Origin of the sequence: Flavobacterium granuli (genome assembly GCF_031456055.1) — a bacterium.
GTDB lineage: Bacteria > Bacteroidota > Bacteroidia > Flavobacteriales > Flavobacteriaceae > Flavobacterium > Flavobacterium granuli_A.
This window is the reverse complement of record NZ_JAVDTX010000001.1, coordinates 173,014-288,356: the sequence shown is the minus strand read 5'-3', so window position 1 is coordinate 288,356 and position 115,343 is coordinate 173,014. Positions and strand designations below refer to the sequence as shown.

Sequence of the window (115,343 nt, the reverse complement as noted above, 5' to 3'; positions counted from 1 at the left end):
TGTTCCTGATGATCCACCTGATCTAAAAAAATGTCTCACTGTTTCTTGACCAGCTCCAATTTCGGCAAAAGTCCCGTATATATTTTCATTTAAATTGATACGAAGTGCTTTGTCCTTTAAAGAAGGAATTTGCTCAATAACTTTGTCTCCTTTTAGTTTTATTTTGGCTTCCATTTTTTTTTGTTTAATTTGGGCAATTATGTTACAAAGTTAACTAATTCGGCTTCTAAAGAAAGAGAATTAATCCTATTTTTGTAAAAAAAAGAAAGACAATTGAAGGTATATTTTTTAGGTACAGGTACGTCTCAAGGAATTCCAATTATAGGGAGTGATCATGAAGTTTGTAAAAGCACTGATTTTAAGGATAAAAGGCTGCGTGTTTCTGCTTGGATCTCGTGGGAAGACCATTCGTACGTTATCGATTGCGGCCCCGATTTTAGGCAACAAATGTTGGTGTCCAATTGCAGAAAAATAGACGGTATCTTATTTACACATGAACATGCCGATCATACGGCTGGATTGGATGATATTCGCCCCTTCAATTATAAGCAGGGAGAGATTCCGATTTATGCTCATAAACGAGTACTTGCTAATATTGAAAAAAGATTTGACTACATATTTGAAACAGTCAATAAATATCCTGGATCTCCTTCGGTAAAAACTATTGAAATATGTAACGACATTCCATTCTCTATAGGTAATAAGATGGCAGTTCCCATAACTGTAATGCATGGTAGTCTTCAGGTTTTTGGATTTAGAATTGATGATTTTGCTTATTTAACGGACGTAAAGACTATTGAAGAAGCAGAAATTGAGAAGTTGAAAAATCTTAAAGTACTGGTCGTAAATGCTTTGAGGGAGGAGCCTCACAATACACATTTTAATTTGCAGGAAGCTCTCGATTTTATAGCTTTGCTGAAGCCTGAAAAAGCTTATCTTACACATATTAGCCACATGCTTGGTTTTCATGAAGAAGTTCAAAAAAGAATGCCAGAAAATGTTTTCTTGGCTTATGATAATTTAGAAATTACTATTTAATATTTTTTAATAATGAAAAAATCGTTACTCCTTTATGCTTTAATTCTGTCTTTAGTTTTTAATATTTATACCTATATGTATTTAAGCAAAGAGGTGACTTTTGAGCAGGAAAAATATAAAACAACAACAACCAAGTTAAAGGATAGTCTACAGTCTGTTAGCAATAAATTATCTGATGTCAATTATTTTTCATTGGATAAAAATGAAAACGCACAAAATTATTTTGAATTGGCTCAGTCTGAGAAAATCAGAAACTATGCTACATTAATTCCATATGTGACGGGACAATTATTGGATTTGAATGCTAACCCAAAAGGAAATCCTTATACGGGACAAGAACAATTGGGAGCTACTAAGTTTTCAATCAATAAAGTAAAAGTTTTGAACCACCGTTGGATAATCGCTGACTACACTGATGGGGAATATTGGGGTGAGGTATTATTGAAATATTTTATTAACGAAGACGAAAGCGTTTCTTTTGAAGTGAATCAATCTTTTTTATACCAAAAGTAAAAAAGGAAAGTAATTAGTCAGTTTTTTAGTGGTCAGAAATAATTGAACACTAAAAAACTGAACGCTGGATACTAGTTCTCAACTAGCCAGTTCTTGAAATCAAAAAAGTTTTGAGGAGCAACACCATGGCCTACAGGATATTCTTTGTAGGTAATGGCAACGCCTAATTTTTCTAATATGGATGGAGTTTTTCTAGCCCAATCCACAGGAATTACTTGATCAACAGTTCCGTGGGATGCAAATATTTTTAGTTTGCTAAGGTTGTTTTTCAGATAATCTTCGGCTACAATTTCTAAATTGAGATAACCGCTCATCGCAACTACTTTATTTACTTTTTCTGGATACGAAAGAGCTACTGCATAACTTAAAATTGAACCTTGACTGAAACCGATTAGGTTAACATCATTAGCATCAATAGGATAATTGGCAACTAATTCATCAATAAAATCTGCAATTACATCTCTAGAAATTCGGGCCTGATCGTTATCTGAAAATTTATTTTGGTCAGCATCAAAATTGATGGCGTACCAAGCATAACTTCCGTATTGTAAATCGTAAGGAGCACGGACCGAGATAATATAGTATTCGTTTTGTAATTCACTTGCAAACGAAAATAAATCAGCTTCGTTGCTACCATATCCATGAAGCAATAGTAATAATGGATTTTTGTCGAGAATCACTTTGGGTTCTCTTATTTTATATTCTAAAGATAGATTCATTTTTTATATTTTGAATTCAAATTTCAGGATTTGGAATTTGTGTTTTATAATTTTGGATTTTATTTTAAGAGATACTTTTGAGCCATTTCTGGAAGTATTCTCCAAGTAATGGAACTGGTTTTGTTTCGCCTTTTATAGCACTGAAAATACCATAAGTCCATAAAACTGAAACGAAAATCCACATAGGAGCAGAAATCATTAAACTGTTAAAATTACTAATAATTAATCCTAAAGAAATAAAGGTAAGTGTAAGTCCTAGCCCCTGACGAATATGAAAGGATGCAAATTCATTTTTGTCTTCACCACTATTCATTGACATGGCTATAAATACGCCGATTCCTAAAATATAACTGGTAATGGCTGCTGTTTTTCCAGCTTCAATATTGTTGTTCATGCTTTTTGGTTATCCTAAGATTAATTTTCCTTGATTGAAAATTCCGTATGCTTTTCCTTTTAGATTGATTCCTAAAAATGCTGAATTTTTGGATTTTGAAAGTATGTTTTCTTTTGTGAATACGCTTGTGCCTTCGGGATTGAATAAAGTTATATTGGCTATTTCGCCTTTGCTGATGCTATGATTTTGAATGCTAAAAATAGCTTTTCCTGCTGTGAATTTCTCGATTATGGTTTCTAATGGAAGTACAGTCATCAAAGCGCCAAAAGCACTTTCCAGTCCGATAGTTCCATTTTTAGCCAAATCAAACTCCATTTTTTTGTGTTCGATGTCGATTGGATTGTGATCGGATGTGATTATATCGATTGTTCCATCAAGTACACCATTAAGCAATGCTTGTTTGTCACTTTCGGTTTTTAATGGCGGAATTACTTTATAGCGTGTGTCAAATTCTTCCAGTTTTTCATCTGTCAATACCAAATGATGAACGGTTACGCTACAAGTAACGTTAAGTCCTTTTGCTTTAGCTTCCTTAATTAATTGTACCGATTTTGCTGAAGAAATCGTTGGAATATGCATTTTGCCACCTGTGTATTCCAGCAAAAATAAGTTTCGGGCAATTTGAAGTTCTTCAGCCAAGTCTGGAATGCCTTTCAATCCCAATCGGGTGGAAACAATGCCTTCATTGGCAACACCGCTTCCTTTTATTTTTTCGTCTTGTGCAAAAGCGATAACCAATCCATCAAAATCCTGTACGTATTGTAAAGCTATTTTTAACAAATTGGCATTGTCCAAACTTTTGGTATAATCTCCAAAGGCAATTGCCCCGGAATTTTTCATATCATACAATTCGGCCATATCTTTCCCTTCGCTTTCTTTGGTTAAAGCTCCAATTGGAAAGAGTTGTGTTGCAAAACCATTGGCTTTGTTTTTTACAAAATTCACTTGAGCCTGATTATCTATAACCGGATAGGAATTGGGTTGCAATGCGATGGCTGTAAAACCGCTTTTGGCTGCAACATCAAGTCCGTTTGCTATAGTTTCTCTGTCTTCAAAACCAGGTTCTCCCAAGGAAACACTACTGTCAAACCATCCTTGAGAAAGGTGAAGGTTGTCTAGTTTCAGTTCTTCGTCATTATCGGTATTTGGAAGTGCAGTCCCTATTTTTTTTATAAAACCATCTACAATTAAAAGATCTACAGTCTGATTGTGAAAGGGACTTTTCGAATCGATAATTTTGGCGCTTCGGATGATTATTTTCATAATATTTTTATAGTTTTTAGAAACCAGATTGTTATTTCACAAATTTGATAATTGCCATTTCCAATGCTAGGAAGAGTAGTGCAAAGATAATAAACCATTTCCAAATCTGATTGTCGCTTCGACTGGTTTGTAGTGTGTCAAAAATGGTTGAAACGGAGTCACTTGTTTTGTAATCGGATAATAGGCTTTCGTTTACTTGATCCAGATCGCTTTCGGTTCTTGGATAATTAAAGCTGATGTTTTCTATCGGTTTTTTAGAATCGTGAATTGTATAATTACCAGCTTTTTCAGGGTAATCATTAAAAAATAATTGTACTTTATTATTCAGAAGTTGTTGCACCGGGATAAATTGTTCTTCTGAATTTTTTACGGTCAGAATTTCATCTTTGGATAAAAGAACAGAAACAATATACGAGTCATTTTTGCCAATAGTGTTAGCGTTAATACCATTATTTAGCTTGCTTAAAGCCATTTTGTAAAAGACAGGAACAATTAGAGGTGACTGTTGAAAATTAGAATTTGAAGCATTTATCGGAGCCGAAAAAACATAAACTGATGAAACGGCATTTCGAAGGCCTATCAAAAATGGAGATTGATCCTCAAAATTTAAAACTGCCGGACTAGGGCTAGAAATAGTGAAATTTTTTTTGGTTTTTGGATATTGAAAATTATTGGTTTTTTTTTCAAAAACGCTAGCAAATAACGGATGGCTGAAGTTGATTTTAGTAATCAGTTTTTCATTTGATTCCAATGATTGAAATTGTGTAGAACCAAACTGACTTAATAAAGTATTTAAATTAGGAATTGAAGCGGTTTCTGATGGAATCACAATTAGGTTTCCACCTTTGTTTACAAAAGCTTTTAAAGTGGTTTGTAAAGCTTGTGGAATTTCGTCCAGTTCATTCAAAACAATCGCATCTTGTTTGTCAATACTGTTGTAATCCAAAGTGTTTATAGTGAAAGAACTATGATTGAAATCATCATCGGTATAAATTCTGGATAGAAAATTGTTTTTTTCAGGTGCTCCGATACTAATGATGTTTGTCTTTTTGATTTTTGAAATACTAAAAAACAATTTATTGTCGTAAGCCAAATCATTGTCTTCAATGGAGACATAGCCGTGAAAAGCTTGCTTAGGAATAGTGAAATTTGTGGTTTCCTTTTTGTTCTTGAAATTGATAATGGTTTTGGCAACCAGTTTGTTTTGATTGTACAAAGCCACGGGAACAGGTTTGAAATCATCACTGTAATTTGTGGTATTGATACTTAATTCATAAAAATCATCAAGTGTTTGACGGATAAAAACACTGTCGATAGCCACATTGTTTTTTTGCTCGGCTTTTGGAACTATAAAATATGGAACGTTGTCGGTGTCAATATTTTTTAATTGGTTTTGAGTAAGCCCAACCGCATCGGTGATAATGACAATATCTTTCTTAAAAGCTGATTTATGGGCTTTTATTTTGGCTATAATGTTATCCAATTGAAAAGGAGTTGCGCTGTATTTCATGTTTTGCAATTCACTTCGTATGGTTTTGATATCGGTATTCCAGTATGAGTCTGTATTGGTTAGCAAAGAAAAATTAGCATTTTCAGGAGTTTCTTCTAAGAGTTCTTGAATGGCACGTCTCAATAATTCCCCTTTTTTTCCTTTGGCTTGCATACTAAAGGAATTATCCAATATTATATACATTTCATTGTTTGCATTTTTGCTGTCTTTGGATTCAAAAAAAGGTTGGGCAAAGGCTAGAATAATGCAAATAAGCAAAAGCATTCTACAGGCCAAAAGTAGCCATTTTTTGATTTTGGAACTTTTTCGGGTTTGAATAGAAAGGGCTTTTAGGAAACGAACATTGGTGAAATATTCTTTTTTGAAACGTCTTAATTGAAATAAATGCACCAAAATTGGAACAATCAACAGGAATAGAAAGTATAGAATTTCAGGTTGTTTAAAGTGCATTCTAAGATTTTGTTTGCTTCACAGGATTTTATGAAATTATTTCATTGAATTTTGTGAGTCAAAAATACAAATTTGCTGACAGTTTCTCATGATGTTGTTATTATTTTTCAAATTAGTAAGTAATTAGGGTAATTCTGAAAGAAAATAAGTATTTTAGCTATTCTGAAAACTATAAAATATGAAAAAAGTTTACCTATTTCTTTTATTAATTTCTTCTTTAGCCCCAATATTGGCTCAAAAAAACAAAGTCAATCTCCTTGTAGGTACCTATACCAATCCATGTTATAGCAGAGGTATTTATGTGTATGAATTTGATACTAATAATGCTCAAATAAGATTAAAAAAATCATCAGATAGTATTATTAATCCTAGTTATTTATCTCTTTCTAAGGATGAAAAGTTTATTTATGCCGTAAATGAAAATGGAGCAGAAAGTACTGTAAGTTCATTTGCATTTGATGCTGTAAGTGGGAAACCCAGTTCAATTAATAAAGTAAGTTCAAAAGGAGCTGATCCTTGTTATCTCATCAATGATGATAAAAATGTGATAGTTGCTAATTATTCAGGAGGAAATATTTCAGTTTTTGGTAAAAATGAGGACGGCAGTTTAACCGAAGCTAAGCAGGTTATTCAGCACTATGGAAAGGGTGTTAATGCCGAAAGACAAGAAAAGCCCCATGTTCACATGGTATATTTTTCGCCAGACAAAAAGTTTGTTTTAAGCAATGATTTAGGTACTGATAAAGTATATGTGTATAATTATAATCCAACAGGAACTACTGATGTTTTAACATTAAAAGACAGTGTTTCGGTAAAAGCAGGAAGTGGACCTAGACATTTGACGTTTAGTAAGAATGGAAAATACATCTACTTGTTGCAGGAATTAGACGGAGCATTGACTACTTTTAGTTATGCAGACGGAAAGCTAACTCAAATAAATGTAACTACTATTTTGGCGAATGATTATAAGGGAACTTTTAGCTCAGCTGATATTCATGTTTCTCCAAACGGAAAGTTTTTATATGCTTCGAATAGGGGTGATGCCAATACTCTTTCGGTTTTTAAAATTTTGAAAAAAGGGAAATTAAAATCAAAGGGTCAAGTAAGTACTTTAGGTAAAGGACCTAGAAATTTTGCTATAGACCCAACAGGGAAGTTTCTTTTGGTGGCACATCAATATACAAATGACATTGTGATTTTTAAAATTAACAAAAGAAATGGCTCACTAACAGATACAAAGAAAAAATTTGATTTATGTTCTCCAGTTTGTTTGGTGTTTGCAAAGTAAAATTAGTATTCAGTACCGTTAATATATAAAAAACAAATGGTCCATAGTTGAAAACTATGGACCATTTGTTTAACTGAAAAACTGGCAATTGGATTCTGTCAACTATTTTTTGTCTTTACGTTTTTTGGCTTGATTTTTAAGCATATTTCTATTAACCGAACCATGTGTTTTTTTCTTGGTTACACCTGGTCCACCTAAATTGACTTTCTTGTTCTTTTTGCTTTTTTCCTGAAAAGCTCCATCTCCTTCGAGTTTTTGTTTTTTCATCAAAAACTTAATTGGTTGTCTATCTTTCTCAGGTTCTATTAGTTTGGCTGAAACTTCAACTTCTTCTGGGAAAGTTTCAACAGCCAATTCTGTATTCATCAAAATTTCAATAGCCACTTTAGATTCTTCTTCACGAGGTGTGATTAAACTTATAGCAGTTCCTGTTGCATCGGCACGACCCGTTCTACCAATACGGTGCATATATAATTCTGGTAATTCGGGCATTTCGAAGTTGATTACGTGTGTAATATTCGAAATATCCAAACCTCTCGCCATAATGTCTGTAGTAATCAAACCGCGAAGATTTCCTTCTTGGAAAGATGCCATGGTACTCAAACGGTAATTTTGGGATTTATTGGAGTGGATTACACCAAATTGATCTTCAAAATCTTCTTCTATACGTTCGTGAACCATATCAGAGATTTTTTTATTATTCACAAAAACCAAAACGCGACTCATGTCTTCATTGGTTTCCAATAAATGCTTTAAAAGATTTATTTTGGTATTGAAATTAGGAACTTGATATGTTATTTGAGTAATGTTTTCCAAAGGAGTTCCTGATGCCGATAGTGTCACTTCTTCAGGGTAATCAAAATAGTCATTTAAAATAGCATCTACTTCATCAGTCATTGTCGCCGAAAACAGAATATTTTGACGTTTTTTTGGCATCATAGCCAAAATAGATGTCAACTGTGTGCGAAAACCTAAATTTAGCATTTCGTCAAACTCGTCTATAACCAGTTTTTGCATTTCTTCAAAGCGGATTACATTATCTAATGTTAAATCCATAACTCTACCTGGGGTTCCTACAAGAATATCACATCCTTGATACACCAAAGTTTTTTGTGTATTAATATTTACCCCACCAAAAATTCCTATCGTTCGAACCGACATGTATTTGGTCAATTTTTCGACTTCTTCCACAACTTGAACAACCAATTCGCGGGTCGGAACAAGGATTACTATTTTAGGAGTATGACCAGGAGTAAATTTGTATAATTTTAATAAAGGCAATAAATAGGCAAATGTTTTACCAGTACCTGTTTGTGCAATTCCCATCATATCACGTCCGGACATTATCACAGAAAAAGTTTTTTCCTGAATAGGAGTAGGGGATGTAAAACCTAAATCGCTTATCGCTTTTTGTACTGATTTAGGGAGATTGAATTGTTCGAAAGTGCTCATTATTGTTTTAATTTTGTGCAAAGATAGGTTTTTTGAAACTAAGGAAAGAAAGCTCAAGCCAACTTTGGCTTTATTTGGTAATAGTTTGATTCATAATCTGCTCGTAGTTGGTGTTGAATTAATTGATTGAATATGTTTTTGTTATGGTTGAGCAGAAAATAAACAAACCTCTATATACTATTGTGGCAATAGTTTACAAAGGTTTGTCATGGATTTAAAAACGTAATTATATTTGTTCTTGGATTAATTTGCTGATATTGTTTTTTAAGGCTTCTTTGTTCTTTTCAGAAATATGATAAAGAATAGTTTTTTCCCCTTTTAACATAAAATGCTTTAAGCCATTATGCTTCATTTTTTCTGGATGCTGTAATTCGATTGTCAGTGTTCCTTTGAACCAACCTGCATATTCTTTGGTTTGTATATTGTCCACGTAGGTGTTGTCATCAAGTTCCACTATACATGTCAAATCTTTATTTAATGTTTTTTTGAACGGTTGCAACATTGTTATTTTCATCAAATAAGCTGTCTTATCATTTTTTGAATCTATGACTTTTGTAAGGGTATAGGAAAGTTCTGGAGTCAATTCGCTTGATTTTTGCGATATGGTACAGATTCCGGTTTTGAAATCTTTTGTTTTTGTTATATCAGTGGACGCAGATTGAGCGAAACCTATCAATGAGTAGGTTGCTAATAGAATTGCGAAAGTTAGTTTTTTCATTTTTGAGTAATATTGTTGAATATTTTTTATTTTTTAATTGCTGTTATTTAATTTCAAATAGAGTTGCACACTTTTATAATAGCTTGTTTTATAATTGAGTTTTTACTATTTCGGCAAAATTATTTTTAAAATCAGTATTGATAATTTTGTCGATACAATAGATTTTTGTTTTTTCACCTTCTATTATAAAATGTTCGATTCCAAATTCTTGAGCTCGTTTTAAGTTGTATATTTCAATCGTGAATGTACCATTAAACCAACCTGAATTTTCCTTTGTTTCTCTTGTTATAAAGTCGCCATTACCAAATTGAATAGAGGCTTTGAGTTCACTGTTTAATGTTTTTTTCAAAGGTTCTGTCATCGAAATTTCCATCAAATATCTTGTTTTGTCATTCTTGATGTCTTTTTCCTTTACGAAAATATAAGTAAGTCTATCTGCTAGAGGATACGATTCACTATTTGCTGTTTTGAAACCTTTTGCCAAATTTTCTTTAATATTAAGAGCAGAGGTATTTTTTTGTCCAAAACTGATTAATGAGAAGATTGCAAGTACAATTGTTAATATGCTTTTTTTCATGTATGTGGAATTAATTTGGTTAGGCGCTAATAGTTATATTAACTTCTTTTGGTTTTATGCTGTAATTCTTTTTTGCGAATAAACGTTTTACTCTAAGTAACAATTCATTTGGATTAAAAGGTTTCGATACGAAATCATCAGCTCCTAGGTTGAAAGCCTCAATAACAGTTCCTTCTTCTTCTCCCAATGATGAAACCACAATTACTGGGATGTTTTCAAAGGTTTCTTTGGAATACCCAATTATTTCCAGTCCAGAGCGAAAAGGAAGCATAATGTCGGTAATAATCAGGTCAGGAATGAGTACGGGAATTTTTTCTATGGCACTCAAACCATCTTTGCACGAGGTAACTTGATATCCTTCTTTTTTTAGAATGAACTCAAGGATTTTAATCATTAATACATCATCCTCAGCAATTAATATTTTTAAATCAGAATTGTTCATTTTTTTATTTTTTAATCATTCCTAATGTGGAGTGATGGTTTATTATGATCGACGAAATGCAAATAAAACAGTTGAAATGCGTTTACTAATTTGGTGTTACAACAACTGTGCCAAACTCTTTCGGTTTATATTAGCATAATGAATCCGCAATCAGAAACGATTTTTCTTTTTTTTTATAACTACAACAGGTGATTTTAAATCAATTTTGAAAATGATAAAAAAAATGTTGTAGAGCGAATAAAATCTAATTAATCGCATCGTTTCTATGATTGAATTTGCCTGTTTATATGAGGCTTTTGCAAAATGGGGGGAGCTTAATTTTTTATTAACAATCAATTACCACGACGGATGCTTAGTAGAAATTGATTGTTGATGAAAAAACTTAGAATTTTGCATATTGATCCGTATTGATTTTTTAAATAATCTTTTAACGGTAATAATCATAGACAAAAATACTATTTTTTATTTTTTCTTAAAACTATATTTACAATTTTATTATTATTTTTAATAAAATATTAATGGATCTATTATTAGCCTTTAATTCTTTGAAGAGATTACGATGTTATTTTGTGAATATTAATTCAGCAAACTGAGGGGGAATTGTTAGTGAATTTGATTTTTTTGTATGAGGTTGAGGATAGTCAAATTCCTTTGATAAAAAAAGTAAGAGATGTCTAATTGAGTTTTGCTTGATAATGAAATATCAAAACGATTTTGGTTACTTTATAAGCTGATTTCGGTTATTATAGTTTTTTCTGTTAGGATGATGGCGAAAAAAAAATCTCACCATTTTGTACCTATTGCAGTGGAAATTCTTATAAGCCGGAGTTCTACTTATAAAATTACTTTGCTTTTATTTTCATGGGAGTTCAGTGAATTTCGTTTGCAGCGGAAAGCAGGACTAATGCCTACAAAAAAAGCCTAATCCTTCTGCTTCAAATTAACAATCAAACTCCTGTTTTAAACTACTTGAATCGTAATTCCCAAGAAACAGAAAGGAAATAGATCATAACATAGTTGCTAGGATCAAAAAGAAGTTCCTGATGTGTAATTCCTGATTGTAATCCAATGGCATTTTTATTATTTAGGGTTGTGAAATTATAGCCTACATTTAATTTTTGGGACTTTAAATTAAATATAGCCACTTGATCTCCATTATTACTGAATTGATTAACCTCGGGAGAGTAACCTGCTCCAATAGCTGCACTAAAATAATTATCGGCATCTTTGCGATATAAACGATAAGTTAATGCGCCTGAAAGACTGGTTCCTGTGTCGCTTGGAGTGACATATGAACGTAACGACCAATAACTATTTCCAGTGTACCAGGTAACGGATCCAGTAAAAATATTTGTTGTTGTATCATAGATTAGGCTACGAAATCCCAAAGAAACTTCAAATCCTTTTGGCAATGATTTGAATAATTCGGCTCCATATTTTGATTCGGGAAATAGAGAGGAATTTGAATATCCTGCATTTAGATAACCATAAAGTCCTTTTGTAATTTTTGGATATAAATCGACTTCGTATTGTACTCCATTTTCTTCAAATCTTCTATTAAAGTTGATTTTTGCTGTAATAGAGCCGTATTTTGTTTCTCTACCATACTTTATACTATAATATTGCGCCGGATTATAAATGTCAGAATATAAGTCTGTAGCAGCACTAACACCAATATTATTTAAGTTTAATTTTTTGTTTAAAGCATTTTTGAAATCAATGGCTTTCTGATTATTTGAATCTTGGGATAATACCAACAAAACAGTTTTATTAGCTTCTATTTGATTGTTAGTTTTTTCCTCGGCAGAAGCTCTTAATAATAAAATTTCAGCATCGTTAGGATAGTATTTCAATGCTTTTTCACTTAGTTCTATAGCAATATAAGGAGATGACGCCCACAACTCGTTTTGAATGATACCTAACCAAGCACTTTTGTTTGTCTCTTCTTTTTTTAAGATATATTCAAACTCTTTTTTTGCTTTTTTATATTCTTCGTCCCAAGAATAGGTTGTTGCCAAGAAAGAACGTACATCGTGATAATCAGGATATTTAGTTAAAATGAATAACAAAGTGTCCTGCGCCTGTTTACGCTGATTGTTGAACGCTAGTTTTCGCGCTGTTTCAAATGTAACATCAGGGTCGCCTTTGTATTCTTTTTGTTGTCCATAGATTTGAGCAAAGCACAAAATAAAAAAAACAAGACTTAATTTATTAACTGTTTTCTGTATCATCGTAAGATAAGGTTATTGTAAAGATTTTTTAAATTTGAGATATTCTTGATTTTCTGGGTACACACTCAAAAGACTGTCAATTTGTTTTGTGGCTTCAAGTTTATTTTTGACTCTTTGATATGACTTTGCTAATTTAAAGCTGATTTCTGGGTCATTAATTTTGTTAGAAAGTGCTTGCTTTCCAATTTTTATTGCTTTTTTATTTTGATCTGACCAAAAGTAAACATCCATTAGGGCACTATATCCATCCTGATAAAATGGCATTCTGTTTATAGCTTCCAGTAATTCGATTTCAGCATTTTTATAATCGCCATCCCAAGCAAATGTTCTTCCTTTTAAAATCCTAAAATCTACATAATTTGGCTTATTGTTTAATACGTAATCGCATAATAAACGGGCTTTTACATGTTCTTTGTTTAAGGCTAATTTTCGTGCTAGTAGAAAAATTTGATCTGAATTTAATCCTTTTGACACTTTTTTAATATATGTCATTTCTTTGGACGTAAACACATACGAAGCGCTTTTGAATTTGGCAGAAATGGGAGTGATTTTATTTTTTGTAGTTAAGTAAGTATTTAGATTTTTGGATTCATTAAAAGATGCGGTTACTGAATTTAGTATGTCGTCGTTGGATTCTATGATATTAAAATTTGAATCAATTTTGTATAGGTTTCCATCTGTATAAAAATAGTCTTTATAGATATAATCGATAAGACTTCCTTTGTATCTCATCAAAGGAATAGAATGTATGTTTCTGAATTCTCTTGTTGTGTCTATACCCTGACCTACCCAATATGTTTTTTCTAATTTGTTGATCTTGTAATTATGGGTCAAAAACGAAACTAAACTAGGCGTAACATCGTTGTGAGATGAAATTGATTTGAATTTCGCAGTTTTTTTCAACATTGGACTGTATATATAAAATGGCACGTGGAACCGCGAAAGATTGTCTTTTTGAGGAATTGGGATTAATCGGTGATCTCCAGTAATTATAAAAATAGTATTTGCATAATCGGGTCTTTTGGAATAATCTTCCATAAATTTTTGCAGTGAATTATCTGTATAAAGAAGTGAAGCAAAAATTTCCGTATAATCCTTTAATTTATTTCTTTCAAAATATGATTTTGAATTCAAAATGGTTTCTACTTTTTTGAGGTAATTATTTTTTGAAGGAAACTCAAATGGCTCGTGATTGGAAAGCGTCATTATGATATCCAATCGGGGTTGGTTTTTATGGTTTAATTCGAACAAAGTTTTGCGGTAGATTTCAGTATCAGGATATCCCCAGGAAAAACCACCTGAATTCTTTTTAGCCATAGAATATCCTGGGCCAAATTTGTTTACATCAATAATGTTATCAATACCATTGTGTTCTAAAAAAGCACTTTTTTTGTCAAAAGTAATGTCATCACCACAATAATAGGAGGTGGTATAACCGTTTGATTTTAGAATACTAATAAGTGAATTGTGTTTTGGAAAAGTGTTTAATTCCATAAAACCATTTTTCCCAAATGGAAGGGAACCCATTAAAGCAGGCAGAGCGCCAAAGGTGCGGCCAGCATTGCTAACAAAATTTTCCCAATACAAAGATTTTGAAATCAATGAATCAAGATAAGGCGTGAAACCACTGTATTCGCCATCATCGGTGAAATCACTTCCAAGGCCTTCCATAATAATGAACACAATATTAGGTTTTTCTTGGTGTATATTAAAAAAAGGAGAAAGTACATCTTTGGTATCTTCGGCAGGTTTCTCTAAAGGGTATTCTTTTTTAGAAGAAAAATGGCTTTCGGATAAAAGAGCTTCTTCTTTTTTTGACCGTATGATATCACAAATCAGGAAATGTAATTTGTTTTGATAAACAGGTTTATCATTATTGGCAATTACAAAATTTAATCCTCCAAAAACAAAAACGATTAGAACTATAATTTTCGGGTTGATTTTATTACCCATAGAATGAAATAATTGAATAAGTCCTAAGTAAAGAAGCGGAATTATTATAAAAGGCAAAAACATCACAAAAGATATGGATAACGAAGAGGTAACAGTTGTGTATATGTCATTTAATGAATATCCCAAAAGATCAGAACCAAGGTTGATATGGGTGGTAAGGCTGTACCCTGTCAAAGCCAATTGGATGATAATAATTAGGGTAAAAGATACTTTAATAGCTATAATAGCCAAAGTTTGTTTTATCCACTTTAAGATTAAATATATTGGTAAAAAAAGTAGTCCAATTTGTAAACCGAGAGAAAAATCGTTTCCGATTTTATGTAAAAAAACAACTAAGTTAAAATTCTTAAAAATGTCAATGTAGCTGAGTGAACAAAAAATAATTATCAATGAAAAAACAGCAACTATATAATCAGAACTGTTTTTCAAAGTATAATTTAAAATGTTTTTTTGTTTGAAATTATTCATTTTTTTGATTGTATGTTTTACAATTATCTCATGATTTATAATCTATACTCTAATAATCTTATTTTGGTTTTGTGCTAAAACCTTGCCGTTGCATGTTTCCCCAATTTTGTTCTTTTTGTTTAATAAAATGATAATATCCTTTTAGGGAAGCATATATATTTATTGGATGATAAAAAAAAGGTTCGATAATGGCCATCAAAATTAGAATGGTTATTTCCTTGGTATTAGCATAATTTTTATAAATGACATCATCCAAAAATATGGACACAATCGTGAGAATTAAATAGAATAAATAGACCAATAATGTTATGTAAAAGAAGAAGAGGTAATTCACTTCAAAAAATATAAGAAAGAGTATAGTGGTAATTATACCCACTACTTCAATTATAGGCATCATAAATTCGAAAACGAAAAAGTAAGGAAGTACAAAAAAAGCAGTTTTTTTATATTTTGGATTAAAAAACAGGTTTTTATGTAAAAATAAAGTTTGAATCAATCCTCTTGCCCATCGCATGCGTTGTCGTATCAAAATGGTTTTATTTCCCGGAACCTCAGTCCAACATAAGGATTCCGGAATATATTGAATCGAAAAAGGAAGTTTCATGTCGTACATATATTTTCGCATTCGTATGACAAGTTCCATGTCCTCTCCTAATGATTTGTGCCAATAGCCACCTACTTTAATTACGATTTCTTTATCGAACATACCCAATGCACCCGAAACTAATAACAAACTATTGATTTGACTCAAAGCCATTCTGCCTAAAAGGAAAGCTCTTACATATTCCAGTTCTTGAAAACGGGCATACCATCCAGTTGGAAAATGAATTTTGACTAAGAATCCGTCTTTTACCTCACACGAATTAGAACTACGGATACCAGCTCCAGTAGCAATTACTTTTTTTTCACTTTCTATAAAGGGTTTGGCCAGTTTTATGATGGCATCATTTTTTAGAATACAATCAACGTCTGTACATAAAATTAAAGGATATTTTGTAGAATTAATACCTGTGTTGGAGGCATCAGCTTTGCTTTTTCGGTTTTCTTTATCAACGACCAAAAGTTTGGAATATAATGGATTAGTTGATTTATAATGCCCTCGTACTGGACCTGTTGGAATTTTAGCTTCATAATAGAAATCGACTTTGACCAATTCAAATTCGCGTATCAGTTTTTCAAGAGTATCATCTGTACTACCATCGTTTATTAAGACGACTTCATATTTTGGGTAGTTAAGTGATAATAAGGATTTTATATTGTAGACTACTGTTGCACCTTCATTAAAGGCAGGTGCAATAACCGATACACCAGGAATATGATTGGATTTTACCAATACATTATTTGTAATGAAATGCTTTGTATTGAGGTATTGTTTTATGGCATAATAAGACAAGAAAGCCAATGTTAGATATAGCAGAATATAGGTTATGGAAAATAATCCCACAAATATTTCATAAATATCTAATAGTAATTTCAACATGATATTATTCTTTTATTTTTGGTTTCTAATTTTAAAATTGTGGATTGGTTGTAAATGTTAGTGTTGCATATTTTCCTGATATTGTTTTTTATGTTTAAATATTTCTAAAATTACAAATAGGGTGTCTTAACATGCTTGACCATTTTTTGTACATCTTCATTATCCAAAAAGTGATCTTCGAAATAATGAGGATTTATTTTGTTGAGACAATAAACAGCGTCTAGTTTTATATTTTCAGCTGTTTTATTTTCTAATAATTGGGCAATGAAGTTCTCCGAGTCTGTTGTTCCAATTCCAGAAAGGGTATTGAAAATTTCTAGTTGATTTTCTTTATCCTCATAATTAAATTGTTCGATCAAAACGGATTCGGCTTCGTAAATGAATAAGAATTTGACTGCTGAAATCGCTTCGAAACGAACGGATTTGTCATTATGCTTTAATAATTTGACTATGGTTTCATTTTCATTGGTATAATTATAAAACATCATTAATTTAATGCCTAGTTTGATAATTGATGTATTCTCTGAAACAACCCAGTGATCCAAATTGCTAGGCATTTTGGTCTTTTGCTGATGTAAAATATCCATAATATTGATTTCTTCGGCAATAGTGATTTGATGTGAGAAATCAATTAAAGATTCTAATTTTTTTGGTTTTAATGAAATTAAAGTTAAAAAAGCACTAGATTTTACTCTTCCGTTTTTGTGATTTAATAGTGGCGTAATGAAATCGATTCCTTTTTTATAATCCATAGATTCCAGCTGATACATTCCTACACGTTTTAAATAAGAGTACTTGCTATTTAGGAGTTTTTTGGTGTATTCGAATAAATCAAATTGTTCGTATAAAAAATGAAAATTATTGGTGACTTCGCCTTTTAGATTTAATTTTAGGAAAATAAGCTCATTAAGGATTAATTTTTTGCACCACTTTTTTTCAAATGGAATTGTTTTTTTGAATTGCTGGATTTCTGTTTTGAAAAGATTTTTATCAAAAGGAGAAAAAATCATGTTTGTGAGGAAACTGTCAATTTCACTTTTTGCGGCTTCCAATTTAGGTTTGAATAAATCGTACCTAAATCTATTGATAATTAAAATGGCGATTAATAAGATAAATCCGCAAATTAATACAGGTAAGATAATAAGAACAAAATAATAAATTAATACATCCATTAATAAAAGGTGTGTTTTGAAAATACTGCAAAAAACTAAGCCAATCTTGGGGGTGTATTCTTTATTTTATTTTTTAAATAAAAGTTTTGCAAAGATAATAATTATTCTAAAGAAATGAATAAACTAAAACAGTTTGTTGATTCGTTAGGTATTGTGAGATTTTATTTAATAAAATTTAGAGCGATGTCATTTTTTTTAATGTAGAATCTATTTGTTTTAAAAACCCTCAAAAACGCCTAATCCAAATAGTGCGTAATCATACTTCACGGGATCATTAGAGTCTAGTTCACGGAGTTTTAGATCTAATTCAGCTAGGGCTTTTCCATCATTTTGTTTTCGAGTAAGTAAACCCAATTTTCGGGCTACATTTCCAGAATGAACATCAAGTGGACATGATAAAACTGAAGGTGAAATGCTTTTCCAAATTCCTAAGTCAACACCTTTATTGTCTTGGCGACAAAACCACCTTAACATCATGTTAATTCTCTTTGCGGCAGATCCATTCATTGGATCAGAGATATGTTTTTGGGTTCTATTTTGGTGTGGGGTTTCAAAGAATATTTTCTTGAATTCAGAAATGCTTTTTTGCATCGAATTTGATTCTTGGTGTTTGGAAAAAACAATCTCCAAACCGCCATGATTTTGGTAAATATGTTGTAGTCCTTTGATAAATCCGATAAAATCTTGTCCATTGAAGGTTCTGTGTACAAAAGTTTCCAATCGCTCCAAGTCGGTTTCCTGATGTGACATTACAAAATCATAAGGTGCATTACCCATCATGTCCATCATCTTTTGAGAATTTTTGATAATCATTTTACGATTTCCCCAAGCAATGGTGGCACTCAAAAATCCAGCAATTTCAATATCTTCTTTTTGAGTAAATAAATGCGGAATTTGCACAGGATCACTTTCGATGAAATCAAGGGTATTGTATTGCAGGACTTTCTCGTCCAGAAAAGATTTAAGTTCAGTTTTATTCATCATTTTATTCTTTCGAAGTGCTTTTAGAGTAAAAACCATCTTTTAAATCGGTGGTTCGCATTTGAGGTTTTACTTTGTAATAGTAGTCAAAATATTCTATTTGATCTTTATTCACACAAGGTAGTTTTCCATCCCCTGAACTCCAAAAAAAATCATTCTCGATTGGAGAATAAAAATGAAGATTACCGTTTTGAATACTTTCAAAAGCTGTGTCAAATTTTGTGTTTTTATAGGGAAAAATAATGCTTTTTATCGAAAAATTACTGGTTGAAAGAACGAATTTATTTTTGGTGAAATAATTTAAATTAATTGGAAACAACAAAACAAATCCAGTTATGAAAATTGAAAAGTAAAGGGATAAAAGGATAAAACTTTTTTTGTTTAGCAATAAAGCCATTAATAAAAAAGAAAAAAACAATAAAAAATTCATAAAGAATCGATATTGAGGAGAGGTATAAAATAAAAATACCATCTGTAGACACATTATAAAGTAAAGAGACCATATTTCCTTTTTATGGGAATGCTTGTATATGAATATTGGACTGATTATAATGAGGATTATGCTTAATTTATTGAATAAGCCATGCAGTTTGGGTAAAGATAACCATCTTGTGAATAGTTGATTAACGCTCACTTTGTCGTATTGCTCATGTGTTAAGAAATAGCCATATAGTTTAGTTTCCTCATAATACAATTTTGCTATTGTTTCAGGAATTCTATAATCGGTTTCGAAACAATGGAAACTGATTACAGGAAAAAATGGAAAGCCACTCACGATAGTGTTTTTAATTATAAATAGGAACAATATAATTATTGAAAGTAAGACTGATTTAAAAAGTTTAGGCAATAATTTTTTAAAATTTTTGACTAATAAAAGAATAGGGATAAATATTAATACAAAGGAAGTTGTTTTGATAAACAATGAAAAAAGAGCCAAAATCACTATTAGGTTAAAATTCTCAACATCATTTTTTTTAAAATTCTGTAAAAAATAAAAGAAGATAAAAAATGAGAAAATATAGATCGGAATATCCGGTGAAGGTGAACTTATAAATTGGAAGAAAAATACGTTTGCTAATGGAAGCAATCCTATTATTAGATATTCACGTTTTTTGTTTTTGAAATAATCATTCAATTTTATAATTGAGAATATATTTCCAAGCATAAGACAAAAACCACTGATGTCATTGAATTTGTCATATAAAAATGAAAAATTATAAGCACTTTGTAGAATGTGCCAACCACTTGTTTGAGCAAGGAAAAAATGTAAGTTGGCAAGACCTTTTACAAAACCATATTCATTAATCCATTTTATTGTTTGAATGTAATAAGATTCGTTATCTAAAATATATGGGACGGAAGCACATTGAGCCAGTATCAGAATAATAACAATGCTTAAGGCAAATTTTAATGATGTTGTAAGTGAAAGTATTTCTTTAAAAAAAGATTTATACTGAAGCCAAATTTCTTTTTGAAATTTTAAAGTAATAAGAAGGTTAACGGAAAGAAGAACTATGTGATACTCAAAATTTACTCTTCCAAAAACAGCCCAAATACTAGTAAAAATGGTAGTGGTAAAAAGTCCCAAGACCGAATAGATAATAAAATTTTGATTTTTTAATCGTAGAATTTTATTGGTGACAAAACCAAGATTAATTGTCGAAAAAAAGATATAAATCCAACTTAAAAGAATCAAACCCATCTTATGCTATTATTTGTCCATCAGACATTACTAATTTTCGATCAGCCATGCTCGCTAATTCTTCATTATGGGTTACAATCACAAAAGTTTGTCCAAATTCATCTCGAAGTTTAAAAAATAACTGATGTAAATTTTCAGCAGAATGAGTGTCTAGATTTCCAGAAGGTTCATCAGCAAAAATAACATCTGGTTTGTTGATTAAAGCTCTTGCTACGGCAACGCGTTGTTGTTCTCCACCTGAGAGTTCGTTGGGTTTGTGGTCTATTCTGTGTGATAAACCTAAGTATTCCAATAATCTTTTGGCTTCTTTTTCGGTTTCTGATTTGGATTTATTGGCAATAAAAGCTGGAATGCAAACATTCTCTAATGCTGTAAACTCAGGAAGCAATTGATGAAATTGAAAAATAAACCCCAAATTCAAGTTTCTGAATTTGGATAATGATTTGTCATTCATTTTCAAAATATCTTCATTGTTTATAAATAATGAACTACTGTTTTCAGTATTTTGATTTTCAGATTCTTTTTTTGCTGGACTGGGTTTGTCTAATGTTCCCAGAATTTGTAATAGCGTTGTTTTTCCCGCACCCGAAGCACCAACAATAGAAACGATTTCGCCCTTTTTAATATGTAAATCTACTCCTTTTAATACTTCAAGTTGATCGTAATATTTATGTATGTTTTTTGCGTGTATCATTTTAAACTGTTTTTACAAAGAAACAAAGTATTTGGTAATTAACCTCGTATAATTATTTTTTATGGGATGGTCAAATTATAAATTAGAGTTAATAATTTGGGGTTGGTTATTAAAGCGTTGATTTTTAAATATTTTTGGTTTCTTAAGGTTTTCTTATGTCTATTAAAGCGGTTTTTTCAATAATATAAATTCTGTAAAAATAACGGTTAGATTCGTATATTTATATCAACTTAATTTTAAAAAAAATGGAAAGTAATAATGCAGTTGCAGTAAATAATAACCTAAAAAACAGAAAATTATTTTTAGGAATTCTATTTGATGCTATTGGTCTGTTATCCTTTACAATTCCAGGTATTGGAGAATTTGGAGATGTTGTTTGGGCTCCTCTTGCTGGTTTTTTGATGACAAAAATGTACGAAGGTCGGGTAGGGAAGGTTGCTGGTGTTTTAACTTTTGTTGAAGAAATATTGCCATTTGCTGATGTTGTTCCATCTTTTACCTTGACTTGGATATATACTTATTGGATAAAAGGTAATAATAGTGAGCGAAAGAGTTAGCCAATATTTGTAGTGTTTAAATTTGAAAATTTCGAACTATTTCTTTCAATTGATTGTCAAATTCTGGATTTGAAATTACATTCGCACTCGCATCAAAATTATCATTGAAACTTGGTAACGAGAATATGGCTTTTATATCAGCGTTGAAACGAGGGAAATTGTTTTTAGCGATCTCCAGTACAGTTGCTCCGCCTCTTGCTCCCGGTGAAGTGGCCATCAATAACATAGGTTTTTCTTGGAATATTTTTCCGTTTATTCTAGAACACCAATCGACAGTATTTTTGAAGGCAGCACTGTAATTTCCATTATTCTCGGCAAGTGAAACTACCAAAAGATCAGCTGTTGCTATTTTTTCTAAAAATGCCTTGGCTAATGTGTGTTGACCAATGATTGCTTCCTTGTCAACACTAAATAAAGGCATCTCATAATCGTTTAAATCTAAAACTTCTACTTGTGCATTTTCAAATAAACCAGCTGCATATGTAGCTAATCTTTTGTTGATGGATTTTTTACTTGGACTTCCGGCAAAGGCAATGATTTTCATAGTATTTAGTTTCTTTAAAAGTAATGAAAATTGTAACATCTTAAAATAAAAAAACCTGCAAAAATGACTTTTGCAGGTTTTTATCTATTTTCTTTATTCTTTTCTCCGTTTTCTAAAAAACTACACGTTGAATCTGAAGTGCATTACATCACCATCTTTAACGATATATTCTTTTCCTTCCACTTTGAATTTCCCAGCTTCTTTACATTTAGCTTCTGATCCGTATTGAACAAAATCTTCGTAAGCAATTACTTCAGCACGGATGAATCCTTTTTCAAAATCAGTATGGATAACTCCTGCAGCTTGCGGTGCTGTAGCTCCAATATTGATAGTCCAAGCACGTACTTCTTTGACACCAGCGGTGAAATACGTTTGTTGTTTTAATAATTTGTATGCAGCACGAATCAGTACTGATGCTCCTGGTTCACTTAATCCCATGTCTTCCAAGAAAACTTGACGCTCTTCGTAGCTTTCTAATTCAGTGATATCCGCTTCGGCTCCTACAGAAAGGACAATTACTTCAGCATCTTCATCTTTAACCAATTCGCGAACTTGATCAACATATTTATTTCCAGAAACTGCTGAATTCTCATCCACATTACAAACATATAATACTGGTTTTGCAGTAATCAATTGAAAACTTTCCAATAATACTTCCTCGTCGTTGCTTTGCGGAGTTACTGTTCTGGCTGATTTTGCTTGCAAAAGTGTATCTTTGATTCTGTCCAAAAGCGCTTTTTCGGTTTGCGCCTCTTTATTTCCGGTTTTGGCAGCACGATTTACCTTTTCTAAACGTTTTTCAACTGTTTCAAGATCTTTTAACTGCAATTCAATATCAATGGTTTCTTTGTCACGGATAGGATTTACATTTCCGTCAACGTGAACAATATTATCATTGTCAAAACAACGTAGAACGTGAATAATAGCATTACACTCTCTAATGTTTCCTAAAAATTGATTTCCTAAACCTTCCCCTTTACTTGCTCCTTTTACCAATCCAGCGATATCCACGATATCTACTGTTGCCATTTGCACACGTTCTGGTTTTACCAATAATTCTAATTTTTCAATTCTTGGATCGGGTACATTTACTACCCCAATATTAGGTTCGATTGTACAAAATGGAAAGTTGGCACTTTGCGCTTTTGCATTCGATAAACAATTGAATAATGTTGATTTTCCAACATTTGGTAATCCTACAATTCCTGCTTTCATGTGTAGATAATATTTGTTTTTTTTAAGGAACATGAAGCGCCATTCTTCATTTTTTATTTGAATCTTGACAATTTCATGATATGTTTACTTGCAAATAACAGTCACCTGGTATTTTTTATGAAATTCATTTTTAAAGTCTGCAAATATAAGATTTAAAATGCTTGTGAAACAAAATTTTAAGAATAATGCTTTTGTTTCACTTTTGTCAGTAATTTTTAACATTATTTAACGTTTGTGTTAAAATTTACTTATATTAGCCGCAATTATTAACCAATAACCAATCAAACTTAATGTTTATGAAAAAAATTGCTTTATTATTCTTTTTGTTAAATGCCACGTTTATGATGGCCCAAAAAGATGTTTCTGGAGTCGTAAAAGACAAAACGGGTACTCCGCTTCCAGGTGTTAATGTTCAAGAAAAAGGAACAAAAAATGGAGTTTCTACCGATGTGAATGGTAGTTACAAATTAAATGTAACTGAAGGAGCTACATTAATTTTTAGTTATGTAGGTTTTACTACAGTTACAAAACCAGTTACAGCCGCAGTTATTGATGTTGATTTAGAAGAAGAAAGCGGTGGTCAAAAACTAGATGAAGTAGTTGTTACAGGTACTCGTACTGCCCCTAGAAGTAATACTACCTCTGCGTTACCCATCGACGTTTTAACTTCAAAAGATTTGACTGCTACAGGGCAAGCTACTTTTGATAAAGCATTGCAGTACAAAATCCCTTCTTTTAATACAGTAATGACACCGGTAAATGATGCTACATCTTTACTAGATCCTTATGAAATAAGAAATATGGGGCCTAGTAGAACGTTAATCTTAATTAACGGTAAACGTAAAAACTTGAGTTCACTGTTATATGTACAAACTTCTCCAGGACGTGGTGAAACAGGTGCTGACATATCTGCAATACCAACTGATGCTATCGAAAGAGTTGAGATTTTAAGAGATGGAGCTTCTGCACAATATGGTTCTGATGCGATTGCAGGGGTAATGAATATTATCTTGAAAAAGAATCGTTCTGATGGTTCTGTCACCCTAAGAACAGGTATTACAGGAGAAGGAGACGGAGAAATGTTAGGTGTTACTTTAAATAATGGAACGACTGTTGGAGGTAATGGTTTTTTAAATTATACAATCGATTTCTCTAAAGTAAATTTAGCCAATAGACCTGGTACTGTTGACGCACAAGGTGAGGCTAATGATTTCTTAGGTGGTACTCCAGCAGATGTTGCTAAAGTAAATGAATACCTTTCAAAATACCCTGATGCACGTAACGTAAATGGATCTCCAGAAACTGCTGCTGCAAAGTTTTTAATTAATGGAGGAAATGACCTAAATGACAATACACAGCTGTATTATAATGCTGCTTATGTGTATAAAAAAGTAAGTTCATTTGCTAATTTCAGAACGCCATATTGGAGATCATTAGAAGAAGCCCCTTATTTGAATGATTTCTTTGGAAATGGAGATTCTAATAATCCATCTTATGAAGGTTATGGACCAACATTTGAGGGCGATTTAAATGATTATAATGCTACTTTAGGTTTTAAAACTACTAAAAATGGTTGGTTTACTGATATGAGTATGACAACTGGTGGAAATAGCCAAACTTATACTGTGCAAAATTCTCAAAACAGGTCGGATATGCTTGATGAAAATGGTGAGCCTGTGTATCAAGAAAACAGTCCTATATACTTCAAACCAGGAGGGACTTCATTTAATCATATTGTAGGAAATATAGATATTTCAAAAACACTTTCCGATCATATCAGTATTGGTTTTGGATCAGAATTTAGAACGGAAACTTTTGGTGTTCAACAAGGAGATAAAGCTTCTTGGGATGGTTTAGGTGCTGATTCATTTGCGGGTAACCGTCCTGAAAATTCTGGAAAATGGAATCGTTACAACTTTGGAGCATATTTAGATTTAGCTTGGGATGTGACCGAAGATTTCTTAATTAACGGTACTGCTCGTTACGAAGATTATAGTGATTTTGGAAATGCTACTGTTTGGAAAGTAAGCTCAAGATATAAATTTCTTGATGACAAAGTTACTTTAAGAGGTTCGGTATCAACTGGATTTAGAGCTCCTACTTTGCACCAAATCTACACTCAAAAATCACAATATTCTTTTGTCCCTGGTGAAGGGATTCAAGTAAGTGGTATTGTTAACAATATTTCTCCACAAGCACGTCAATTGGGGATACCTCAATTAGATGCTGAAAAGTCAACAAATATTACTGTTGGTGTAGGTTCAAAACCATTTAAAAACTTCAACTTTACTCTTGACTACTATAATATCAAAGTAGAAGATAGAATCGTTTTGGGAGACAAACAAGATACTCAATTTGGTACTGTTGCATGGTTTTCTAACTCTTTCGACACTAGAACTTCAGGATTAGATGTTGTTATGAATTATAGTAATATTGGAATAGGATCTGGAAAATTAGGATTTAATTTATCTGGTAATGTTACTTTTGAAAATGAAAGAATCTCTCCAGTTACCAACAACAGCTTTGGCCAAACATTAGAATCATTAATGTTTACTTCAAGACCAGAGACAAAATGGATTTTGGGTGTCAATTATGACATTGGTAAATTTGGTTTCTCTCTTAACAATACTTATTTTGGTAAAACAACTTTCAACCAAGATGGTTTAAATGCGGACTTAAAAACTGAGTTTATTCCAAAAATAGTTACAGATTTAGGGATTACTTTTTCTGCGACTGATAGGTTAACTTTGGCATTTAATGTTAATAACATTTTCAATGTATTGCCAGAGTGGAAATTTGTTGCAGAAAATGCTGCAGGAAGTGCTCTTTTAGCTGATCAAGCTCAAGTGAAAAATCAATATAACTTAATTACTTTCAACGGCCGTTATGATACTACCACTTATGATGGTTCTCATTTCAGTCAATTAGGTACAATGATGAATTTATCGTTAAACTATAAGTTTTAATTTTTTTGCCCCACAATTTTCAAAAGAGCTATCTTCGGGTAGCTCTTTTTTTATTTCTTTTATTTTCTTAAATTTATACAAAGCAATTCTATTATTATGGCAAATTTATATATTGGAGAAATGGCTGCTATTTTTGATGCCATGTATCAAACCTTTATCGATTATGATGAAGAATATGAGTTTTATAACACCTTAATACAAGAAAAAAAATGCAATTCTATTCTTGAAATAGGAAGTGGAACTGGAAATTTAGCTAAGCGATTTGAAGAAAATAATCAGAACTATTTGGGTCTTGATTATAGCCAAAGCATGATTGATATTGCACAGGAGAGAAACAAAAATAGTGTTTTTATACATGGGGACATGCGTAATTTTGTACTAGATAATCTAGTGGATGCGATTATCATTACTGGGCGATCCACAAGTTATTTGACCAGCAATGAAGACGTAATTGATACTTTTGAATCAGTTTATAAAAATTTGAATTCAAATGGCGTTTTTATTTTTGATTTTATTGATGCCAATCGTTTTATTCCTTTTGTAAAAGAAAACCAAACAATACTCCACGAAGCTACTTATGAAGGAATAGATTACATCCGGGAGAGTCATTGGGAAACCACTCCTATGGAAAATTTCATGTTGGATTGGAGCGCACAATATTACAAGATTGTAAATAATGAAAAAGAAATTCTATTGGATGATTTCTCTACCGTTCGGGTTTTTACATTAAATGAAATACAACTGTTTTTATATCTTAATAATTTTGAAATCCTTAAAACTATCGACCGAAAAACATACGCTTACGATACGTATGTAATTATGGCTAGAAAGATTTTGTAATATTATTTATTATTTCTAATTCTTTAGTGGTAGGAGTCAATCCAGAAACATTCCAATAATCAGTTAATATTGAATTGTTTATGTTAAAAAGAGTTTTGTCTTTAAAAACGTCACTTTCCTTATAAGTGTAATTTTGAATATTAAAATTTGTTGTCACTATGTTATTAAGTACCTCTATATTTTTAGTTTCATTACCTGTGTTAACTTCGTAATTAATTTCTTCTTTTGAGCTAATTAAGTAATAATTTTCAGCTTCAACTTTATAGTTAGTTTTCAACACAGATCTAATTATATTTTTAGTTCCTTTTGAGGTATCTTCTTTAACGGCTTCTAATGTAGTAGGAGAGACTTCGGCATTTATCTCAATTATTAGTTTTCTTTTAGAATCATAAATAATTTTAAAATCATCTAATAGTTCATTATTTCCATCAATAGGAACTGCAGATATTTCATTATAGTCCTGATTTAAAGGATACACTTTTACAATAAAATTATATTTTTTCCGAAATTTATCATCCAATAGAGGTCTTAAAACTGTAAAAGTATAATACTTCTCCATAGTTACATTTAAATTATAACCTAAGAGATCCGAACTTACATCCTCATCAACTATTCCAAAAGAACGATTTTGTTCTACTAATAATACTGATTTTACTTTTTTCTGTTCTCTATATAATTGAAAATTTATGAGACCATCATTGTAATAAGCATAATTACCGTTCAATTTAAAAAACTCTCTAGAATAGGCTTTTAATCTTGCAGGCACAGTTAGTTTTTTGATTGAATTTTGGACTAATTCTTTAATTATTTCCTGTGGATGTGCTTTGGTTACAACTATATCATCAAGAATATTTTGTTTACTATTTAAATAGACAACATTTTCTGGAAGATTTAAAGAAGTCCATTTTATTACTAGCGGTAAATAGGACGAGTGTGTCACTTTTACATTTGAACCTCCTTTTAATTCAAAAATGACTTTTCCTTCACTGTTTGACATTAAAGTCTGTTTTGTTTTTAAAACTACAACAACAGCACCTTCTATTGGTAGATTGGAATCTTTTTCCATTAGGATTAGTGTTCTCTCATTGGTTTGTGAAAAAACAGTAAAACATAAAAAAAAATGAAGTAAAACAATGTATCTATTCATGTTTTTTGAAAGCAAATATTAAATTTGGGAAATATTCACTCTAAAAATAGAAAAAAATCAACAAAATATTGTTTTTTTAAGAAAAAAAGACACAAAAAAACCTGTGTATAGACACAGGTTGTATGAAATTTTGAAAGACTAAGCTTTATTCGTTGTGCAAGAAAGACTGTCTATTCAATAATGTTTCTTCAGATTCAACGTGATTATCATCAGGTATACAGCAGTCTACAGGACATACTGCAGCACATTGTGGCTCGTCATGAAATCCTTTACATTCAGTACATTTTCCTGGAACAATATAGTATATTTCATCAGAGATTGGTGTTTGTGCCTCATCTGAATCCACTTCAGTACCATCTGGCAAAATAACTTTGCCTCTCAGTTTTGTACCGTCTTTATATCTCCAATCATCTGCTCCTTCGTATATAGCGGTATTCGGGCACTCTGGTTCACAAGCCCCGCAATTGATGCATTCGTCAGTTATAATAATTGCCATTATCAGTTTAGTTTTTAAGGTTGAAAGTTCAAAAGTTTTAAGTTCTACGAAACGAAATACGAATACTGAACCCAACTTTTGCCTAAAGCTTATAAAAAGCTTATTTTTGTGCAAAATTACAATCAAAACTTTTCATAAACAAACATTATGACATTAGATACAAAAAAAAACGTATTTGTTAAATTAGGTAAATTCCTAGGGCAATTCAAAGAAGAGAATTGTATAAAGAATGAAGCTGTATTTGGTAATGATTTGTTTTTTGAAAAATTTATAGATTTAATTCAACTTTCACAATCGCATAATGGTTGGTATACACCGGAACAAGTGTATTTTTCAATACAGTCTTGGGCAGATGCCTTGACTGAAGAAAATTTATCTCAATGGCTTTCTCACTATGACTTTAGTAAAGTAAAGCCAAAAAAGGTCGCATTGATATTGGCGGGTAATATTCCTTTGGTTGGTTTTCATGATTTTTTATCAGTTTTGATTACAGGTCATGATGTTTTGGTAAAGACTTCTTCAAATGACCAGCATCTTTTGCCTTTTTTAGCCAATTATCTTATTGCCTTAGAATCTGGATTTGAAAATAAAATCACATTTGTAGAAGGAAAACTAGAAGGTTTTGATGCTGTAATTGCAACAGGAAGTAATAATACAGCGCGTTATTTTGAGTATTATTTCAAAGACAAACCTTCCATCATAAGAAAAAACAGAAATTCCATTGCGGTTTTGAATGGTAATGAAAGCAAAGAAGAATTAGCAGTACTTGGCGAGGACATCTTTAGGTATTTTGGTTTAGGTTGTCGAAATGTTTCCAAACTTTTTGTTCCAAAAGGTTATTCCTTTGATTCTTTTTTTGAGGCTATTTTTGAATATCAAGACGTAATTCATTATGAGAAATATGCGAATAATTATGACTACAATAAAGCGGTTTTCCTGATGAGTAATTTCAAATTATTGGACAACGGTTTCTTGACTATTAAAGAAGACTCAAGTTATGGTTCGCCAATTACGAGCGTATTTTATGAGTATTATGAAAACCTCGATGATTTACAAAAACGTTTGGAGGATGAAAACGATCAAATTCAGTGTATTGTGAGTAATAATCTTGTAAAAAACAGCATTAAATTTGGAACCACTCAAAAACCAAATTTATGGGATTACGCAGACAACATTGATACGATATCGTTTTTGTCAATAATATAGATTTATGTTTTTATATTATTGCGAATAATTTAACGGTTTTTCAGCCCTTATTCCCGAAATTTGCTTTTTTAAAATTTAAACACCAATTACAGCTTGAAATTATCATGGTTGTCAATCACAAAAATGATGATTTCTTAAAATGGTTAATTGAAATAAATAATAATAAATAGTAACTACCAACTACATCATGAAAAAACACAACTACAGCGCAGGACCTTGTATTTTACCACAAGAAGTTTTTGAAAAATCAGCTCAAGCAATCTTAAATTTTAATGATTCTGGTTTATCACTTTTGGAAATTTCGCATCGTAGTAAAGATTTTGTTGCCGTAATGGAAGAAGCAAGAGCTCTAGTTTTGGAGCTTTTGGATTTAAAAGGAAAAGGATATCAAGCTATATTTCTTGGAGGAGGAGCAAGTTTGGAATTTTTGATGGTTCCTTACAATTTAATGAAAGAAAATGGTAAAGCAGCCTATTTAGACACTGGAACTTGGGCTTCTGGAGCAATAAAAGAAGCAAAATTCTTTGGTGAAACTACTGTTGTGGCTTCTTCAAAAGAACAAAATTACAATCATATCCCAAAAGGATACACAATACCTGCCGATGCAGATTACTTCCACTGTACGAGCAATAACACTATTTTTGGAACACAAATGAAAGAATTTCCATCAACAAACTTGCCAATTGTTTGTGATATGAGTTCTGATATTTTTTCTAGAAAATTGGATTTTTCAAAATTTGATATTATTTACGCAGGTGCACAAAAAAATATGGGGCCTGCCGGTACTACCTTGGTTGTTGTCAAAGAAGAAATACTAGGTAAAACAGGACGTGCAATTCCAAGTATGTTAGATTATGAGAAACATATTAAAGCTGAAAGTATGTACAATACTCCACCTGTTTTTCCAGTTTATGCATCTTTGTTGACTTTGCAATGGTTGAAAAACCTTGGAGGTATTGAGGCTATCGAAAAAATAAACAATGCCAAAGCAGCTTTACTTTATACGGAGATAGACAGGAATCCATTGTTTAGAGGAACATCAGCTGTTGAAGACCGCTCTAATATGAATGCAACCTTTTTGTTGAACGATGAATCGCATGCTGCTAAATTTGATGAGATGTGGAAAGCAGCTGGGATCTCAGGATTACCTGGACACAGGTCCGTTGGAGGTTATAGAGCATCAATGTACAATGCGCTTCCTTTGGAAAGTGTACAAGTTCTTGTTGATGTTATGAAAGAACTTGAAAATAAAATTTAATGATTTAAAAATTGAAAGATTTAAGTAATCAGTTAATCTTTCAATTCTAGTTTAGAATTATAAAATCCAGATAGAATATTTAAATTATTAAATTTTTCAATCTTTAAATTAAAAAAATGAAAATATTAGCAAACGACGGAATTTCAAAAAGCGGTATTATTGCTTTAGAAAAAGCTGGATTTGAAGTTATCACAACAAAAGTTGCCCAAGAACAAGTGGCTAATTTTGTAAATAAAAATAATATAAGTGTCATATTAGTTCGCAGTGCCACAAAGGTTCGTAAGGATATTATTGATGCTTGTCCGAGTCTTAAAATCATTGGGCGTGGCGGTGTAGGAATGGATAATATTGATGTTGAATATGCCAAAAGCAAAGGAATTCATGTTATAAACACACCAGCTTCGTCATCAGAATCTGTAGCTGAGTTGGTTTTTGCTCATTTGTTCACGGGTGTACGATTTTTGCATGACTCCAATAGGAATATGCCTTTGGAAGGAGATACCAATTTTGATGACTTGAAAAAAGCTTATGCAAATGGTGTCGAGTTAAGAGGGAAAACACTTGGAATCATTGGTATGGGACGTATAGGTAAAGCTACCGCAAAAATGGCTATCGGACTTGGGATGAAAGTGATTTATAGCGATACTCATATTCCAAAAAAAGATATAAAAGTATCTTTCTTTGATGGACAATCTATTTCGATATCCCTTGCTTCACAAACCTTAGAATCTTTATTTCAGGAATCTGATTTTATCACATTGCATGTCCCGGCTCAAGATACATATGTGATCGGCGAAAAGGAATTGGAAATGATGAAAGACGGTGTCGGAATAGTAAATTGCGCAAGAGGCGGTGCAATCGATGAAGTAGCGCTTGTAAAAGAGTTGGATAGTGGTAAAGTGTCATTTGCAGGATTGGATGTTTATGAAAATGAGCCTAATCCCGAAATTACTATTTTGATGAATCCAAAAATTTCTTTAACACCGCATATCGGAGCCGCTACCGAAGAGGCACAAGATAGGATTGGAACTGAACTCGCTCAACAGATCATTAGTTTCTTCAATAAATCATTAGTTAACTGATAGAAAATAAACGACGAATTGTTTCAAAAAAAGACATTTACAAATCTGTAAATGTCTTTTTTTTTGCCTCTAAATATTGAGATTTATGAACAATAAACGATATCAAATTTTATTCTAAGATTATGTGTTTATATTGATTTTTAGCTGTAAATAATAGATAATCAGTTTAGAAATTCTTAAATTTGAGTAGTCATAAGAGTGGATATTTAATTCCAATTAATTAATAAAAAATTATTTTTTCGTTAAATCTGTAAACAGCTATTATTATGAAAAATTTAATTTGCATATTGATTGTTCTTTTGATAATTATTGGGTGTAGTGCTTCTAAATCTAATGTTGTAAGTACAGAAAAGCCAAAAAATGATCACAATGACACCATAAAAATTGTAAATGAGGAACTCGAATACGAAGTTATTATCATTGAGCCAGGTTTTGATTTTTGGTTGCAATCAACGGCTTATCCGAGGGGATATTATTCACAGTCCTATTTAGAAACCAAAAATAATTTTTATGTTTTAGAATGGAACAATCGAGTTCGTTCCCCAGAAAGATACCCGTCTAATTTATATGAAATGACGATTGACTACAATTCAACCATTAATTACGGGTATGAAGTAAACTATCTTATCTATAATTATATGATTTATTTTCAAAACAAATACAATCAAAGACTATATGGTCGTGTATCATCGAGATAGGAAATGCAATCTGCAGAATAATATTAAAAATAAAATCTTTAAAAGGTATTCACAAATTTACAAACCTCTTTTTTGAGTTAAGGTTTGTTTGGGCGTGTCCCTTCGTAAAAACTTCGGGTCGGGCTGTTCGTTCCCGCTTTTTTATAGCTGGAAAAAAAAAACAGCTATAAAAAGAGCTCCACTGCCATCCCTCACGTAAAAAATGAAATTTCCCAATAATTTTTCGAAACAAAAAAGTAGCAAAAATATATTCATGGATCAAAACCTGTTATATTTGCAAAAAAGGAATAAACTAAAAATGAAAGGATTGAAACAACGTTGGGGACTTACATCTAATTGGCAATTAGCTGTTGTGTTTGTTGTTTTTGCCATTACAGGATCAGCTTCAGCTTATTTATCCAAACCTTTTTGCACCTGGTTAGGGATCGGGAAAGAAGACTTAGGTTTTTGGTACACCCCAATCCGTTTGCTGTTAATATTTCCTATTTATCAAGTTTTATTAGTGGCAATTGGTTTTCTATTTGGTCAATTTAAATTCTTTTGGGCTTTTGAAAAAAAAATGCTCAAAGGAATGGGTTTAGGATTTTTGTTTAAAGAATAATTTTTTACTTTCTGAGCCTAAAATCAATAGCAAACTGTCAATATCATTCTTGATAACTTTGCAGTATTCCTCTTTTTAATTTTATCGAATTACACTACATTAGCACACTCGAGGCATTTGCGAGAAGCAAAAGACCGAACAGAAAGCATTAAATTCGATAAATTTCCAAAATGTCAGATCAAAATCAATACACCGAAGATAATATCCGTTCTCTCGACTGGAAAGAACATATCCGTATGCGTCCCGGGATGTACATCGGGAAACTCGGTGATGGGTCTTCGCCAGATGATGGTATTTATATTTTATTAAAAGAGGTTCTCGACAACTGTATCGATGAGTTTGTTATGGGCTCTGGGAAAACTATTGAGGTGACTATCAAAGACAAAACCGTTTCGATTCGTGATTACGGACGCGGAATTCCATTAGGGAAAGTTGTTGACGTAGTTTCGAAAATGAACACGGGAGGAAAGTACGATTCTAAAGCTTTTCAAAAATCAGTAGGTTTGAATGGTGTCGGAACAAAAGCAGTTAATGCTTTATCTAATTATTTCCGCGTAGAATCTGTTCGTGACGACAAGCAAAAAGCTGCTGAGTTTTCTGCAGGAAATTTAGTTTTAGAAGAGGATATAATTGATACCACCAAGCGAAAAGGTACTAAAGTAACTTTTACGCCTGATGAAACCATTTTCAAAAACTACAAATTCCGAATGGAGTATGTTGTCAAAATGGTTAAAAATTATTGTTATCTAAACAATGGTTTGACGATTATATTCAATGGTGAAAAATACATTTCGGAGAATGGACTTAGAGATTTATTGGAAGAAACAATCAGCGAAGAAGACTTAGAATATCCAATTATCCATTTGAAGGAGCATGATATTGAGATTGCTTTAACACATAGTAAAACACAATATAGCGAAGAATATCACTCTTTTGTTAACGGTCAGAATACCACGCAAGGAGGTACGCATTTAGCAGCTTATAGAGAAGCAATTGTAAAGACGATTCGTGAGTTCTATAATAAGAGCTTCGAGGCGTCAGATGTTCGTAAATCAATTGTGAGTGCGATTAGTATCAAAGTGATGGAACCTGTTTTTGAATCACAGACCAAAACCAAATTAGGTTCGATGGATATGGGGTCTGATGATGGAACACCACCTGTTTCAGTTCGTACATTTATAAATGATTTTATTAAAACTAAATTAGATAATTATTTACATAAAAATCCAGCAACAGCCGAAGCTTTATTACGTAAAATTCTTCAGGCTGAACGCGAAAGAAAAGAATTATCAGGTATTCGAAAACTGGCTACAGACCGCGCCAAGAAAGCGAATCTTCACAATAAAAAATTAAGAGATTGCCGTGCGCATCTTCCAGATACTAAAAATCCAAGAAATTTAGAAAGCACGCTTTTTATTACTGAGGGTGATTCGGCTTCTGGGTCAATTACCAAATCTCGTGATGTAAATACCCAAGCGGTTTTTAGTTTGCGTGGTAAGCCTTTGAATTCGTACGGAATGAGCAAAAAAATTGTGTACGAAAATGAAGAATTCAATTTATTGCAGGCAGCTTTAGATATTGAGGACGGATTGGAAAAATTGCGTTATAACAATATCGTAATCGCAACCGATGCCGATGTCGACGGTATGCACATTCGTTTGTTGTTGATTACTTTTTTCCTTCAGTTTTTCCCAGAATTAATCAAAGAGGGACATTTATATATTTTGCAGACACCTCTTTTTAGAGTTCGAAATAAGAAAGAAACTATTTATTGCTATTCGGAAGAAGAACGTAAAGATGCCATAGAAAAATTAAAACCAAAACCTGAGATTACTCGATTTAAGGGATTGGGAGAGATTTCGCCGGATGAGTTTAAGAATTTTATTGGAGAAACGATTCGTCTGGATCCTATTATGATGGATAAACATACTTCTATCGAACAGTTATTGTCGTTCTATATGGGTAAAAATACTCCAGACCGACAAGATTTTATCATCAAGAATTTGAAGGTAGAGTTGGATGTTTTGGAAGAAGTTAAATAAGTTTAAAAGGAAAAGTAGTTATTCCTATATTTTTATAATAAATAAATGAAAGACGAAGAAGACGATAACCTAATTCCAGCAAACGAAGAAAATAATTCAGAAGACAATTCTTTTGACGAAAATCAAGAGGGAAATGATTCGGATGAAATTATTGATGTCGAAGCCAAACATTTCGAAGGGCAGCATTTTTATGAAAATACAGAGGATGAAAATGATACCATTACCAAAGTTACAGGAATGTACAAAGATTGGTTTTTGGATTATGCTTCCTATGTAATTTTAGAGCGTGCCGTTCCTGCGATAGAGGATGGCTTCAAACCGGTGCAACGAAGAATTATGCACTCCCTTAAAGAGTTGGATGATGGCCGTTACAATAAAGTTGCCAATGTTGTTGGTCACACGATGCAGTATCACCCTCACGGGGATCAAAGTATTGGTGATGCGATGGTGCAAATAGGCCAAAAAGAATTATTGATTGACTGCCAGGGAAACTGGGGTAATATCTTAACGGGTGATGGAGCTGCAGCTTCCCGTTATATTGAGGCGCGTTTGTCAAAATTTGCTTTGGAGGTTTTGTATTCTCCAAAAATTACCGATTGGGGAGTTTCCTATGATGGTCGTCGTGCAGAACCGAATAACTTACCCGTAAAATTTCCATTATTATTGGCTTCGGGAGCTGAGGGTATTGCAGTAGGTCTTTCGACAAAAGTTTTGCCTCATAATTTTAATGAATTGATAGATTCGTCCATTAAAATTCTGAAAGGAAAACCATTTACGCTATATCCGGATTTCTTGACACAAGGTATTGCCGATGTGTCCAATTATAATGATGGAATGCGTGGAGGACGTGTTCGTGTTCGTGCCAAAATTGGTCAACTCGACAAAAATACATTAGTGATTACCCAAATTCCTTTTTCTACAAATACAACGACTTTGATTGACAGTATTTTGAAAGCCAATGAAAAAGGTAAAATCAAAATCAAAAAAATTGAAGATAATACGGCGGCTGAGGTTGAGATATTAATTCATCTTTTTCCTGGGGTTTCTCCAGATAAAACCATCGATGCTTTATTTGCATTTACAGCTTGCGAAACTTCGGTAGCGCCTTTGGGTTGTGTGATTGAGGATAATAAACCGTTGTTTATCGGGGTTTCGGATATGTTGAAAATTTCAACAAACAGAACGGTTGATTTACTTCGACAAGAGTTGGAAATTCAATTAGAAGAATTAAAAAATAAATGGCATTTTTCTACTTTAGAGAAAATCTTCATTCGTGAAGAAATGTACATTGATTTTAAGCTGTATGGAGATAGAGAATCGTTGTATGTCTATTTATATGATCGTTTTGAGCCTTTCAAGAAATCATTAGTCAGAGAAATTCATGATGATGATTTGCATAGATTAACTCAGATTCCAATGATTCGTATTACTCGTTTTGATTCTGACAAAGCCGATGACTTTATCGCTAAGTTAGAAGAGGAAATGAAGGAAGTGGAACATCATTTGGCGCATTTGGTTGATTTTGCCATTGCTTATTTTGCAAAATTAAAAGAGAAGTACGGAAAAGGTAGAGAGCGTCAAACTGAGTTGCGTATTTTTGATGATATTGAAGCTACCAAAGTGGTTTTAAGAAATACCAAATTGTACGTAAACAGAGAAGAAGGTTTCGTCGGAACAAGCTTGAAAAAAGATGAATATGTTACCGATTGTTCCGATATTGATGACGTAATTGTCTTTTTGCGTGATGGAAAAATGATGATTACCAAAGTCGATGCGAAAACCTTCGTTGGTAAAGACATTATCCATGTTGCCATTTTTGACAAAAGTGATAAGCGTACAATTTACAATATGATTTATCGTGATGGTAAGTCTGGACCATCGTATATCAAGCGATTTAATGTTTCGGGAGTTACTCGTGATAAACCTTACGATTTGACAAATGAAACTGCGGGTTCACAAACCTTGTATTTTTCATGTAACCCAAATGGGGAAGCTGAGGTAATTACTATTTTATTACGTCAGGTGGGAAGTATCAAAAAATTAAAATTCGATATTGATTTTGCTTCTTTAGCCATAAAAGGTCGCGCTTCCAAAGGAAATTTGGTTTCTAAATACCCTATCAAGAAAATTGAATTGAAAGAGAAAGGGATTTCAACATTATTACCAAGAAAGGTTTGGTTCGATGATACTGTTCAACGATTGAATGTTGATGCCAGAGGAGAGTTGTTGGGTGAATTTAGACCTAGTGACAAAATTTTAGTGATTTCACAAGCTGGAAAAATAAAAGTCATTACGCCTGAATTGTCTACCCATTTTGATGAAGATATGATTGTTCTGGAGAAATGGATACCTAAAAAACCAATTTCGGCCATTTATTATGATGGTGAAAAAGAACGTTATTATATTAAGCGTTTCTTGGTAGAAACCGAAAATAAAGAGGAGTGTTTTATTACTGAACATTCTAATTCAAGATTAGAGATTGTAGCGACTGATTATCGCCCTGTAGCCGAATTAGTTTTTACTAAGGTAAAAGGAGTTCAAAAAGATAATTTGACCGTGGATATTGAGTCATTTATAGCTGTAAAAGGATTTAAGGCACTCGGTAATCAATTGACAACTGATAAATTGAAACAAGTAAACCTATTGGAGTCTTTACCGTATGAAGCTCCCGAAGAAATTGTTCCAGAGGAAATTGAAGTACAAGGAGAAATAAATTCCGATGATACAGATGTTCAATTGGATGATGACGGGCAGGTTACCTTATTCTAGAATAAAAAAAGCTCCTTTTAGGAGCTTTTTTTATTTAAACAAATCTTTTATAGTAAATTCTTTTTTGCCTTTTAGTCCTTTTAATTTTTTTACAATTTTTAAGAAAGCAATTGCTGTAATATATGCATCTCCCATTGCGGTATGACGATCTTTTTTTGAGATGTCAAATTTATCAGCAAGATCATCCAAGGCATATTTTTCTTTTCGTTCCAAAAGATTTGACATAATGAGTGTTCTTTTATAAAGAAACGAAGTATCCAACGTTTTGTTTGTCAAAAGAGGAAGACCATTTCGTTCCAAGGCTCGATTGATCATAGTAACATCAAATATGGTATGATGGGCAATTATAATGGAGTCTCCTAAAAAAGTCAAAAACTGTTGCAAAGCTTCTAACTCTGATGGTTTGTCCATTACCCAATCTTTCAAAATCCCATGAATTTGGGCACTTTTTTTATCGTAATGATCTTGATGGATATAAATTTCAAAACTATCAGGAATTGAAATTGCATTGTTCTGTAAAACGACAGCTCCTATACAAAGTATTCGGTCATTGTCATAATCAAAGCCTGTGGTTTCAGTATCTAAAACTACAAAACGAGTGCTTTCAACAGTGTTAGAAAGTGTTTTGTCAATCGATTTTTCTGGAATCTTCAAAAAATCAAATATGCTTGCTTTGATTCTTTTTAAAAAGTTCATCATTACAGTATATTTGAAGGATTAAAGCGAATGGAAATAATTTCTTGTATTTCTTTAATGGTTTTAAAGGTGCTCTTAAGTTTTATTTTTTCAAGTTTTGTTAGATCTCCAAGCGCAATATATTGACCAGAATCATTATGTAAAAGTCCTTGTTTGGTTCTGAATTTCAAGAGTGCTCTATATGAATAGGAGCAGGCCAAATACAACTCTCTATTGTGTGGTTCCAATTCTGCCAATTTTTCAAAACGTTCAGGAGTATTGCTAATCGATTTTACTGCATGAGATAGTATCAATACTCGTGCTGCATCACTCAAAGGCATTAAAGCTCTCCTTTTTATATCGAAAGAATCTTTGTTTGCTCCGTCTTGTTCCAATAAAAACTCCCTGAAAAATCCAGTAGGAGATGGGCTTTGCAAAGCACCACTCACCAAATGAAGATAAAATACAGGGTTTGCCTTTATATCTTCCAAAATATAGTCGGATAAGTTATTTGCGACTTCGCTATCACCATAAGAAAGGCTGTAGTCAAAAAAGATAAAAGACAATAATACTTCGTCTTTTCCGGTATTTGTAATCCAATGATGAACCAGTTTTTTCCATTCGCCAAGACTTAAACACCACTTTGGATTTGATGCCATCATTTCTGCTGGACAATAATCGTATCCAATTTCAAATAATCCTTTGTTGACATGAGTTGCTAATTCTAAGAAATATTTTTTGGTCTTTTCTTTTAGTTCTTCAGGTACATCCTCATAGACTAAGGCATTGTCTTGGTCGGTTTGTAATAATTGTTCGCTTCGTCCTTGACTTCCCATTGCTAACCATGCAAATTTTACAGGAGGTGGAGTACTCATTTTCTTTAATGAAATATCTATTACTTGTTGAATGCACACATCATTCAATTCGGTTATGATTTTTGATGTCAGTGTTATTGGGATGTTTTGGTCCAAATAGCCTTGTAACAGCTGCATGATACTGGCGCGTATCGGTTTGATTTCTTTATATTTCTTTGCTCTTTTTACGGCTTTTATCAATACAGCAGGATTGTTTCCCAGTGAAACCATAACATCATGTTTAGAAAGAATACCAACAGCTTTCGTATTTGGTGTACCATCTTTCGTAAGGCATATATGGCTGATGTTACTTTTCATCATAGCCATTTGTGCTTGTGTAGTGGTGAGTTTTTTTGGATAGGTAATAACAGGACTCGTCATTATTAAAGATGCCGATGTTGTGATAGGATATTCACCTGTTACAATTTTGTTCCTTAAATCCTTATCGGTGATGATTCCGATAGGGAGTTTATCTTCCACAACAAGTACAGCTCCGACATTTTTTTTAGTCATGATTTCGGCTATAGCTTTTGCTGTAGTTATAGAGGAACACGTAACTATTTTTTTGGAATATTTTACAGGATGAATATCCAATAATTTGCTGTCTGTTTCCAAACTATCACCAGCCAAGGTTTCGCCATACAATTTTCCTCGATGGCTTTTAGAGTATGGATTGTTAGTATTAGACGCAAAACTTTGTATTAAGAAGTTACCAACTGCTTCATTTTCTAATGCGTATGGTCTAAAAATAGAAATCGGAATAGCATAAAGGATGCTTTCTTCATAAGCTCTAGCTTCCATTTTATAATTTTCATTAGCGATAAGAGGTCTCAATCCAAAAATATCTCCTTCATCACACATATCTAAAATATCATTTTTTTGATTTTTTCTAAGTGCGACAGCTCCTTTGTGAACCACATAAAATGAGCTGTGTGTTTCTTCGTTTTCGGCAAAAATAACACTGTCTTTTTCTTTGTAGATAATGGATATTTGCTCGGAAAGAATTTCAATGTCTTTTTGGTTTAAAAAGGTAAAAGGAGGAAAGTTCTTTAAAAAATCGGCAACTCTATGCGAAATGGTATTTTTCATTTGTTTTGAAACTGTATTTATGATGTAAAAAAAAACACAGCTACTTTTGAGTAACTGTGTTATGATTTTATTTTTTTGCTTTTGTCATTTTCATATTTAATACTTCTACAAATAAAGAGAACGAAATGGCAAAGTATAAATAGCCTTTTGGAACTGGAGTCACATGGCTGCCAAAAATAAGGGCATTTGCTAAATGGGCGCTTTCAGTCAAAAGCATGAATCCTATCAAAATCAAAAAGGACAAACCTAAAATTTGTATCGATGGATGTTTGTTTACAAAATTCCCAACTGGAACCGCAAACTGCATCATAATCAAAACTGATATTACTACAGCGGTAACCATAATGATTAAAGCGCCTTCAACACCGTTTGTCATTCCCACAGCAGTAAGGATACTATCAAATGAGAAAACCAAGTCAATCATAATAATTTGCAGAATAACACTCTGAAAAGACTTTGCGGCAGCTCGTCCCAATTCTTTTTCTTCATGACCTTTTTCATCAACTTTCTCGCGAATTTCATTAGTACTTTTGTAAATCAAGAATAATCCTCCCAACAATAAAATGACACTTTGTCCTGTAATCCCAGCATGTAGCCAACTCCAGTCAATCGTAAACCAAGGTTTTTTCATTTGGGTTAAAAAATTAATTCCAAATAAAAGAGCGATTCGCATAAACATAGCTAGAAACATTCCTATTTTGGTAGCTTTTTTTCTGTCATCTGGAGCTAATTTTCCAGTTGCAATAGAGATAAAAATGATGTTGTCGATACCTAAAACAATTTCTAGAAAAGTCAATGTCAACAAGGCAATCCAAGCATCTGGGTTTAAAAATACTTCCATTTTTTATTATGGGTTTAAATTATGAGTTTTTTGAAATCTGCAATCTGAATTCTTTATTCTGAAATCTTAATAACCGTTCCTTTTTGTTTAGAATCGACACCAACCATTCCGAATTCAAAGGTATAGGAATTTTTTGAAGTTGTCAAAATTTTCATGCTAATCGCTTTCTCTTCGGCCTTGTTTTTCGGGTGTTTTTTCTGCAAAACATATTCACACTCATTCACCCAACGAACTGTTGAAGTATCCGTTTTTCCTTCAAAAGTTTCAATTTCAATACTATCATTACGCTCAAAAACCGTTGTTTTTTTAACGCCGTCAATTTCGTATTCAAATTTAAATTTACCTGTTTTAAAATCGGCGCAGTTGCGTTCCACATCATAACACGACATTAGTAGTAATAGTGGAGAAAGGAGTAATAGTCTTTTCATTTTTCTCTTATTTATTTTTTTTTGAGCCTAATCCAGCTGTTTGTTACAACTCCTCGGTCTATTCCCTTTTTTTCAATGAATCAAAAGTAGCTTCCTTCGTTCGCTCTTATGGTTCAGGAAAAAATAGGTTTAGCTCTGTGGGTTTTTTACTTCCATCTGGGGCATGTGATTCATAATATTTATTATTTCAATCTTCTAAATTCTTCTTCAGTAAAATTCTTAATCGATTTCTCTTGTGCAAATTTGTCGGCATTATAACTATTCGAATTGTTTTTAGGAATCGATAAACTATTCCATTCGCCATTTTTTAGTTGTTTTGCATAAAAAACAATTTGACCAACATGATACGGATAATGCGCCAATTGTCTGTTAATGGCTTCAATAACTGTATGTCCCTCGTTCCTGATATAAATAATCTCTGAAAGTTGTTCAGGCTGCAAGCTGTCCAAAGCTCCCAAAAAACATTCCCAACCTGCATTCCAATTATTCAGTACTTGGTCTTTTGTTTGTAAATCATTTTCAAATTCGGCATCCCGATTTCTCGTTTCTTTTTCACCATCGGTGGTCAGAAAATCGGTCCAGCGTGATAGCATATTCCCCGAAAGGTGTTGTACAATCACAGCAATACTGTTGGTGTCTTCATTTGTTGATACAAAAAGCTGCTCTGGTTCCAGTTGCTCAATTGCTTTTTCTCCCAACATTTTATAGTAGAGAAATTGCTTTTTTACACTTTCAAGATACGAGGCGGTTGCATTCATGATTACTCAATTTTTATATCATATTTATCCAAAAGACCAGCGATTCCCTGATTTGAAAATTTTGCTTTTTTCATGGGGTTGAATTCAGGATCAATTTTGTAATTGTAAGCTGTAGTAAAATCAACACCAGCCAAAAGAGTATCATTAAAAATTGCATTGTCCAAATTACAGTTCCCAAAAACAGATTGTGTCAAATTGGTTCCGATAAAAGTAACTTCTTTCATTGAACAGGAATTGAATTTGGTTTTAGGCATTTTTTTATTCGCAAAAGAACTATAGTCTAAAATGCAATCTTGAAATTGCACATTGAACAAAAAATCCTGACACGAATGAAATTGAATCCCCATTAATTTACAGTTCTTGAAGTGAACAGTCTTTAAACTAGAACCTCCCAATTGGGTCATCGATAAATTACATTCTATGAATTCACAATCCATAAAACTATTATTCGAAAAATCACTATTTGAGAAATCGCAGTTCTTAAAAACGCAATCTTCAAATTCACGATTATTAATCTTCTTACCGATATAGGTTACTTTTTCAAATGTTTTTTGAATGTGTATCAGGTCTTCCATTAGTCGTTAAATATGCCTTTCATTATTATTTTTAAACCTACAAACATTAAATACATTGATGCGAGACAGGCAATAATTCCAATGGATAAAACCAGATAATGCCAATTTGTATGCTGGTTCATAAATGCATTGTAAATTACTGTGGGACCAATAAACATAAGAGGTAATGCACCTGTTAAATATTTTATTCCTTTTGCTAAGTGTTCTTTGTTAGCCATTTTTGTTAGTTTAGTCGATTTTCTGTTTAATTGTTTAATCGTAATCAGTACAGCCAAATATTTACTTACTGAGCATTGTAAAAATCAACAGCTTTTCTCACGCTTCCGTGAGTTTTCAGCAATTCAGAGCCTTCCTCATAAGTTACAGGAATTTCTCCCATAATCATTTTTACGCCACGATCAACCAGTTTACTGTTGCTCAATTGCATATCGACCATTTTGTTTCCTTTTACTTTTCCAAGCTGAATCATAGTGGCTGTGGTAATCATATTCAGTACCAATTTTTGGGCAGTTCCGGCTTTCATTCTAGAACTTCCAGTTACAAATTCTGGTCCTACAATAACTTCGATTGGGAATTTTGCCGTTTGCGAAAGCGGACTTCCGGCATTACAGGAAATGCTTCCGGTACTTATGTTTTTAGCATTACAAGCTTGTAAACCTTCAATAACATAAGGAGTTGTCCCAGAAGCGGCAATACCAATAACCACATCATTTTCGTTTACATTGAAAGCTTCCAAGTCAATCCAAGCTTGGGTAGCGTTGTCTTCTGCGTTTTCTACAGCTTTGCGAATAGCAGTATCACCACCAGCAATAATCCCGACAACCAAATCGAAAGGGACTCCAAAAGTAGGAGGGCATTCTGAGGCATCTAGTATTCCCAAACGTCCAGAAGTTCCGGCTCCAATGTAGAATAATCGTCCACCTGATTTCATTTTGGCAACAATTTCGGTTACCAATATTTCTATTTGTGATAAGGCTTTTTCTACAGCGAATGGGACAGTTTTGTCTTCGTTATTTATGTTGGTAAGTAATTCTTGAACCGACATTTTTTCTAAATGTTCGTATTGGGAAGATTGCTCAGTGGTCTTTGTGAAGTTCATTATTCTATTTTAAAATTGACAACTTTTATACTTGGTAAAGTTAGGGAATTTTAAAACTTACTATTCTGTGTAAAACGAAAAAATAGGAATAAAAAAATCATTTATGTCTATTAATTATAAATCAGTTATTACCTATAATTGAAAAAGGGTCTAACTTTAATTTAAAAGTTAAACCCTCATTTTTATTTTTAAACGCTTTTTAGAAAAGTGTCTTCTTCTGCTTCTTTCTCTTTATCGCCTTCATCTTCTTCATTTGATTCAATAAGAGTGTGATGCAAGCGTTCTGCCATTTTTTCAATACTATTCGTAATCGAATCGCAAACCAATTCCATTCTGCGATGTTTTTCTTCTTTGACAGCCCTTAAAACATTTTCAACAAAAACTTTGTCATACTTCTCGGCAACAGAATCACGTGTATTGGTCATTCTGATCACAGAATCATTACTGAATATGGTAACTCTAAAATGTTGTTCTTCGTTACTTAAATAATACTTTCCACCTAATTCATCACAATTGATATCGGTTGCGCTTATTTTTAATAACTCAGTAATTATTCCAAAAATATGATTTTCAATTTTGGTATATTCTTTAGGTCTTCTTCTAAAAAAATTAAACATGTAAACAAATGTGTATTAAGGTCTTTAGATAATTTTTTCTCATCGTTTCTTCTATAAATTTATTTAATAATTTGGTGTCAATCTCATAAAGACAGAAACTTCTCAAGAATTTATTTTCGGCAAATTAATGGTAATATTTTTAATAATGCAAATTATTTAAATTATATGAAAGTTAATTTAAGTAATTGAGTCTAAATGCTTGATTATTCATAAAATATATCCATCAGAATAACATTGCACTAAATCAAATTTTAATCAATAAAAAGTAGTAGTCTAATTGTTTTTTATAATCGCAGACAGATGAAAAACAATTGATCGGGTATTGTATTTTTTCTATATTAAATAAGCCAGTAAAATACCAATTACAATCATCGATACTTTGGCAATATTGAACTTGTGTCCTTCACTACTTTCAAAAATAATAGTTGATGAAATATGAAATAAGATTCCAATTACAACGGCTGTTATCTCAGTATAATATTTGTTCAATTGTGGTATAAAGTCGGATACAATGGTACCTAGCGGTGTCATTATTGCAAAAGTGGCCATAAATAAAAATATGGCGTTTCTATTTAGACTGGAACTTATAAAAAAAGAAGTCAAAATAATAGCAATAGGTAAATGATGAATCGCTATTCCTAGCGCTAAATCACTATGATGGCTAACAGGGAATCCTTCCAAAAAGGCGTGAATGCAAAGACTGATGAACAATAGCCATGGAATTTGTAACATTTTGGAATGGCCATGTACGTGACCATGTTCTGCTCCTTTGGAGAAAAACTCCAATATGATTTGAAACAAAATCCCTGTCATTATAAAAATCCCTATGTTATGGTTTTTACTTTCGTACACTTCAGGAAGTAAATGCATTACGGTAAGCGAAAGCAAGAAAGAACCACTAAACGCCAGTAATAGCTTTAGATTGGTTTTGTTTTTTGGCTTTAGAAATAAAGCAATAAAATAACCAAGAAGTACAGACAGTAATGGTAATAGATAATTCATGTTTTTTGTTTAATCGTTTTTTTATTGTTTAACCGTTTAATAGTGTAATTGTTTAATCGATTTGACGGTTAAACAATTATACGATTAAACAATTACTTAAAAATCATAATTAATCTTTCGCTTTCAGTTTTGTGGAATTTTTTTAGTTTATAATCGCCAAAAACATCCAATAAAAAGATACCTGCTTCTTCCATCATTTCTTCAAAATCCTTGAGGGTAAGAGCTTTTACTTTTTCGGTAAAATGATACTTGTGACCTTGGTCTTCAAAATCAATTTCTTTGAAAATATGTCCATCTTTTAGATAGCGTTTGATTTGGAAATCGATTCCATCTACGTGTTTTACTTCTTCTGGAACCAAATTGTTGAGTACATTGGTAACATTCATAAAATCAATCACGGCAAAACCATACTCCGTTAAACTTTCTTTTATGGCTTTTAGGGTCGTGAGGTTGTCCTCATCGTTTTCGAAATAACCAAAACTGGTAAACAGATTGAATATAGCATCAAATTTATCTTCAAATGTTTCTCGCATATCATGTACTTGAAAATGCAAGGTTTCGTTACTGTTTTTTTGCGCTTCCAATATGCTGTTTTCAGATAAATCAGCACCAATAACATTAAATCCCAATTGATTTAAATAAATGGCATGACGGCCTTTACCACAAGCTAAGTCAAGCACTTTAGCTTTCTCTGGAAGATTGAGGTAATGCGTCAGATTGTCCATGAACAATTGCGCTTCTCTATAGTTTCTTTCTTTGTAAAGTATATGGTAATAAGGACTGTCGAACCAAGAAGCAAACCAATTTTCTGGATTGGAATTGGTAATTTGTGTTTTGTTATTTATAGAATCGGACATTTATTCTTTTTCAATTAATTTAAGTCCGGCAAATTTAGTGTATTTTTGCAGAAAATATACTATTTCAAACCGTTTAGGATGTTTGGAATACGCAATTTTAATATTGGAATTTATAAAGACAGATGGAGAATTTTAAGATGATTGCCAAAACCTTTTTTGGTTTTGAAGAAATATTGGCAAAAGAGCTAACAATGTTGGGCGCACAGGATGTGGAGCAGGGGGTGAGAATGGTGAGTTTTAAAGGAGATAAAGGATTTATGTACAAAGCGAATTTGTCTTTGCGCACTGCTTTGAAGATCTTGAAACCAATTTATTTTTTTAAAGCGAGAGACGAACAATCGTTATATAAAGGAATAAGAGGGACGAATTGGTCTAAATACATAAATGCAAATCAGACTTTTGTGATTGATGCAACGGTTCATTCGGAGTATTTTAACCACTCTGAGTTTGTGTCTCAAAAATGTAAGGATGCAATTGTGGATCAGTTTCGTGAAAGAACGGGACAACGTCCAAGTATTGATAAAGCTTTTCCTGATTTAAGAATAAATATTCATATTGATAAAGATCAAGTTTCGGTAGCATTAGATACCTCTGGGAATTCATTGCATCAACGTGGTTACAGAACGGCTACAAACATTGCTCCAATAAATGAGGTTTTGGCAGCTGGTATTTTATTACTTTCGGGTTGGGACGGACAAACTGATTTCTTGGATCCGATGTGTGGTTCTGGAACATTTTTGGCAGAAGCAGCAATGATTGCTTGTAATATTCCTGCGAATATCAACCGTAAAGAATTTGCTTTTGAAAAATGGAATGATTGGGATAATGATTTGTTTGATAATATTCAAGATAGTTTATTGAAACGTGTTCGTGAGTTTCATTACACCATAAAAGGATATGATAAAGCACCATCTGCAGTTCAAAAAGCTAAGGATAACGTAAAGAATGCCAATCTAGATGAATATATAAAGATAGAGGAACAGAACTTTTTTGATACTGAGAAAACTTCTGAAGGGAAATTGCATATTGTTTTCAATCCGCCTTATGATGAGCGATTGGATATTCATATGGAAGAATTTTATAAAAATATTGGAGATACCTTGAAAAAGAATTATCCAGGAACGAATGCTTGGTTTATTACTGCAAACCTAGAAGCTTTGAAATATGTTGGATTGAAACCTTCAAGAAAAATCAAACTTTTTAATGCGAGTCTTGAAGCTCGTTTAGTGAAATATGAAATGTATGAAGGAAGTAAGAGAACGAAGTTTCAGACTGTTCCTGATGGTGGTGCAGAATAATTAGTTCAAAATGTCCGAAAATATAATCCCAATAATTGCTATTTAATTTAGTAATTATTGGGATTTTTTGCACTTTTTGTATATGAATTACTTTAGTCTAATTTTATTCTGTAGGTTGTTTTTCAATCCATGCTTTGTTTTCAAGATTTCTTTTGATTGTGGGAATATCTCCTCTTGCAGTAATCAATAAACCTCTTCTTGTTTTACTGTCTATAAAATCCGATCTGAACCAATTTCCTTTTTGTTCTGCAGCAGGAAGATTTGCTTCATTTGGTGGGCATATATAATCTACCATTGCACTCCCAATAGTTATCATCAATGGGAACATATTCACATCGGCCATATCAATTTCGCTTAATTCCTCATTTTTTAAAGTATGTAGCCAATCGGCTTTTAATGCTTGTATGTGTGCTATTTTTTTATTGGGTAATTTTGCCATTGCTTCTTCATCGAATGATATTTGGTATCTGCGCAGTTTCAGGCCTTTGATTAATCCACTGCGTAAGAGATCAATTTGCATTTCACTGGCATCTTTACCAGTTTCCTCCATGACATAATTCAGCCAAAATAAGGCATCAATACCTTTTGGCTCCTGTGTTTTATTGGGTGCTATAAACCGAAGTGCTGTTCCTGTTCCAAAACTGAAAACTGTCAATTTATCGGATTGGTATTTTTCATTACCAGTATATTCTAACGCCTCCAATACAGCAGCCAAAACAGGATTGTTGTAAGTAGTTGTTCCTCCGTCAATGAAACGTTCAAATGGAGCAAAATAAGTTGGCGCTGACATGGTTGCTTCCATAACTCCACGTAGTAAAACAGTTTTGTAGGTGCCAATAAAATTACCTCCTTGATTGACGCAAGTAAAGAAAGTTTCTTCTCCTGCAGTCATGTCTTTTGAAGTAAGTATACAATCTAGACCAGTTTCTTTACAAACGTCTTGAAGTGTGCTGTCTCCAATAATTTCCTTAAGCAAAGTTCTATAGTTTTTTTTGTCAAAAGCGGGTGGATTATAAAAGCGATTAGCCAATATATTTCGTCTTGTAAATACTCTAGAAAGTAGTTTTGTATAGAGATCTTCAATTTCTTTTGCACTCTTTTTTTTAAGAATCAATGAAGAAATTATTGCACCTGTAGAAGTTCCAGCAACCATATCACACCATTCATAACAAGGACTTCCTGCAATTGCTTCGAGTTTTTTTAATAATTGAATAGTTAATATTCCTCTCATACCGCCGCCATCGATACTTAAGATTATTTTATCTCCTTCAGGTATTCCCAAGTTTTTACGTGCAATTTGTTTTTTTGTGTCCATACTTTTTAATCTTGATAGTCGTAGTTTTTTAGCTTCGAGAATTTATTCTTTACAGCAGTTTTTGTAAACTTATCTGTTGAGTTATTTCATTTATGAAAAATAATTCACAAATGATTTCTGAAAAGGTCAAGTGGTATTTATGGTATGTAAATTAGTTATTTACAAAGAAGTGTTTTTGGATAACCATAAAATTAGTACATAAAACAATACAAATTATTGTAAAATAAATTATTCTTAAAATAAAATAGATTGAAGTCTGTTCAAAAGATTCGTTTGAGTGAAGAAAATAATTATTGTTTTTCTGAGAATTATTTAGATTTTCAATTAATTTTGAAGAAATATATTTAAATACAATAAAATGACAAAATTACAAGTAAGAGCATTTCTATACAATCTAGGTTGCTTTGCCATATTGTTTATAGCATTTCGTTATTTGGTAGAACAATATACCAATCTTTCTGGATTCTGGATTCCAATGACAGCTTTTGTTGCAGGAACGCTTTTGTCTCCAAAATTCCAAGCTGCAAAAACTAAAGACGGCGAAAAATTATTCATGTCTTGGTTGTTTGTAAAAGGGATTAAAGAAATAGGATAATCGAATTATTTTAAACAGAAAAGGAGTAAAGCTGAATTTATAGATTCAGTTTTACTCCTTTTTTTATGAAATTAAATTTTATGCTTATTTCTTCTTAGAAGCTGTTTTTACAGGGATAACTTTCTTTTTGTAAATTGGGATAAAATAGGAAACAGTATAGTTAAAGCCTGCTCCGAATTTACCATCATAAGTCCTGTTGAATCCTGGAATGTAAAGATTTTCAAAGTTACCTGGCTCAGAATTGGTTATTAATACTTTCAATTGTAAATTAAACCCAACATAGATATTATTGAATACTTTTACATTTACTCCTGCAGCAACTTCTCCCCATCCAGCTGTTAATCCATCGTATTTTTCACCAGAATCTATCAACTCCGATTGTCCAAAATAAGGATGTGGATTATAGATGAGATAGTTGTTCAATTGTTCACTAAAGGTACTAAAACCAAAGCGAACACCCAGAGTGATAAGATTTTCCATGTCAAGCCAATTGGTGTAGGCGTTGTAATTAAAACCTGCTTTAAGATAAGTCCCTTTGGTTGTGGTACTCAACAATGGATCTTCGACAGTGATTTCTTCACTACCTAGTTCACCATACAAATAGAATTTTTTGGTTAATCGATAATCCCCTGTAAATGCTATTCCATTGTAATCGGAGTCATAAAGAGATCTCGCAATTTTGTTGATATCAACACCAACAATCAAACCGTAACGGTCTGTTTTGGGTTTTATGGTATCTGTTTTTACAGTATCGAGTTTTTTTTCTGGATTCTTTTTAGTTGATGTAACATTTTTAGTTTCCGTTATTTTAACATCGTTTTCGATAGTTGTGGTAGTCGTTTTTTCTTGTGCCTGTACAAATAACAGTGACAACAAAAAGCAAATACTAAAAGAATATTTTAATAATTGTCTCATTTTCGTATGTTATGTTATGTTGTGCGACGATCACATATTTAATCCACATTTCGTCAGCAGGTTTTGCATCAGATAGTGTGAAAGGATTTCCTGGATCTAAATTAAAAGTGGTTTTAAAACCACAAGCTCTAGATACATAAACACTTTCTCTGGTATATTTAAATTCCAAATTGTCAGTATTAATCAAAAGAGGATTTTTGTTTCCGGAGTTTAGAATAAAACTATATTTTACAATGTCGGCAGCTGTATTCAATGGAAGCAATATACTAGTCCCGCTAGTTAAATACTTTGCTTCATCAATTCCATCTGGTGTAAAAATCACTCCTTCTGTCATTCCTTCTCCAATAACTTTCAAATTAGTTACGTTTTTTGCTACAGATGGATTCGAGATATCGAAAAACTGAATAAGCATTCTTGGGGTTGTGGGAGTATTTGGGTCACAAATATCATCTGGTTCGCAACTGGATGAGGCGAAACCAAGAATCATTAAAAACGCAATTATTTTTTTCATATTTTTTCTTCTTCCCCTTAAGGGGTTAGGGATTGAGGCTTATCGTCTTTCCAAAAGTACAACATTTTCAACATGATGTGTTTGCGGGAACATATCCACTGGACGCACTCGTGTCACTTTGTATTTTTCGTCCATTAAAGCCAAATCTCTAGCTTGTGTAGCCGAGTTGCAACTTACATAAACCACTTTTTCTGGAGCAATTTTCATAATTTGTTCAATTACATCTTTATGCATTCCATCTCTTGGTGGGTCAGTAATAATTACATCAGGATGACCATGCTGTGCAATAAATGCATCATTAAAAACGACTTTCATATCTCCTACAAAGAACTCGCAATTAGTGATTTCATTGCGTTCTGCGTTTAATTTTGCATCTTTAATTGCTTCAGGAACACTTTCTACGCCAATAACTTTTTTGGCTTTTTTAGATACAAATTGTGCAATAGTTCCCGTTCCTGTGTACAAATCATAAACTATTTCATTGCCGGTAAGTCCCGCAAAATCTCGAGTTATTTTGTATAATTCGTATGCCTGATCTGAGTTAGTTTGGTAAAAAGATTTAGCATTGATGCTAAATTTCAAACCTTCCATTTCTTCAAGGATGTAATCTCTTCCTTTGTATAATTTTATATCAGTGTCATATAAAGTGTCGTTTGCTTTATTATTTACGACATATTGCAAAGATGTAATTTGAGGGAATTTCTCGTATAGATGATCAAGAATCAATTCTCTGTTGGCTTTGTCATTCTCAAAAAACTGAATCAAAACCATAATTTCTCCTGTCGAAGCCGTTCTTAGCATCAAAGTTCTTAGTAAACCTTCATGGGCTCTAGGATTAAAGAAAGTCAAACCATGCTCATTGGCAAAGGCGCGAACTTCATTACGAATCGCATTCGATGGATCTTCCTGTAAATGACATTTGTTGATGTCCAAGATTTTGTCCCACATTTTTGGAATATGGAAACCAAGCGCATTTCGGTTACCCAAGTCTTCTTCACTTCCTATCTCATCTTCGGTCAACCAACGGCTGTTCGAAAACGAAAATTCCATTTTATTTCTATAAAAAAACTGTTTTTCAGAACCTAAAATTGGTTCAAATTCAGGAAGTTCAATTTTACCAATGCGTTGCAAATGGTTTTTTACCTCATTTTGCTTGAAGAATAACTGTTGATTGTAATTCATATTCTGCCACTTGCATCCACCGCAAACACCAAAATGCTCACAAATTGGGTCTACACGATGCTCCGAAAATTCATGAAAATGAACTGCTTTACCTTCATAGTAAGCCTTGCGCTTTTTGAAAGTTTGCACATCAACCACATCCCCAGGAACTACATTTGGGATAAAAACTACTTTACCATCGGGAGCTTTTGCCACCGAAACGCCTTTTGCACCAGCATCAAGGACTTTTATTTGATGAAAGACAACTTTGTCTGTATTTTTCTTTGCCATGGCGCAAAAATAAGGCTTTGAATTTATTTTTGGATTTTAATTCTATGTTTTTTTTAATAAATACTCAATTTCCATAGTCATTTACTCAAATTCATCCTTCCAGTCTTTGGTCGAAATTGCTGAAGCTTTATTTTCCGTGTTCATCGTTACCCGAAGTTCCTTATTTGCTTTAGCATATTCAAAAAGTGCCTTAAATCGGTAAATGTTTGTATTGTCGGTCATGTTTGGAACCATTTCTACAAATTCAAGATCTTTAAAAAGGCCATATTTTAGGCTGTATTTTACACAGATTTGTTTGATGTTCTCTGGTGTAGATTTGGCAATAACCTTATCGGTGGCTTCACTTTGCGTAAAAGGCTTGAATTTAATGTCGTTACAGGTCATTAAAACCCTTTTTCCTAATTCGTAGGCTTTGTTTTTTTGCGCTTCATCGAGTTTATTTATTTCATTCGCGTCAACACTTTTGCCTATTTGTTTCCCATTTACGTTTTTAGTTTTACAGCCAATAAACGCCAATAGACAACATATTATAATTACTTTTTTCATAATAATGTAAATTTCAATAAGAACGTAAGTTAATGAAATAAAGTGTAATTTACTTATTATTAGGTGTTAATAACACTTTTTGCTTCAAACGAAGTTCACTGAACTCCAATGAAAATTATAGCACAGTGAAGTAATCGGAGGCAGAGGAGTTAATGGTTTGAATGGGGTTAATGGGATAGTTTTGGTTAAGTATGAACTATTTCAATATTACTGTTTTATTTCCTTTCTTTTGAATATAAACTCTCTTATTATGTTCTATCGAGGCATCTGGTTTTGAGTTTTCTTCCAGAATTAAAGTTCTATTATAATAGAGCTTATCTATATAGGCATAAATCCCATTGCTACCGTTCATAGCTTCTCTTTTGAATTTAAATTTCACATCGATAGTATCAGTATCTTTTTCAGAAATCCTGACAAAAATTCTATTGTTTTGATAACCTTGTTTTCCTGCTATGAGGGTGCTCCAGTAGTATTTCTGCATTTTTGATTCATATTCTATTATGCCTCCTTTATAATTATATCTCAATGGATTAGTTATTGGCGGGAGGTCAGAAGGAATGTACGATTCTTCATAAGTGACAGGAAAAATGGGATTGTTATTTAAGTCCAATAAATCGGTATTAGTATCATTACTGTAATAAAATTGTAATGAGTTGGCTCTCCAGAAGGGCTCTCCAGTTTGAGGAATTTCGTCTTCATTAGAACTACAGCTAGTTAAAGTGATACAAGTGATGCAAAAGATAACGAAAATAAGTTTTGTGGTTTTCATAAGTAGTTGTTTAATAACTAGATGCCTGTTTTAAAAAAGGTTGCGTCTTTTTTGAAAATAAATCCTACTAATGTAATAAAATTAAAAAAGAGAATTATGTCATCCAAAAGTGTAGCTATAATTCAATAAAGGAAAAAATATAAAAAAAAGGTTGTTTTGAAAAATATTGTTAATCAGTATGTTACGATGGTCTCAATTATTAAATTTTAGTTAAAATTATCTATTTCTAAAATCTGATTTTCATTTAAAAACTAAATTTGAGTAAACTAAAAAACGACTATTATTATGAAAAGAAATGCAACCGCAGTTTGGAATGGTTCCCTAATGGAAGGAGCCGGTAAATTAACAACACAAAGTACAACTTTAGAAAACACTCAATATTCATTCAAATCCCGATTTGCCGAAGGCGTTGGTACCAATCCGGAAGAACTTGTCGCTGCAGCTCACGCAGGTTGTTTTACGATGCAGCTCACGGCTTTTATAGGTGAAACCACTGCAGAAATTGAAAGCATAGAAACGAAATGCGTGATTAATTTGGTTGACGGAACGATTATTGGTTCTTACTTAACGGTAAATGCCAAAATAAGCGGTATAACTGATGATATTTTTCAAGAATTAGTTACAAAAGCGGAAAAGAATTGCCCGATTTCAAAACTATTCAATACCGAAATTACTACAGAAGCTACTTTGATTTAAGCTATTATACAGCAGTAAAAAAAAATGATCTAAGTTTTTTGCGACTGATTTAGTTTGTAATTTAGGTTAGTTTTGGTATTCACTGATTCGCCAGATTCATCAAGTAAGGTCAATACTGTCCTAAATGTTTTTTTTATTCTTTATGACTAGTTAGTAACATAGCTGTTTAGGGCGGAATTGTTTATTGTTGTCAAGTAATATTTATATAAAAAAGGATCTGTTAACCTAAAACGGTTTGGTATATTTGTTTTGCTTTTGAAACAAAACGTAACTATTATGAAACGAATTTTATTCTTATTCTTTATTATTTCTTATTCAAAAATGATTGCGCAAAATTTAGTTTTGGATAAAGCAATAAACAATAACCCCGTTTTTAAAGGATGGTATGCAGATCCAGAAGGAATTATTTTTGATAAAACGTATTGGGTATATCCTACTTTTTCAGCACCATATGAAAAACAAGTTTTTTTGGATGCCTTTTCTTCTCCTGATTTAACCCATTGGACAAAACATCACAAAATTTTGGACACAGCCGCTGTAAAATGGGCTAAAAAAGCTATGTGGGCACCATCGATTATTAAGAACAAAAATAAATATTTCTTGTTTTTTGGTGCAAACGATATTCAAAGCGATAATGAAGTTGGAGGAATTGGAGTTGCGGTTGCTTCAAAACCTGAAGGGCCTTATAAGGATTATTTAGGAAAACCGTTAGTTGATAAATTTTATAACGGAGCACAACCTATTGATCAATTTGTGTTTAGAGATAAAGATGGGCAATGTTATTTAATTTATGGAGGATGGAGACATTGTAATATTGGAAAATTAAAAGCTGATTTCACTGGTTTTGTCCCTTTTGAGGACAAAACTCTATTTAAAGAAATTACTCCGGAAAATTATGTTGAAGGGCCATTTATGTTTATCCGAAACAATAAATATTATTTCATGTGGTCAGAAGGTGGTTGGACCGGACCAGATTACTGTGTGGCGTATGCTATTGCAGATTCACCGATGGGGCCATTCAAGCGAGTTGGTAAAATCTTGCAACAAGATCCAAAAATAGCAAGGGGAGCAGGTCATAATTCAATTATTAAAGCACCAGATTCTAATAAGTATTATATTGTTTACCATAGGAGACCGCTTACGGAAACCGATGGGAATTCTAGAGAAACGTGTATAGAAGAAATGCATTTTGATGAAAAGGGCTTTATAAAACCGGTTGCAATAACCAACGAAGGCGTAAGGGAACATTTGATTAAATAATTTTGATATTAATATTGAACTAAATGTTTTTCTTGAATACCTAATAACAACTACAGTTACTTTGGCTTAGTCGATCTAATATAATAACAAAAGGTTCGGTTTATTGTTTAGCCGAACCTTTTGTGTTTTTATATAATTTTTTGATTTTAAAAACTGCTCTATTCTTTCTTTTTAATCCATTCATAATTGACAATTGATAAAAAATAAAATAAACTGTCTGCAGTAATTTTCCCAAGAATAATTCCGATGAAATAATTGCCTGTCAATATGGGCATCCAATACATGCAAAACGGACGAATAAAAAAGAAATCCAAAACCGCGGGATAACCAAATTCGAGAAATAAATTCCGAATTAAAAAAGCAATTTCTTTTATAGTAACGCTTTGGTTGTTGAGTTTGTTTTTGGCAGCTAATGCTTTATAGGATCTGTAAATCATGACAACATAAAACGCAAAATATTCGGCAAACGTAATCAAATATGCTGTGATCAAGCCACTAAAAATCCTGCTGAATTGAGAAGCTAGTAATGCAGCAGTTGAAGCCGCCAATTCCGAATATTTATAGCGGTCAAACCACTCTTTGAAATTCGCTTTATTGAACATTTATGGTTCTATTTTACCAAAGTTGATGAACTTGTGGTTTGATATATTCCTTGTAAATGGCATTCATTGCAGAAATTTTCTCTGGAGTCAGCTTCGGTAAATCATACAGTGACAGATTAGACAAAACATGGCTTTCCTTTGAAGCTCCTGGAATAATACAGCTTATTTCGTTAAAGCTCAGAATCCATTGCAGGGCAATAGGAGCTAAATTAGTAGCTTCAGGGAAGAGTGCTTTCAAAGCATCTACGGCTTTTAGTCCCAACTCATAATTAATTCCAGAGAACGTTTCTCCTTTGTCAAAAGCAGCTCCATCACGATTGAAATTTCTATGATCCTGTTCTCCAAAAGTGGTTTTAGAATCAAATAATCCAGTCAATAACCCACTTGCCAATGGCACTCTTGCAATAATTCCGATGTCTTTTTTCTGAGCTTCTTTGAAAAACAATTCAGAAGGACGTTGACGGAAAAGGTTAAATATAATCTGAACTGTGGTTACATTAGAATATTCAATTGCTTTTAAGGCTTCTTCAACTTTTTCTACACTAACACCCAAATTCAAAATCTTCCCTTGGTCTTTTAGACGATCAAACATTTCGAAAATTTCAGGTCGGTAGAATACTTGGTTAGGAGGACAGTGCAATTGAATAAGATCAATTGTTTCCAATCCCATTCTATTCAAGCTGTCTTCAACAAATTTTTGCAATACTTTTGGTTGGTAACCTTCATTTATATGCGGATTGATGTGTCTTCCACATTTTGTAGCAATATAAACTCGCTCCGAACGGGAACGAACAACTCTTCCAACTGCAATTTCACTTAAGCCATTTTCGTAAACATCGGCTGTGTCAATAAAATTAACACCTTTATCAATGGCAGTATTGATTAACTCGTCTGCGGTTTTATCATTAAAGGGAGAACCCCATTTTCCACCTACTTGCCAAGTGCCAAGTGCGATTTCTGAAATATTGAAATTGGTTTTTCCTAGTTTACGATAGTTCATTTTTTCTTTTTTATGTTTCTAAGAAGCTAAGTTTCTGAGATACTGATATTTTTTTCTAAAATTTATTAATGTGGTTAATTTCTAAATTATTGAGATTAAAAAGTCAAAGAAGACTTAGAAACTTAGTGTCTCAGAAACTTAGAAACTTTTTTTAGTCAAACAAATCCGAAGACAAATAACGGTCTCCGCGATCACAGATAACGGCAACCACCACACCCGATTCGAGTTGGCTGGCAATTTTTACGGCCACCGCAACAGATCCTCCACTGCTCATACCTGCAAAAACACCTTCTTCTTTGGCCAATCGTTTTGTCATTTCACGGGCTTCTTCTTCGCTGACATCAATGGTTAAATCAACTTTTGAGGCATCAAAAATCTTAGGTAAATATTCTTGTGGCCATTTTCTAATACCTGGAATTTGTGAACCATCGCTAGGTTGAGCTCCAATGATTTGAATATTTGGGTTTTTCTCTTTCAAGTAAGTTGAGGTTCCTATAATTGTTCCAGTAGTTCCCATCGCCGATACAAAATGGGTAACAGTTCCGTCAGTATCATTCCATATTTCGGGTCCCGTGGTTTTGTAATGGGCTTTCCAGTTGTCGTCATTCGCAAACTGATTCAGCATAATGTAACCTCCTTCTGCTACTTTTTTATCAGCATAATCTCTGGAACCAATTATCCCTAGATCAGCAGGCGTCTGAATAACCGTTGCGCCATAGGCCTGCATGGTTTGCGTACGCTCGATGGTTGAATCTTCGGGCAGTACCAATTCGATTTCTATATTGAATAATTGGGCTATCATGGCCAGAGCAATTCCAGTGTTGCCACTCGTTGCCTCAATTAATTTATCTCCTTTTTTGATATCACCTCTTTCTATGGCCGATTTTATCATATTGTAGGCAGCACGGTCTTTTACACTTCCCCCAGGATTGTCTCCTTCAAGTTTCAGTAAAAGTTTTACGTTTTTGTTTGCTACTAAACGGGTTGTTTCTACCAATGGTGTATTCCCGATTAATTCTACTAGTTTATAGACTTTCATTTTTCTTTATCTCTTTTACTTTAACTTCGGTTGTGGTAGTATTCAATACTATTGAATGTGCAGGAATCGATTTGGTGATCCATGAGTTTCCACCTACAATGCTGTTTTTTCCAATAATTGTCTTTCCTCCCAAAATGGTTGCATTGGCATATAGGCAAACATCGCTCTCCACGGTAGGATGTCTTTTGGAATTTTTCATGCTTTTACTCACACTCAACGCTCCCAAAGTCACCCCTTGATATATTTTTACATTTTTTTCGATTACTGTCGTTTCACCAATTACAATTCCAGTGGCGTGATCAATAAAAAAAGGAGATGCAATTGTTGCTCCAGCGTGAATGTCAGTTCCTGTAATGCGATGGGCATATTCGCTCATTAATCTCGAAAAAAGCATCAAATCCAATAAATATAGCTCATGACTTAATCTGTAAATAGCAATTGCGTAAAATCCTGGATAGGCAAGATAAATTTCTTCCAAACTATTGGATGCAGGATCATTTTCTAAAATATAAGATGCGTCTTTGTTCAGTTTTTCGAGTACAGAAGGTAGTTTGTGCAAAAAATTCCCCCAGGCACTTTCGCACGAGTCTTGTGGCTTTTTGCAGGCCAAAGAAGCTATTTCTTTAAATTGTTTTTCTAACTCATCGATACTTTTTTCGAGTGGCGCAGCAGAATCAAATAAAGTGTAAAATAATTTTTCGGTAAAGGCTTCTGTTTTTGTCTTTATGCCATAATGTATAGAAAAATGACTTTTTGAAGCACTAATATTTTGAACAATCAGATCTTTGGTCATGATTATGAAATTGTATGTTAATTTTGAAAGGATAAAAGTAAGGTGTTTTTCAGAAAAAATAACAAGGTTTGACCAAAGAATTAGGTTAATTGCCGTTGAAAAATATAGGTTCAAAAAGATATAACAGAATCGCTATTTTTTTGAAATTATATCACATTAATTGCTAATTACTGATGATTATTTCAACGATTGATTCCATCATGAGATATCCTTCTTTATTGGGATGAACCCCATCTTCTGAATAAAATGCTTTTAAACCTTTTCGTTCATCAACCATAGCCGAATAATAATCTACAAATACAATGTCATTTGCTTTGGCATATTTCAAAATCATTGCATTTAATGCTTCGATTTTGTCGGCGGGTTCCATTCCTCGTTTCCAAGGGAAATCATTAGCAGGAAGTATCGAACATAAAACTACTTCGATGTTATTTGCTTTAGCCAATTCACACATAGAAATAAGGTTTCCTAGGATTGTTTCAGGTGTTGCTGGACCAGTATTTCCTGCAATATCATTTCCTCCAGCCAAAATAACGACAATTTTGGGTTTCAGTTCAATTACGTCCGGTCTAAAACGCAAGAGCATTTGTGAGGTCGTTTGGCCGTTAATGCCTCTATTGATGTATGATTTACCTATAAAAAAATCAGGATGAATAGTTTTCCAGCCTTCGGTTATGGAATCTCCAAAAAATACAATCCTTTTTTCTCCAGACAATGGAGCTAAAATCTGTTCATTCTCGATTTTGTATTTGTTCAAATACCCCCAGTCGAGGATTTTTTCTTTTCTTTCCATAAATAGTGGGTTGCAATTGAAATGACCTTATGATTTGTTTTAAAAATACAATATTGATTATTTTTTTATGCGTTTGTATTTTTCGGTTATTATTCGGTCAACACCCAGTTTCTCTACTTTCTCAACACCTTGTTGAATAAGTGTATCATTTTTTATGGAAACTTTAAATTCAAATTTGTTGTTTTCCCAGGCTCTGTTGGAGAAATATTCCAAATATTCGGTATAAGTGTCATTTACCAAAGTATACCTACCGGCACCAGCAGAAAATTTTGGATTGGGTTCTTTACCCATAGTCAGGTCGTGAACGAAAAATGCAAAATGGTCTGGATTGATAATTTTGATCATTTTTACTTTTGGATCAAAAGTAGAAAAAGTGGAATCTTTCTGAGTTGAAGTCGCCGAAATGAGCTCCCAAGTTCCGATAATTGGCAAATCATTATGTTTGGCTTTATTTTGGCTAATACCGTTGAAGTAACTGATTATCGCAATAAATATTAGAGATAGTTTGATTTTCATTTTTAGGTTTTAATGATTGAAAATAATAAAACTAAAGTACAATTTATTTTATAATTACGACTTAGCATAAAATAGAGTAGACTTAAGGTAAAGGTACGTTTACGTGTCTTTATGGCAAGTCAGCGTAGCTTTATGCTATGTCAACGTGTCTTTATGCTACGTCAACATAGCTTTATGCTACGTCAGCGTAGGTTTAAGCTAAGTCAGCGTAGGTTTATGCTACGTCAACGTAGGTTTAAGCTAAGTCAGCGTAGGTTTAAGCTAAGTTGACCTAATCTTATACACCGTTAGGCATTCTAATGGACTTTGTGTTTTTTTAGAAATTAAATTCTGCCAATTCTTCTGGGTTTTCAATGCAATTTTCTACGTCGTTGATGAATAGGTCAATTTGTTCTTTGGTTACATTTGGCATGCAAATAATATGGGAGATGTCACCCTCAGTGGCTAGTTGCCATTTTGATTTAACTTCCTCAGCAGTTTTTGGGAAAACCACGGTGATAGAATTTGGATTCCTCCAAGCTGCAATCCCGATATCTTTTAGTCTTTGTTCGCAATATTCAGCTACTTCCAAGCTGTGTAAGTAACGCTTTTTTAAACCTTCAACACCGAGTTTTTTTATGGCATACCATAAAAACAATGGACAATGACCGTTTCTGGACCCAGTAATAGTCGTGTCCAAAGAACCGATGTAAGAAATCCCTTTTGAGATTCGATCTCTATTGGAACGCTTTGTGATAATAACTCCGGTTGGAATTGGTGAACCTATAAATTTGTGACCACTGATTGAAATACTATCGGCTCCATCTTTAAAGTCAAACGGAAAACGTGGTTCCATAAAAGCACCATAACTTCCAGATAAGGCAGCATCGCAATGGATGTAACTGTCTTGTATGGCCAATCCTTTTAGAATATCCCTGATTTTGGAAACGTCGTCTTTGGCTTCTTTCATAGTTGTGCCAAAAGTAGTCAACACAATTGCTGGCTTATGACGATTCATTTTTAGGGTATTTTCAAAATCTACATAATCTATTTCGCCATTTTCCTGTGAACGAATTACAATACTCGGAATATTGAGTAAGTGAATGTTTTTACGAACACTGTAATGGGTCGATTCTGAGTAATAGACCATCGCTTTTGGATATAATTCGCGAGCAAGATACAATCCGTATAAGTTACTTTCGGAGCCTCCATTGGTTACATAACCCCAATAATCTTTTGGATTGGCGCGGAATAATTTGGCAAAAAATCCAACCACTTCTCTTTCGAGTTCATGGGTTTGTACTTTGTAGGTGCAGTCCTCAAAAGGATCACCTAGATTATTGATTGGATATTTGAAAAAATGATTGATTTCTGAATAATCAAAATCTTTGGATACAGGATAGCCCAAGAAATTATCTCTGGCGTTTTCTATGTATTGTTCCAACTCAAATAAGCGTTGATTGTCTTGTTCGGATAGTGATTCTGAAATAGGTAGCATACTGTTCAATTTTACTGTAAATGTACTTTTAATGATTTAATATGCTGCATATGTGACAGTATTCGAAATATAATTCTAAATTTGAATTGCAATTCAGTTTTTTAGTATTGTATTTAGTGCTTGCTTTTTTCAAAACCATATAATTATTCTGAGATGGACTCGATAGATAAAAAAATATTGATGCTTTTGCAGCAGGATGCGAAACAAAACACAAAAGAAATCGCCGAAAAAGTTGGGCTATCCGTTTCTCCAACCTTTGAGCGAATTAAAAAACTGGAGCAAAAGGGATTTATAAAAAATTATGTGGCGTTGCTTGATGCTACGAAAATTGGGAAATCAATCAGTGTATATTGTCAAGTGACTTTGGCGGTGCATTCCCGGGAGCTGATTGATGATTTTAAACAGCACATTCTTGTATTGCCAGAAATCACAGGGTGTTTCCACGTATCCGGGAATTATGATTTTTTATTGAAAGTGGCTGTCAATGATATGAATGAATATCAAAAGTTTGTCATTGATAAATTATCGGTTATCAAAGGAATTTCGAACGTACAGAGTTCTTTTGTGATGGAAGAAATTAAAAATGACTTTGCTTATAATTTGTAGAATAAAAAAACCGACCTGCTTTCGCAAATCGGTTAGATATTGAGGGGCTTGCTTTTTATTCAAATAAACCTTCGATGCTTAAATAACGCTCTCCTGTATCGTAACAAAAAGTAAGGACTTTGGCTCCTGTTCGAATTTCTTTTAGTTTTTTGGCTACAGCAGCCAATGAAGCTCCAGAAGAAATTCCTAGAAGAATACCCTCTTCTTTGGCTGCTCTTTGAGCATATTCAAAAGCTTCATCTTTGCTTACCAGAATTGCTCCATCCAAAATATCAGTATGTAAATTGGTTGGAATAAAACCAGCTCCAATTCCTTGAATGGGGTGGGGCGAATGTGTTCCTCCACTTATAACAGGAGATGCTTCCGGTTCTACAGCGAAGACTTTCAGGTTTGGAAAATGTTGTTTTAGTACTTCGGCACAGCCTGTGATGTGTCCACCTGTTCCAACTCCTGTAATAAGATAATCCAAGCCATTAGGAAAAGCTTTTATGATTTCCTGTGCTGTCGTAGTTTTATGGATTTCGATATTTGCGGGGTTATCAAACTGAAGTGGTATCCACGAATTTGGAATTTCATTTGCTATTTCTTCAGCTTTGGCAAGTGCGCCTTTCATACCAAATTCTCGGGGAGTAAGCACAAATTCGGCTCCGTAAATGCTCATCAATCGGCGTCTTTCAACTGACATTGAATCTGGCATTACCAAGATTAATTTATACCCTTTTACTGCAGCTACCATAGCCAATCCAATTCCAGTATTTCCAGAAGTGGCCTCAATTATGGTGCTTCCTTTTTTTATTAATCCTTTTTGTTCGGCATCTTCTATCATTGACAAAGCGATTCTGTCTTTGATACTGGCACCTGGATTTGTTTTTTCCAGTTTTACCCAAACATTTGCATCTGGCCCAAATAATTTATTGACTTTAACATGTGGTGTATTGCCAATGGTTTCTAATATATTGTTATGTAGCATGGTAATTTCTTTAAAACTTTATAGTAAATATAGTTGACATTTAGGTATTTACAAAATAGAATGAAGATTATATCTATTGATTTTTGATTAAAACAAAAAACCCGATTTGAAATATTCAAATCGGGTTTTAAATTTATAAAAAATGTTTTATTACAAGTGGATTACTTCTCCGTATGCATCAGCTACGGCTTCCATTACTGCTTCACTCATTGTTGGGTGAGGGTGGATTGATTTTAGGATTTCATGTCCTGTAGTTTCTAGTTTACGTGCTACAACTGCTTCAGCAATCATATCGGTAACTCCAGCTCCAATCATGTGGCATCCTAACCATTCACCATATTTAGCATCAAAAATTACTTTTACAAAACCGTCTGGAGTTCCAGCAGCTTTCGCTTTTCCTGAAGCAGAGAATGGGAATTTACCAATTTTTAATTCGTATCCTTTTTCTTTAGCTTGTTTTTCAGTCAAACCAACAGAAGCGATTTCTGGAGTAGCATACGTACAACCAGGAACGTTTCCGTAATCGATAGGATCAACATGTAATCCAGCAATTTTCTCTACACAGTTAATTCCTTCAGCAGAAGCGACGTGAGCCAATGCTTGTCCTGGAGTTACGTCACCAATAGCGTAATATCCTGGGATGTTAGTTTGGTTATAAGCGTTTACCAAGATTTTATCTCTGTCAACAGCGATTCCAACTTCTTCCAATCCGATGTTCTCGATGTTAGTTTTGATTCCAACTGCAGACAATAAGATGTCAGCTTCAAGAACTTCTTCACCTTTTGAAGTTTTAACAAATGCTTTTACTCCATTTCCAGTAGTATCAATACGCTCAACTGAAGAGTTGGTCATAATTTTGATTCCAGCTTTTTTCAAAGAACGCTCAAATTGTTTTGAGATATCTTCATCTTCTACAGGAACTACGTTTGGCATAAATTCTACGATGGTAACATCAGTTCCCATTGAATTGTAGAAATGTGCAAACTCCACTCCAATTGCTCCAGAACCTACTACAATCATAGATTTTGGTTGCGTTGGCAATGTCATTGCTTGACGGTATCCAATTACTTTTACGCCATCTTGTGGCAAGTTTGGTAACTCACGTGAACGAGCTCCAGTAGCAATAATAATGTGGTCAGCACTGTATTCAGTAACTTTTCCGTCTTTATCGGTAACGTCTAATTTTTTACCAGCTTTTAGTTTTCCAAAACCGTCAATTACATCAATTTTATTTTTTTTCATCAAAAATTGAACTCCTTTGCTCATTCCTTCAGCAACACTACGACTGCGTTGTACAACAGCTGGGAAGTCTTTGTCAAATTCTTTTACAGTTAATCCGTAATCTGAAGCATGTTTTAAATAATCAAAAACTTGAGCCGATTTTAATAATGCTTTAGTTGGAATACATCCCCAATTTAAACATATACCACCAAGGTTTTCTTTTTCAACTACAGCTACTTTAAATCCTAATTGAGAGGCTCTAATTGCTGTAACATATCCTCCAGGTCCACTTCCTAAAACTATAATATCGTATTTCATTTCAAAGTTTTTTATTTGTTTTTAATGGTAAAATGAATTTGTGAAAACTCATTTCATTTTTATTATTAATGTAATAAATTGAGATTGCGAATTTAAGGATTTATTTGATTATGGGAAAATTTAGCAGGAACAAAGTTTTTTGACATTTTGTTATAAAAAAGTATCTGAACTTGAAGTACTAAACTGCGAATCATACAAGTTTTTGTAATATCCTTTTTCTTGATTTATTAACTCTTGATGTGTTCCTTGTTCTACAATCAGACCTTTGTCCATAACCACAATTTTATCGGCATTGACAATGGTTGCCAATCGATGTGCAATTACGATCGATGTTCTTCCTTTGGTAATAGTTTCGGTAGCTCGTTGAATTAATTCCTCAGAATAAGTATCAATAGAAGAAGTCGCTTCGTCCAGAATAAGAATACTTGGATTACTTACATAAGCTCGCAAAAACGCAATAAGTTGACGTTGACCAGATGATAACATTACACCGCGTTCCTTTACATCAAAATCATAATTGTCTGGCAAGCTCATTATGAAATCATGCACCCCAATTTTTTTGGCTGCATCAAATACTTGTTCCCGAGTAATTTCAGGATTGTTTAGTGTTATATTACTGTAAATCGTGTCGGCAAAAAGAAATACATCTTGTAAAACTACTGCAATTTGCTTACGCAATGAACTCAAAGTGTAATTCTCAATATTGTGATTGTCTATAAAAATGGATCCACTGTTAATTTCGTAGAAACGATTTAATAAATTAATGATAGTCGATTTTCCGGCTCCGGTAGAACCTACAATGGCTATAGTCTGACTCGCTTTTACCTCAAGATTGATTCCTTTTATTACTTCTTCATTTGGAATGTAACCAAATCTCACTTCTTCAAAACGAATGTCTCCATCAAATAAAGGTGCTTCGATGGTTCCAGTATCTTGTATTTGGTCTTGTGTGTCTAATATGTCAAAAACACGGTTGGCGGCAATCATTCCTAGTTGCATCTCGTTGAATTTATCTGCAATTTGGCGTAATGGATTAAAGAGCATTCCGATGAACATTGTGTATGAAAATAAATCTCCAAAAGTGGTCGAACTGTCTCCGTCCAAAATATGAAATCCTCCGTATAGAACTATAAAACCTAATGTTAACGACGAAATAATATCAGCAATAGGAAAGAAAATGGAGTTGTATAATATGGTTTTTATCCAAGCCTTTTTGTGTTTGTCATTGATGTCTCTAAATTTCTCGGCTTCAATGTCTTCACGATGAAAAAGCTGAACAATTTTCATACCCGTAACTCTTTCTTGAACAAAAGAGTTCATATTGGCTATTTGTGTACGTACTTCCTCAAAAGCAACTTGCATCTTTTTTTGGAAAATACGGGTGATATAAACTAAGATTGGCATGGCAACAATCACAATCCACGTCAGTTTCCAGTTCATATAAAACATGAAAACAAGTACTACCAGCATTTTCATCAAGTCACTTATAATCATAAATAATCCTTGGCTAAAAATGCGAGCAATCGCTTCAATATCCGATACAGAACGGGTTACAAGCTGTCCAACAGGAACGTGATCAAAATATTTCATTTTAAAGCTCAAGATGTGCTTGAACAGTTTTACTCTAATATCTTTCACAATATCCTGTCCAAGCCAGTTGGCCCAATACACAAAGAAAAATTGTGACAAAACCTCTAGTATGAGTACAACTCCCATTAAGGAAATATAAATCAATAAACCTGTTTGGTCTTTGGGTTGGATATAACTATCTACAGTTTGTTTCAGTAAATAGGGGCGAAGCGCTGCAAAAACCGATAGTGAAATGGCGAAAATAATCACACCATTAAAACGCCATTGATAGGGTTTTGTGAATTTTAATATTCTTTTGAATAATCGGGTGTCAAATGCTTTTGCTTTCATTTATTTTTTGGAGCTATTCCTGCTATCCGTTTCAATCTTATAAGCCGAACCCCGGCTCATAAGGTTTTCCACTGCTATCAGGGCTATTTCGTAATGTAATCGTATTCAATTTTGGTTAAATATAACCCATGTGCCGGTACCGAAAATCCAGCTTTGTCTCTGTTTTTACTTTCTATAATCGATTCAAAATCATTCAAAGTGATTTTGTGCAGTCCAATATTAATTAAAGTTCCCACTATGGAGCGAACCATATTTCGTAAAAAACGATTGGCCGAAATGGTGAAAATTAGTTTCCCGCTTTCCTGTTTAGCTTCGCTCTGTTCGGCTCCGCCTCGAGTCCAATACGCCTCAAATATAGTACAGTCAAAGGTATTTACGTCGGTGTTGACCTTCGAAAAAGATTGAAAATCAGTATGGTTTAATAATAATTTTGCTGCTTTATTCATTAAATCCAAATCCAGTTTTTGATGAAAGTACCAGCTTTGCTCTTGAAGAAATGCGTCCTTAAAAGTGTTTATGTGGTATTCGTAAGTTCTTTTTGTGGCGTCAAAACGAGTGTGAGCTTCATCGTCAACAGGGAAAATATCATAAATGACAATGTCTTTTGGTAAAAAAGAATTGAGCTTGTGAATTATATTCGGAATATCAAATGGGGTTTCCAAATCAAAATGCGCATACATTTCTTTGGCGTGGACTCCAGTATCCGTTCTTCCTGCTCCCATGAGATTTATCTCCGAGTTAAGAATAATGGAAAATGCTTTGTTCATTGTTTCTTGAACAGAGGCGGCATTGGGTTGGTATTGCCAACCGTGATAATGAGTTCCGTTGTATGCTAGTTTTATAAAATACCTCAAAGTAAGTGTTCAGTTTTCAGTGTTTAGTTTTCAGTATTTATGACCAGTGCTCGATGTTGCTATTTCAGAATATGAACATTATGGTAGAAAACTTTTTTGTTGCAAATTTACAAAGAATGTGTCTTCTTTGGTTGTTTTTTATTTAAAACTAGAATGTCTATTTTTGTCGAAATGCCATAGCCCTGCCTTTTTGTTTTTCCTTTAAAAATAAAAAGATACAAGCGGATAGCAGGATTAGCTCCCAGAAATATGAAAAAAATTCTCCTCCTTTCAGATACGCACAGTCACATTGATGATACGATTTTAAAATACGTTGCTCAAGCTGATGAGGTTTGGCATGCAGGAGATATTGGGGATTTGGTAGTTACAGACACCATTAAAAAGTTGAAACCTTTGCGTTGTGTATACGGAAATATCGATGATGCGCAAGCTCGTTTGGAATTCCCTTTACACAATCGGTTTTTTTGTGAAGGAGTTGATGTTTGGATAACACACATTGGCGGTTATCCGGGGAAATACAATCCAGCTTTGAAAGCTGAAATGGCATCAAATCCGCCAAAGTTGTTTATTTGCGGACATTCGCATATTTTAAAAGTGATTTTTGACAAAAAGAATAATCTATTGCACATGAATCCTGGTGCAGCCGGTAAAAGTGGTTTTCATCAGGTGAGAACGATGCTTCGTTTTGTGATAGATGGTGAGGCTATTAAAGATTTGGAGATTATTGAAATAGATAAAAAAGCATAGCGTTATTAATGGACAATTGGAATTTTTAAACTAACTGTTGTGCCTTTGTTTAATATCGAATTAATAATAAATTCTCCTTTCATATTGTTTATTCTTGCCCGAATTTGATTGATTCCAAATCCTTCGGTAACTTCAAGTTTGCTGTCCATAAACCCGTTTCCATTATCGGACACTACTATGAAAAGTTTATTTTCAATTTCTTTGATCGTAACGTCTGCGGTAGTTGCTTCACTGTGTTTTATAATATTGTTGAGTAACTCCGCAATGATAAAATAGAGTTTCATCTCAAACTCTTCATTGTATCTTTTTTTGATTGCAATGCTTGAATTGAATGTGATTTTGATTCTTGAATTGGATGTTTTTTCACATAGGTCTTCCAATGCATAGAGTAATCCAAATCGAACCAATAGGGTTGGCATCAGTTCATGGGATAAGTTTCGGATTTGATTGTGTGCTTCTTCAAGAATTTCTTTTGTTTTATTTATTTCTTCAGGTTGGGCTTTATTGATTGAAGTGAAAACATTAAGATGTAATCCAGCAGAAGAAAGTAAGGAACTAATATTGTCGTGCAGAAAAGAGGCGATTTTTTTTCGTTCCAATTCTTGCCCGTCAATAGAAGCGTTGATTATATTTTCTTGGATTTTACTTCGAATATCTTTAAGTCTGTTTTTTTGTTTCAAACGAATATTTTGAACGAAAAAATAGAAGAAAATAATCACGCACAATAAAAGAAAAAGCACGATAATAGCAATTTTTTTATTTTTGGATTGTTCTTCAATAAGTCTGTTCTGCTTTATTTTATAAGTAGCTTCAATCTTGTCTATTTCTCTCTTATAATGGTCAATTTCGAGATTAACACCTATGACATTGGCTTTGATTAGTTTTTCTTCTATGTTGAGCTCATTGGTAATTTTATAATACAATATGAGGTTGTCATAGGCTTTTTTAGGTTGATTAATTTTATTTAAAAATTTTGAATATTCTAAATAAGAATAGGACAGGTCGGATTTTTCATCTCCAATAGTGCCAAGTTCAATGGCTTTTTCGAAAAAAATAGTTGCTTTTTCAATGTTGTTGATAAAACTGTAATACATGCCGTTCAGCATGTGCAAAGCTACAATGGTGCTATCATCTCCATCGATAGATTGATATTTATTGATATATCGCAAATAAGTGAATCCTTCTACAAATTTTCCAATGTCAAAATAAGCCCAGGCAATATTGAGTTTTGTTAGGAATATTTGTTTTCTATCGAGAACTGTTTGACTAAGCTCTAGCGATTTTTTGTAATAAAATATTCCTTTGTCGTATTGTTTTTTGTCAAAACAATATATGTTTCCTAAGTTATTGTAAAATTGGTTTTTTAAAGTGTTGTCATTTGTTTTGTTGACATAGTAAAGCCCAAGATTGTAATAGTGAAGTGCTTTTAAGGGTTCGGTTAGTTCATCAAAGTTAGAGGCTATGACTAAGTAAGAATTAGCAATTAAGGTATTGTCTTTGTTTTTAATGGCCTGTTCTAATGCAACCCTTGATTTTAATAATGATTTTTCATAATCGCCGTTAATTCTGTTTGCTCTTGCGTCTTTTATGAGTTTAGCAGTTTCTTTTTGCGATAGAGTTTTGTTTTGGGCGAGTGAGGTTTGACTAAAATTGATTAGAAACAAAAAAGCTATCAGTATTCGGAACCTTATTTGATACATACTATTTATTGTAGAATCGATAAATAAAAATGTTCTAAGCCTTTTAAAACTTAAGTTATAATCAAATGATTATTCATAGCATACTTAACAATGCCGATTGTGTTTTTTGCTTTTAATTTTTTCATAATATTTTTTCGGTGTGTTTCAACTGTATTAATACTGATGAAAAGCTGCTCACTTATTTCTTTACTGCTATATTCAAGGGCAATCAAAATAATAATTTCTATCTCACGCTCGGTCAGCAATGGGTTTACATTGGGTTTGTAAATGTTTAATTTTGGATTATTTTTGGTTGCATGAGAGAATATTTTTTCTCGAATGGATTCGCAAAAATATTCTTCACCATTTGCGACAGCTTGTACTGCCTCTATAATGTTGTCTCCGGCACATTGTTTGGTCAAATAGCCACTTACTCCCAAGTCCATGATTTCTTTGATTAATTTTAAATCATCATAACTAGAAAGGATTATTACTTTGCAAGGAAAACCTTTTTGAGCAAATTCTTTAACGACTTCAATTCCGTCTTTTTCAGGCATGCTTATATCTAAGACAAGAACGTCAGCATGATTATTGGTTACATCATCGTAAATTGTTATTCCGTTAAGAGATGATCCAACAACTTTAAAATGTGGTATTGTTTGTAGTAAAGTTTGTATACCATGCAAAATTATCTGGTGATCATCAGCAAGGTGAATTCGAATATTCTTTATCATATTATCTATTACAGTAATCAAATTTATAAAAAAAAAGATTCTTAATCTGTGCTATTTTTTATATTTATTAAATAAAATAAAATTGGCTTTTTTGAATAAAAAAACCCGAACTATTACATTCGGGATTTCTTCGCACATTAATAAATTAAATTTTATAGGTTTATCTCAATCTATCCACAGATTTTACAAGATCTTCATCCTTCTTGATGGCTTTGTTTGCTAAAACTAGCAAAACGATGGCCAAGATAGGTAGAAACATCCCAATACCTTTCTCAGAAACAACGAGTGTTTCTCCAGATAAATTTAGTGAATGATAAACAAATAATCCTAATAAAATCAAATTTAATACGATATTCAATCTGTTAGCAACAAATTGAGTTTGTCTTTTTTTAAATGATATAATGCTGTAAATGGTTATTGCGGTACTTAATCCAAACAATATTACATAAAATTGGTTTTGCATGAAAAGATACTCTTTACCATCACTCAATGTCCATAGCGGAAAAATAAATGGTGAAACGCCTACCACCAAAAAGGTAAGGAATAAATATATGGTTTGAATTCTTTGTATCATGTCTTTGTATTGTTGTACAAAAATATATTTTCTTTTTAATAAATACTATTGTATGATAAATTTTATTTGTATTATTGCATAACATTACCGTAAGCACTTCATACTGCGGTTCATTAAAATAAGATACTACCTAAAAAAATCTTTAGCATTTTTCCAAATTAATTAAACAAATAGAACATTCATGTTTGATATTTCTGTATTAAAAGAATTGAAGCTTGCTGAGCTTCAAGAAATAGCTAAAACGGCTAAAACAATAAAATTCACCGGTGTAAAAAAAGATACTTTAATTAGTCTTATTTTAGATCATCAAGCTGCTACTGTTGTTGAATCTACTAAAGATAAAACGATAGAAGAAGACAAGCCAAAGAGAGCTAGGATTGCACCAGTCAAGAAAGTAGCAATTCAAAAAACTGAAGTTCCTGTTTTGTTTGAAACTACAGTGGAAGAAAAGGTTATTCAAGAAGTTGTTCAAGAAATAGTAGCTGTTCCAGAAAAAAAAGAAAAAGTTATTTTACCAAATAACAATATTTCTAAAGATGGACAAGTGGATTCGAAAAAGGAAGCCAAAGTTGTTAAGTTCAGCAAATCTGCCTACGAGAAAAAGATGGCATTGCAAAGAGAAAAGGAAGCTTTGAAAGAAGTTGCAGTTTCCGATGAAACACAACAAGATTCAAATTCGGAAGTAATTGAAGAGAAAACAGAAAGTTCTGTTCCTGAAAAAAAAATAAACCCGAATCAATTAAATAAGAAAGAACAAAACCCAAATAATAAGGTTAATCCAAATCAGAATGGGAATTCCAATCAAAATGGGAATTCTAACCAAAATCCAAATCAAAATCCCAACCAAAATCCAAATTTTAAAAACAAAAAAAGCAATTTTAAAGATGCTGATTTTGAGTTTGATGGAATCATAGAAAGTGAAGGTGTTCTTGAAATGATGCCTGATGGTTATGGTTTTTTACGTTCTTCCGATTATAATTATTTGGCTTCGCCAGATGATATTTATTTATCGACTTCTCAAGTACGTTTGTTTGGTTTAAAGACCGGAGACACTGTAAAAGGTGTGGTTCGTCCACCAAAAGAAGGGGAGAAGTTTTTTCCATTAGTACGAGTTTTAAAAATTAATGGTCATGATCCACAAGTGGTTCGTGATAGAGTTTCTTTCGAACATTTAACTCCAGTTTTTCCTTCTGAAAAATTCAGATTGGCTGAAAAGCAAAGTACTATTTCGACAAGAATTATAGATTTGTTTTCTCCAATTGGAAAAGGACAACGTGGAATGATTGTAGCACAGCCTAAAACGGGTAAAACAATGCTGCTAAAAGAAATCGCGAATGCAATTGCGGCCAATCACCCTGAAATTTATTTGATAGTTTTATTGATCGATGAACGTCCAGAGGAGGTTACTGATATGCAACGAAGTGTACGTGGAGAAGTAATTGCTTCTACATTTGATAGAGAACCACAAGAACACGTTAAGATTGCTAATATAGTTTTGGAAAAATCCAAAAGGTTAGTAGAATGCGGTCATGATGTTGTTATTCTTTTGGATTCTATTACTCGTTTAGCAAGAGCTTATAATACAGTACAACCAGCTTCAGGAAAAGTTTTAAGTGGAGGTGTTGATGCCAATGCTTTGCAAAAACCAAAACGTTTCTTTGGTGCTGCCCGTAATGTTGAAAATGGTGGTTCTTTGAGTATTATTGCAACTGCTTTGACGGAAACAGGTTCCAAAATGGATGAAGTTATCTTTGAAGAATTTAAAGGAACAGGTAACATGGAATTGCAATTGGATAGAAAAATTGCCAACAAGCGTATCTTCCCTGCTATTGATTTAACATCATCTAGTACAAGACGTGATGATTTATTGTTGGATCCAAAAACATTGCAAAGAATGTGGATTATGCGAAAAATGCTTTCAGATATGAATCCAGTTGAAGCTATGACTTTAATAAATGATCGTTTCAAAGAAACTAAAACTAATGAAGAGTTTTTGATTTCTATGAATGATTAATAAAGGAGAGAATAGAAGTTAGAAAAATATATATAAAAAAAATCCTCGAAACTATCGAGGATTTTTTTATAGGTAAAAATTATAAAATCTATATTTTATTCTTTCTTTTCTTTTGACTCTTTTTTCGGTTCCAACAAGCTCTCTTTTCTTTCCATTAAAGCCATATAAAAACCATCAAAACCAGATTCTGATGCTAATATTTTTTGGTCTTTTATGAAATTGAATTGTTTACCAATATCAGTTGCTAAGAAACGAGCAATTTGTTCTTGATTTTCAGAAGGCAAAATAGAACAGGTAGCGTAAACTAATTTACCGCCTGGTTTTACAATTTTTGAATAGCTTTCCAATACTTCCGATTGTACTTTTCGAATGTTGTCGATGAATTCCGGTTGCAGTTTCCATTTTGAATCTGGATTTCTTTTAAGTACTCCTAATCCACTACAAGGGGCGTCAATCAATACTCTATCTGCTCTTTCGTGAAGTTTTTTGATAACTTTAGTAGAGTCAATGATGCGGTATTCAATGTTGAAAGCACCGTCTCTTTTGGCTCTAAGCTTTAATTGCTTTAGTTTACTTTCATATAAATCCATTGCAATCAATTGTCCTTTGTTTTCCATCAAAGAAGCAATATGAAGTGTTTTTCCTCCTGCGCCAGCACAAGTGTCAACTACTCTCATTCCTGGTTTTACATCTAGAAAATGAGCTACTAATTGTGAATTAGCATCCTGAACCTCAAAGAAACCTTGTTTGAAGGCGTCTGTTAAGAAAACATTTGCTCTTTCTTTTAGAACTAATGCATCTGGTTGGTTTTTTAGAAACTCCGTTTCGATGTTTAAATCCATCAAAATAGCTCTTAAGTTTTCTTTGGTAGTTTTAAGAGTGTTTACTCTCAAAATTACTTTGGCAGGTTGATTTTGTGCTGCGATTTCTGTAGCCCAAACTTTTTCGCCTAATTCTTTTACACCTAATTCATCCATCCAATCTGGAATAGATTCTTTTAATGCTCTTACTTTTGAAAGTTCGTCAAAACGACCTTTTATTTTTCGTTCCGGAGTTCCTTCCAATTGTCTCCAATCTGGAATTGGATATCCTCTTAAAACTGCCCACACTGAGAACATTCTCCAAAGATTGTCTCTGTCATAAGGCTCTTTTACTTCGGCAATTTCTGCATATAATCTTTTCCAACGTACGACTTCGTAGATGGTTTCGGCAACAAATTTTCTATCTGAACTTCCCCAACGTTTGTCTTTTTTTAGGGATCTTGCTACTACTTTGTCTGCATATTCTCCTTCGTTGAAAATTGCGTTAAGCGCATCAATAGTAGTATAAACTAAATTTCTGTGTAATCTCATTTTAAATAATTGAAGTGCAAAGGTACTATTTATTGCTTAAAACTAAGTTTTATATTTTAATCAAAAAAAAAACACTGTTGTTGAAACAGTGTTTTTTGAATGAATGTTTTTAGTTTTTGACAAAAACTCTAGTTAATCCGATGTTTTCTGGAGCGTGAAGAACCATTGGGAATTTTTCAATTTTCACAGAGCTACTGTCAAGTCCAAAAGCGCTTTCTTCGGATAAACTTAGTTTTTTAATGAAGAAATAGGAGTTCATGATTAGTTTCTCATGCCATAATAAATCACTGTCATTGGATAGGAATTTCTCAGACAAAACGAATTTGAAATCTCCTATAATATTGTTTTTATTTAATGATTCATATCTACTGGTAATATCTACCTCGCCATTTTTAACCATGTCTTTGATAACTTCTCTAAACATTAGGTTTATCTTGGTAGGCTCTCTAAATCCTAGATTAAAGTCTACTCTGTATAAATCATCTTTAAGGATTTCTCTTACTCTATATTCAGTTTTATAAGGTTCAGATAAAATGTTAACGTGGACAAACCAATAAATATCAGCTCTTTTTGGTCTTTTTTGTAAGATGGAAAACATTACTTTTTCTTCTATTTCGTCAGTACGATTTGCATTGGTCATATAAACCAAATGGGTTGCATATTTTGGAATAGATAAATCGGCACTTAATTCACTTAATACCTTCTTGTAGTCGTCAATTTTTACAACTTTAGTATAGCTTTTATTAATTTGTTTTGCTCTGTACCAAATTGTCATTACACCGATAAGGACTAGTGCTATGAAAAGTGTTACATAACCACCTTCTGCAAATTTTGTAATATTAGCAGCTAGAAAACTTAACTCTATACATAGATAAATGGTGATTAAAGGCACAAAAAAGAACCATTTTACACGTTTCATTATTAAGTAAAAGTTCAGTAATACGGTTGTCATTATCATACATAGAATAATTGCTAGACCATAAGCATGTTCCATGTTGCTTGATTCTTCAAAGTGCAATACAATACCAATACAGCCAAGAAGTAATAGCCAGTTTATTGAAGGGATGTATAATTGACCTTTAAGTTCCGTTGGGTATTTGATTTTAACTTTTGGCCAAAAACTTAATCGCATTGCCTCATTTATTAATGTAAATGAACCAGAAATAAGGGCTTGAGACGCAATTACAGCAGCTACAGTCGCAATTACAATTCCAAAAGGTTTAAACCATAATGGCATTATCAAATAGAATGGATTGGCAAAATCACCTCCTAGTGCTTGTAATGTAGTTCCTTCATGATGTATTAAATAAGCAGCTTGTCCAAAGTAGTTTAAAACCAAAGCTAATTTTACAAAAATCCAGCTTATTCTAATGTTTTTTCTTCCACAATGCCCCATGTCCGAGTATAGTGCCTCAGCTCCAGTAGTACATAGGAATACAAATCCTAAGACAAAAAAACCTTCAGGATGTATGCTTAATAAATGATAAGCATAATACGGGTTAATAGCTTTGATGACTTCAGGATGTAGAGCAATCTGGTTTATTCCCAGAACAGCTAACATGATAAACCATATCAACATCATCGGTGCGAAAAATTTTCCAACTAGTTTAGTTCCAAATTGTTGAATAGTAAATAGCATTACCAAAATACCAATTACGATTGGGACGGTATTAATTTGGGGAAAATAACTTCTCATTCCTTCAACAGCAGATGATACTGAGATGGGAGGGGTAATGATTCCGTCCGCCAATAAGGCACTTCCGCCAATAATTGCGGGGACAATCAACCATTTAATTTTTGTTTTTTTTACCAAGGCATATAAAGCAAAAATCCCGCCTTCTCCGTGGTTATCTGCACTTAATGTAATAAGGACATATTTGATAGTAGTTTGCAGTGTAAGTGTCCAAAACACACAGGATACGCCTCCTAAAACTACATCTGCATTTATAATATATTCGCCAAGGATGGCTTTCATTACATATAATGGAGAAGTTCCAATGTCTCCATAAATAATTCCTAAAGAAATTAATAACCCACCCAGAGTTAATTTACTATGCAGGTCTTTGTGCGTTGCGCTCATGTATAAATTTTATAAAAACTCGTCAAATTTACTGTTTTTAACATAATAATAAGACTTATTTTTTAAAATAATGAAAGAGGCTTAAGATGTTACTTTTAAGCCTCTTTCTTCCTGTTTTAAATTTATTTAGATTCTTCTGTTATTGCCTCTTGAAACATAGTCATTACCTCTTTGATGTTCAGTTCTTTGGGTGTTGTTTTCTTTTGGAGAGCTGCTTCTGTTTTGTGAATAATCTCTTTGAGGCTGTGTTCTTTGAGTTTTAATTTCTCTTGCAGTGTTTGTTCTGTTTTGTGAATAATCTCTTTGAGTTTCTACTCTTTGAGTCTTATTTTCTCTAGGAGCACTAGTTCTATTCTGTGTATATTCTCTTTGTGGTTCTGTTCTTTGAGTGCTATTCCTGTTTTGTGTGTAATCTCTTTGAGATTCTGTTTTTGGAACGAAAACTTCTCTTGCAGTGTTTGTTCTGTTTTGAGTATATTCTCTTTGAGTATTACTGTTGTTATTAGTGTTTTTTCTTGAATAACTTGAATTGTTTTTGGAGTTAGTTACTTCATTTCTATACCCGTTATTGTTGCTATATCTTCTTTTGTCCAACTCATATCGATTTGAAACTGTGCTGTTTCTTCTAGAAAATGCATATTGAGGATATTGTTTTTCATAACTATTACAGCTGTAAGTGTTATAGATTACAGGAGCTCTGTAGCATTTTCTGTAGCTTACGTAATTATAAGTGTTACTGTAATTTACACAACCATAAACATTTTGTCTATATCTATAAATTGGATAAGGATTCCATGCGTAATAATATGTTGGGTAATAATTCCAAGTCCAAGTTGAATAATAAGGTCGGTAATAACTAGCCCAAAACGATGCGTAAATTTGTGGCGTATAGTAATATTGAGGTTCGTAAATATAATTTTGTCCATAAATAAAAGCGTTTCCAACTATTTGGATCGAAATTTTATTGCTTCTATCTTTTTCAATTTCAATAGTAGCGACGTCTTGGTATAAATCACGTCCAATAACTGACTGAATAATTACTACGTGTGTTCTGTTTTCGACAGATTCAATTACTCTTAAATAGTCAACGCGATTATCATTGTTTAAATCTAAATTTGAGATTTGAAGTTTTGGATCGTTTAATCTTCTTTCAAAATCGTTTAAGCTTTCTGATTCCCCAAAGATTGAAGACACAGCGGTTAAATCTAAATTATCACTTATTTCAGAAGTTGTGGCACTTATAGTAGTTCTGTTTTGTGCATCCATTTGAAAAGCAAAAAAGGAGGCAATAATGGCGGCAAATTGTAATTTCGTTTTCATGGCTTAATAGGTTAATTGTTTGTGTTGAGATATCTACAACAATTGTGCCAGAAATAAATATTATTAGCTGTATATTTTAGATAAAATTATATATTTGAAAAAAATAAAAGACATCTGATGAGAATAATTATTGTAACTGTACTGTTTTTGAGTAGTTTGTGTTTTGTGGGTGCTCAGGAAAAAAACGAAAAAAAAACAACTAATTTTAGTTCGATAGAAATTGATACACTTTTCCAAGATAAAATTAGTATCAGAGCAATTGTTTTGGATTACAATAATGTTTGGTATGCGGGAAATAAAAATCGATTTGGTTATTATGATTTAAAGTCCAATAAAAAAGTTGAAAACACGATAGTAGAAGATACTTTAAAAATAGAATTTAGGAGCATTGCCAAAACTGCTGATTATATATATGTGTTGAGCGTAGCTAATCCTGGATTGTTGTATCAAATTACTAAAGATGGAAAAAAGACTAAATTAGTCTATCAAGAAAAGAATGATAAGGTTTTTTACGATAGTATGCAGTTTTGGAATGATAAAGAAGGAATTGCGATCGGGGACCCTATAACCAATTGTCTTTCTATAATAAGAACATATGATGGTGGAAATACTTGGACTAAATTGCCTGACAACAAGCTTCCAAAAGTTTTTGAAGGTGAAGCTCATTTCGCGGCAAGCAACACTAATATAATTGTAAAAGAAAAAGACACATGGATTGTTTCTGGTGGAAAGAAATCAAGAGTTTTTTATTCTCCGGATAAAGGAAGTTCTTGGAGTGTTTATGAAACGCCGATCATTCAAGGAAAGCAAATGACTGGGATTTTTACTGCCGATTTTTATGATACCAAAAAAGGTTTTATATCAGGAGGAAATTACGAGTTGCTGAATCAAAATTCTGAGAATAAAGCGATAACTGATGACGGCGGAAAAACCTGGAAACTTATTGCAAATAATGAAGCTTTTGGATATGCATCCTGTGTTCAATATGTACCCAACAGTAAGGGGAAAGGAATTGTTTCAGTTGGAGCTTCTGGATTGTATTATTCGTCAGATGGAGGTGTGAATTGGGTGCAATTTAGTAAAGATTCAACTTTGTATACCATTCGATTTATTGATGAAACCACTGCGATTGCTGCTGGTCATAATAAAATGATTCGAATTCGTTTTAAATAGAAAATTCCCGTTTTATAATTGATTTTATAAAACGGGAATTGTTTTTAAATTAATAGCTAACTATTTTTTTAAACCTTTGTCTTTATATTGTTGAAGTAATTTTCTGTTGAAATCTTCTTCAGCTTTTTTCAACTTTATTATTTTTGTCGAAGGAAGAATTTCTTTTAAGCTTGTGACGAATTTCTTTCTTAGATTGAATAAATCTTCTTCGCTGTCTTCAATTTGATTTAAAAGTAAGGAAGCATCTTTTTCGGATAATTTATCAAGTTCATCATTTTGCATTCTTTTGTAATAGCCTTTCATTTTTTGATGTCTCAATTCAAATTGTTTGTCATCAAAGGTGTTGTAAATAGGCCAAAACTTTTCAGCTTCACTTGGAGTAAGGTCTAATTCTGTAGTCAAGAAAGCTACTTTCATTGCTTTGATTTGCTCTCTCTTTTCTTTAAATTTCTCACTTTGACCGTAAAAATTAAAGGATAAGAATAAAAAAAGTATTGGATACATTTTTTTAAAGTTCATGGTGCTTATTTTTTTTGATATATTCATTTTTGCAGAATTTTGAGTTTAATTTTCAATAAGTAAGTTTTCAATATTGGGATTGGTAACTAAAATTTCTTCAAGTGTTTCAGGTTCTAATTCTTTTGTGTTTGAAATAACGATACTGTTATCAGGTTCAATTTCGTTAATTAATTCATCTTGATTCAGATTGGTTTCTTCTGCCAAATAATTTTCTAGAGTTACAGTATCTACTTCTTTGCTTTTTGTATTTGTTTGATAAGTTATAGGTATCATTAGGGCGAGAAGTAAAACCGCAGCAATGGCCATAAGAATGTTTTTCCTTTTTCTAAAAATAGATATCACTTTAGTTTCCTCTACAACCGATTCTTCTGATAATTTTTGAAGCAAGTTTGCCGAAAAATTTTCAAAATAGTTATCAGGAGTTTTAAATCCTGAATCTATTTTTGGCTCGTTATCTAATTTAAATATTTTCATATGGAGTTAATATTTTCTTTAATCGGAATATGGTATCGCCATTCTTTATTTTTGTTTCTGAATCATGGCAATTTCATAATTGTTTGTTTGACTAATTTGTTACTTAAAGGTTTAATTGGAAGTAACAAATGCTTCTATTTTTTTTACAGCATGATGATAAGAAGCTTTTAATGCTCCTACCGATGTTCCTAGTATTTCTGATATTTCTTCGTATTTTAAATCTTCAAAATATTTCATCTTAAAAACCAATTGTTGCTTTTCGGGTAATTCTGCAATTGCTTTTTGTAATTTGATTTGAATTTCATCGCCTTCAAAATAAACATCGGCTTTTAAATTATCAATTGCCTTATTTTGTAATTCAACCGATGAAATGCCACTTTTTCTTGCTTTTTGATTTAAAAAAGTAAGTGCTTCATTGGTTGCAATTCGATACATCCAAGAAAAAAGTTTGCTTTCACCTTTAAAGTTTTTCAAATTTTGAAACACTTTTACGAATGTATTTTGTAAAACATCATCTGCATCATCATGGCTCAAAACAATGTTTCTAATATGATTATAGAGTGGTTTTTGATATTCGCGTAGGAGTTCTTGAAACGCTTGATTTTGCGTTTGAGGGTTTAGTAAACTAGCAATGAATTCCTTTTCTTCCTGCAATTTGTTTTGTTTTAAACTTAGAGGCGAATGAATGAAAAAGGTTGAATCCGGTTTTAAATTAAAATTCAGATTCTTCTTGGCTTTTGTGAGTGGCTGGCGCTGGTGCGGTTACAGTACTATCTCTTACAACTTTTCTATACGGTTTTGGGATAACTTTGGGTTTTATAGGGAAATAGATGTCCGTCAACCATTTGGATGGACTTAAACTTTCATTTTTTCCAATAGTGAATATTTCCAAATGCGAAAAAGTAGTTCCTGTCAGGATATGTTTGTTTGTTGTGTATTCTGTTGTTTTTGCTAATGCTTTGTTTTTGTAAGTGTAATTACCAGTTAAACTGGTTTTTAATGCTTCAAAAGCAACAAGTTTGCCTGCTAAAATTTCGCTTCCTTCACTAGTGAAAATTTGTTCTTTTATAGGAATGCAAAAGGAAACTTTGGTTAAATCATTAATAGTATCGTAAGTGTGATATATAATGAAAGGCCTCCCGTTCATGGGGATATTATTTTGTTTGCAAAAAGTAATAATTTTTGGAAATACAACATTTGCATTTCGGGTGATGTTGGATATTTTACTGGTGAAGGATTCTTTTAAATAAAAAGTTTCCAGTTTTTGTACTATCCCATTTATTTTTACATTAAAAGTAGTATTTTCAAAATCAAGTGTTTTGTCAAGATTTGCTAAACATTTATCATAGACTTTGGATAATTTATTTTGAGTTCCTCCGCTGAAAAAGGAATTAACTTTTAGCATGAAATCCATTTTCCCAACAGATTTCCACGTTACTTTAGTTCCTCCTACAGTGTCTTTGAAACTCAAAAAAACATCAGATGAAGTGCCATTGTATTCCATTTTCTGAACAATACTGTCATTTCCTTTCGTATAGATAGTTTCAATGTTACCAATGTCACTATTGCCCTCCCAAGCTAATGTGCTCCCGTTACCTGTAGTTGTTGGTGAATAGGATAATTTTATATCCTTATCTGAAATAATCCATGAACTGAATTTTTGCCAGTTTTTATAATCATTAACATAGCCAAAAACGGTTGCTTTTGGAGAATTAATTACTTTACTGCTTTTTACTGTAAAATTTCCTTTTTGTGTTGCAATATATATAGTAAGTGCTACAAGGCTTAATAGAAATAAAAGAAAAAGGTATTTAATAATTCTCATAATGGGGCTGATTGTTTTTCTGTTGTAAAGTTAGAAATTTAATTAATTATACTATAATAACAAGAGGTAAAATGTTAAAGTGTTTTTTAGACGAATTGTATTTTTTATGATTGCACAGTGACAAAAATGAAACGAAATTCCATGATGTAAATTGTATTGGTAAGTTTTATGTTTTTAAGAATTTTTTAATTTGTAGTTGATAAATATGTAAATCAGGAATAATTCAAGGCTCTGTTTTTATTATTTATTTAAAGAATCTGTATATTTGTTGGGTATTTATTTGTTTAACATCTAAAAAGAAATATAAATGAAATTAGTTAAAATAGCAGGTGTTTTTATGGTTTTTGCGATTTCGATTGTCAGTAATGCGCAAAGTGATAAAAATGGAACAGCAAAATCCAATCAACAAGAATCTTCCGATTTCTTCGTAGAACAGTTTTCGGATATAAAAGTTTTACGTTATCAAATTCCAGGATGGCAAAACCTAACTCTTAAAGAGCAGCAATTGGTTTACTATCTTACACAAGCAGGAAATTCTGGTCGTGACATAATGTGGGATCAACATTATAAATACAATTTGACAATCCGAAAAGCATTGGAGAATATTTATCAAAATTATAAAGGTGATAAAAATGATGGTGATTGGAAAAATTTTGAAATTTATTTGAAAAGAGTTTGGTTTTCTAATGGTATTCACCACCATTATTCAACTGAAAAAATCAAACCAGATTTTTCAATTGCTTATTTTAATACTTTGTTGAAAGCTACTAAAACTAATTTGTCTCCTAAAATAGTTGAAATTTTGTTCAATGATGTTGATTCGAAAAGAGTAAATCTTGATGCTTCAAAAGGATTGTTGGAAGGTTCAGCAATAAATTTTTATGAAAAAGGAATTACTCAAAAAGAAGTAGAGGCTTTTTATGCAACGAAAAAAAGTCCAGATCCAAAGAAACCATATTCTTTTGGTTTGAATTCTAAATTGGTTCGAAATGCGAATGGTCAATTAGAAGAAAAAGTTTGGAAAAGTGGTGGTATGTATGGGCCAGCGATTGATAAAATTATTTATTGGTTGGAAAAAGCGCAAAAAGTTGCCGAGAATAAAAACCAAGGAGATGCTATTGGACTTTTAATAAAATATTATAAAACTGGAGATCTTAAAACTTGGGATGACTATAACATTGCTTGGTTGCAAGCGACAGAAGGGAATATTGATTATATCAACAGCTTTATAGAAGTATATAATGATCCTTTAGGATATAGAGGTTCTTATGAAGGAATAGTGCAAATTAAGGATTTTGATATGTCCAAAAAAATGGAAGTAGTATCAAAAAATGCTCAATGGTTTGAAGATAATTCACCATTAGCTCCAGAACACAAAAAGAAAAATGTAGTTGGTGTTTCATATAAAACGGTTGTTGTTGCTGGAGAATCAGGGGATTCATCACCAAGTACACCAATCGGAGTGAATTTGCCAAATGCAGATTGGATTCGTGCAGAACATGGTTCTAAATCGGTTTCACTTGGAAATATTATTGATGCTTACTCCAAAGTAGGTGGAAAGGGGAGACTTCAAGAATTTGCCAATGATGCGGAGGAAATAAGATTGGCTGAAAAATATGCTGAATTGGGAAGTAAACTGCACACTTCTTTGCATGAAGTAGTAGGACATGCATCAGGTCAAATCAATCCAGGTGTTGGAACTCCAAAAGAAACTTTGAAAAATTACTCTTCAACATTAGAAGAAGGAAGAGCTGATTTGGTAGGGTTGTACTATTTATACAATCCTAAAATTCAGGAAATTGGTTTAGTTGATAATTGGAAAGAATTAGGAACGCAGTGTTATGATAGCTACATCAGAAACGGTTTAATGACTCAATTGGTTCGTTTAGAATTAGGTGCAAATATTGAGGAAGCTCATATGAGAAACCGTCAATGGGTAAGTGCTTGGGTATTTGAAAAAGGTAAAAAAGACAATGTTATTGAAAAGATTACCCGTGATGGAAAAACCTATTTTAATATTACCGATTATGATAAATTACATGATTTATTTGGTCAATTGTTGAAAGAAGTACAACGAATTAAATCTGAGGGTGATTTTGAAGCTGGAAAAGCTTTAGTAGAAAATTATGGTGTTAAAGTTGATCAAAAAATACATGCTGAAATATTAGAACGTAATAAACAATTTCCAGATGCCCCTTATAGTGGTTTTGTGAATCCAGTTTTGGTTCCTAAGTTAAATGCTAAAGGAGAGATAATATCGATAGCGATACAACAACCTAAAACATTTGCAGAACAAATGTTGAACTATTCTAAAATTTATGGTTTTCTTCCATTAGAAAATTAATAAAATAGTATAATATCAAAAAAACGCCCACAGTGATGTTGGGCGTTTTTATTTTAGTGTTTAAAGTAAATCTTAATTATAAATAGGAGTCCTATAAAAACCAAAAAGCCGATTAAGATTTTATAATTTCCTTTGTAGAAGACTTTGTGTAGGCTAGCATCCTTTCGGTATGCAAATACCATTGCTATGACAAATGCGATAAAAAAACAGAGAGCAAATATTAATTGACCTTGGCTGAACATGTTTGAATAATTTTTGGCAAATTTAGCTAATAGTTTAGAAATAGTTGTTAATTTTCCATTTCAAATAAATAATAATAAAGGATGGAAAAACAAATCAACGCTGTTAAGGAATTTCATACGGCATTTAGGATAGGACATAGTGAAACGCCGATTGCTAGTTTAGGCGAAGCCAAAAATATACTTCGTTACAACTTGATGAAAGAAGAGAATGAAGAGTATCTTGAAGCAGTTCAGAATAACGACTTAGTAGAAATTGCAGATGCACTTGGGGATATGATGTATATTCTTTGCGGTACTATTATTGAGCATGGTTTACAACATAAAATTGAAGCTGTTTTTGATGAAATCCAACGCTCTAATATGAGTAAATTAGGTGAAGATGGAAATCCTATTTACCGTGAAGATGGGAAAGTAATGAAAGGCCCTAACTATTTCAAACCTGATTTTTCGAAACTGATTTAAATAGCGTATTATACTTGGTAAAACAAAAAAGCGATTTTCAAACTGAAAATCGCTTTTTTTATAACTTGCAATCTGCAATCTGCAATCTTGATTCTGCAGTCTAAAATCTATACTTTAACTGTCCAACCAAACGTATCTTCTGTAAGTTTGTTTTGAAGGCTTGTTAGTTTTTCTTTTAATAAAGAAGCAAATGAATTTTCAATTTTTGGTAATTCATAATAAACATCTTTGTATGAGTAACCTGCAATCGGGTTAACAACAGCAGCGGTACCAGCACCAAAAATCTCTTTTAAGGTTCCGTTTTTAGAAGCTTCAACAAGTTCAGAAACTAATACAGGACGTACTTCTACCGAGATTCCTTCTTTTTTGGCCATGTCGATAAGACTTTTTCTAGTAATGCCATCAAGAATACGTTCACTTACAGGTGCTGTCAACAAGGTATCATTTATTCTAAAAAACACGTTCATTGTACCAGCTTCTTCAAGTTTGGTATGTGTAGCGTCATCAGTCCAGATTACTTGTTGGAATCCTTCTTTGTTAGCCAAAGTAGTTGGGTAGAATTGAGCAGCGTAGTTACCCGCAGCTTTTGCAGCACCAATACCACCATTTGCAGCTCTACTAAAATGTTCAGCAATTAATACTTTTACTTCTCCAGAATAATAGGCTTTTGCAGGAGATAATAATATCATGAATTTATAATCTTCTGATGGATTGGCAACTACACCAGTTCCTGTAGCAATCATAAATGGTCTGATGTACATAGTACTTCCGTTTCCTTTTTTTACCCAAGCTTGGTCTAATTTTAATAATTGTTTCAATCCTTCCATAAAAACAAATTCTGGAACTTCTGGCATAGCCATTCTTAAAGCTGATGTATTGAAACGTTTGTAGTTTTCATCCGGTCTAAAAAGCCATACATCATCATTATCATCTTTGTAAGCTTTCATGCCTTCAAAAATGGCTTGTCCGTAATGAAATACTTTGGCAGATGGATCAAGTAAGAAAGGCGCGTACGGTTTAATAACTGGTTGTTGCCATTCTCCATTGATGTAATCACATTCAAATAAATGATCTGTGAATACTGCTCCAAAGCTTAAATTATCAAAATCAACTTCATTTATTTTTGAAGTAGCTGCTTTTATTATTTCTATTTTGTTGGCTTGAGTGGTACTCATAATTGTTGCTTAATATGTTTTAAAAAAATAGTTATTTAGTTAATAAAATGGCTATACTGAAATTTTTTTCTATAACCAGAGTAATTATTGATTGCAAAATTAAATAAAAATCGGATAAATACTTGTCAAAATATCATTAATTATGGTGTTTAACTGTGATTTAATTATTGTATAATTTTATTTGAGAATTGAAGTGAAATTATATGGATTATATAAAAAATATGGTTTTTAGATAGTGATAAGAAATTCTTTTATTTAATTTTGAACGCATTATAGCGTTTGAAAACGCTTTATCACTTCAATAAACACATTTTGGAAAGAGAAATTATACGAACTCAGGATGGTTCTACAACAATTCATATTAAAGAATGGAACGAATGTTATCATTCTAAACATGGTGCAATACAGGAAGCTAAGCATGTTTTTATAAAAAATGGATTGGCATTGTTTCCAAATCAAAGTATCTCAATCCTTGAAATTGGTTTTGGTACAGGCTTAAATACTTTTATTACCTATTTGGAAGCTCAAAAATTAGGTCAAACTATAGATTATGTTGGGGTAGAAGCCTATCCGATTTCTGAAGATGAAATTCAATCTATGAATTATTTGGAGGAATTGGATGCTTTAGATTCAAAAGTTATTTTTGATAAAATACATTCAACAAATTGGGAAGAAAAGAACAATTTGTCAGAAAGCTTTTCTTTGACAAAAAGAAAGCAGTTTTTTGAGGATATTGAGGATATAGAAAAATTTGATTTAATTTATTTTGATGCTTTTGGTTATCGTGTTCAACCAGAATTATGGAGTACCACAATATTTGAAAAAATGTATAAATCGCTCAAACAAAACTCAGTGTTAGTGACTTACGCAGCTAGAGGTGTTGTAAAGAGAAGTATGATTGAAGTAGGTTTCACCGTTGAAAAATTAGCAGGTCCTCCTGGTAAAAGAGAAATGTTTAGAGCCAGAAAGTAATTTTTTTGCTTGCCATCGATTTGTAAAGAAATGTTACGAAAACGATATAATTTTTATATTTCTTTGTTAAAAAAAATAATTGTATATAAAAAAAATGTACATTTACACCACGTTAAAATCAAGATCTAACCCCAAAAAATCTTAATTTATTATGTCTAAAGTAATGTTTGATTATACAAAATCGGTGCTAGAAAGAGTGAGTTTTGACCCAGCACTTTTTTGTAAAGAATTAGAAAAAGCAATAAGAACACTTTTGCCTTTTGAATTGGATCAATTAAGAGAGTGGTTGTTTAGCTTCACAATTGAAAAACCAGAATTGAAACAGTGTTTAATAATTGTAAATCCATAAATAGAAAAGGAATCAAGTAATTGGTTCCTTTTTTTTGTGTTATACAGTTATTTAATAATTGTAAAGGAAAAGTATTTTGTTTTCTTTGGATTACAAAATGATTTGTAACGGCGTATTTAGTCGGTTGTATTTGTATTTAATAGATGTTTTTATTTGCAAGATTCAATTATTTCAATACTTTTGTTACTGTTTACTAACAAAATATTTAAACCTTTTTTGGTATGTCTAGAATGATTTATGATTATACAAAAATGGTACTCGAAAGAGTGAGTTTTGATCCAAAGCTTTTTGAAAAAGAGTTGAAAAAAGCTTTAAGGAGTTTATTACCTTATGAGATTGATCATTTAAGAAACTGGTTGTTTTTCTTTACGGATGAAAAACCAGAATTGAAGAGATGTTTGATTTATCTGCAAAGTAATTAGAAATAAAAAAGGAACCGATTTGGTTCCTTTTTTTATATGAATTACTTTTTTAGAAGTGGACTAATGATTTGAACGTTCTGAAAAACAATTGCGCCTTTTACAACTCCCGAAATGCTACTTCTTAAAGCATCAATAATTTGAATCTTCAATTCGCTTTTAGGGTAAATTAAGCTTACTTCGCGGGCTGGTTTTGGTTCTTTAAAATGTCTAAGTTTTAATTTGTCTGATTCTTTTAAATCTAAGGTATGTAAGTAGGGAAGTAAAGTTGTTCCCAATCCTTCATCAGCCAGTTTTATTAATGTTTCAAAGCTACCGCTTTCAATTTGAAAAGTTTTTAATCCAGTTTCATTTCTGTTTTTACACAAATTCAAAATACCATCTCTAAAACAATGTCCGTCTTGAAGTAACAGAATGTCGTTGATATTAAGATCGTCTATTTCAATTTCTTCTTTTTGGAAAATGGCGTTGTTTTCTGGAATATAAGCGACAAAAGGTTCAAAGTATAAAACAATTTCTTTAATCTTTTCATCCTCCAGAGGTGTTGCTGCAATTGCCGCATCAAGATTGCCATTTTTTAGTTTAGTAATTATTTCCTCGGTGTTCAATTCCTCAATAATCAACTTTACTTTTGGGTATTTCTTAATGAAATTATTCAAAAACATAGGGAGTAGAGTAGGCATAATTGTCGGGATAATACCGAGTCTAAATTCACCGCCGATAAAACCTTTCTGTTGTTCTACTATATCTTGTATACGATCGGCTTCATTAACTATGTTTTTGGCTTGGTTAACAATTTTTTGACCAATATCTGTTAATTGAATCGGTTTTTTGGTACGATCAAAAATCTGAATATTGAGTTCTTCTTCAATTTTTTGAATTTGCATACTCAATGTTGGTTGAGTTACGAAACATTTTTCGGCAGCTAGTGTGAAATTTTTGTGTTCGGCTACTGCAAGTACATATTTGAGTTGTGTGATTGTCATTGAATAGTATATTTTTATGCAAATATAAAAACAATCAATTTAATTTATAGTTATTTTTTGAGTTTAATAGATAATTTTGATCAAAAATATAAAAGATGCGGTGTATTGTTGTAATTTTAAGCCTACATCAAATTAAATAAATTGTTTCAAATAAAAGTTTGGAATACTAATAAATAAAATAGAAAGTATGAAACTAAATACAATTGGATTACCAGTAGAAGAATCAGAAGTTATAATAGTTGAACTGAATGTACTTTTGTCGAATTATCAAATCTATTATCAAAGTTTAAGAGGTTTGCATTGGAATATTAGAGGAAGACGATTTTTTGATTTGCATCTTAAATTTGAAGAATTGTATAATGACTCGCAACTGAAAATTGATTTAATAGCGGAAAGAGTTTTAACATTGGGCGGAAGACCATTGCACACTTTTGAAGATTATATCAAATTCAATCAATTACCAATTGGAAAGAATATTTCGAATGACGTAGCCGGTATTGAATTAATCGTGAGTTCACTTTCGAAATTACTAAAAATAGAAAGAGAAATTCTAAGTAAAGCCTCAGAAATAAATGATGAAGGAACTAGTTCTTTGGTGAGTGATTTTATAGTAGAACAAGAAAAAACCATTTGGATGATGAATGCCTGGTTGGAAGAAAGCTTGTAAATATTTAAATAAATTTTACTTATGGCCCAATAATTTTTTTGAATTTATTGGGCTATTTGTTTTGTTAAGAAAAAATTAATTTTGCAAAACTAATTTTTTAATTCAATATCTATCTGTTACATTTGCCGACATGAGAATCTTTGCAAGCATAGTATTAATATTTTTTGTCTTATTCCTCGCGGCTCCAACAATTGTGGCGTGCATGGAAAAGGATAAGAATTCTGCAGGTTTATGCGAAGATTGTAACACTTCACCTTCTTCCACTTTTGAAGAAATAAAGCATGAAATAAAATATTATACATTCAATGATTTTTTAGAAATGTCCTTTTTTGATTCTGAAAAAAAATCTGAACGTATTATTTTTGAAAATTTATCCAAGCATGATTTAATTTGTGCTTCCATATTTATCCCTCCTCCTAACAAGGCATAGTTTTTTACCGATTTTTCATTATTTATTTCTATTGACACCTATTTAGCAATTAATAGAGCAAATTTTATTTTGTTTATTTATTGTTAATGTAATTATGGTATTCTCTGATTTAATTTAAATTTAGGATCAGTATTTTTATTTGTTTGAGTCTTTTTTTAGGATGTTTTTGTCCTTAATTAATTTAGATTTTTACTAAAGAAAATATTGAAAATAATGATAATGGTATTCTTTTTTTTAGATATCAATGTTTACTCATTGGCTATCTACCTACCACTATAGTCTTACACTGTAGTAAAAAATGAATTTAAACTTTTATAATATTTTTTATTATGTCAAAAAAAATTAATCTTTTTACCCATTTTAAATCGGATTTTGCTTCTGGTTTAGTTGTTTTTTTGGTTGCCTTGCCACTTTGTTTAGGAATTGCAATGGCTTCTGGAGCTCCATTGTTTTCAGGAATTATTTCAGGAATAATTGGAGGTATTGTTGTTGGGTATTTGAGTCAGTCGCAAATAAGTGTTTCTGGGCCTGCAGCAGGTTTGACTGCTATTGTATTAACTGCAATAACTGATTTGGGTGCTTTTGATGTATTTTTAACGGCTGTTTTTATTGCTGGATTAATTCAATTGGGATTAGGCTTTTTAAAAGCAGGAAGCATTTCTAATTATTTCCCAACTAATGTAATAGAGGGAATGTTAGCGGGTATCGGAGTTATCATCATTATGAAGCAACTACCGCACGCTTTTGGTTACGATGCCGATTTTGAAGGAAATGAGGCTTTTGCAGGAAACACAAATAATTCTTTTTCAGCTTTATTTGATGTTTTTAATCATGTGCAATTGGGAGCAATATTGATTGCCTTAGTTTCAATTGGAATTTTGATTATGTGGGACAAAGTTCCTGCATTGAAAAAATTAAAATTGGTGCCTGGTGCTTTGGTTGCAGTAATAATTAGTGTTTTGTTGAACGAGTTTTTTATTGCTTCTGGAAGTTCTTTAGCAATTGGAAGTGAACATTTGGTTTCATTGCCTATTCCAACTACTGTGGAAGAATTTAAAGCAATCATTGTTATGCCAAATTTTGCTGGGATAACCAATCCAAAAGTTTGGATTGTAGGTTTGACTATAGCCATTGTAGCTTCTATTGAAACGTTATTGTGTATTGAAGCTGCTGACAGAATGGATGTTCACAAACGATTTACTAATACTAATGTTGAATTAAAAGCACAAGGAATTGGAAATATAGTGAGTTCACTTTTAGGAGGATTGCCTATGACATCGGTTGTTGTTCGTTCTTCAGCCAATAATGCGGCTGGAGCCAAATCAAAATTATCAGCAATAATCCATGGTGTGTTATTATTGGTAAGTGTAGTTACAATCCCTTTTCTTTTGAATAAAATACCTTTGGCAACATTGGCAGCTGTATTAATTTTAGTTGGTTATAAATTAGCAAAACCAGCTACATTCAAACATTTTTGGCATTATGGGAAGTATCAATTTTTGCCATTTATAGCTACTTTTTTAGGTGTGGTGTTTACTGATTTGCTAAAAGGTGTTGCTTTAGGAATTATAATTAGTGTTGCCTTTATATTAAGAGGAAATCTTAAAAGAGCATATAGTTTTAGAAAAAATGAGTACGTTGACGGAGATGTTATTAATATTGATTTGGCTCAGGAAGTTTCTTTTTTGAATAAAGCTGCCATTAAAATGACATTGGCAAACATTCCAGAGAATAGTAAAGTTGTTATCAATGCTCAGGACACCGTTTATATTGCCCATGATATTTTGGATTTAATACTTGAGTTTAAGACAACAAGAGCTATTGATGAGAATATAAAGGTGAAGTTAATAGGGTTTAAAAAAGAATATGCATTAGAGAATAGTACCGAAGTTCAAAACCATGTAACCATCGAGCATCATTATGATTTTATAAAAAGAGAAATGGTGGAAAAGAAGGTTGTAAAAGAAGTGTTTCCAGAATAATTTGTGATTTTTAAAGTATTAGACTTTTATACAGTGTATTATATTTAATTTTGAATAATAAAGAAAAAACTAACTAACATGAGCGATTTTTATAAAAAAATATTAGACAATAATAAGCAATGGGTTGAAGATCAATTAAATCTTGATCCAGATTATTTTAAAGACTTAGCCAAAGGGCAAACCCCGCCATTATTATGGATTGGTTGTTCGGACAGTCGTGTTCCTGCTAACGAAATTATCGGGGCTAAACCAGGTGAGGTTTTTGTACATAGAAACATTGCCAATATGGTTGTGCATACTGATATGAATATGTTAAGTGTCCTCGATTATGCTGTAAATGTTTTAAAAGTTAAACATGTAATTGTGTGTGGACACTATGGCTGTGGTGGAGTTAAAACAGCAATGAGTAACCAATCAGTTGGAATTATAGACAACTGGATTAGACACATAAAGGATGTTTATCGCTTGCATCATGTTTACCTTGATTCCATAATTGATGAAAATGAAAGATTTAATAAATTCGTAGAGATCAATGTAAAAGAACAAGTCTATGATTTGGCCAAGACTTCAATAGTACAATCTGCTTGGAATAACGGACAAGAATTAAGTATCCACGGATGGGTTTATGGTTTAAATTCAGGTTTCGTTACCGATTTGGGAGTAAATTTCAGTTCGGATAAAGATTTGGGTGGAGTATACCAACTTAATTTCACTAAGTAAAAAGTTGAATTCTCTAGAGATAGAGTGAAATTTTAAATATTAAAAAGGCTGTCAAATTTTAGACAGCCTTTTTTATTAATCGTCAATTTCTAAATTTTCATTAAATGCCGAGGGTAAAAGTTTTGGAATAAACTTAATTAGGAGTGGTAATAATAAGCTTCCTCCTGGAAGTAAAAAAATAGTCAGAGAAGGGACAGTTTTACAAATATCCAATAATTGTTTTTTTACTTTTTTCTTTTCTTTTTCGTCTAAGTCTCTATGGGTCGAATGAGCCAAAAGCAACATCAATTCTTTACTTTGAACTATTTCCTTAATCAATCTCGATTTATTGCGTGAAATCAGTGTAATGACACTCTTTGTAGTCTGATCATAAAAATGCTTTACTGGATTCGAATAATTAAAATAAGGAATTTCTTTCCTGTGCTTACTTATAAAGCTATCTGTACTGCTAATACTTAGTGTTACAAAATCATCTTCAATAAATAATGAATTTGCCAAAGTGTGTAAAAAATAAGATTCGTTATTTTCGATAATTCCATCGCTCCATAAAGCCATTCCTGCAATATCAATTAAGTATTTTTTTTCCAGTTCGGCAGTGAAATAGTCTAATTCAAGCGTTTCTAATGTGATATTTTCTTTTTTGGAAAATTTGCTATATCGAATTGAGGCCTCAAACAACTTAATTAATAAATCATCATATTGTGATTTGTTATTCTTTATTTTCAAAGCCAGAATAACAATGTTTACAATCGTTTCTTCAATTTTTTTGAGATATTTCTCGGGAATTTGCCCCTGTATCAAATATTGGCGAAAAGCCAAAACATCTATAAACAATAGTGCATTGGTTACTAAATGCGAAAAATTTTTGTTGATTATATTGTCATTCGTCTGTACACGCTCATCAATTATTTTTTCTAAAGTTAATGAAGGCGTATTTTTTGGAACAATTTTTTTGAATAAGCTAAATCCTTCTGGATGCATTTCCTTGTAAAAAAGATTTGCTTGCTCAATAAAATCCGAAGGCTGTTTTTCATTATTAGTTAATGAAAAAATGCTGTATAAAGCATTCAATAAGGCTATTTTGGAAATTTCTTCTTTGAACCACCCTTTGGATTTTATTTCAAAAGGTGTGTTAAATGAAATGATATGCCCATAGATAAAACCAGTATCTCTTAATTTTTGGTAATAACTATCTTCCGTTTCAGAAACGGTGTGTTCTGATAACTTAAGTTTTGTAAAGAATTTATCTATCCAACCTGATGCCGAAGGGTTAATCATTGCTTAATTTTGATTATGCAAAGCTATGTTTTTTTATGGATCAATGTATATTTCTTTGTTTTTTAAAATGATCTCATCAAGAATTTTTGTGAATTTTTGTGAATTTTTTTATTTTTTTATTTCAACAAAAAATGTAGTCCCTTCGTCAACTTTACTTTCTGCCCAAATGTTTCCTCCCATGGCTTCTATCTGGCTTTTTGTCATAAATAACCCAAAACCTTTAGCTTCGGGATGATCATGGAATGTTTTTCGGATTTTAAAAAGACTGTCTTTATGTTTCTCCAAATCGATTCCTAATCCATTATCTGAAACGGACAGAATGATATTCCCGTTCTTTACTTCTGTTTTAATCTTAACTATAGGGGCCCTTTTTGGTGATCTGTATTTGAAAGCATTGCTGATTAAATTCAGCAGTAAGCTGTCTAAATATTTATGAGAATATTTAATTACCGGAGCCTCATCAAAATCAATCTGAATTACTGCTTTTAGTAATTTGATTTGTATTTCAAACCCAATAAGAGTCTTATTCATGGCTTCTTTCAAAACAATTTCATCCAATTTTATTTCGGTGTCATGCTTTATTTGTACTGTCTCAATCAATTCCTCAAAAACCAGATTTAAATGATTGATTGTTTTGGTCATATTCTCAATTAACTCTTTTTGTTCATTTTTATCGTCTGTTTCCTTCAGGAATTCCAGGAATGCACTAATATTTGTCAGTGGTCCTCGCAAATTATGGGAAACTATATTGGTAAAATCTACCAATTGTGTGTTTGCTATTTGCAATGTATTGGCATATCGGTTCAATTCTTCCTCTCCTTTTTTTCTTTTAGTGATATCAGAACGAATGGCGACATATTGATAGGGCTTTCCATATTCATTTAAAAAAGGAATAATAGTGGTGTCAACCCAATAAAAAGAACCATCTTTGGCTTTGTTTTTCAATTCACCTTTCCAGATATTCCCTTTGGCAATGGTCACCCAAAGCTCCTTGATGAATTCTTTAGAATGGTGACCCGAGTTAATGATTCTGTGATCTTGGCCTATTAGATCTTCACGGGAATACTTTGATATTTTGCAAAAATTATCATTTACGTGAGTAATAAAACCTCTTTGGTCGGTTATGGCTATAATAGCCGATTCGTCTAAGGCGTGTTTATAGTCTGAAATCTCCTTAATGGTTTTTTCAAGTTGTTCCTCATTTTTTTTCCTTTCTGAAATGTCAGAGCGGATGGCAACATATTGATAAGGCTTTCCATATTCATTCAAAAAGGGAACAATCGTGGTGTCAACCCAATAGGCAGAACCGTCTTTTGCTTCATTTTTCAATTCGCCTTTCCAAACTTTTCCTTTGGCAATGGTACCCCAGAGTTCTTTAATAAAATCTTTGGAATGGTGGCCTGAGTTAATGATTCTATGATCCTTTCCGATTAGTTCTTCACGGGAATATTTTGATATTTTACAAAAATTATCATTTACGTGAGAGATGACCCCTCTTTGGTCAGTTATGGCGATAATAGCCGATTCTTCTAGAGCGTATTTATAATCTGAAATTTCCCTTATCGTTTTTTGAAGTTCTTCCTCAGCTTTTTTTCTTTCGGTAATATCAGAACCAATGGATATATATTGATAAGGTCTTCCATATTCATTTAAAAAAGGAACAATCGTAGTGTCAACCCAATAAAAAGAACCGTCTTTGTCTATGTTTTTTATTTCACCCTTCCACACTTTTTTGTTACTGATGGTCTCCCAAAGTTCCTTAATGAATTCTTTGGAATGGTGGCCGGAGTTTACGGCTTTGTGATTCTTGCCTATTAATTCTTCACAGGAATATTTAGATATTTTACAGAAATTATCATTTATGTGGGTAATAATACCATTTTGATTGGTAATGTCAATAATTGCAGATTCATCAAGGGCATATTTATAGTCGGAAATTTCTTTTATTGTTTTTTGGAGCTCTTCTTCTGCTTTCTTTTTTTCGGTTATATCTGTGCCAATACTTAAGAATTGATAAGGCTTACCTTCTATGTTCAAGAAAGGGACAATGGTTGTGTCAACCCAGTAAACAGATCCGTCTTTGGTTATGTTTTTTAATTCCCCTTTCCATACTTTTTTGTTCAAGATGGTTTCCCAAAGTTCTTTAAAGAATTCTTTGGAATGGTGACCTGAGTTTACAATTCTATGGTCTTTACCAATTAGTTCTTCAGATGTATATTTAGATATTTTACAGAAATTATCATTTACGTGAGTAATAACACCATTTTGATCGGTAATGTCAACAATAGCAGATTCATCAAGTGCATATTTGTAATCTGAAATTTCCTTTATCGTCTTTTTAAGATCGTCTGTTTTTTTTAAATCTTCTTTCATGGCCATGGCTTCAAATTCATTTATTGCAAAAAAAGTTTAGGATATTTTGCTAAAAAAAAATACTCATACAAAAATAATGAATAATAACGATGTAAGGATTATTTTAACGATTAAATACGGTATTTTTAAAAAATTGTAATATTTTTATTTAAAAAAAAAACATTACAATAATATTGAAGTTTTATAAACGAAAATGTTTTGAGCAAAATTAATCTCTCGATTTTTTATTTTGTTGGCAAAGGTCAATTATAATAGTAATTCTATTGTTTCTGGTTTCAGGTCTTTTGGCTTGGTTGAGCCAATATAGATATCCTTTTCGATAGGAAGGACTGAAGTTTTTATAGTTTTCAAAAGCAATTTGATTTTTTTCGAATGCCAGTGCTAAATCTTCAGGAATTATCAAATCTTCAACAGCGTCCAATGAAATCCAGGAGCCGTTTTGTTTGGCAATTTCAATTTTGGCTAACCCGCTTTCGTGCATTAGATTTTCGGCAATGAGTTTTTCAATGTAGGTTTTGTTGACTTTGCTCCAAACACTTTTTTTTTTCCTGGGAGAAAAGATTTGCTTTCGGCTGTGTTCATCCACATTTCTGACGGTAGAATCAATCCAACCGTAGCAAATTGCTACTTGGACGGCTTCTTCCCAACGCATACTTTCAAATGGACTATTTACTTTATAGAAAATCAAATACACACCAGTTGACAAATGATGATTGTTATGTAACCATTCTCGCCAATCTGATGCGTTTTTGAAATAGAGATGTTCTTTTTCTTTCAAGAGAATATGCTATGTTTTATTTTATAATGGATGAACAAGCTATTCTTCCACCAGCGTTTCCTGTTGGTTGTGTTACAAAATCATCAGCGCCTTGATGAACGATAAGACCTTTTCCTAGAATATCTTTTGTTGGGTCTTCGCCGCCAATAGACCATTCATCTGTTGTAAAAGTAATAGTGCCATTTCCTTTTTCATCTGCAGTAAAATTACCGATATCACCTTTATGATGTTCTGCTTCTCCCCATTTTCCATGTTTTTTGAAAGTTGGGTTCCAGTGACCTCCGGCAGAACTTCCGTCAGCAGCTGAGCAATCTGATTTTTCATGAATGTGAATGGCATGAATTCCTGGTTGTAATCCGGCAATTTTTGCAACAAAAGTTACTTTACCATTTTTCTCAGTGAATGAAGCTGTTCCAGTAACTTTACTATTACTTTTTGATTCAAAAGTAAGGTTTAGACTTTTGGAATCGCTGGATTTGCTATTGGTCTTACAGCCAATGATTACCGCGATAATTATAGCAGCGGAAAAGATTATTTTTTTCATGATTTTAAAAAATTATAATTGGATTATAAAATTACGTATAAAAAAGCGTATTAAAATTAAATTGTTTCTTAAAATCTATTTTGACTTTTCCCCAACAAAATGGTTGGTTGGCGATTTAAATAATATATTAAAAGAAGTTAAACTACCATAAATACGTGTAATGTATTGCTGCAATTCAATCTTTTCTATTTCTTCAATTTTGCTGCTGTTTATCTTTTGTTCCATTACACGTAACCTATCACGAACCATTATGATTTTATGGAAAAAAGTGTCAATTGGAATTTCTTTGGAAGATAATCCTGCCTGCCCTGGTTCCAAAATTAATTTACCTCCTTTCCATTTGTCTCCAATCGGTACAATTTCGGAAACATCCGACCATTTTTTCAAAAGATCTCGTAGGCTCTGTTCCACTTCCGAAAAACTTACTGTGTCCACTTCATCAACGGTCGCTTCGATAACTTTGAATTCATCATTTAATGGGATCGTTTCAAGTCCATTTTCTATAAAAGTTATCCAATATTCTTTGGATGAAACATTGGTTATTACTCCTTTTCCATATTCTGGGTGCTCAATTCGGGAACCTATACCTAGTAGTGTCATGATGTTTTTTCTTTTTCACGAAAATAATGATACCTTTTTTAAAAAACAAATTTGAATTCGAAACGTCTTTTTCTTATTAATTTTTATTATTTTTACCTAACATGATTTTTAAATTATTGACTATGAGCAAAATAATCGTATTGATGGTTTTTATTTGTATGGGGTTTGTTTCATGCAGTACACCAAAAACAGCTGTGAAAGAAGTTTCAATTGAAGGAACTTGGAAATTGAATTACATAACTGGCCCGAAAATAGCCTTTGACGGTTTGTTTCCCGAAAATAAACCAACAATTATTTTCGATTTAAAACAAAATAGATTTACTGGAAACAATAGCTGTAATCAATATTTTGGAGCCTTGCTTACAGACGGGGGGAAAATTAATTTTAAGGATGCCAAAATTGCTATGACTATGATGGCTTGTGAAGGTGATGGAGATTCGGTTTATATGGAAGCCCTAAATAAAATTGAATCGTACACGATTACAGATGATGGAAAAACGTTAAATTTTTTATTAGGTAATGTTGTGATGTTGCGATTTATTCATCAATAATTTTTTTTTAATTGTTGCGTTTTATCATTAAAAACAATACAGATGAAAACAGTAATATTATCTTTTTTTCTTTCTTTTTCAATGCTAATTGGTTTTGCACAGGAAAAAACGAAGCAGCAAATAAAAGAAGAACAAAAACTAGCAAAACAAAAAAAAGTGGAAGCACTTGTTGATTCCAAAGAGTATGAATTTGAAGGAGACATGGCCTACCCTCAAGGAGGAAGAAGCATTAATTTGACTACAAACACAAATTATTTGCAATTCAAAAATGATTCCATTCACAGTGAAATGCCTTATTTTGGGAGAGCTTATGCGGGAGTGGCTTATGGCGGAGGAGGAGGTTTGAGTTTTAAAGGACCAATTAAAGATTATTCAATTACAAAAGGGAAGAAGAACATTATAGTAAAAGCAGAAATCACAGATAATTCGGATTATTACTCAATTACTTTAACAGTCTTTTACGATGGAGATGCTTCTTTGGCCATAAGTTCTAATAATCGTGATCCGATAAATTATAGAGGGAGTATTGAAGAACTAAAAAAGAAATAATTGGTTGGATTTTCCGTTGATTAAATTATAGAATTATTTAACTCGTATCTTTGTTTCTAGTAAAACTAATTAGTTGGATTAGCTTAAAAGTAAATATCTCTTATGATAAAATTTTTAATTCCTTTTTTCATCGTTTTATATGGAAGTCAAAGTACTGTCAATGCTCAAACTAACTCAGATATTGACACGTCATGCCCACCCAAAACGGTTTTTGAATTATTTAAAAAGAAAGACTCAATTCTCGTTGTTAAACCTATCAAAAATAGTTTTTTACTTGTGATTCCAATAATTGGGGTACAGCCTGCAACTGGATTTAGCTACGGAGCGACAGGACAGTATACTTTCAAAGGTAAAGGAGCTTCTGATAAATATTCTTCTGCAAATTTGGGAGTGACTTTTACTACAAAAAAACAGATGTTAATTAATGTCAAAAATAATGTTCTATTAAAAAACAATAAAATTTATCTTAGAGGAGATTATCGACTTTATATTTTTACCCAACCCAATTATGGTTTAGGAACCAATATTATTCCAAAAAATAGAGATGATTCTGATTTTGATATTGAATCAATAAAGGAACCGATGGATTATAATTATTTTAAATTTCATCAAACCGCTTCATGGGAAATCAAAAAGGATTTTTATGTAGGTGGAGGAGTAGAAATAGATTGGTATTCGACTATTATTGATAAAAACCTTGATGTAGAAAACGGAAAATTCACTAACCATTATAATTATAGTATCCAAAATGGATTCAATGATAAAGAATATTTTGTGAACGGTTTAAGTGTTAATTTTATTTATGACTCGAGAGATAATCAGATTAATACAAGAAAAGGTTGGTTTGCAAATGTTAATTACCGTTTTAACGGGGATTTGTTTAATGACCAAAAAGCCAGTAATGTATTGAATACAGAGGTTAGGTATTTTGTTCCGTTGGATCCCAAAAAGGAGCAATTTATACTTGGATTTTGGGCGTTTGGACAGTTCGTTACCAATGGAACAGTTCCTTATTTAAATTTGCCGGCTTTAGGTTGGGATCAACGTAGTCGCAGTGGAGAAGGATATACACAAGGGCTGTTTAGAGGGAATAGTTTAGCTTATCTTCAAGTCGAATTAAGATTCCCCATAACTTGTAATCAGCTTCTTAGTGGAACTGTTTTTACTAATTACACAAGTGCGAGTAATAAGTATGATAACATTGGACTTTTGCAATATGTTCAGCCAGCATTTGGGTTTGGATTAAGGCTTTTAATTGATAAAGCTACCCGTACAAATCTTGTTTTTGATTATGCAATTGGTAATCAATCCAAAGGTTTTTATCTTAATGCAGGAGAAACTTTTTGATTTCTTTGTTCTTGATAAATAGTTCTTTATGGTAGATTTGTTTTTTTTATTTAATGTAATCTTAATGAAAAATTCTTATATTTGAGAGTAATTAACTAAATTTAAAACAAACAGACATGAAAAAAGTATTTTTATTATTTGCGGTAGCTTTTTCAGTTGCAACATTTGCCCAATCAACTTTGAAAGATGATATTGACGTTGTACAATCGGTTTATGGGAAATCCAAAACAGAATTGGTAAGACAATATATGGCATTGTCGGGTACTCAAGCTACAGATTTTGAGAAAATCTATGTAGCTTATGAAGCAGAAAGAAAAAAACTTGGAGAAGAAAAAGTATATTTAATTAATCAATACGCTACAGATTATGCAGCTTTGACAGAAAGTAAAGCAGATGTTATTGCTAAAGGTGTTTTGAAAAATAATTTAGCTTATGATAAGTTATATAGTTCTTATTATGAAAAAGCAAAAAAAGCTATAGGAGCAATAAATGCAACAAAATTCATCCAGCTTGAAATTTATTTGCAAACCGAAATTAGAAGTAGTTTGCAAAATGCTATACCTTTTGTCGGTGAATTAGAAATGACAAAAATAAAATAGTATTTTATTTATTCAAAAAAGAGCGTAATAATAATATTACGCTCTTTTTTTTGTAATTTTTATGTGTGTTTTTATACGTTAGAGATAATTAGTCCAAATATTTATAATTATAAGTTCTTTTGTCATAAAAAGTGTTAATTTTTGTTTCTTTATTTTAGAAAAAAAAGTTAAATTTGTTAATGTACTTTCCTAGTTTTATGTAATTTAAAAAATAAATCATGAAAAATTTAACTACCCCTTTTAGAATTGTCTTCACTTTTGCATTCGTGTTATTTATATTTTCAACTAATGTTTTTTCACAATCTGATGATTTTAGAGATTTTAAAAATTCATTGAAATTTAATGTGTCAAATACGTTGCTTTATGATAATTCATACCAGTTTTCATACGAGCGAATTATTAAAGAAAATCAAAGCTTAAATATTTTTACAGGGTATCAGGAGTTTCCATTAATAACAATTGATTTTGATGATGTTGCTTTTGCTAAAAATAGTAAAAGAAATGGTTATTCGATTGGTGCTGATTATAGATTTTTTTTAGGAAGTATCAATAAATATAAAGGGCCAAGAGGAGTTTATTTAGCACCATTTGTCAGCTTTTTTCAATTTGAAACGGACAGAAATATAATTTATACTAATCCTAATTCAGGATTGGTTAGCGAAGCGAATCTTGATTCAAAATTAAATTTAACTAATTTTGGTGGTGAGTTGGGATATCAATTTGTTCTATGGGATAGACTTGTTATAGATTGTGTTTTGTTTGGACCTTCTGTTACACATTACAACTACAATATAAAACTAGATGGAGAAATTCCAGGTCTTGATGAAAATGAAATGTTTCAAAAATTTATTGAGGCAATGAAAGATAAATTTCCAGAAATTGAGAATCTTTCAGGTGGAGTCGAAAAAAAAGGTGTGCAATCTATAACTGCTCTTGGGTTTAGATATAATATAAGTATTGGGTATAGATTTTAAAAAATCTAAAAGATTTACGAACCTCAATTTTTTGAGGTTTTTTTAGCCTTATTTTTTAGATGCATATTGATTTTGACTAAAACTGCTTCAAATGCGATTTTAGAAAAGATTTATAATTTTTTTTAATTCACGATATGATTGGGCAAGACTTTATTTGTGTTAGGAGATTTAATTTGTCGATTGTTGTTTTTTTAGTCATTTGTAATTGGTCATTTGCACAGGATCTAGAGCCAAGGGCTTATGCTAATATACCCAAAGGCGTCAACATTATAGTAGCTACTTATGGCTATATGAAAGGGGATGTTTTGACAGAGCCTTCTTTGCCTGTTGACGATTTTATTATTTCAAGCAATAATCTAGGGGCAGGGTATATGCGTTCTTTTGGTTTGGGAGGTAAGTTAGCCAGAATCCAGGTTGCTATTCCATATACTTTTATGGATGGAGAAGCGAAAGTAAGTGGTGAAAGGGTTACCGGAAATAGAACTGGCTTTGGTGATATGCGCTTACGATTTGGAGTCAATTTGTTAGGATCACCAGCTTTGGGTGTAAAAGAATTTAGCAAATATGAACAAAAAACAATATTTGGGGCAAGTTTGGTTGTCTCCGTTCCTACCGGTGTTTATTATCCAGACAAAAGAATTAATATTGGCACCAATCGTTGGGGATTCAAGCCAGAAATAGGAATGTCAAAGCGTTTTGAACACGTTTACGCAGAGTTGTATTCGGGTGTGTGGTTTTATACTCAAAATGATGAATTTCTTGGAGAAAATGATTTAGAGCAAAATCCAGTTTTCACTTTTCAAGGACACGCGAGCTATTTTTTTAAAAATAAAATGTGGGTTGCCGTTAACTTAAACTGGTTTAGTGGAGGAAAAACATTTGTAGATGAAGCACCTGCAGGCAGTGTAATCAATAGCTCCAGAATCGGTGGAACATTCTCGATGCCACTTTCAAAGATGCAGTCTATCAAATTACAGTTTAATACAGGGATTTTTAAAAACATTGGACTTAATTATGATTCTGTCAGTGTTGGGTATCAGTATGTGTTTTTATGAAAAAGATATTTTGAATCTATTCTGCTTTTAGAACTATATGATATTAATTTGCTTTGTAAACGTACTATTAATTGGTAATTATTATTAGTGTATTTTTTGTTATAAAGCTGTTAAATTGTTTATATTTGTATAGGTATATTGTTGATTTTGAGTTGGAAATAATATTTTGACTTAACCTAAGTGTATCTTTTTTGCAAGTTGAATTTTTTAAATTAAAAATTAGCTTATGGATTGCCTAGTTTTAAAAAGCCTTAGTAAAGAATTTGTTATTCTGATAATAGCTTGTTTTTTTTGTAAAATCGGATTTTCTCAAAATGAGGAAGGAGTCCGAATCATAAAATTGGATGAAGCCATACAGCTGGGTATAGAGAATAACAATCAGCTTAAAATGGCTAAGTCAGATGTTACAATTGCAAATGAAAATTTAGATCAGACTCAAATAGCAAAAGCGCCTATTTTTGGCGTGAATATGTCATATAATTATATAGGAAATCCCAAAGTATTTGAAGGTTTTTATGAAAAAAACGTCACTGTTGATTTTTATAACCAACAGGCCTCTGCCAATATTTATGCCTCTATGCCTCTATATTATGGAGGAGTAATCAATAATCAAATAGATAAGCAAAAATTAATAGTGAGCATGCAGGAGTCGGTTGCCAAGATGACCGAAACCGAAATTAAACAAACTATTACCACACAATTTTTTACTCTCGAAAAGTTATACAAGCAGATAGAGGTAACTAAACAAAATATCGTCAATACCAATTTACGTATCAAACAATTGGAATCAAGGGTTTCTAATGGACAAAATCTTAAAAGTGATTTGTTAAGAACCGAATTGCAAAAATCAAATTTCGAAGTAGCGGTTTTTCGTAGTTCCAATTCCATTGAGTTAATCAGCAATTATTTGGATATATTGACGGGGCTTCCTACCAATACTAAATTAAAACCAGTATTGGATGGTATTTTAATTCCAAAAAAAGAAGTGAGTTTGGAGGAAAGTTTGAATGAAGCCTACCAAAACCGTTCCGAAATCAAAAGATCTGAAATTAATGTTAAGATAGCAGAATCTTCTTTGGATATAACCAAGAGCGGTTTTAAACCCAATATCAACGCAAATTTGCTTTTTAATACTCAGTACCCAGCGCAATGGCCTGATTATACAGATAATATTCTCAATTATTGGGCAGCTGGTTTTTCTCTCAGTTGGGATATTTCCAGTCTCTATAATATAAAACACAAAGCCAATGCAGATAAGCTGCAAATAGATAAAAGCAATGTTTCGCTTAATGCCACAAAAGATATAATCAATCAAGACGTAAAAGCTGCTTATGTTCGATTTACTGAAAGTGTTAGGAATATTACAACTTTTAATAAAGATGTTGATTTGGCGCTGAGTAATTACAAAATTGTGAAAAGTCGCTATGATAATGATTTTGCTGTAATCAGTGACATCGTTGACGCAGAATTACAGCTGAATGAAGCGAAAATTTCTCTGAATAATGCCAACATAGATGCGATTATTCAATATTATTCTTTACAGTACGCAATGGGTAAACTTTAATTTTTTTTTATGAGCGAAGATAAAACAATCAATGAAGATGCCGTAAAAAGCGAGAAAAAGAGAAATACGATATTGACTATTCTTTCTTTTGTTTTCATTATAGGAGGGGGACTTTGGATATTAAGTTTGTTTTTTGATTTTCATCGGTATGAAACAACGAATAATGCCCAAGTTGAATCTTATATCAACAGTGTTACGGCTAGGGCAACAGGTCACGTGGCATCCATCCGTTTTGATTCCCATCAGTTTGTGCATAAAGGGGATACTTTGGTAATTCTTGATGATGAGGAATACAGAATTAAAGTAAAACAAGCTGAAGCTGATTTGGCAGTTGCAGAAGGAAATCTTCATTCATTGGAACAATCTATCGTTACTGCGACTTCCAAAGAAGCCGCTTCCAAAGATAAATTGTCCGGTGACAAGGCCGATCTTGATAAAGCGCAAAAAGATTACGAACGATTCAAGAATATGTATGCCGATTCTGCTGTAACGCGCAATCAATATGATCAAGTGGTTTCAAAGCTCCAATCGACTAAGTCTTATCTGAATGCTGGTGAGGAAGAGTTATTGGCTAGTGCATCGGCTACCAAACAAAGTTATACCAATCTCGAAGCAGCCAAAGCCACTGTAGAACGTAAAAAAGCCGATTTAGAAAATGCTCTATTGCAGTTGTCTTACACCCGAATCATTGCCTTGGCCGATGGTTATGCTGGAGAAAGAACCATATCTGTTGGCGAGTTGATTAGTGCCAATCAAGTGGTGGCAACATTAGTTTTAAACAGTAAAGTATGGGTAACCGCTAATTTTAAAGAAACCCAAATCGGAAAAATTAAGCTCGGTCAAGAAGTAGTTATTACTATTGATGCACTTGATGGCGAGGAATTTAAAGGGAAAGTAGTTGGGTTTTCCGCAGCAACTGGGGCTAAATTCTCAATGGTGGAGCCTGATAATTCTACAGGAAATTTTGTAAAAATCACACAACGCATTCCTGTAAAAATCGACTTTGAAGCTTCCGCAAAAGAATTGGAAGCCGTAAAACCTGGAATGAATGTCACTGTTGAAATAAAAAAATAAAAGGATGGCTTTAATAAAAAAAGGAAGTGTGTTTACTCTTGTGGGGCTTTATCTCCTTACTATTCCTTTTTTTAATGCCTTGAATGTGACTTCTTACGACAATTCACAGATATTGGGGCATTTCGGAGCTTCTACTACAGTTTTTACTTATTCGACATATATTCCTTTTTTTGCAATGCTCGGTTTCTTGCCTTTGGGACTGAAAATCGGAAAACAAATTCCAATGCGGACAATGATTTTATCCGTTAGTTTTTTGTCTATAATCTGTAATACGGCTACGCTTTATGCGACCACAATTGAATGGTTTACCGTTTGGCGTGCTTTGTTGGCCATTTTGTCTATCATAGGGATTTTTGCCACAATAATTCCCATACTCTTAAAATACAATCCGACTTTTAATATGCCTATTTTGTATGGCATTGTTCAATTTATTCTTCAGGGAAGCAAGCAACTGTATCAATACTTTGGAACACAAATGACAAGTATTCACAACTGGACTTTTGGAATTTACTTTCTGAATGTCAATTTTTTGGTGGCGATATTATTGGCTTGGATTTTTTATAGAAAAGATGTGGCGCCAATGAAATCAGTTTTTCAATTTGATTGGAGAGGTTGGCTTATTTTACTGTTGTTTTTGGTTGTGATTCTTTTTCTTTGTGCTGAAGGACAAACTCGCAATTGGCTGACTGATCCAAGAGTGGCTACTGCAACTGCTTTTTTACTGGTTATAGTTGGCATTTATTTGCTACACGTTCGGTTCAGCGACAACCCGATAATAAACACCGATGTGTATAAATACCGAAACGTAGTTTTAGGGTCTTTGCTTTTTTTTTATACCGGTATGATGAATGGCACAGGAAGTATTGTGACAGGATTTATGACCAATATTTTAGGCTTTGATAGTATCTATGTTGCCCAGACACATTTAGCCATTCTGATTGGCCTTTTTATAGCCATTCCGTTATCAACTTATCTTTTGTTCAAGCGGATTTATTTGGCTACGCTTTGGGTTACGGGGTTCGCTTGCTACGGAATGTATCACACTCTTCTTTATTTTAGATTTTATCCAGAAATAGATTCTTCCGATTTTTTTGGACCATTTATTTTTAAAGGGCTTGCCATTGGCTTTTTGTATCCAGCTGCATCGCTTTATATTTCAGAGAAAGTGCCTAAACCTTTGGGTGATTCCCGAATGATGAGCGGGGTGATTTCTCGTGCCGTTTTTGCTTCATTATTGGGTGGAGCGATTTTAGGAACTTTTATTTCCAATATGAATGTACAGCATAAAACCGGTCTTAGTCAGCAATTATCGGAATTAAATTCGGAGGCCAAAGCACAGTTGGACAAGAACAAGAAAGTTTTTATGCTCCAAGGTTTATCAGCTTGGGAAGCACAGAAAAAAGCCCAAAAAAGCCTTTCGAACCAAACATCACAGTCATCATTAATGCTGGCTTACAAAGATATTTATCTAGTAATGGCAGCTTTGTGTTTTTTCCCGATTCTGGTTCTCCTGATCTTTCGATTAGGACGAAGGCCAATTGGCCGCGTTGATGTGGAACCCATACCTTTTTAACGTTGCTAAGACTCTTAGATTCTAAGATTTGAATTGGTAAATTTTAAAAAGGATAAAATGATTATAAAATGCAGTGTAACTATTTTTCGTAAGCTAAGAATCTTAGCATCTAAATAAAACTATCATGATAAAAAAACAATATAATTTCTTGAATCATTTATGGAATAAGGAAAGTGGCCTCAGCGGAATGTTTGTGTTACTTTTTATTATGCATTTTGTACTGATTCCAATATTTGGAAGTTATTCTTCCTTTATGGTTATTATCAATATATTCTGGATGTTGTTTCTTATTGCAGGTATTATTTCTTTATCCAAAAACAAAAAACAAAGAGTCTCATTTGTAATTATTCCCTCTTTGTTTATACTTTTTAGTTGGATTTCGGTTTTTCGACAGACTCCATTTATTCTATTGGCCGATATCATTTTTACAATTGCAACTTTTATGTTGTTGATTTATTTGGTTTTGAAAAAAGTGTTTGAGCCAGGGCCAATTACGGAACATAGAGTTATAGGCTCAATAGTGGTTTATATGATTTTAGCCAATTTATGGTCTGTGATTTATTTGTTTATCTATGAACATATACCTGGAGCCTTCCAAATCACGTTGCCACCGTTTGAAAGCAATACTTTGCAAGCTAATTTTATGTATTTTAGTTATATAACGATTACAACGACAGGTTATGGAGATATTTTTCCTTTACATCCTTTTGCAAGAGCAATGGTGCAAATCGAAGCCATTATAGGAGTTTTGTATCCCGTCATCCTTATTGGCCGTCTTGTTTCGGATGCCAATGAAAACAAAGCCAAACAGAAACAAAAGCAATAATCATATTTTTAATTTTAACTAATCTTTAAATCAATTTTTATGGAAAATTCAAACCCATACAAAAGCAAACAGCTTTTTGAAGTCATTTTACAGCTAGGACTAGTTTTCCTAATTTTAGGATTTTGTATCAAACTTTTATTGCCATTTATGATGCCAATTCTGTGGGCGATTATATTGGCAATAGTTCTATATCCAGGATACGATTTTCTGCAAAAAAAACTGAAAGGACGCAAAAGTTGGGCTTCATTCATAATTGTTGCAGTCCTACTAATAATTATTATTGCGCCAACCGTAATGTTTGTAAATACGGTTACCGCAAATATTACTGAATTGAAAACTGGTGTTGAGAACGGTACTTTGAAAGTGGCAGCCCCGGGACAAAACATCAAAGACTGGCCGATAATAGGGGATAAAGCATACGACTTTTTATATACTTTATCTACAGATTTAAAAGCTGGTGTAGTAGAATACAAAGAACAAATTGTAGAATTGTCAAAAAAATTATTGGGAAGTGTTCTAAGTTCAACCGTTGCTTTGTTACAGGTAGTCCTATCGGTAATTATAGCAGGCGTATTGATGGTGTCGAAAAGTGCGCAAGATTTGGCTACCAATTTCATCAAGAGAATTTCTGGTGGTTCGGGAGATGAATTTTTGGAAATTTCAGTGTCAACGGTATACCAAGTTGTCAAAGGGATATTAGGCGTTGCTGTTATCCAAACTCTCATCCAAGCCGTGGGACTTTTTGGTGCTGGAATCCCTTTTGCTGGAGTGTTAACAGTCGTTTGTTTGATGCTTTCCATTATTCAAGTAGGGCCTATCATTGTCAATCTTGGGGTAATTGCTTATCTGTTTTCACTAGATAATACCACCGCGGCGGCCTTATGGTCTGTATTTTTTATCGTAAGTGGACTTTCTGATAATGTCCTAAAACCGCTACTGTTAGGAAAAGGAGCTTTAGTACCTATGCTAGTTATTTTCCTAGGTGTAATCGGTGGATTTATGATGTCTGGATTCGTAGGCTTATTTGTGGGACCAATTATATTTTCTATTGGTTACAAATTATTTGCCGCTTGGATGGATGACGACCCCGAAAGCACAACAGTATAATAATCACCAACACTTCATTTTTCTAAATTAGAAAAATAACTTGGGCGTGCCCCCTTTAAGAAAAAAGCCCTATTCATCGCAACGGTGAGTCGGGCTTTTTTCTTAACAGGGTCGGGCTATTCATGATACTTCGGTAGCTTATTTCTATCCTCACGCAATTTACTTTAGAATGAGATATTTAGTTATTCTAACAAATTATTTCAATAAGCATTTGCTTAAACTGAAACATTGCGAGGAATGAAGCAACCTCACTAATAAATGAAAAGGCAAGAAATCATTCGAAAGGAAATGCGAGATGAGATTAGTTAACGCTCAGTTCGCTTCGTTCGGGTGCTTCGTTCCTCACAAAGACATACGTACAGAGAATTTCGCAACCCTCAACACACCTATAATAATGATGTAAAAATAAGAAAGCCATATTGTAATGAAATGACTTTCTTATTTTTATATATACTTGTTTTGTAGCTTCTCTTTGTGGGCACGGTTTACAAAACCGCACTATCATTTTGGAGATATATCCGCGTCATCGGGTGGGAGATACGCTAAATAAAATCATTGTCGAAAACTATTTAATTGAGTAGTCGAGGTTTACCACAATCTAAATATAGAAAGGGAGTAATTTTTTTATGCATATTTAAATCTTTGGTTATATTTGAAGAATAAAAAAATGGCTTTTAATTGACTGATATTGTTGCCATGTTTAAGAAACAAACGGGGCAAGATTTTTTATAGCAATTGTGGTAGATTATAGGCATGAAAAGTATTCAAAAAATTTAAATTTAATTTATGAAAAGAAAATTACACAAATCAATTTTAATATCAATAATAGCCACAATTAGTTTTGGCAATATTGTTAATGCTCAATCTGGTACTACAGATTATGATGGTTTAACAGTGGTTGGAGAAAAAGTTCATGATTTTGGACTAGATAACCTTAAATTAAAATCTATTCAACCCATTGGAAATGATTTGTTATTATTTGCAGAAAAAAGCTCGAAAGTTATGGAACTCTGGTTTTATAATTCTAGTAGTAAAACCACAACATTTGTAACAGACCAATTTTCTAATTATGATTATCAAAGAGGTTATCAAGGTTTTAATGGTATGGCTTCTTTAAATGGGAACTATTATTTAGGAATATACGCTAATCTTACTCCTGATTTTGTTGAAGCAGAGCCTTATGTAACAAATGGGACATCATCGGGAACCTTCCTGTTGGCCGATGTACATGCCAATGAATCGGATTGGGTGTATTCCAGTGTACCGACCACATATATAAATTTTGACAATCATGTTTTTTTTAATGCATCTGATGGATTACCTGGAGGACAAAAGGTATATAAACATGATGGCAGCTCAGCTCCAACTGTTGCCACAGGTGTGTATCCTATTAGTTTTTGGCAGGTAATGAATAATGAATTGTACTTTTTGACATCATATGGAGGCGAATCAAAAGTAGGATTGTATAAGTTATCTGACGCATCATCATTACCTGTTTTTATTTCTAGTTTTGAAAAATTTTATGATTTGCAAGTAATGGGAAATAAATTGATTTTTTGGGGAGAAAAAAAATCAGGTGATAACATAGGTTATGAAGTGTATGTAAGTGATGGAACTTCTGAGGGTACTATTCTTTTAAAAGATATAGTGCCAGGCAGTCAATCTCCTTTAAATATTGCGGCTGGTGCTTCTGATAAAACTACAACTAAGAAATGGATGCATACTTTAGTGACATTAAATGATATTGCTTATTTCTCTTATCAGGACCCTACAAATTCTAATAGCTATCTAATGAGGACTGATGGTACCGAAGTTGGAACTTATTCTGTTTTTACAAGTACTTCTTATGTAACAAATGTTTTTAAATCTGGTAATAACATTACATTTAGCGGTTATGATGATACAACAGACAAGCGAAGAACATACTCAATTAACGGTAATGACACACCACATCTTATTTCAAATGGCAATAATCTAACTTATTCTTTTGGTGGAGCAAATATTGAAGGGAGATTGGCTTTTGATGATAATGGACAATTGATTGGGAAAATTATATTCTATGATGATAACGGGAGTAATAGTAATTATATAGGTTTTACAGATGGTACAGATTTAAATACAAAAGCTTATAAGGTCGTTGATAATAATAACAATTTTTTGGATTTAAATTATATTGATGATTTAACTGCTATTGGAGATGACGTATTTTTTCAACTGGATTATGACTTATATAAAATCAATAGGAGTTCTTCATTAGGTACTAAAAAAGAGAATAAAGAAAATGACTCTGTATTAGTTTACATCAACTCTAATGATAAGCTTATTATTGAATTGAAAGATTATGAAAATACTACAGCTGAAATATTTAATTTGCAGGGACAGTTATTGCAAAATTTATCATTACAATCATCCAAGACTGCAATAGAAATGAATAAGCTTGCAAGTGCAGTTTATTTAGTTAAAATTAAAAATTCCAAAGGAGAAATCGTAAAAAAAATAATCAAGAATTAAACCATAAAATGGACTGGCTTAATCTAAAAGCTAGTTAGGTCCGATGATGTGGATTTGTATTCCGTGTCTGTAATTATCCAATAAAAAAGCCGCTTTGTCATTCAGGGACAATAGCGGCTTTTTACAAATAAAAACTAAAAAAGATTTTTATATTAGAAACAGTATGCGTTTTCTGCAACTAATTTTGTTGTGATTGTTTCTCTTAAACCAACAACATTTGGCATATTTGTGTATTTAGTAAAACGACGTAATCCCATTAACATCATGCGTTGTTCATCGCCTTCGGCAAAAGAAACAATTCCTTCTTTTCCTTTTTGAGTAATGATATCAACTGCTTCGTACAAGTACAATTGTGCCATTGCGATTTGCTCTTTTACTTTATCGGCACCGTTAGTTTTTGCTAATTTTTCGGTTCTTAAGATCGTACTTTCAGCTACATAAATTTCGATCAAAATATCAGAGGCAGCCATCAATAATTGTTGGTGTGCATCTAAGTCAGCTCCGTATTTTTGAACGGCACCACCAGCAACCATAAGGAATACTTTTTTCAATTTTGCAATCATTTCTTTTTCTTCTGCAAACAATTCAGAATAGTCTGGAGTATCAAAAGATGGAATTCCCATTAATTCTTCTTGTACTTTAGAAGCAGGTCCTAGCAAATCAACGTGCCCTTTCATTGCTTTTTTGATCAACATACCAACAGAAAGCATTCTGTTGATTTCGTTTGTTCCCTCGTAGATACGAGCAATACGAGCATCTCTCCAAGCACTTTCCATAGGTGTGTCTTCTGAGAATCCCATTCCACCAAAGATTTGGATTCCTTCGTCAGCACAGTTTTGAACGTCTTCAGAAACAGCTACTTTCAAGATAGAACACTCGATAGCATATTCTTCAACACCTTTTAATTCTGACTCTTGGTGTGAAGCACCAGCAGCTTCACGTTCGGCAATACGATCTTCAATATCTTTTGCTGCACGGTAAGAAGCACTTTCTCCTGCGTAGCAAGAAGTTGCCATTTCAGCCAATTTAGAACGGATAGCTCCAAATTGAGAAATAGCAGTATTAAACTGGATTCTTTCATTTGAATAGTTCACCGCTCCTGTGATTACTCTACGTTGAGCGTCCAAACAAGCTGCTGCCAATTTGATACGACCTACGTTCAAGGCGTTCATTGCGATTTTGAAACCATTTCCTCTTTCAGACAACATGTTTTCAGCAGGAACTTTAGTCTCATTGAAGAAAACCTGACGAGTAGAAGAAGCACGAATACCTAATTTATGCTCTTCTTCATTCATTGAAATTCCATTATCAGGAGTGTTTTCTACGATAAATCCAGTGATGTTTTTGTCATCTCCAATTCTTGCGAATACGATGAAAACAGAACAGAATCCTGCATTCGAAATCCACATTTTTTGTCCAGTGATAGAATATGTTTTTCCGTCTTCTGATAAAACAGCTTTAGTTTTCCCAGAGTTAGCATCAGAACCAGCACCTGGCTCAGTCAAGCAATATGCTCCAAACCATTCCCCAGAAGCTAATTTTGGTACGTATTTTTGTTTTTGTTCTTCAGTTCCATATAATGTGATTGGCATTGTCCCAATTCCGGTGTGAGCTCCAAAAGCAGTCGAGAATGAACCCGTTGCTCCCGAAATATAATCACATACCAAAACGGTATTTACAAATCCCATTCCCATTCCGCCATAAGCTTCAGGTACAGCTACGCTTAAGAAACCAAGATCTCCTGCCTTTTTCATACACTCTTGTGTATAGCCGTAATCTTTTTTCTCAAAACGATCTTTGTGTGCCCACAATTCTTTATCAACGAACTCTCTTACAGAGTCACGCATCATTAATTGCTCTTCATTGAAATCTTCAGGTGTGAAAATATCTTCACATTTTGTTTCTTTTACGATGAATTGACCACCTCTTGTTTTATCGCTCATTTTTTATTTTTTTTAGTAATAGACTTTTTTAATTAAATTAATTCGAATATCCCTGCAGAACCTTGTCCAGTTCCAACACACATAGAAACAATTCCATATTTGCTTCCTCTGCGTTTCATCTCATCAAACAA

The 115,343-nt window shown here is 32.6% G+C and carries 110 protein-coding genes (2 of these 110 only partly in view); 42 read left to right on the top strand and 68 right to left on the bottom strand.

The window, feature by feature from the left end:
- Window positions 1–174: the start of a TonB-dependent receptor gene (locus J2W95_RS01290; protein ID WP_310003124.1), read on the bottom strand. 1,287 nt of this gene lie to the left of the window's left edge; 174 of the gene's 1,461 nt are visible here — the first part of the coding sequence; the start codon lies at window positions 172–174; its stop codon lies beyond the left edge, outside the window.
- 99 nt (window positions 175–273) lie between these two features.
- On the opposite strand from J2W95_RS01290, the gene J2W95_RS01285 reads away from it, so the two are divergent.
- Both J2W95_RS01285 and J2W95_RS01280 read left to right on the top strand, forming a co-directional pair.
- Window positions 274–1,038 (top strand): MBL fold metallo-hydrolase, encoded by a 765-nt coding sequence (locus tag J2W95_RS01285; protein ID WP_310003122.1) that lies wholly within the window; start codon window positions 274–276, stop codon window positions 1,036–1,038.
- Between the two features lie 12 nt (window positions 1,039–1,050).
- Window positions 1,051–1,551: a hypothetical protein gene (locus J2W95_RS01280; protein WP_310003120.1), complete on the top strand. Its 501-nt coding sequence runs from the start codon at window positions 1,051–1,053 to the stop codon at window positions 1,549–1,551.
- A 71-nt stretch (window positions 1,552–1,622) separates the two neighbouring features.
- Here the strand turns inward: J2W95_RS01280 and J2W95_RS01275 are convergent, their stop codons facing one another.
- The 4 genes from J2W95_RS01275 to J2W95_RS01260 form a co-directional block, all read right to left on the bottom strand.
- Window positions 1,623–2,270 (bottom strand): alpha/beta hydrolase, encoded by a 648-nt coding sequence (locus J2W95_RS01275; protein WP_310003118.1) that lies wholly within the window; start codon window positions 2,268–2,270, stop codon window positions 1,623–1,625.
- A gap of 64 nt (window positions 2,271–2,334) precedes the next feature.
- Entirely contained in the window at window positions 2,335–2,664 is a 330-nt protein-coding gene (locus tag J2W95_RS01270; RefSeq protein ID WP_310003116.1) for a hypothetical protein, read from the bottom strand.
- 9 nt (window positions 2,665–2,673) lie between these two features.
- Window positions 2,674–3,927: a dihydroorotase gene (locus J2W95_RS01265; protein WP_310003114.1), complete on the bottom strand. Its 1,254-nt coding sequence runs from the start codon at window positions 3,925–3,927 to the stop codon at window positions 2,674–2,676.
- A 31-nt stretch (window positions 3,928–3,958) separates the two neighbouring features.
- Window positions 3,959–5,887 (bottom strand): BatA domain-containing protein, encoded by a 1,929-nt coding sequence (locus J2W95_RS01260; RefSeq protein WP_310003112.1) that lies wholly within the window; start codon window positions 5,885–5,887, stop codon window positions 3,959–3,961.
- A gap of 178 nt (window positions 5,888–6,065) precedes the next feature.
- Between J2W95_RS01260 and J2W95_RS01255 the strand changes: the two genes are divergently transcribed.
- A complete protein-coding gene (locus tag J2W95_RS01255) occupies window positions 6,066–7,175 on the top strand; it encodes a lactonase family protein (protein WP_310003110.1) in 1,110 nt (369 codons plus the stop codon).
- A gap of 102 nt (window positions 7,176–7,277) precedes the next feature.
- Here J2W95_RS01255 and J2W95_RS01250 read toward each other — a convergent pair whose 3' ends face one another.
- From J2W95_RS01250 to J2W95_RS01200, 11 genes are all read right to left on the bottom strand, one after another.
- Window positions 7,278–8,627 (bottom strand): DEAD/DEAH box helicase, encoded by a 1,350-nt coding sequence (locus tag J2W95_RS01250; RefSeq protein WP_310003108.1) that lies wholly within the window; start codon window positions 8,625–8,627, stop codon window positions 7,278–7,280.
- Window positions 8,628–8,853: 226 nt separating this feature from the next.
- A complete protein-coding gene (locus J2W95_RS01245) occupies window positions 8,854–9,345 on the bottom strand; it encodes a hypothetical protein (RefSeq protein ID WP_310003106.1) in 492 nt (163 codons plus the stop codon).
- A gap of 88 nt (window positions 9,346–9,433) precedes the next feature.
- Window positions 9,434–9,922 carry a hypothetical protein gene (locus J2W95_RS01240; RefSeq protein ID WP_310003103.1) on the bottom strand — a complete coding sequence of 163 codons (489 nt, stop codon included), beginning with the start codon at window positions 9,920–9,922 and terminating at the stop codon, window positions 9,434–9,436.
- 19 nt (window positions 9,923–9,941) lie between these two features.
- Complete coding sequence (locus J2W95_RS01235) at window positions 9,942–10,364, bottom strand: response regulator transcription factor (protein ID WP_310003102.1); 423 nt, start codon at window positions 10,362–10,364, stop codon at window positions 9,942–9,944.
- Window positions 10,365–11,329: 965 nt separating this feature from the next.
- The gene (locus J2W95_RS01230; RefSeq protein WP_310003100.1) at window positions 11,330–12,595 is read right to left on the bottom strand and encodes a YaiO family outer membrane beta-barrel protein; all 1,266 of its coding nucleotides are present in this window, start codon (window positions 12,593–12,595) and stop codon (window positions 11,330–11,332) included.
- A 12-nt stretch (window positions 12,596–12,607) separates the two neighbouring features.
- Entirely contained in the window at window positions 12,608–14,779 is a 2,172-nt protein-coding gene (locus J2W95_RS01225) for a sulfatase-like hydrolase/transferase (protein WP_310003098.1), read from the bottom strand.
- A gap of 295 nt (window positions 14,780–15,074) precedes the next feature.
- Window positions 15,075–16,496 carry a glycosyltransferase family 2 protein gene (locus J2W95_RS01220; RefSeq protein WP_310003096.1) on the bottom strand — a complete coding sequence of 474 codons (1,422 nt, stop codon included), beginning with the start codon at window positions 16,494–16,496 and terminating at the stop codon, window positions 15,075–15,077.
- Between the two features lie 110 nt (window positions 16,497–16,606).
- Window positions 16,607–17,668 (bottom strand): HEAT repeat domain-containing protein, encoded by a 1,062-nt coding sequence (locus J2W95_RS01215; protein ID WP_310003095.1) that lies wholly within the window; start codon window positions 17,666–17,668, stop codon window positions 16,607–16,609.
- Window positions 17,669–17,884: 216 nt separating this feature from the next.
- Window positions 17,885–18,649, bottom strand: a complete 765-nt coding sequence (locus J2W95_RS01210) for a TIGR02757 family protein (RefSeq protein WP_310004256.1) — start codon at window positions 18,647–18,649, stop codon at window positions 17,885–17,887.
- A 4-nt stretch (window positions 18,650–18,653) separates the two neighbouring features.
- On the bottom strand, window positions 18,654–20,351 hold the full coding sequence (locus tag J2W95_RS01205; protein WP_310003093.1) for a DUF8201 family protein: 1,698 nt from the start codon (window positions 20,349–20,351) through the stop codon (window positions 18,654–18,656).
- Between the two features lies 1 nt (window position 20,352).
- A complete protein-coding gene (locus J2W95_RS01200; RefSeq protein WP_310003091.1) occupies window positions 20,353–21,045 on the bottom strand; it encodes an ABC transporter ATP-binding protein in 693 nt (230 codons plus the stop codon).
- A 245-nt stretch (window positions 21,046–21,290) separates the two neighbouring features.
- Here J2W95_RS01200 and J2W95_RS01195 point away from each other — a divergent pair, with 245 nt between their 5' ends.
- Complete coding sequence (locus J2W95_RS01195; protein ID WP_310003089.1) at window positions 21,291–21,602, top strand: hypothetical protein; 312 nt, start codon at window positions 21,291–21,293, stop codon at window positions 21,600–21,602.
- Between the two features lie 16 nt (window positions 21,603–21,618).
- Here the strand turns inward: J2W95_RS01195 and J2W95_RS01190 are convergent, their stop codons facing one another.
- Together J2W95_RS01190 and ychF are read right to left on the bottom strand one after the other, a co-directional pair.
- Window positions 21,619–22,146 (bottom strand): NADPH-dependent FMN reductase, encoded by a 528-nt coding sequence (locus J2W95_RS01190; RefSeq protein WP_310003087.1) that lies wholly within the window; start codon window positions 22,144–22,146, stop codon window positions 21,619–21,621.
- Window positions 22,147–22,266: 120 nt separating this feature from the next.
- Window positions 22,267–23,361, bottom strand: a complete 1,095-nt coding sequence (ychF, locus tag J2W95_RS01185; protein ID WP_310003085.1) for a redox-regulated ATPase YchF — start codon at window positions 23,359–23,361, stop codon at window positions 22,267–22,269.
- A 296-nt stretch (window positions 23,362–23,657) separates the two neighbouring features.
- Between ychF and J2W95_RS01180 the strand changes: the two genes are divergently transcribed.
- The gene (locus J2W95_RS01180; RefSeq protein ID WP_310003083.1) at window positions 23,658–26,327 is read left to right on the top strand and encodes a TonB-dependent receptor; all 2,670 of its coding nucleotides are present in this window, start codon (window positions 23,658–23,660) and stop codon (window positions 26,325–26,327) included.
- Window positions 26,328–26,423: 96 nt separating this feature from the next.
- Window positions 26,424–27,167 carry a class I SAM-dependent DNA methyltransferase gene (locus J2W95_RS01175; RefSeq protein ID WP_310003081.1) on the top strand — a complete coding sequence of 248 codons (744 nt, stop codon included), beginning with the start codon at window positions 26,424–26,426 and terminating at the stop codon, window positions 27,165–27,167.
- Here the strand turns inward: J2W95_RS01175 and J2W95_RS01170 are convergent.
- Window positions 27,151–28,233 (bottom strand): hypothetical protein, encoded by a 1,083-nt coding sequence (locus J2W95_RS01170; protein WP_310003079.1) that lies wholly within the window; start codon window positions 28,231–28,233, stop codon window positions 27,151–27,153. The genes J2W95_RS01175 and J2W95_RS01170 overlap by 17 nt on opposite strands.
- A gap of 226 nt (window positions 28,234–28,459) precedes the next feature.
- On the bottom strand, window positions 28,460–28,810 hold the full coding sequence (locus tag J2W95_RS01165) for a 4Fe-4S dicluster domain-containing protein (protein WP_194639370.1): 351 nt from the start codon (window positions 28,808–28,810) through the stop codon (window positions 28,460–28,462).
- Between the two features lie 147 nt (window positions 28,811–28,957).
- Between J2W95_RS01165 and J2W95_RS01160 the strand changes: the two genes are divergently transcribed.
- The 7 genes from J2W95_RS01160 (at window position 28,958) to J2W95_RS01130 (ending at window position 38,466) form a co-directional block, all read left to right on the top strand.
- Window positions 28,958–30,016, top strand: coding sequence for an acyl-CoA reductase (locus J2W95_RS01160; protein ID WP_310003077.1), 1,059 nt, complete (start codon window positions 28,958–28,960; stop codon window positions 30,014–30,016).
- Window positions 30,017–30,203: 187 nt separating this feature from the next.
- Complete coding sequence (gene serC, locus J2W95_RS01155) at window positions 30,204–31,274, top strand: 3-phosphoserine/phosphohydroxythreonine transaminase (RefSeq protein WP_310003075.1); 1,071 nt, start codon at window positions 30,204–30,206, stop codon at window positions 31,272–31,274.
- 116 nt (window positions 31,275–31,390) lie between these two features.
- Window positions 31,391–32,356 carry a D-2-hydroxyacid dehydrogenase gene (locus J2W95_RS01150; RefSeq protein WP_310003073.1) on the top strand — a complete coding sequence of 322 codons (966 nt, stop codon included), beginning with the start codon at window positions 31,391–31,393 and terminating at the stop codon, window positions 32,354–32,356.
- A 266-nt stretch (window positions 32,357–32,622) separates the two neighbouring features.
- Window positions 32,623–33,054 (top strand): DUF6146 family protein, encoded by a 432-nt coding sequence (locus J2W95_RS01145; protein ID WP_310003071.1) that lies wholly within the window; start codon window positions 32,623–32,625, stop codon window positions 33,052–33,054.
- A 298-nt stretch (window positions 33,055–33,352) separates the two neighbouring features.
- A complete protein-coding gene (locus J2W95_RS01140) occupies window positions 33,353–33,655 on the top strand; it encodes a DUF6787 family protein (protein ID WP_310004254.1) in 303 nt (100 codons plus the stop codon).
- A 170-nt stretch (window positions 33,656–33,825) separates the two neighbouring features.
- Window positions 33,826–35,697, top strand: coding sequence for a DNA topoisomerase IV subunit B (locus J2W95_RS01135; protein WP_310003069.1), 1,872 nt, complete (start codon window positions 33,826–33,828; stop codon window positions 35,695–35,697).
- Between the two features lie 45 nt (window positions 35,698–35,742).
- Window positions 35,743–38,466 carry a DNA gyrase/topoisomerase IV subunit A gene (locus J2W95_RS01130; protein WP_310003067.1) on the top strand — a complete coding sequence of 908 codons (2,724 nt, stop codon included), beginning with the start codon at window positions 35,743–35,745 and terminating at the stop codon, window positions 38,464–38,466.
- Between the two features lie 30 nt (window positions 38,467–38,496).
- Here J2W95_RS01130 and J2W95_RS01125 read toward each other — a convergent pair whose 3' ends face one another.
- The 11 genes from J2W95_RS01125 to J2W95_RS01075 form a co-directional block, all read right to left on the bottom strand.
- Window positions 38,497–39,165 (bottom strand): 3'-5' exonuclease, encoded by a 669-nt coding sequence (locus J2W95_RS01125; RefSeq protein WP_310003065.1) that lies wholly within the window; start codon window positions 39,163–39,165, stop codon window positions 38,497–38,499.
- Entirely contained in the window at window positions 39,165–41,084 is a 1,920-nt protein-coding gene (locus J2W95_RS01120) for a DUF294 nucleotidyltransferase-like domain-containing protein (RefSeq protein WP_310003064.1), read from the bottom strand. The genes J2W95_RS01125 and J2W95_RS01120 overlap by 1 nt, the downstream gene beginning before the upstream one ends.
- A 67-nt stretch (window positions 41,085–41,151) precedes the next feature.
- The gene (locus tag J2W95_RS01115) at window positions 41,152–41,925 is read right to left on the bottom strand and encodes a TerC family protein (protein ID WP_310003062.1); all 774 of its coding nucleotides are present in this window, start codon (window positions 41,923–41,925) and stop codon (window positions 41,152–41,154) included.
- A 53-nt stretch (window positions 41,926–41,978) separates the two neighbouring features.
- Complete coding sequence (locus J2W95_RS01110) at window positions 41,979–42,353, bottom strand: DNA topoisomerase IV (RefSeq protein ID WP_310003059.1); 375 nt, start codon at window positions 42,351–42,353, stop codon at window positions 41,979–41,981.
- 182 nt (window positions 42,354–42,535) lie between these two features.
- The gene (locus J2W95_RS01105; RefSeq protein ID WP_310003058.1) at window positions 42,536–43,111 is read right to left on the bottom strand and encodes a DUF1572 family protein; all 576 of its coding nucleotides are present in this window, start codon (window positions 43,109–43,111) and stop codon (window positions 42,536–42,538) included.
- A 2-nt stretch (window positions 43,112–43,113) separates the two neighbouring features.
- Entirely contained in the window at window positions 43,114–43,686 is a 573-nt protein-coding gene (locus tag J2W95_RS01100; RefSeq protein ID WP_310003056.1) for a pentapeptide repeat-containing protein, read from the bottom strand.
- Complete coding sequence (locus tag J2W95_RS01095; RefSeq protein ID WP_310003054.1) at window positions 43,686–43,904, bottom strand: DUF6095 family protein; 219 nt, start codon at window positions 43,902–43,904, stop codon at window positions 43,686–43,688. The genes J2W95_RS01100 and J2W95_RS01095 overlap by 1 nt, the downstream gene beginning before the upstream one ends.
- Window positions 43,905–43,969: 65 nt before the next feature.
- On the bottom strand, window positions 43,970–44,785 hold the full coding sequence (gene murQ / locus J2W95_RS01090; RefSeq protein ID WP_310003051.1) for an N-acetylmuramic acid 6-phosphate etherase: 816 nt from the start codon (window positions 44,783–44,785) through the stop codon (window positions 43,970–43,972).
- A gap of 188 nt (window positions 44,786–44,973) precedes the next feature.
- Window positions 44,974–45,402, bottom strand: coding sequence for a hypothetical protein (locus tag J2W95_RS01085; RefSeq protein WP_310003049.1), 429 nt, complete (start codon window positions 45,400–45,402; stop codon window positions 44,974–44,976).
- 333 nt (window positions 45,403–45,735) lie between these two features.
- Window positions 45,736–46,404, bottom strand: coding sequence for a ZIP family metal transporter (locus tag J2W95_RS01080; RefSeq protein WP_310003047.1), 669 nt, complete (start codon window positions 46,402–46,404; stop codon window positions 45,736–45,738).
- Between the two features lie 92 nt (window positions 46,405–46,496).
- Window positions 46,497–47,261, bottom strand: a complete 765-nt coding sequence (locus J2W95_RS01075; protein WP_310003045.1) for a class I SAM-dependent methyltransferase — start codon at window positions 47,259–47,261, stop codon at window positions 46,497–46,499.
- A gap of 122 nt (window positions 47,262–47,383) precedes the next feature.
- On the opposite strand from J2W95_RS01075, the gene J2W95_RS01070 reads away from it, so the two are divergent.
- Window positions 47,384–48,559 (top strand): THUMP domain-containing class I SAM-dependent RNA methyltransferase, encoded by a 1,176-nt coding sequence (locus tag J2W95_RS01070; protein WP_310003043.1) that lies wholly within the window; start codon window positions 47,384–47,386, stop codon window positions 48,557–48,559.
- 103 nt (window positions 48,560–48,662) lie between these two features.
- Here J2W95_RS01070 and J2W95_RS01065 read toward each other — a convergent pair whose 3' ends face one another.
- Window positions 48,663–49,874, bottom strand: coding sequence for a patatin-like phospholipase family protein (locus J2W95_RS01065; protein WP_310003041.1), 1,212 nt, complete (start codon window positions 49,872–49,874; stop codon window positions 48,663–48,665).
- Between the two features lie 358 nt (window positions 49,875–50,232).
- Here J2W95_RS01065 and J2W95_RS01060 point away from each other — a divergent pair, with 358 nt between their 5' ends.
- Window positions 50,233–50,469 (top strand): hypothetical protein, encoded by a 237-nt coding sequence (locus tag J2W95_RS01060; protein ID WP_310003039.1) that lies wholly within the window; start codon window positions 50,233–50,235, stop codon window positions 50,467–50,469.
- A gap of 84 nt (window positions 50,470–50,553) precedes the next feature.
- Here J2W95_RS01060 and J2W95_RS01055 read toward each other — a convergent pair whose 3' ends face one another.
- From J2W95_RS01055 to J2W95_RS01035, 5 genes are all read right to left on the bottom strand, one after another.
- A complete protein-coding gene (locus tag J2W95_RS01055; protein WP_310003037.1) occupies window positions 50,554–51,384 on the bottom strand; it encodes a DUF6048 family protein in 831 nt (276 codons plus the stop codon).
- A complete protein-coding gene (locus tag J2W95_RS01050; protein WP_310003035.1) occupies window positions 51,356–51,895 on the bottom strand; it encodes a DUF6452 family protein in 540 nt (179 codons plus the stop codon). Before J2W95_RS01050 ends, J2W95_RS01055 begins: the two co-directional genes overlap by 29 nt.
- Before the next feature lie 39 nt (window positions 51,896–51,934).
- Window positions 51,935–53,347 (bottom strand): 23S rRNA (uracil(1939)-C(5))-methyltransferase RlmD, encoded by a 1,413-nt coding sequence (rlmD, locus tag J2W95_RS01045; RefSeq protein ID WP_310003033.1) that lies wholly within the window; start codon window positions 53,345–53,347, stop codon window positions 51,935–51,937.
- 81 nt (window positions 53,348–53,428) lie between these two features.
- Window positions 53,429–53,893 (bottom strand): hypothetical protein, encoded by a 465-nt coding sequence (locus tag J2W95_RS01040; RefSeq protein ID WP_310003031.1) that lies wholly within the window; start codon window positions 53,891–53,893, stop codon window positions 53,429–53,431.
- A 196-nt stretch (window positions 53,894–54,089) separates the two neighbouring features.
- Window positions 54,090–54,662 (bottom strand): hypothetical protein, encoded by a 573-nt coding sequence (locus tag J2W95_RS01035; RefSeq protein ID WP_310003029.1) that lies wholly within the window; start codon window positions 54,660–54,662, stop codon window positions 54,090–54,092.
- Between the two features lie 285 nt (window positions 54,663–54,947).
- Between J2W95_RS01035 and J2W95_RS01030 the strand changes: the two genes are divergently transcribed.
- Both J2W95_RS01030 and J2W95_RS01025 read left to right on the top strand, forming a co-directional pair.
- Window positions 54,948–55,358 carry an OsmC family peroxiredoxin gene (locus tag J2W95_RS01030; RefSeq protein ID WP_310003027.1) on the top strand — a complete coding sequence of 137 codons (411 nt, stop codon included), beginning with the start codon at window positions 54,948–54,950 and terminating at the stop codon, window positions 55,356–55,358.
- Window positions 55,359–55,634: 276 nt separating this feature from the next.
- The gene (locus tag J2W95_RS01025; RefSeq protein WP_310003025.1) at window positions 55,635–56,618 is read left to right on the top strand and encodes a glycoside hydrolase family 43 protein; all 984 of its coding nucleotides are present in this window, start codon (window positions 55,635–55,637) and stop codon (window positions 56,616–56,618) included.
- A 158-nt stretch (window positions 56,619–56,776) separates the two neighbouring features.
- Here J2W95_RS01025 and J2W95_RS01020 read toward each other — a convergent pair whose 3' ends face one another.
- The 7 genes from J2W95_RS01020 to J2W95_RS00990 all read right to left on the bottom strand — a co-directional run bounded on the left by J2W95_RS01020 (window position 56,777) and on the right by J2W95_RS00990 (window position 62,838).
- Entirely contained in the window at window positions 56,777–57,220 is a 444-nt protein-coding gene (locus tag J2W95_RS01020) for a hypothetical protein (RefSeq protein WP_310003024.1), read from the bottom strand.
- A 13-nt stretch (window positions 57,221–57,233) separates the two neighbouring features.
- Window positions 57,234–58,220 carry an aldo/keto reductase gene (locus J2W95_RS01015; protein WP_310003022.1) on the bottom strand — a complete coding sequence of 329 codons (987 nt, stop codon included), beginning with the start codon at window positions 58,218–58,220 and terminating at the stop codon, window positions 57,234–57,236.
- Window positions 58,221–58,371: 151 nt separating this feature from the next.
- Complete coding sequence (gene cysM, locus J2W95_RS01010) at window positions 58,372–59,259, bottom strand: cysteine synthase CysM (RefSeq protein WP_310003020.1); 888 nt, start codon at window positions 59,257–59,259, stop codon at window positions 58,372–58,374.
- Window positions 59,246–60,052 (bottom strand): serine O-acetyltransferase, encoded by an 807-nt coding sequence (locus J2W95_RS01005; RefSeq protein ID WP_310003018.1) that lies wholly within the window; start codon window positions 60,050–60,052, stop codon window positions 59,246–59,248. Before J2W95_RS01005 ends, cysM begins: the two co-directional genes overlap by 14 nt.
- Window positions 60,053–60,215: 163 nt before the next feature.
- Window positions 60,216–60,845, bottom strand: coding sequence for an SGNH/GDSL hydrolase family protein (locus tag J2W95_RS01000; protein WP_310003016.1), 630 nt, complete (start codon window positions 60,843–60,845; stop codon window positions 60,216–60,218).
- Between the two features lie 57 nt (window positions 60,846–60,902).
- Complete coding sequence (locus tag J2W95_RS00995; protein ID WP_310003014.1) at window positions 60,903–61,361, bottom strand: hypothetical protein; 459 nt, start codon at window positions 61,359–61,361, stop codon at window positions 60,903–60,905.
- 316 nt (window positions 61,362–61,677) lie between these two features.
- Window positions 61,678–62,838 carry a histidine decarboxylase gene (locus J2W95_RS00990; protein ID WP_310003013.1) on the bottom strand — a complete coding sequence of 387 codons (1,161 nt, stop codon included), beginning with the start codon at window positions 62,836–62,838 and terminating at the stop codon, window positions 61,678–61,680.
- Window positions 62,839–62,991: 153 nt separating this feature from the next.
- On the opposite strand from J2W95_RS00990, the gene J2W95_RS00985 reads away from it, so the two are divergent.
- Window positions 62,992–63,444 carry an Lrp/AsnC family transcriptional regulator gene (locus J2W95_RS00985; RefSeq protein ID WP_310003011.1) on the top strand — a complete coding sequence of 151 codons (453 nt, stop codon included), beginning with the start codon at window positions 62,992–62,994 and terminating at the stop codon, window positions 63,442–63,444.
- A gap of 55 nt (window positions 63,445–63,499) precedes the next feature.
- Here the strand turns inward: J2W95_RS00985 and cysK are convergent, their stop codons facing one another.
- The 4 genes from cysK to truA all read right to left on the bottom strand — a co-directional run bounded on the left by cysK (window position 63,500) and on the right by truA (window position 68,727).
- Window positions 63,500–64,414: a cysteine synthase A gene (gene cysK / locus J2W95_RS00980; protein ID WP_310003010.1), complete on the bottom strand. Its 915-nt coding sequence runs from the start codon at window positions 64,412–64,414 to the stop codon at window positions 63,500–63,502.
- Window positions 64,415–64,564: 150 nt separating this feature from the next.
- Window positions 64,565–65,953, bottom strand: coding sequence for a dihydrolipoyl dehydrogenase (gene lpdA / locus J2W95_RS00975; protein ID WP_310003008.1), 1,389 nt, complete (start codon window positions 65,951–65,953; stop codon window positions 64,565–64,567).
- A 150-nt stretch (window positions 65,954–66,103) separates the two neighbouring features.
- Window positions 66,104–67,873 carry an ABC transporter ATP-binding protein gene (locus J2W95_RS00970; protein ID WP_310003006.1) on the bottom strand — a complete coding sequence of 590 codons (1,770 nt, stop codon included), beginning with the start codon at window positions 67,871–67,873 and terminating at the stop codon, window positions 66,104–66,106.
- An 83-nt stretch (window positions 67,874–67,956) separates the two neighbouring features.
- Window positions 67,957–68,727 carry a tRNA pseudouridine(38-40) synthase TruA gene (gene truA / locus J2W95_RS00965; RefSeq protein ID WP_310003004.1) on the bottom strand — a complete coding sequence of 257 codons (771 nt, stop codon included), beginning with the start codon at window positions 68,725–68,727 and terminating at the stop codon, window positions 67,957–67,959.
- A gap of 249 nt (window positions 68,728–68,976) precedes the next feature.
- Between truA and J2W95_RS00960 the strand changes: the two genes are divergently transcribed.
- Entirely contained in the window at window positions 68,977–69,474 is a 498-nt protein-coding gene (locus J2W95_RS00960) for a metallophosphoesterase family protein (protein ID WP_310003002.1), read from the top strand.
- A gap of 5 nt (window positions 69,475–69,479) precedes the next feature.
- Here J2W95_RS00960 and J2W95_RS00955 read toward each other — a convergent pair whose 3' ends face one another.
- The 3 genes from J2W95_RS00955 to J2W95_RS00945 form a co-directional block, all read right to left on the bottom strand.
- Window positions 69,480–71,174 (bottom strand): tetratricopeptide repeat-containing sensor histidine kinase, encoded by a 1,695-nt coding sequence (locus tag J2W95_RS00955; RefSeq protein WP_310003000.1) that lies wholly within the window; start codon window positions 71,172–71,174, stop codon window positions 69,480–69,482.
- A gap of 50 nt (window positions 71,175–71,224) precedes the next feature.
- Window positions 71,225–71,887 carry a response regulator transcription factor gene (locus J2W95_RS00950; protein ID WP_310002998.1) on the bottom strand — a complete coding sequence of 221 codons (663 nt, stop codon included), beginning with the start codon at window positions 71,885–71,887 and terminating at the stop codon, window positions 71,225–71,227.
- Window positions 71,888–72,047: 160 nt separating this feature from the next.
- Window positions 72,048–72,461, bottom strand: a complete 414-nt coding sequence (locus tag J2W95_RS00945) for a DUF4293 domain-containing protein (protein ID WP_310002995.1) — start codon at window positions 72,459–72,461, stop codon at window positions 72,048–72,050.
- 181 nt (window positions 72,462–72,642) lie between these two features.
- Between J2W95_RS00945 and rho the strand changes: the two genes are divergently transcribed.
- A complete protein-coding gene (gene rho, locus J2W95_RS00940; protein WP_310002993.1) occupies window positions 72,643–74,475 on the top strand; it encodes a transcription termination factor Rho in 1,833 nt (610 codons plus the stop codon).
- A gap of 95 nt (window positions 74,476–74,570) precedes the next feature.
- Here rho and J2W95_RS00935 read toward each other — a convergent pair whose 3' ends face one another.
- The 3 genes from J2W95_RS00935 to J2W95_RS00925 all read right to left on the bottom strand — a co-directional run bounded on the left by J2W95_RS00935 (window position 74,571) and on the right by J2W95_RS00925 (window position 79,227).
- Window positions 74,571–75,827, bottom strand: coding sequence for an RsmB/NOP family class I SAM-dependent RNA methyltransferase (locus J2W95_RS00935; RefSeq protein ID WP_310002991.1), 1,257 nt, complete (start codon window positions 75,825–75,827; stop codon window positions 74,571–74,573).
- A gap of 109 nt (window positions 75,828–75,936) precedes the next feature.
- Entirely contained in the window at window positions 75,937–77,907 is a 1,971-nt protein-coding gene (locus tag J2W95_RS00930) for a KUP/HAK/KT family potassium transporter (protein ID WP_310002989.1), read from the bottom strand.
- A gap of 126 nt (window positions 77,908–78,033) precedes the next feature.
- Window positions 78,034–79,227, bottom strand: a complete 1,194-nt coding sequence (locus tag J2W95_RS00925) for a hypothetical protein (RefSeq protein ID WP_310002987.1) — start codon at window positions 79,225–79,227, stop codon at window positions 78,034–78,036.
- A 117-nt stretch (window positions 79,228–79,344) separates the two neighbouring features.
- Here J2W95_RS00925 and J2W95_RS00920 point away from each other — a divergent pair, with 117 nt between their 5' ends.
- On the top strand, window positions 79,345–80,400 hold the full coding sequence (locus J2W95_RS00920) for a WD40/YVTN/BNR-like repeat-containing protein (RefSeq protein ID WP_310002985.1): 1,056 nt from the start codon (window positions 79,345–79,347) through the stop codon (window positions 80,398–80,400).
- 60 nt (window positions 80,401–80,460) lie between these two features.
- Here the strand turns inward: J2W95_RS00920 and J2W95_RS00915 are convergent, their stop codons facing one another.
- The 4 genes from J2W95_RS00915 to J2W95_RS00900 form a co-directional block, all read right to left on the bottom strand.
- Window positions 80,461–80,946 carry a sensor of ECF-type sigma factor gene (locus tag J2W95_RS00915; RefSeq protein ID WP_310002983.1) on the bottom strand — a complete coding sequence of 162 codons (486 nt, stop codon included), beginning with the start codon at window positions 80,944–80,946 and terminating at the stop codon, window positions 80,461–80,463.
- Between the two features lie 18 nt (window positions 80,947–80,964).
- Complete coding sequence (locus tag J2W95_RS00910) at window positions 80,965–81,393, bottom strand: hypothetical protein (RefSeq protein ID WP_310002981.1); 429 nt, start codon at window positions 81,391–81,393, stop codon at window positions 80,965–80,967.
- A 111-nt stretch (window positions 81,394–81,504) separates the two neighbouring features.
- Window positions 81,505–82,047, bottom strand: coding sequence for an RNA polymerase sigma factor (locus J2W95_RS00905; RefSeq protein WP_310002978.1), 543 nt, complete (start codon window positions 82,045–82,047; stop codon window positions 81,505–81,507).
- A 58-nt stretch (window positions 82,048–82,105) separates the two neighbouring features.
- Window positions 82,106–83,218 carry an SRPBCC family protein gene (locus tag J2W95_RS00900; protein ID WP_310002975.1) on the bottom strand — a complete coding sequence of 371 codons (1,113 nt, stop codon included), beginning with the start codon at window positions 83,216–83,218 and terminating at the stop codon, window positions 82,106–82,108.
- A gap of 307 nt (window positions 83,219–83,525) precedes the next feature.
- Here J2W95_RS00900 and J2W95_RS00895 point away from each other — a divergent pair, with 307 nt between their 5' ends.
- On the top strand, window positions 83,526–85,562 hold the full coding sequence (locus J2W95_RS00895) for a dipeptidyl-peptidase 3 family protein (RefSeq protein ID WP_310002973.1): 2,037 nt from the start codon (window positions 83,526–83,528) through the stop codon (window positions 85,560–85,562).
- Between the two features lie 53 nt (window positions 85,563–85,615).
- On the opposite strand, the gene J2W95_RS00890 is transcribed toward J2W95_RS00895, so the two are convergent.
- Entirely contained in the window at window positions 85,616–85,804 is a 189-nt protein-coding gene (locus J2W95_RS00890; protein ID WP_310002970.1) for a hypothetical protein, read from the bottom strand.
- Between the two features lie 81 nt (window positions 85,805–85,885).
- Between J2W95_RS00890 and J2W95_RS00885 the strand changes: the two genes are divergently transcribed.
- Window positions 85,886–86,266, top strand: coding sequence for a pyrophosphohydrolase domain-containing protein (locus J2W95_RS00885; protein WP_116795604.1), 381 nt, complete (start codon window positions 85,886–85,888; stop codon window positions 86,264–86,266).
- Window positions 86,267–86,373: 107 nt separating this feature from the next.
- Here the strand turns inward: J2W95_RS00885 and J2W95_RS00880 are convergent, their stop codons facing one another.
- On the bottom strand, window positions 86,374–87,441 hold the full coding sequence (locus J2W95_RS00880; RefSeq protein WP_310002968.1) for a branched-chain amino acid aminotransferase: 1,068 nt from the start codon (window positions 87,439–87,441) through the stop codon (window positions 86,374–86,376).
- Window positions 87,442–87,753: 312 nt separating this feature from the next.
- Between J2W95_RS00880 and mnmC2 the strand changes: the two genes are divergently transcribed.
- The 3 genes from mnmC2 to J2W95_RS00865 all read left to right on the top strand — a co-directional run bounded on the left by mnmC2 (window position 87,754) and on the right by J2W95_RS00865 (window position 89,184).
- Window positions 87,754–88,413 carry a tRNA (5-methylaminomethyl-2-thiouridine)(34)-methyltransferase MnmC2 gene (gene mnmC2, locus J2W95_RS00875; RefSeq protein ID WP_310002966.1) on the top strand — a complete coding sequence of 220 codons (660 nt, stop codon included), beginning with the start codon at window positions 87,754–87,756 and terminating at the stop codon, window positions 88,411–88,413.
- Window positions 88,414–88,564: 151 nt separating this feature from the next.
- Window positions 88,565–88,762, top strand: a complete 198-nt coding sequence (locus J2W95_RS00870) for a hypothetical protein (protein ID WP_310002964.1) — start codon at window positions 88,565–88,567, stop codon at window positions 88,760–88,762.
- A 221-nt stretch (window positions 88,763–88,983) separates the two neighbouring features.
- Window positions 88,984–89,184 carry a hypothetical protein gene (locus J2W95_RS00865; RefSeq protein WP_310002963.1) on the top strand — a complete coding sequence of 67 codons (201 nt, stop codon included), beginning with the start codon at window positions 88,984–88,986 and terminating at the stop codon, window positions 89,182–89,184.
- A 41-nt stretch (window positions 89,185–89,225) separates the two neighbouring features.
- On the opposite strand, the gene J2W95_RS00860 is transcribed toward J2W95_RS00865, so the two are convergent.
- The gene (locus J2W95_RS00860; RefSeq protein WP_310002961.1) at window positions 89,226–90,167 is read right to left on the bottom strand and encodes a hydrogen peroxide-inducible genes activator; all 942 of its coding nucleotides are present in this window, start codon (window positions 90,165–90,167) and stop codon (window positions 89,226–89,228) included.
- A gap of 187 nt (window positions 90,168–90,354) precedes the next feature.
- Here J2W95_RS00860 and J2W95_RS00855 point away from each other — a divergent pair, with 187 nt between their 5' ends.
- The 4 genes from J2W95_RS00855 to can all read left to right on the top strand — a co-directional run bounded on the left by J2W95_RS00855 (window position 90,355) and on the right by can (window position 93,966).
- Window positions 90,355–90,834: a Dps family protein gene (locus J2W95_RS00855; protein ID WP_310002959.1), complete on the top strand. Its 480-nt coding sequence runs from the start codon at window positions 90,355–90,357 to the stop codon at window positions 90,832–90,834.
- 202 nt (window positions 90,835–91,036) lie between these two features.
- Entirely contained in the window at window positions 91,037–91,264 is a 228-nt protein-coding gene (locus J2W95_RS00850) for a hypothetical protein (protein WP_310002957.1), read from the top strand.
- Between the two features lie 329 nt (window positions 91,265–91,593).
- Window positions 91,594–93,246 carry a SulP family inorganic anion transporter gene (locus J2W95_RS00845; RefSeq protein ID WP_310002955.1) on the top strand — a complete coding sequence of 551 codons (1,653 nt, stop codon included), beginning with the start codon at window positions 91,594–91,596 and terminating at the stop codon, window positions 93,244–93,246.
- A 78-nt stretch (window positions 93,247–93,324) separates the two neighbouring features.
- The gene (gene can / locus J2W95_RS00840; RefSeq protein ID WP_310002953.1) at window positions 93,325–93,966 is read left to right on the top strand and encodes a carbonate dehydratase; all 642 of its coding nucleotides are present in this window, start codon (window positions 93,325–93,327) and stop codon (window positions 93,964–93,966) included.
- 75 nt (window positions 93,967–94,041) lie between these two features.
- On the opposite strand, the gene J2W95_RS00835 is transcribed toward can, so the two are convergent.
- The 5 genes from J2W95_RS00835 to J2W95_RS00815 all read right to left on the bottom strand — a co-directional run bounded on the left by J2W95_RS00835 (window position 94,042) and on the right by J2W95_RS00815 (window position 99,539).
- Entirely contained in the window at window positions 94,042–95,244 is a 1,203-nt protein-coding gene (locus J2W95_RS00835; protein ID WP_310002951.1) for an LETM1-related biofilm-associated protein, read from the bottom strand.
- A 108-nt stretch (window positions 95,245–95,352) separates the two neighbouring features.
- Window positions 95,353–97,617, bottom strand: a complete 2,265-nt coding sequence (locus J2W95_RS00830) for a PAS domain-containing sensor histidine kinase (RefSeq protein ID WP_310002949.1) — start codon at window positions 97,615–97,617, stop codon at window positions 95,353–95,355.
- A 208-nt stretch (window positions 97,618–97,825) separates the two neighbouring features.
- On the bottom strand, window positions 97,826–98,395 hold the full coding sequence (locus J2W95_RS00825) for a YdeI/OmpD-associated family protein (protein WP_310002947.1): 570 nt from the start codon (window positions 98,393–98,395) through the stop codon (window positions 97,826–97,828).
- Between the two features lie 16 nt (window positions 98,396–98,411).
- On the bottom strand, window positions 98,412–98,939 hold the full coding sequence (locus J2W95_RS00820) for a superoxide dismutase family protein (protein WP_310002946.1): 528 nt from the start codon (window positions 98,937–98,939) through the stop codon (window positions 98,412–98,414).
- 75 nt (window positions 98,940–99,014) lie between these two features.
- The gene (locus tag J2W95_RS00815; protein ID WP_310002943.1) at window positions 99,015–99,539 is read right to left on the bottom strand and encodes a hypothetical protein; all 525 of its coding nucleotides are present in this window, start codon (window positions 99,537–99,539) and stop codon (window positions 99,015–99,017) included.
- A gap of 122 nt (window positions 99,540–99,661) precedes the next feature.
- Here J2W95_RS00815 and J2W95_RS00810 point away from each other — a divergent pair, with 122 nt between their 5' ends.
- The 12 genes from J2W95_RS00810 to J2W95_RS00755 all read left to right on the top strand — a co-directional run bounded on the left by J2W95_RS00810 (window position 99,662) and on the right by J2W95_RS00755 (window position 113,269).
- Complete coding sequence (locus tag J2W95_RS00810; protein ID WP_310002941.1) at window positions 99,662–100,090, top strand: META domain-containing protein; 429 nt, start codon at window positions 99,662–99,664, stop codon at window positions 100,088–100,090.
- A 42-nt stretch (window positions 100,091–100,132) separates the two neighbouring features.
- Window positions 100,133–100,639: a DUF4251 domain-containing protein gene (locus J2W95_RS00805; RefSeq protein WP_310002939.1), complete on the top strand. Its 507-nt coding sequence runs from the start codon at window positions 100,133–100,135 to the stop codon at window positions 100,637–100,639.
- Window positions 100,640–100,741: 102 nt separating this feature from the next.
- Entirely contained in the window at window positions 100,742–101,986 is a 1,245-nt protein-coding gene (locus J2W95_RS00800; protein WP_310002937.1) for a BamA/TamA family outer membrane protein, read from the top strand.
- Window positions 101,987–102,102: 116 nt separating this feature from the next.
- Window positions 102,103–102,585 (top strand): hypothetical protein, encoded by a 483-nt coding sequence (locus tag J2W95_RS00795; protein WP_310002935.1) that lies wholly within the window; start codon window positions 102,103–102,105, stop codon window positions 102,583–102,585.
- A 218-nt stretch (window positions 102,586–102,803) separates the two neighbouring features.
- Window positions 102,804–103,559, top strand: a complete 756-nt coding sequence (locus tag J2W95_RS00790; RefSeq protein WP_310002934.1) for a hypothetical protein — start codon at window positions 102,804–102,806, stop codon at window positions 103,557–103,559.
- A 134-nt stretch (window positions 103,560–103,693) separates the two neighbouring features.
- The gene (locus J2W95_RS00785) at window positions 103,694–104,614 is read left to right on the top strand and encodes a transporter (protein WP_310002933.1); all 921 of its coding nucleotides are present in this window, start codon (window positions 103,694–103,696) and stop codon (window positions 104,612–104,614) included.
- Window positions 104,615–104,840: 226 nt separating this feature from the next.
- Window positions 104,841–106,178 (top strand): TolC family protein, encoded by a 1,338-nt coding sequence (locus tag J2W95_RS00780; protein WP_310002930.1) that lies wholly within the window; start codon window positions 104,841–104,843, stop codon window positions 106,176–106,178.
- A 9-nt stretch (window positions 106,179–106,187) separates the two neighbouring features.
- Window positions 106,188–107,252 (top strand): HlyD family secretion protein, encoded by a 1,065-nt coding sequence (locus J2W95_RS00775; RefSeq protein ID WP_310002928.1) that lies wholly within the window; start codon window positions 106,188–106,190, stop codon window positions 107,250–107,252.
- A 4-nt stretch (window positions 107,253–107,256) separates the two neighbouring features.
- Window positions 107,257–108,825: an efflux MFS transporter permease gene (locus J2W95_RS00770; protein ID WP_310002926.1), complete on the top strand. Its 1,569-nt coding sequence runs from the start codon at window positions 107,257–107,259 to the stop codon at window positions 108,823–108,825.
- 124 nt (window positions 108,826–108,949) lie between these two features.
- Window positions 108,950–109,651 carry a potassium channel family protein gene (locus J2W95_RS00765; RefSeq protein WP_310002924.1) on the top strand — a complete coding sequence of 234 codons (702 nt, stop codon included), beginning with the start codon at window positions 108,950–108,952 and terminating at the stop codon, window positions 109,649–109,651.
- A 39-nt stretch (window positions 109,652–109,690) separates the two neighbouring features.
- Window positions 109,691–110,758 carry an AI-2E family transporter gene (locus J2W95_RS00760; protein WP_310002923.1) on the top strand — a complete coding sequence of 356 codons (1,068 nt, stop codon included), beginning with the start codon at window positions 109,691–109,693 and terminating at the stop codon, window positions 110,756–110,758.
- Between the two features lie 786 nt (window positions 110,759–111,544).
- Window positions 111,545–113,269 (top strand): T9SS type A sorting domain-containing protein, encoded by a 1,725-nt coding sequence (locus tag J2W95_RS00755; RefSeq protein WP_310002921.1) that lies wholly within the window; start codon window positions 111,545–111,547, stop codon window positions 113,267–113,269.
- Window positions 113,270–113,421: 152 nt separating this feature from the next.
- On the opposite strand, the gene J2W95_RS00750 is transcribed toward J2W95_RS00755, so the two are convergent.
- Together J2W95_RS00750 and J2W95_RS00745 are read right to left on the bottom strand one after the other, a co-directional pair.
- Entirely contained in the window at window positions 113,422–115,212 is a 1,791-nt protein-coding gene (locus J2W95_RS00750; RefSeq protein ID WP_310002919.1) for an acyl-CoA dehydrogenase family protein, read from the bottom strand.
- 32 nt (window positions 115,213–115,244) lie between these two features.
- Window positions 115,245–115,343, bottom strand: partial view of an acetyl-CoA C-acyltransferase gene (locus J2W95_RS00745; RefSeq protein WP_310002917.1) — the 3' end only. It continues 1,083 nt past the right edge of the window; only the last 99 of its 1,182 coding nucleotides appear in the window; its start codon lies beyond the right edge, outside the window; the stop codon is at window positions 115,245–115,247.

What these genes read in the sequence shown, in the direction of transcription:
- J2W95_RS00995 (WP_310003014.1), bottom strand. Translation starts at nt 61,361, where the DNA reads ATGAAAATCAAACTATCTCTAATATTTATTGCGATAATCAGTTACTTC.
- J2W95_RS01175 (WP_310003081.1), top strand. Translation starts at nt 26,424, where the DNA reads ATGGCAAATTTATATATTGGAGAAATGGCTGCTATTTTTGATGCCATG.
- J2W95_RS01265 (WP_310003114.1), bottom strand. Translation starts at nt 3,927, where the DNA reads ATGAAAATAATCATCCGAAGCGCCAAAATTATCGATTCGAAAAGTCCC.
- J2W95_RS01205 (WP_310003093.1), bottom strand. Translation starts at nt 20,351, where the DNA reads ATGGGTTTGATTCTTTTAAGTTGGATTTATATCTTTTTTTCGACAATT.
- J2W95_RS00855 (WP_310002959.1), top strand. Translation starts at nt 90,355, where the DNA reads ATGAAACTAAATACAATTGGATTACCAGTAGAAGAATCAGAAGTTATA.
- J2W95_RS01080 (WP_310003047.1), bottom strand. Translation starts at nt 46,404, where the DNA reads ATGAATTATCTATTACCATTACTGTCTGTACTTCTTGGTTATTTTATT.
- J2W95_RS01270 (WP_310003116.1), bottom strand. Translation starts at nt 2,664, where the DNA reads ATGAACAACAATATTGAAGCTGGAAAAACAGCAGCCATTACCAGTTAT.
- J2W95_RS00810 (WP_310002941.1), top strand. Translation starts at nt 99,662, where the DNA reads ATGAGCAAAATAATCGTATTGATGGTTTTTATTTGTATGGGGTTTGTT.
- J2W95_RS01250 (WP_310003108.1), bottom strand. Translation starts at nt 8,627, where the DNA reads ATGAGCACTTTCGAACAATTCAATCTCCCTAAATCAGTACAAAAAGCG.
- J2W95_RS00930 (WP_310002989.1), bottom strand. Translation starts at nt 77,907, where the DNA reads ATGAGCGCAACGCACAAAGACCTGCATAGTAAATTAACTCTGGGTGGG.
- J2W95_RS00970 (WP_310003006.1), bottom strand. Translation starts at nt 67,873, where the DNA reads ATGAAAGCAAAAGCATTTGACACCCGATTATTCAAAAGAATATTAAAA.
- rlmD (WP_310003033.1), bottom strand. Translation starts at nt 53,347, where the DNA reads ATGGCAAAGAAAAATACAGACAAAGTTGTCTTTCATCAAATAAAAGTC.
- J2W95_RS01190 (WP_310003087.1), bottom strand. Translation starts at nt 22,146, where the DNA reads ATGAAAATCATTGCCTTTGCCGGAAGTCCAAGTAAAAAATCCATCAAC.
- J2W95_RS00955 (WP_310003000.1), bottom strand. Translation starts at nt 71,174, where the DNA reads ATGTATCAAATAAGGTTCCGAATACTGATAGCTTTTTTGTTTCTAATC.
- murQ (WP_310003051.1), bottom strand. Translation starts at nt 44,785, where the DNA reads ATGAACTTCACAAAGACCACTGAGCAATCTTCCCAATACGAACATTTA.
- J2W95_RS00845 (WP_310002955.1), top strand. Translation starts at nt 91,594, where the DNA reads ATGTCAAAAAAAATTAATCTTTTTACCCATTTTAAATCGGATTTTGCT.
- J2W95_RS01040 (WP_310003031.1), bottom strand. Translation starts at nt 53,893, where the DNA reads ATGAAAAAAGTAATTATAATATGTTGTCTATTGGCGTTTATTGGCTGT.
- J2W95_RS01065 (WP_310003041.1), bottom strand. Translation starts at nt 49,874, where the DNA reads ATGGACACAAAAAAACAAATTGCACGTAAAAACTTGGGAATACCTGAA.
- J2W95_RS01135 (WP_310003069.1), top strand. Translation starts at nt 33,826, where the DNA reads ATGTCAGATCAAAATCAATACACCGAAGATAATATCCGTTCTCTCGAC.
- J2W95_RS01110 (WP_310003059.1), bottom strand. Translation starts at nt 42,353, where the DNA reads ATGAAAAGACTATTACTCCTTTCTCCACTATTACTACTAATGTCGTGT.
- J2W95_RS00925 (WP_310002987.1), bottom strand. Translation starts at nt 79,227, where the DNA reads ATGAAAACGAAATTACAATTTGCCGCCATTATTGCCTCCTTTTTTGCT.
- J2W95_RS00935 (WP_310002991.1), bottom strand. Translation starts at nt 75,827, where the DNA reads ATGAGATTACACAGAAATTTAGTTTATACTACTATTGATGCGCTTAAC.
- J2W95_RS01115 (WP_310003062.1), bottom strand. Translation starts at nt 41,925, where the DNA reads ATGGAAGTATTTTTAAACCCAGATGCTTGGATTGCCTTGTTGACATTG.
- J2W95_RS01070 (WP_310003043.1), top strand. Translation starts at nt 47,384, where the DNA reads ATGGAGAATTTTAAGATGATTGCCAAAACCTTTTTTGGTTTTGAAGAA.
- J2W95_RS00890 (WP_310002970.1), bottom strand. Translation starts at nt 85,804, where the DNA reads ATGTTCAGCCAAGGTCAATTAATATTTGCTCTCTGTTTTTTTATCGCA.
- J2W95_RS00860 (WP_310002961.1), bottom strand. Translation starts at nt 90,167, where the DNA reads ATGACAATCACACAACTCAAATATGTACTTGCAGTAGCCGAACACAAA.
- J2W95_RS00750 (WP_310002919.1), bottom strand. Translation starts at nt 115,212, where the DNA reads ATGAGCGATAAAACAAGAGGTGGTCAATTCATCGTAAAAGAAACAAAA.
- J2W95_RS01020 (WP_310003024.1), bottom strand. Translation starts at nt 57,220, where the DNA reads ATGTTCAATAAAGCGAATTTCAAAGAGTGGTTTGACCGCTATAAATAT.
- J2W95_RS01060 (WP_310003039.1), top strand. Translation starts at nt 50,233, where the DNA reads ATGACAAAATTACAAGTAAGAGCATTTCTATACAATCTAGGTTGCTTT.
- J2W95_RS00770 (WP_310002926.1), top strand. Translation starts at nt 107,257, where the DNA reads ATGGCTTTAATAAAAAAAGGAAGTGTGTTTACTCTTGTGGGGCTTTAT.
- J2W95_RS00805 (WP_310002939.1), top strand. Translation starts at nt 100,133, where the DNA reads ATGAAAACAGTAATATTATCTTTTTTTCTTTCTTTTTCAATGCTAATT.
- can (WP_310002953.1), top strand. Translation starts at nt 93,325, where the DNA reads ATGAGCGATTTTTATAAAAAAATATTAGACAATAATAAGCAATGGGTT.
- J2W95_RS01130 (WP_310003067.1), top strand. Translation starts at nt 35,743, where the DNA reads ATGAAAGACGAAGAAGACGATAACCTAATTCCAGCAAACGAAGAAAAT.
- J2W95_RS00910 (WP_310002981.1), bottom strand. Translation starts at nt 81,393, where the DNA reads ATGAAAATATTTAAATTAGATAACGAGCCAAAAATAGATTCAGGATTT.
- J2W95_RS00885 (WP_116795604.1), top strand. Translation starts at nt 85,886, where the DNA reads ATGGAAAAACAAATCAACGCTGTTAAGGAATTTCATACGGCATTTAGG.
- J2W95_RS01035 (WP_310003029.1), bottom strand. Translation starts at nt 54,662, where the DNA reads ATGAAAACCACAAAACTTATTTTCGTTATCTTTTGCATCACTTGTATC.
- J2W95_RS01030 (WP_310003027.1), top strand. Translation starts at nt 54,948, where the DNA reads ATGAAAAGAAATGCAACCGCAGTTTGGAATGGTTCCCTAATGGAAGGA.
- J2W95_RS01220 (WP_310003096.1), bottom strand. Translation starts at nt 16,496, where the DNA reads ATGTTGAAATTACTATTAGATATTTATGAAATATTTGTGGGATTATTT.
- J2W95_RS00865 (WP_310002963.1), top strand. Translation starts at nt 88,984, where the DNA reads ATGTCTAGAATGATTTATGATTATACAAAAATGGTACTCGAAAGAGTG.
- J2W95_RS01105 (WP_310003058.1), bottom strand. Translation starts at nt 43,111, where the DNA reads ATGAATGCAACCGCCTCGTATCTTGAAAGTGTAAAAAAGCAATTTCTC.
- J2W95_RS00895 (WP_310002973.1), top strand. Translation starts at nt 83,526, where the DNA reads ATGAAATTAGTTAAAATAGCAGGTGTTTTTATGGTTTTTGCGATTTCG.
- lpdA (WP_310003008.1), bottom strand. Translation starts at nt 65,953, where the DNA reads ATGAAATACGATATTATAGTTTTAGGAAGTGGACCTGGAGGATATGTT.
- J2W95_RS01165 (WP_194639370.1), bottom strand. Translation starts at nt 28,810, where the DNA reads ATGGCAATTATTATAACTGACGAATGCATCAATTGCGGGGCTTGTGAA.
- J2W95_RS01120 (WP_310003064.1), bottom strand. Translation starts at nt 41,084, where the DNA reads ATGAAAAATACCATTTCGCATAGAGTTGCCGATTTTTTAAAGAACTTT.
- J2W95_RS00900 (WP_310002975.1), bottom strand. Translation starts at nt 83,218, where the DNA reads ATGAGAATTATTAAATACCTTTTTCTTTTATTTCTATTAAGCCTTGTA.
- J2W95_RS00960 (WP_310003002.1), top strand. Translation starts at nt 68,977, where the DNA reads ATGAAAAAAATTCTCCTCCTTTCAGATACGCACAGTCACATTGATGAT.
- J2W95_RS00790 (WP_310002934.1), top strand. Translation starts at nt 102,804, where the DNA reads ATGAAAAATTTAACTACCCCTTTTAGAATTGTCTTCACTTTTGCATTC.
- J2W95_RS01000 (WP_310003016.1), bottom strand. Translation starts at nt 60,845, where the DNA reads ATGGAAAGAAAAGAAAAAATCCTCGACTGGGGGTATTTGAACAAATAC.
- ychF (WP_310003085.1), bottom strand. Translation starts at nt 23,361, where the DNA reads ATGAAAGCAGGAATTGTAGGATTACCAAATGTTGGAAAATCAACATTA.
- J2W95_RS00870 (WP_310002964.1), top strand. Translation starts at nt 88,565, where the DNA reads ATGTCTAAAGTAATGTTTGATTATACAAAATCGGTGCTAGAAAGAGTG.
- J2W95_RS00815 (WP_310002943.1), bottom strand. Translation starts at nt 99,539, where the DNA reads ATGACACTACTAGGTATAGGTTCCCGAATTGAGCACCCAGAATATGGA.
- J2W95_RS01275 (WP_310003118.1), bottom strand. Translation starts at nt 2,270, where the DNA reads ATGAATCTATCTTTAGAATATAAAATAAGAGAACCCAAAGTGATTCTC.
- J2W95_RS01085 (WP_310003049.1), bottom strand. Translation starts at nt 45,402, where the DNA reads ATGTTTAATTTTTTTAGAAGAAGACCTAAAGAATATACCAAAATTGAA.
- J2W95_RS00775 (WP_310002928.1), top strand. Translation starts at nt 106,188, where the DNA reads ATGAGCGAAGATAAAACAATCAATGAAGATGCCGTAAAAAGCGAGAAA.
- J2W95_RS00755 (WP_310002921.1), top strand. Translation starts at nt 111,545, where the DNA reads ATGAAAAGAAAATTACACAAATCAATTTTAATATCAATAATAGCCACA.
- J2W95_RS01215 (WP_310003095.1), bottom strand. Translation starts at nt 17,668, where the DNA reads ATGGATGTATTAATTTATTATTTTGTTCTTATTATCTTACCTGTATTA.
- J2W95_RS00990 (WP_310003013.1), bottom strand. Translation starts at nt 62,838, where the DNA reads ATGCTACCTATTTCAGAATCACTATCCGAACAAGACAATCAACGCTTA.
- J2W95_RS00780 (WP_310002930.1), top strand. Translation starts at nt 104,841, where the DNA reads ATGGATTGCCTAGTTTTAAAAAGCCTTAGTAAAGAATTTGTTATTCTG.
- J2W95_RS01240 (WP_310003103.1), bottom strand. Translation starts at nt 9,922, where the DNA reads ATGAAAAAAAGCATATTAACAATTGTACTTGCAATCTTCTCATTAATC.
- J2W95_RS00785 (WP_310002933.1), top strand. Translation starts at nt 103,694, where the DNA reads ATGATTGGGCAAGACTTTATTTGTGTTAGGAGATTTAATTTGTCGATT.
- J2W95_RS00760 (WP_310002923.1), top strand. Translation starts at nt 109,691, where the DNA reads ATGGAAAATTCAAACCCATACAAAAGCAAACAGCTTTTTGAAGTCATT.
- J2W95_RS01245 (WP_310003106.1), bottom strand. Translation starts at nt 9,345, where the DNA reads ATGAAAAAACTAACTTTCGCAATTCTATTAGCAACCTACTCATTGATA.
- J2W95_RS01075 (WP_310003045.1), bottom strand. Translation starts at nt 47,261, where the DNA reads ATGTCCGATTCTATAAATAACAAAACACAAATTACCAATTCCAATCCA.
- J2W95_RS01125 (WP_310003065.1), bottom strand. Translation starts at nt 39,165, where the DNA reads ATGATGAACTTTTTAAAAAGAATCAAAGCAAGCATATTTGATTTTTTG.
- J2W95_RS01095 (WP_310003054.1), bottom strand. Translation starts at nt 43,904, where the DNA reads ATGGCTAACAAAGAACACTTAGCAAAAGGAATAAAATATTTAACAGGT.
- J2W95_RS01145 (WP_310003071.1), top strand. Translation starts at nt 32,623, where the DNA reads ATGAAAAATTTAATTTGCATATTGATTGTTCTTTTGATAATTATTGGG.
- J2W95_RS01195 (WP_310003089.1), top strand. Translation starts at nt 21,291, where the DNA reads ATGGAAAGTAATAATGCAGTTGCAGTAAATAATAACCTAAAAAACAGA.
- J2W95_RS01150 (WP_310003073.1), top strand. Translation starts at nt 31,391, where the DNA reads ATGAAAATATTAGCAAACGACGGAATTTCAAAAAGCGGTATTATTGCT.
- J2W95_RS00820 (WP_310002946.1), bottom strand. Translation starts at nt 98,939, where the DNA reads ATGAAAAAAATAATCTTTTCCGCTGCTATAATTATCGCGGTAATCATT.
- J2W95_RS01230 (WP_310003100.1), bottom strand. Translation starts at nt 12,595, where the DNA reads ATGATACAGAAAACAGTTAATAAATTAAGTCTTGTTTTTTTTATTTTG.
- J2W95_RS01260 (WP_310003112.1), bottom strand. Translation starts at nt 5,887, where the DNA reads ATGCACTTTAAACAACCTGAAATTCTATACTTTCTATTCCTGTTGATT.
- J2W95_RS00850 (WP_310002957.1), top strand. Translation starts at nt 91,037, where the DNA reads ATGGAAAAGGATAAGAATTCTGCAGGTTTATGCGAAGATTGTAACACT.
- J2W95_RS01255 (WP_310003110.1), top strand. Translation starts at nt 6,066, where the DNA reads ATGAAAAAAGTTTACCTATTTCTTTTATTAATTTCTTCTTTAGCCCCA.
- J2W95_RS01100 (WP_310003056.1), bottom strand. Translation starts at nt 43,686, where the DNA reads ATGGAAGACCTGATACACATTCAAAAAACATTTGAAAAAGTAACCTAT.
- J2W95_RS01200 (WP_310003091.1), bottom strand. Translation starts at nt 21,045, where the DNA reads ATGATACACGCAAAAAACATACATAAATATTACGATCAACTTGAAGTA.
- J2W95_RS01235 (WP_310003102.1), bottom strand. Translation starts at nt 10,364, where the DNA reads ATGAACAATTCTGATTTAAAAATATTAATTGCTGAGGATGATGTATTA.
- J2W95_RS01160 (WP_310003077.1), top strand. Translation starts at nt 28,958, where the DNA reads ATGACATTAGATACAAAAAAAAACGTATTTGTTAAATTAGGTAAATTC.
- J2W95_RS00765 (WP_310002924.1), top strand. Translation starts at nt 108,950, where the DNA reads ATGATAAAAAAACAATATAATTTCTTGAATCATTTATGGAATAAGGAA.
- J2W95_RS00945 (WP_310002995.1), bottom strand. Translation starts at nt 72,461, where the DNA reads ATGATACAAAGAATTCAAACCATATATTTATTCCTTACCTTTTTGGTG.
- J2W95_RS01025 (WP_310003025.1), top strand. Translation starts at nt 55,635, where the DNA reads ATGAAACGAATTTTATTCTTATTCTTTATTATTTCTTATTCAAAAATG.
- J2W95_RS01140 (WP_310004254.1), top strand. Translation starts at nt 33,353, where the DNA reads ATGAAAGGATTGAAACAACGTTGGGGACTTACATCTAATTGGCAATTA.
- J2W95_RS00880 (WP_310002968.1), bottom strand. Translation starts at nt 87,441, where the DNA reads ATGAGTACCACTCAAGCCAACAAAATAGAAATAATAAAAGCAGCTACT.
- J2W95_RS01170 (WP_310003079.1), bottom strand. Translation starts at nt 28,233, where the DNA reads ATGGAAAAAGATTCCAATCTACCAATAGAAGGTGCTGTTGTTGTAGTT.
- J2W95_RS00950 (WP_310002998.1), bottom strand. Translation starts at nt 71,887, where the DNA reads ATGATAAAGAATATTCGAATTCACCTTGCTGATGATCACCAGATAATT.
- serC (WP_310003075.1), top strand. Translation starts at nt 30,204, where the DNA reads ATGAAAAAACACAACTACAGCGCAGGACCTTGTATTTTACCACAAGAA.
- J2W95_RS00915 (WP_310002983.1), bottom strand. Translation starts at nt 80,946, where the DNA reads ATGAATATATCAAAAAAAATAAGCACCATGAACTTTAAAAAAATGTAT.
- J2W95_RS00920 (WP_310002985.1), top strand. Translation starts at nt 79,345, where the DNA reads ATGAGAATAATTATTGTAACTGTACTGTTTTTGAGTAGTTTGTGTTTT.
- J2W95_RS01055 (WP_310003037.1), bottom strand. Translation starts at nt 51,384, where the DNA reads ATGAGACAATTATTAAAATATTCTTTTAGTATTTGCTTTTTGTTGTCA.
- J2W95_RS01005 (WP_310003018.1), bottom strand. Translation starts at nt 60,052, where the DNA reads ATGACCAAAGATCTGATTGTTCAAAATATTAGTGCTTCAAAAAGTCAT.
- cysK (WP_310003010.1), bottom strand. Translation starts at nt 64,414, where the DNA reads ATGCTACATAACAATATATTAGAAACCATTGGCAATACACCACATGTT.
- J2W95_RS00830 (WP_310002949.1), bottom strand. Translation starts at nt 97,617, where the DNA reads ATGAAAGAAGATTTAAAAAAAACAGACGATCTTAAAAAGACGATAAAG.
- J2W95_RS01015 (WP_310003022.1), bottom strand. Translation starts at nt 58,220, where the DNA reads ATGAACTATCGTAAACTAGGAAAAACCAATTTCAATATTTCAGAAATC.
- J2W95_RS00985 (WP_310003011.1), top strand. Translation starts at nt 62,992, where the DNA reads ATGGACTCGATAGATAAAAAAATATTGATGCTTTTGCAGCAGGATGCG.
- J2W95_RS00795 (WP_310002935.1), top strand. Translation starts at nt 102,103, where the DNA reads ATGAAAAAAGTATTTTTATTATTTGCGGTAGCTTTTTCAGTTGCAACA.
- J2W95_RS01050 (WP_310003035.1), bottom strand. Translation starts at nt 51,895, where the DNA reads ATGAAAAAAATAATTGCGTTTTTAATGATTCTTGGTTTCGCCTCATCC.
- J2W95_RS01210 (WP_310004256.1), bottom strand. Translation starts at nt 18,649, where the DNA reads ATGAATAAAACTGAACTTAAATCTTTTCTGGACGAGAAAGTCCTGCAA.
- rho (WP_310002993.1), top strand. Translation starts at nt 72,643, where the DNA reads ATGTTTGATATTTCTGTATTAAAAGAATTGAAGCTTGCTGAGCTTCAA.
- J2W95_RS00800 (WP_310002937.1), top strand. Translation starts at nt 100,742, where the DNA reads ATGATAAAATTTTTAATTCCTTTTTTCATCGTTTTATATGGAAGTCAA.
- J2W95_RS01180 (WP_310003083.1), top strand. Translation starts at nt 23,658, where the DNA reads ATGAAAAAAATTGCTTTATTATTCTTTTTGTTAAATGCCACGTTTATG.
- J2W95_RS00835 (WP_310002951.1), bottom strand. Translation starts at nt 95,244, where the DNA reads ATGATTAACCCTTCGGCATCAGGTTGGATAGATAAATTCTTTACAAAA.
- J2W95_RS01280 (WP_310003120.1), top strand. Translation starts at nt 1,051, where the DNA reads ATGAAAAAATCGTTACTCCTTTATGCTTTAATTCTGTCTTTAGTTTTT.
- cysM (WP_310003020.1), bottom strand. Translation starts at nt 59,259, where the DNA reads ATGAAAGTCTATAAACTAGTAGAATTAATCGGGAATACACCATTGGTA.